The organism is Adhaeribacter arboris (assembly GCF_003023845.1).
In the GTDB taxonomy this organism is placed as follows: domain Bacteria; phylum Bacteroidota; class Bacteroidia; order Cytophagales; family Hymenobacteraceae; genus Adhaeribacter; species Adhaeribacter arboris.
Window position 1 is genome coordinate 286,991 of the sequence record NZ_PYFT01000001.1, and the last position, 115,343, is coordinate 402,333.

Genomic DNA, 115,343 nt, shown 5'->3' on the forward strand with positions numbered 1-115,343 from the left:
TACCGGTATATTTGTTCTTACCGGGAGTGCAGCTGCCCAATTTGCGGGTCCGGGCTTAGTTATTTCCTTTATTGTGGCAGGTATTGCTTGTGCGTTTGCCGGCTTATGCTACGCCGAATTTGCCTCTATGATTCCGATTGCTGGATCGGCCTATACGTATGGCTACGCTACTTTAGGAGAATTGATTGCCTGGATTATAGGTTGGGATTTGATTCTGGAATATATGTTTGGAGCCGCCACCGTAGCCGTGGGTTGGAGTGGTTACGTGGTGAGTTTTCTTCGGGATTTAAACATTAATATTGCGCCGGAATGGTGGAATGCACCCGGGATTTCCTTAGTCCAGGATCCTAAAACAAATGCCTGGGTACAGGTTACCGACCAACTTACGCAGCAATTTACTTCGCAAGGAATTGATATTGCTACTTTACCCCATGCTACGGGTGTCTTTAATTTAGTAGCAGCCAGCGCTATTATTTTAATAACGGTTATTCTGGTGATTGGTATTCAAGAATCGGCCCGGTTTAATAATTTGATAGTATTCATGAAATTATTTGTGGTGCTAACTTTTATTTTGGCGGGTGGTTATTATCTTCTTCGCAATCCGGAAGTGGCCGCTCAGAACTGGACCCCGTTTATACCCGATAACACCGGCGAGTTTGGTCATTATGGTTGGAGTGGCATTATGCGGGCAGCCGGGGTAATTTTCTTTGCCTATATTGGTTTTGATGCCGTAAGTACCGCTGCTCAGGAAGCTAAAAACCCGCAGCGCGACATGCCAGTGGGTATTTTAGGTTCTTTAGTAATTTGTACCATTCTTTACATTTTGGTATCCGGCATTTTAACCGGTTTGGTAGATTATCGCCAATTAAACGTAGCCGAGCCTATTGCTATTGGTATTGAAGTGACGGGTTATTCTGTTCTCCGCGATTTAATTAAAATTGGCGCTATTGCTGGTTTAAGTTCCGTAATGCTAGTGATGTTGTTGGGGCAGCCCCGTATTTTCTATTCCATGTCGCGCGATGGATTGATTCCGTCTATTTTTGGGAAAGTGCATCCTAAATTTCAAACCCCTTATATTAGCTCTATTCTGATTGGAGTTATTTGTGCGATTACCGCTGGTGCTTTGCCCATTGCTCAGTTAGGAGAAATGACTTCTATTGGTACTTTACTGGCATTTGTAATTGTTTGCGGCGGCGTATGGTACATGCGCGTGCACGAACCGGAGCGGGCCCGGCCTTTCCGGACTCCTTGGGTTCCTTTAGTACCTATTTTGGGTATGTTGGTTTGTTTTGCTATGATGGCCAGTTTAAATATTCATACTTGGTACCGGTTAATAGGTTGGCTGCTCGTGGGCTTAGTAGTATACTTCACTTATAGCCGGAAGAACAGTAAACTAAATAAAACACCAGTGGTTCACAGTGGTAAATAATTAAACTTATTCATCTAATAAAAAAGAGAAGCTTTGTTATAGAAAGCTTCTCTTTTTATTTGTGTCAGGTCTTTCAAAATAGTGTTTCTCAAGAAGAAATTTTAAGCAAAAGCTAATTCAATGGGGTACAGCAACGGAAACTATCTTTCAGATAAACTATTTCACATACATTTAAAAGGTACCAACCTCTGCTAAATCATTTGTATCAGCTTTGAAATAAATGGTTATTAGTAAGGCTATCAATAGTCCCGCAATAAACATTATTATTTAGTTGTTTGATTAAATCTATTGACCTAATACTTGTGTCTTTTTACTTGCAATTTATCTGTTAATAGACTAATTCGCCTTCCACTCCTTTATACGAAGCGGCAATTGCCTTAACCAATTCCACTCCTTTAGCCGTTAAAGTTCCGTTTTCGTCGCTTAGGTTAGCTTCCGCTAATTGATTTAATCCAGTAGTACCAATGGAATTACGGTTTTTAAAAACCGTATCGCGGAACAAAGTGGTTACCTCGTGGTCACCTACTCCATTTACCCGGACTGGATTTAATAATTTTAATATAGTTTTAATGGTTTCTAGCATGGCCGGATGGTCCTGAAGCTGGTGGCGGCTGGTAATTTCCTGCTCAAAAGAGGTTTCGTTAAAGGAATCTTCTTGCGGAATTAATCTTAAGGCGTCTATACTCATCGTTTTACGTTTTATTAAATATTTTATGGTTATTACTTCGTTCTGCTTTATACCAGTTACAAGTAAAATAGTTCTTTTCAATTGCGTTTTGTCCTGTAATTACAATGGCTTATTCTACAGGCTACCTACTAAAATTTTTCAAAAAAACTGACTCTTGTAAAATAAATTTTGAAAATAAGCGGCTAGTTTCTCAACAAAGTTGCTTAAAACCTGTTAAATAAACTCTTAAAACTATCTTTCAATTAAATTAAGAACTATGAAAACCTTGTATACAGCCGAGGTATCGGCTACCGGAGGCCGCAGCGGTCATGTAAAATCATCGGATGGAATTATTGACTTAGACGTAAATGTGCCCGAGGGCTTGGGAGGTAAGAAAGGCAGTAGCAACCCGGAACAACTGTTTGCGGCCGGTTACGCTTCGTGTTTCCAGAGCGCCGTTTTATTGGTAGCGGGCAAGCAAAATATCCGCTTAGACCCGGCTTCTACTGTAACCGCTCACGTTAGCTTATTGCAAGTGGATAACGAGAAATACGGATTGGGTGTGAAGTTAGTAGTAGATTTAAAGGGAGTAGAGCACGAGCAAGCAGTGGAGATAGTAAATAAGGCGCACGAGGTATGTCCGTACTCGGTAGGTACCCGGGGTAATATTAACGTACAACTAGAAGTTGTGTAAATTTTTAAAATAAGTAAAAGTAAAAAGCGCCGCTCCGTTATGGGTGACGCTTTTTGCTTTTACTTGGCAGAAAATAATAGTAATAATAAATTAAGGTAAGAAGCACTTATTAAGCTAACACTTCTTTCACGCGTTCCGCAGCATCCTTTAATAGAACCGCCGAGAAAACTTTTAAACCCGATTCATCAATAATACGGGCGCCTTCTTCGGCGTTAGTGCCTTGTAAACGCACAATAATCGGAACCTGAATATCGCCAATATTTTTATAAGCCTCTACCACTCCGTTTGCCACTCTATCGCAACGAACAATACCACCAAAAATATTAATTAAAATGGCCTTTACGTTCGGGTCTTTCAAAATAATCCGGAAACCCGCTTCTACGGTTTGGGCATTGGCTCCACCCCCTACGTCCAGGAAGTTAGCCGGCTCACCACCCGATAATTTAATAATATCCATGGTGGCCATTGCCAGACCTGCTCCGTTTACCATGCAGCCTACGTTACCATCTAACTTTACGTAATTTAAGTTACTGGCACTGGCTTCTACTTCCAAAGGATCTTCTTCGTTATAGTCGCGCAGATCTTCAAAAGCCCGGTGGCGATAAAGAGCATTATCATCCAGGTTTACTTTGGCATCTACGGCCAGTATTTTATTATCGGAGGTTTTTAATACCGGGTTAATTTCAAACTGAGATGCATCGGTATCCAGATAAGCTTTGTAAAGCGCGGTAATAAACTTAACCATTTCTTTAAAGGCTTCCCCTTCCAGACCAAAAGCAAAAGCTACTTTACGCGCCTGAAATGGCTGCAAACCTACGGCCGGGTCAATCCATTCTTTAATTATTTTTTCCGGGTGATTTTCGGCAACTTCTTCAATGTCCATCCCGCCTTCGGTGCTAGCCATAATTACGTTCTGACCTTTCGCCCGATCGAGTAGAATACTCATGTAAAATTCTTTCGGCTCCGAAGGACCGGGATAATACACATCCTGCGCAACAAGAATTTTATGTACTACTTTACCTTCCGGACCCGTTTGCGGGGTTACCAGAGTCATACCTAATATTTGCGAAGAAAGCTCACGTACCTGGTCCAGGTTTTTGGCCAATTTAACCCCACCGCCTTTGCCGCGTCCGCCCGCGTGAATCTGCGCTTTGATAACATGCCAACCCGTACCGGTTTCGGCTGTCAGGCGTTTTGCGGCTTCAACGGCTTGGTCGGGATTGCGGGCAATAATACCTTCCTGTACCCGTACACCATAACTTTTTAAGATTTCTTTTCCCTGATATTCGTGTATGTTCATGTTAGGAGCATTTCGTATGGCACGAAAGTAAACGATTATCTTATTATTTCAAATTTTTATTAGACGTTAGTCTAGGTCGATAGTCCATAGTCCACGGTCTACTGATTATCTACTATGGTCTGTGGACCGTGGACTATGGACTATCGTTAGTCCGTACCAGGCAGCTAAAATCTTTTCGGCGGGTTTGTGTTGGGGCGTAAAATCGCGGTGGTCGCGGCCGTTAGCGCGTACTTGCGGGTACCATTTCCAGATAAAAGTTCCCCCAAACCAGGGTTGCTGCCAGAAGGTTTGAAAAAGAGCTTCGTAACAGTTAGCCTGAGTTTGATAAGACTCATATTGTTCCGCCGATATTCCGCGTTCCGGCCACTTCCAAGGCTCAATGGCAGCATCGGGAGTGCTTTTGTAACCAACTTCCGTAAATACCACGGGCTTCTGGTATTTTGTTGCTATTTTCTCTAAATCATTTAAATAAGGTTTCCAACCAGCCCGCAGTTCGGTTAAGCTAGGATTGTTTTTTTTGGTGAGCGGAAAATAACCTTGTACCCCAATAAAATCGAGGGCATCCCAGAATTTAACTTTTTCGTATTCCAGGTACCAGTTAGCCGCATAGGTGAGCTGGCCGTGGTAAACTTGCCGGACATCGCGAATTAACTGTCGCCATTCTTTTTCGCGGGTAACGGCGGCTTTCATTAACTCCGTACCAATACACAAAGCTTCCATCTGGTTTTCTTCGGCTATTTGGGCATAGTGTAAAATAAAAGCAGAGTAATTTTTAAACCAAGCTTGCCAGTCTGCTTCGCTGGTCATTTCTATATCGCCGAGCCACTTAGCTGGCTCCCGGTCCATCAACCAAATATGCGGCTTAAGCAAAGTTTTGATGCCGGCTTGTTTGGCTAAGCGGGTAGTATAAATTAATCCCTGGTCACTTTCGCCCCAAAAGATTTTACTAACGTGCGTATTAATATGTAATTCTGGGGTATTATACTTGCGCTGCCAGCCAAAAGGCGTTTGCGCTATCCATTGAATATTTTGCGGTTGAAGAGCCATTATTTGGACTAAAGTAACAGAATCGCCGGCTACCCAATTTACACCCCGAAAGGCAATCTTATTTTTAAAAGCGGAAGTAGAATTACTATTTGGCGACACCCGGAAGCAGACATGTAGTACGGCCATGCTGGATAAAATAAGAAGAAGCGCCAGGAATGATCTTCCGGTTGTCATATTTTATTAGTTATTATTACTCCAGAAACCTAAATTATTAAATTTAGAATTTTCCGCTAATATTTTCTGAGAAGATGTATAAGGTTTTGAGTGAGTAAATTTGCAAGTACAGAACTATTTTTTTAGGCTGATATATTTCAGAATGCATACCCAGACTTACTAAATTGTAAATTATGGCAACTTTTATCTAGATTTGCCGATAACTACTCTTCGAGAGACACTAAAAATTTAACCTGCTTGCTGCACGCCACCAATATTCATAAAGCTTACGGAGCTCTGCCCGTTTTGAAAGGTATTACGCTCCAGATTGCGAAAGGAGAAATTGTTTCTATTGTTGGTTCATCGGGAGCCGGTAAAAGTACCTTGTTGCATATTTTAGGTACCCTGGATTCCGCCGATCAAGGCGAAGTATACTTTAATGGGAACGCCGTTAATAAATACCGGAGTGTGGAACTGGCCCGTTTCCGGAATCAGCACATTGGGTTTATTTTTCAGTTTCATAATTTGTTGCCGGAGTTTACTGCCGTCGAGAATGTGTGTTTACCCGGTTTTTTAGCTGGCCGCCCCGAAGAAGAAGTGGCAACTCGTGCCAGAGAATTACTTAAAATGTTGAACCTGGGTCACCGGTTTGAGCATAAGCCCTCCGAAATGTCGGGCGGAGAGCAGCAACGTACGGCAGTTGCGCGGGCTTTAATTAACGCCCCGGAAATTATTTTTGCGGATGAGCCCAGCGGGAATTTAGATTCGGAAAATGCGAAGGAGCTTCACGAGATTTTCTTCCGCTTGCGCCGCGAGCTGCACCAAACTTTTGTTATTGTTACCCACAACGAACACTTGGCCGAAATGGCCGACCGTAAATTGGTAATGAAAGATGGGTATCTTTTGAATTAATCATGGTTCAGGCTGATCATTTTAACTAGAGAACTGGTTCCTTTTTTGCCTGATTAATCTATTGCTAAAAAATTTAGCTAATTGTTGAGTAAGTAGTCAGCTATATATACCTAACATTTTTTTTCCTGAAATCAAAGCTTTCCAAATATACCGCTAATTTCCTGATTTCTACTTTTGGGTTTTGCTAGTTAAAGGCCTCATTTTAATTCGATTACTTAAATTTCCGCTTTTACTAAAACCAAATCTAAGGTAAAGTTGGAACATAAAACGGAAGCAAAGGTCTAAAAACAATTTATTCGGGTGTTCGAAGGTATGCCAAAAAGGGGAAGGCTATATTTTGGCAGTAGTAAAATGCATATTATCAAGTAAATACGAAATTGAAACCTTATTATTTTAAAAGAGTAGAAAAGCTTCCCTGCTTGCAGGTAAATACTACTTTTAAAGTGTATAAGCAATGCTTATTCAGCTGATCTTTAGAGGTAAAAATAAGCTGGAAAATTGCTAAAAACTTTTTTGTAACGTATTGATAATCAGGAAGAATAATTTGCCTTTTTTATTAGCATAATGGCACCAAATACTAATGAGATATGTTTTCAATTTGAACATAAAAACAAAGAAATGAATCAGGAAATCAAAGAAGACAAGCTAGTTAAGAAATCGCGAATTGAGAGTTACGATATCGCGAAATCAGACGAAACCATGCACCTGGCCATCGACCTTGCGAAGTTTATTAAAGAGAATAAATTGTATCAGAATATTCAAGGCAAGGAATACGTGAACGTAGAAGGATGGCAATACGCTGGTTCCCGATTGGGTATTCTGCCGGTGGTAGAGCACGTGATTAACGTGAGTACCGATACCGAACTAAAGTATCAGGCGAAAGTTAATTTGCTTAATTTACGTACGGAACAAATAGTGGGGGCTGGTTTTGCCATTTGCTCTAATAAAGAACAAGGTAAAAAGTATTACCAGGAATTTGCCATTGCCTCCATGGCGCAAACCCGGGCCATTGGTAAAGCTTACCGTAATATTTTGGCCTGGATTATTCGGGCAGCTGGCTACGAACCAACTCCCGCCGAAGAAATGGATTATACGGGAAACACCCAGGATGCGCCTCGCGTAGAGCAGCCGCAAGCAGTAGCCGAAACTAAAGCAATGAAAGCTGTTCCGGCCGAAGCGGAAAAGCATGAAGCTGCGCCGGCACCCGCTGCCTCATCGGTGAAATATGCTTCGGCCAAGCAAAAAGAAGAAATTATTCGTTTGCTGAACAATCCAGTGATTACCCGGCAGGAGAAAACCAAAATGTTGCTGAACATAAATAAACTGGATGAAGAACGAGCTACGCAAGCTATCGCGAAACTGAAAAAAGTAATTGAAGATCGCGAAGAAGAACAAAACGCAGCTGCCTAAGTATTCTTCCTATCTTTACTCTTAATCGTTAAAGCCCGGCCTAAAAAGAGCTGGGCTCTTTTTATTTAAAAATTAACTCAACTTTCCTAAATAATACCCATCTTTTTTCCTATCACTCCATTTTTCATTTTTTATTGAGTAATTTTGGCTTCCAAAATAATTTTCCTTGGAGCCGAATATTCACCAAATTTTACAGCAATACTGGCAGTACAGCGCTTTCCGGCCCTTACAGGAAGATATTATTCAATCTGTTTTAGCAGGAAGCGATACTTTAGCTTTATTACCTACGGGTGGCGGTAAATCCATTTGTTTTCAGGTGCCGGCTCTGGCAAAACCGGGTATTTGCCTGGTTATCTCCCCGCTCATTGCGCTCATGAAAGACCAGGTAGAGCAGTTGCAGAAAAGGAATATTGCCGCCGTAGCCATCCATTCTGGTTTAAGCAAGCACGAAATAGATATTATCTTAGATAATTGCGTTTTCGGACAGATAAAATTCTTGTACGTATCGCCGGAGCGCCTGCAAACCAGTATTTTCCGGGAGCGGGTAAAACGAATGTCGGTTTCTTTACTGGCCGTTGACGAAGCGCACTGTATTTCGCAGTGGGGCTACAATTTCCGGCCGTCCTACCTGCAAATTGCCGAACTGCGAAGTTTACTGCCTAATATACCGGTACTGGCTCTTACGGCTACGGCTACCGAGGTAGTGAAGCAGGATATTCAGGATAAACTATTATTTCAGAAAGCCAGGGTATTTCAACAGAGCTTTGCGCGGGCTAATTTGTCGTATTCTTGTTTGCCCACCGAAGATAAGCACGGCCGGTTATTAGGTATTTTGCAAAAAGTGCCGGGTAGCGCAGTGGTATACGTTAGAAGTCGCCGGCAAACCGGAGAAACGGCTAAGTGGTTGCAAGCCCGGGGTATTTCAACGGGAATTTACCATGCCGGTTTATCTTTTGCCGACCGCACTAAGTTTCAGCAGCAATGGATAGAAAATAAAATTCGGGTAATTATTGCCACCAACGCTTTTGGGATGGGCATTGACAAACCGGATGTACGGCTGGTAATACACTTAGATTTACCCGAAACGTTAGAAGCCTACTACCAGGAAGCGGGTAGGGCAGGTCGGGATGGGCGCTACTCGTACGCTACTATTTTGCTGGGGCCAGCCGATGCCGAGGATTTACGCAACAAAGTAGCCGAAGCGCACCCACCCATTGAAACCCTGAAACGGGTATACCAAGCTTTGGCTAATTATTACCAGATTGCCGTAGGAAGCGGCGAGTTTACTTCTTTTGATTTTCAGATAGAGGATTTTACCCGCACGTATAAATTAAAAGCCTTAGAGGTGCATCATGCCATCCGGAAGTTGGAAACCGAAGGATTACTGCAGCTGAACGAAGCGTATTACGCTCCATCAAAGCTGTATTTTGCCGTTAATCACGAAGAATTATATAAATTTCAGGTAGCGCACCACGAATTTGATCTTTTGCTGAAAACCTTACTGCGGATTTACGGCGGTAATGTATATACCAGTTTTGTGAAAATTAACGAACGCCAGATTGCCGGTTACATGCGAACCACCGAAGCGGCCGTTCGGAAAGCCTTGGAGTACCTGAACCAAAGGAATATTGTAGAATACGAACCACAACGGGAAGCGCCCCAGTTATTGTTTACCACTCCCCGTTACGATGCCGCCAACTTACCGCTCGATAAATTTAAATTAACGCAGTTCCGGAAAACGGCCTTGCAAAAAGCCGAAGCCGTTATAAACTACTTGGAAACGACCAGCCGGTGCCGTACTCAATTGTTACTCCGGTATTTTGGGGAAATTACCGATGAATTATGCCGGGTTTGCGATTTTTGCCTGACCCGGAAAAAAGAACAGCGGCAAGAAGACAACCAAAAATTTCTGCAAGAGCAAATAGTTACGCATCTTACCCAGCAACCGCTGCACCCCAAAGCCTTAGTAAATCTCTTTGAGCCAAAATTTGCTGCTGAGTTAACCAACCTCATCCGCGATATGTTAGAAAAGGGCCAATTAAAATACAATAGCCAAAGTAAATTGCAACTGGTGAAAAGCTAACTGATTAGTGCGATACTACCCGAAGCATAAAGTTACGGTAAGATAGAAATAGAATCTGCATCCGTAAAATCTACTATTTCAATTTTTAAATCCCGGGCTAAAAAGTGTAATTTATTTAAAACGGCTTCTTTTTCTGAGGCCTGAATTAAATGGATTTTATTTTCTTCGGAAAATTTTAAATAACCGTTGTACACTCTAGAAGAGAACGTAGTAGAAGTAGCGGTAGAGTATAAAGTACGGCTTACCTTACTGGATTGAATAAAGGCATATTCTATTAAATCGTAAGAATGAATACGGCTTTGTTTATAACCTAAAATCCATAAGTATTGCTTAAATGTTTTATCCCGTACATTTATTTCCAAACCATAATGGGTAGTAAAAACTATTAAAAGCAAAAAAAGAATACTTACCCCGAATAAAAAATAATAAGTGGGTAGTAAACCAATACTAAAAATTAACAGGCCCACTGTTATGAATCCCGTAGTACCAGAAAAATAACTAACCGTTTTGTAACCGTAAATTTTAGGGTGCATGATTCTGGTTATGGAATAAATAATTGCTATGTTTTAAGTTTTATAATTAAGTAGTGGTAAGCACTATCCTCCTAAAATATAGCAATTAGCGTGATGTCCAGCAAATTAGATAGGAAATTTTTTAAGAATATTCTTATAACAGGGGGATTAAAGATTAAATAATTCTACCTGCATCCAGATGGGGAAAGATAATGGATAACAGATTTTAAGTTCTACTAGAATAAATAAAAAAATTAAAATGCAAGGCAACCATTAGGCATTTTGTTACGACCTGTAAGTAGTTCAGCACTTTCGCGCTAAAAAATTTAACTATTTACTTACTGATTTAAAACAAAATGGTTACTGCTATGAAACATTTATTCCGAAACAGCTTTCGTTTTCTGCTTCCCGCCTTGCTTCTGTTTGCCTTTAGTTGCGACGATGACAAAGACGACAATAATGTAACCCCTCCGCCAGCCCCAACTGAGCAGGTAAAGCTGCAAACCAGTTCTTCTCTGGGTAGCTATCTGGTCGATAAAGATGGCCGGACTTTGTACTACTTTTCGAATGATGCCAATGGCCAAAATAATTGCCCCGGCGGCTGCGAAGCCGTTTGGCCTTACTTTTTCGTCGAAAATTTAACAGATGATATGATCGGTGATGGCTTGGATAAAGCTGATTTTGCTACCATTACCGCCGCAAACGGTAAAAAACAATTAACCTACAAAACCTGGCCTTTATATTATTATGCTCCTGCTGTAAACGGAACTAATACTTTGGAAGCTCCTAACCAAACCACCGGCGAAGGAGTAGGCGGCGTATGGTTTGTTGCCAAACCTGATTATACTATTATGCTGGTAAATGCCCAACTGGTAGGCAACGATGGTAAAAACTATAAATCGGATTATACCGAAGGCGAAGGTAAGACCATTTACTTTACGGATGGTAAAGGTCTAACTCTCTACGGATTTAAGCCAGATAAATTCAACAAGAATAATTATACGAAACCAGATTTTTCTAACAATTCCGTATGGCCCATCTACGAAACCGATAAAGTTGTTGTGCCTTCTACCTTAGATAAAACCTTGTTTAGTTCAATAGATGTATTTGGTAAAAAACAGCTTACTTATAAAGGCTGGCCTTTGTATTACTTTGGCCCGGATGGTACTGTTAGAGGATCTAATAAAGGGGTAAGTGTGCCCAATCCAGGAGTATGGCCGGTTATTCTGAAAGATATTGCTGCCGCTCCACCACAATAGTTTTAATTACAATTCTGTTTTCATTTTTTTACTTTAAACAACTAATTAATGCTTATTGGGTACAAGCCCGGCTTGTACCCGATTTGTTTTTGTAGATAAGTAAAATGGCATAAATTATAAGTACTTCGACGAAATTAGTTTAGACTATAATTTGCTATAAATTCCTAATTCTTTAAAGCTTACTAAGTACAAACCAATAAGTTTTGTCGGATGTATACCAAGCAGAAACCATATTTATAAACTCTTACTCGGGATAGCAGAGGTATCGATTAGAATAGAGAACATCATTTTTCTTGAATGTACTTAGTCGAGCAACAAGCAACTAATAACGAACAACTACTTAAATATTTCTACAACAGGGCGCCGCTCTGAATAATTTTGCCGCCTTTGTTATGAATATCTGCTTTCGCTTTCTTGAATCCTTCCGGACTTATTGGGCGGGTAGCATCTTCAATTAAATAGGTTTTAAATCCTTCTTCTAAGGAATCTAGTAGAGAATAATAGACGCAATAATCGGCAGCTAAACCAGCTACAAATACCTGACGCACTTGTTTCCCGCGTAAGTAATCGGCCAAACCCGTGCTCTTCCGGTGGCCGTTATCGTAAAAACCACTGTAAGAATCAATTTCGATATCTGTACCCTTGCGGAAAATAGCCTCTATCCGGCGGGGTTCCAGTTCCTCGGAAAATTCCGCCCCTAGTGTTCCTTGCACGCAGTGATCCGGCCAAAGTACTTGTTCCAGCCCATTTAGGTTAATAGTCTGAAATACTTGATGATTGGTGTGTTGGGAAGCAAAACTTTTATGCAGGGCCGGGTGCCAGTCTTGGGTAGCTACTACTAAATCAAAATGCGGCTGCAATTGATTCACTATGGCAATTATCTGGTCTCCTTCCGGTACGGCTAAAGCGCCCCCGGGCAGAAAATCATTCTGAATATCGATTAAGAGTAATGCCTTCATAAAATTTTGGTAGTGGTAAAGAAAGTATGATGGGATAAAAAGAGGCAGTGAAGTGTTTAAGATGATGGAATGTTCGAAGTTCAGATCAAAATAAACTGTCCCCACTGCCAGAGCAGCAAGGTAGTAAAAAATGGCAAGAAAAAGAATGGTTCTCAGAACCTTCTATGTCGTAATTGCCAGAAGCAATTTCAGCCAATATATCGCTATAGAGGAGCGGATCCGACTACCAAGCGGTTGATACGGCGTCTTCTGGAAAGAAATAATGGTGTTCGTGACATTGAAAAGTTGCTGGAAGTGAGTAGAAAGTGTGTGCTAAGCAACTTGTGCCGACAGGGGAATGCCCTTAAGATTCAACCAACCCAAAAGCATTATAGATCCGTACAGATCGATGAAGTCTGGAGCTTTGTCGGAAAGCGCAAGAAAGGAAAATACTGGTTGTTGTATGCTTACTGTCCCCAAACAGATGAAGTACTGGCTTATAGTTGTGGCGGCCGAAGCGCTAAAACAGTACGCCAGCTACTCAAAAAGCTAAAAGGAGTGGAAATAGAACAATATTGTACTGATCATTGGAAAGCGTTTGCTCAGGTAATCCCCCCGACAAAGCACACGATAGGAAAAGCTTACACTAAAAACATAGAAGGCGTGAATACTTGCATCAGAGCCAGAAACAGACGGTTCGTCAGAAAAACAACCTGCTTCTCCAAAAAGAAGGAAAACCATTTAGCAAGTCTAAACCTGATGTTTGACTATCGCAATAGACATAAAGCCAAACATCATACTTTGTAGTCCACAACTAAAATTTTATTTCTGGGTGAATTTTTAAAGGATAAAATCAGGTTGGGAATATTTATTTTCATATTTCCTGTAATCCTATTATCCTTTATTTAATCTTAAATTGCTGGTAAAATCTTGGTCCGGATTTCCCCGAAGCCAATCCGAACACCGTTGCGTTCCGCACAGCCTTTAAAAATAATAGAATCACCATCTTCCAGAAAAGTACGGGTAATACCATCTTCTAATAAAATAGGTTTACTGCCGTTCCAAGATAATTCCAGTAACGAACCATAAGAGCCAGGTTCTGTACCGCTGATGGTACCGGAAGCATATAAATCGCCCACCTCCATATTACAGCCATTACTCGTTTGGTGGGCGAGTTGCTGATTCATATTCCAGTACAAATGCCGGGTATTCGTTTCACTTATTAAAGTTGAATTATGATGGGCAGGCTGTAGGTAAACTTTTAAATGAATGTCTAAATGCTTGTTGCCGGTGTATTCCAGATAAGGTAATACGGCTGGATTTTGGGGAGGACCCGGTACCCGGAAAGGTTCTAATGCATCGAGAGTTACTACCCACGGCGATACGGAAGAAGCAAAATTTTTACCTAAAAATGGCCCAAGAGGGACATATTCCCAACGTTGTATATCCCGGGCCGACCAATCATTAAATAAAACTACCCCAAAAATATGATTTTCGGCTTCGGCGGTGGAAATAGTCGTTCCGAGAGCAGTGTTGGTTCCGGTAATAAAAGCAAATTCTAATTCAAAATCAAGTTGTTGGGTTGGCATAAAAGTTGGCAAAGGCGAATCGTTAAACTTAACCTGACCTTTAGGCCGATGAATATCTTTGCCTGAAACCACAATCGAAGAGGCCCGGCCGTGGTAACCAACGGGCAAATGCTTCCAGTTAGGAGAAAGTGGATTTTCCGGATCACGAAACAATAATCCTACATTAGTAGCATGTTCCAGGCTGGTATAAAAATCGGTGTAGTTACTGATTTTAACGGGTAAATGTAATGTAGCATTTACCTGTTTTATTAAACACCGGTGCATAATTTGATCATTATCCCGGATTTCGTCATTATCCGTTCGTAATAATTCCGAAATCCGGTCTCGTACGGCACGCCAGGCAGGTTTACCTAAAGAAATAAAGTCGTTTAGGTAAGGCCGGTTAAATACCGTAGGGTCGATATCCAATAAGTCGAATAAGCCTTCCTGCGCCACCGCGCATAAATCTAAAATGTAATCGCCAATGGCAACACCTACCCGGGAATCTTGGTGGTTTGTACTAAAAATCCCAAAGGGCAGGTTTTGAATGGGAAATTCGCTGGTAGGAGAAATTTGAATCCAGGAATGCAGATGCGGGTCGTTGGCTTTTATCATCGTTTTAGGCAACTTTTGAAGGTAGTAAAATCCGGATGAATAGCCTAAAATACAAAAAATAAAAAGCCGAAGCTATTAATTACTTTGCTTGTAAAAAGGATTTTCCTAATTTTTTTTCTGGCTGATGAAGAAATAAGAGCCTGGTTTAAGCAGCATAGTTATCAAAAATAGGTGGCTTTAGATTTCCTGATTAATCATTTTGAAAATAATAATGCCGCAAACTGGTGCCGCCAAGCTTCTATTACTGTAACTAAAATAGCTCGTACGAAGTAACAATTTTAAAAGAAATAAACTTAATTAATCTTCATATTCCGATTAAGTTTTAAATAATCTATCCTGAAAATATACGAGAGCTTCCTTCTTTTATTAACTCTTGCCCAAATGAACGAGTTCTTTTTACCTAAACTTTTATTGGTTATTGATTATGAGTGACTTCATTCGCTTTTCCCAAAGAAAAATTTATAATTTATTCTTCTTCGTGTTTTTTTATGCTTGTACTTGGGATATCTCTGCCCAAACACTTGGTTGGGCAAAACAGACGGGAGGTATTGGGTACGATGAAGCAAACTCCATTGCGGTTGATGCCGCTGGAAATGTTTACACGACCGGCTTTTTTACCAACACGGTTGATTTTGATCCTGGGAATGGTACTTTCTATCTTACTGCTACCCGTCAGGCAGAAGAAATATTTATTCAGAAACTCGATGCTAACGGTAATTTTGTTTGGGCAAAGCAGTTATCGCAAAAAAGTTTAAATGGTCTGGAAAGTAATGGATTAGCCATAACGGTAGATGGCACAGCAAACGTTTATGTTACGGGTAAATTCAGGGGAAAGGTAGATTTTGATCCAGGAAGCGATTCAACTTATTTAACTACTGTATCAGCAGGATCGTATGCCGCTTTTTTACTGAAATTAGATGAAACGGGACGTTTTAAATGGGCAAAACAAATAGCAGGTACGGACGATTTGGAAGGTAATTCTATAGCTGTGGATAGCGATGGTAATGTTTATATAGCGGGCACTTTTGAAGGAGTGGTTGATTTCGATCCGGATGAAGGTACGCATATTATACCTACCACTTCTTTTAAGGCTTTTGTTCAAAAGTTTGATTCTTCGGGCAAGTTAGTTTGGGTTAGAGATTTTGCAGATTTTTCAGCCGCTAGTAAAGTTATAGTAGATGCTGCTAAAAATGTGTATGTAACCGGATATTTTGTGGAAGGGCCGGCCATTGGAAAAGCAGATATTTTTATTCTGAAATGGAACGAAAATGGCGACTTAACCTGGTTGAAACAAATGGGCGGACCCGGAAATGATCTTAGTCGTTCCATGACCTTAGATAAAGAAGGAAACATTCTTATTACGGGTACTTTTGAACAAACACCAGATTTTAACCTTGGCAAATCTCCCAGTATTTTAACTTCAGTAGGGGAAGCCGATGTTTTTATTACCAAAATTAGTACTTCGAGTGATTTAATCTGGGTAAAACAAATAGGAGGCGCGAATTACGATGAGTGCCGTACCATTTCCATGGATGAAGAAGGTAATCTTTATACCATGGGTTATTTTGGCGGACCGGTAGATTTTGATCCGGGTGAGGGAGTATTTAACCTTGTTTCAACCTTTAATAATGGCGTATTTATTCAAAAACTTAATGCAGCCGGTAATTTTTCCGGAGCTGTGCAATTACCCGGCAGGGCTAGCTCTATTATCAACGATAAGCAAGGGAATATTTATATGACAGGATTTTTCTTTAACACAAGCGATTTTGATCCCGGACCGGATACTGTAAATCTTCATGCAGAAAATAACACCGAAATCTTTATTTTAAAGTTAAATAGAGCTACTATTTTAAACATTCCTAAAACTATTGCAGATTCTGAAATTTTCCTGTATCCAAACCCTACGAGCGATAAGGTAACTATCAACCTTTCAAATTCAGTAAAACCTTTCTTAGTTCGTATCAGTGATCTGAATGGTAAGGTGGTTCGCGAGCAAGCTGTCCAAAATGCTACAAAAGCGCCAATTAATATGACCGGACTAGCAAAAGGAATGTACCTTATTACCGTTTACGGCAAAGAAAAAGTAAGCGTATTCAAACAAATACTACATTAAATTTCGCTCTTCTCTTTTGTTCAGAATCGTACACCAAGATAGTTAAAACAGTAGATGATGTGCAAATAAAAGCTAAAAGAGCATTTTTATATAAGCAATTCTATCATTGACATTGGCGGGCGATATTTAAATGAAAGATAAAAAATAAACTGCTGCTGATTCAGTATAACTAATGAATCAGCAGCAGTTTGCTTACTTAAATACAATATCAAATCACTAAAATTCGGAAAGCTAATGTTGCTTAGGCTACGGGTAAAGTAAGGTTTACCGCTTCAACCGCTCGTATCTCCGGTACTTCGCGCTTGATAGCTTGTTCTACCCCGGCTTTTAAAGTCATCGTAGACATAGTACAAGCACTGCAAGCACCCATAAACTCAAGTTTTAACACCATCTCGTCGGTAAGTTCCAATACTTTTACGTTACCACCATCGGCCTCCAGGTACGGCCGAATCTGGTCCAGTGCGTACTCTACCCGGTCGAGGAAAATATTACCTGTTTGATTTGCTACCATAATTTATTGCGTAATAATGGGTACTATTTTGGTTTTTTCTAAGCCGGCATTGCGCACCGATACTTGCTGCGCGACGGCCTGGGCTACTTCCTCGAACACCGCAGCGGCCGGCGAATCGGTTTTCATAACTTCGGGTTGCCCTTCATCGCCGCTTTCCCGAATACTTTGTACCAGCGGAATGTGTCCTAAAACGGGTACTTGCCAACGCTCCGCCAACTTTTGCGCCCCACCTGTTCCAAAAATATAATATTTATTCTGGGGTAATTCAGCGGGAGTAAAGTAAGCCATATTTTCGATAATGCCCAAAACCGGTACGTTAATTTGGGGTTGCCGGAACATTTGCAACCCTTTTTGCGCATCGGCTAAAGCTACTTTCTGCGGCGTGGTTACAATAATGGCGCCCGTAACCGGTACTGTCTGTACCAACGTTAAATGGATATCGCTAGTTCCGGGAGGCAAATCTATCAACAAATAATCCAGTTCCCCCCAATCCGTTTCGGTAATAAATTGCTTTAAGGCCGAACTGGCCATGGGGCCTCGCCACACCACCGCGCTTTCGGCGGGCGCTAAAAAACCGATGGACATTAACTTAATGCCAAATTTCTCGATAGGCTGGATCAGGTTTTTACCTTCCGGCGTCCTAAATACGTGCGGTCGTTCTTCTTCCACGCCAAACATTACCGGGATGGAGGGGCCGGAAATATCCGCATCAATCAAGCCTACTTTTGCCCCGGAATTCGCTAATGCAACCGCCAGGTTAGAGGTTACCGTAGATTTGCCCACGCCTCCTTTCCCCGAGGCAACGGCAATAATATTTTTAATACCACCCAAAATAGCTTCATTGTTGCCGCGGGCCGAGGTAACCCGCGACGTCATGTTTACCGTAACTTCGGCTTCTTTATCTACCATTAACTTAATGGCGTTAATACAGGCATTGCGGATTAAATCTTTCAGCGGACAAGCCGGAGTAGTAAGAATAACGGTAAAAGCTACCTGTTTGCCGTTAATATGAATATTTTCAATCATGTTTAAAGTAACCAGGTCTTTGCCTAAGTCTGGTTCCTCGACATAACTTAATGCTTTTAATACATCTTGTTGGGTAATTGCCATAATTTATTTACCTGTTTAGAAGGCGGCGCAAAGGTACGAACAAATGACCAAAATACTACTGGAGGGCCGCTTATAATCTAACAAGCAACGGCTAGAAAAGATTTAAATACGATTGATTTTTAATGAATTAGTTAAATTATTTTAAGGCTTCTATTTATAATCAATTTACTATTTTTATTTTATTGGTCAAAAAAAACGCAATTTGCTGTTGTGAGCTATTCGTTTAAATATGCTACAAAATGCTTATTGAATTTAAAAGATTAAAATAAGGTAGCACTATCTCATTGGTATATATGAATTTCGATTAAATACCGATAATACTGGTTTAATTATTTAATTTTTCATTTTACATAATCTATAAATAGTTTAGCACCGCATTACTTTAAAATTACCCTACATGGCTGAATTTGAACTCGCTAAAGATGCGGATCAATTTTCCGGAATTAAGTACCACGACCGTTGGCTAATTATTGTAGGTATTCCCTTAATTAATGTTCTAAATTATTACCTTACTTACCCAAACATTAGAGCCGATGCTCATACAATTTTAACTTTTTCTATAGATACTTTAGAAGGATACTTGGCTTGGTACGCCGGGCGGGCGGTAGTGCGCGTATTTGACAAAAAGTATCCTTGGGAAATTGCAGGTTGGCGTCGTTTACTCTTACAAATTCCTCTGGTGGCAGTAGCAGTGCTATCTGTAATTGTTAGTCTAACGGAATTAATAAATGCCATTGCTACCGACAAACCGGTACCGGTCGATTTTTACAAACATGATATTTTTCTGTTTGTCATCTGGTCTTTTGTTTTAAATGGGGTTTACCTGGGGATTTACCTGTATCAGAAAGTTACCAGGCCTAAAGAAATAGAAGTTGAAAACACTAATTCTAATCCATTTATTATCACCAAAACCGGCAATAAGCAAAAAGTAATCTACCTCCGCGAAATGAAATGCTTTTTTATTGAGCACGATTATGTCCGGGCCGTTTCTGACCAGAACAGCCAAATTATAAGTGATTTTACTTTAGAAAAGCTGGCAAGCTTATTGGAGCCTGTACATTTTTTTCGGGCAAACCGACAATATATCATCACCCGCGAAATAGTGCAGCAGGTAATCCGGGAAAAAGATGGTAAGCTTGTTCTTACCTTAATTAAATTAAACGGCCTGCCCGAATCTATTACCATTAGCCGCCTCCGGGCTACCGCATTTAAGCAATGGTTAAATGATAGTTCCCTCAAATAAGCTGCATTTCACTCTTCGAAAAACCGCATTTCACCTATTTCAGGCCTTCTAGGGCTAGTTTCATAAGAACTACCGAAGCTACTTTTGCCTCGGACAAATTAAAATCTTATGAAAAAACTTATTCTATTTCTCATGTTTTTAGTGGGCTACCAAGTATGGGCCCAAGAAACAACATCCTTTAATCAAAGGTCTAAAAAACTTCCGCTCATTATTTCTTTTAATTTTAATTCACTAGCTACGCCCTTTCATAAACTAGGTAATAATTTCCGCAACGGAGGGGTACGTATTGGAACGGAGTTACCTTATAATCGGAAAGGAAATCTGTTTCAAACGATTAATATTGGTTATTACCGCAACCGGTTAAATGGCGATGGCATTTACCTGAACAGTGAATTAGGATATCGCCCCAATGTTTTCAAAGGATTTGGCCCGGAATTTAGATTGGGGCCCGGTTTCGCCAATATTTATTTGCCTACCAAACCTTTAGAACCAGACGGAAAAGGGAATTGGCAAAGAGCCATAAATAAAGGGAAAACGGCTTTTCAGGTGCACGGTAGTGTAGGTATTCAATACCAAAGTAGGAAGCTGGACCATATCCAATGCTCGCCCTTTCTGCAGTACGAAGTAGTAGGAGTCGCCGGTTATAATAAATCCATTCCGGTTTTACCCACCACTTTTATTCACCTCGGGAGCCGGTTTAAATTTTAAATAATCATTTAGAGGCATTTACTCCAAAATCTTATTTAACAGTAAGCCAGGTAATGCCGCAAATCTTCCAATAATGTAAATCAATGAAAATGAAACGTCTATTTATCTTTTTGTGCTTAATGCCTTTGATTTTCCTTCTTTCCTGCGAAAACGTAGACCTGGCGGAGCCGGCAGTTTCCTGCTCTGCCTCCAATCAATCTTTTAACTATGATCACGCCACCGAAATACAAAACATTCTTAATAGATATGCTGCTTTAGGCGTACCGGGCGTAAGTATTGGCGTAAAAACTACGACCCAGGAGTGGGCGGGAGCGGCAGGTTTTGCCAAAATAGAAGACCGGATTCCGATGCAGATTTGTCATTTACAATACGCCCAAAGCTTGTCTAAAACCTACACGGCAGTGCTGGTAATGATGCTCTACGAAGATGGTATAATTAAACTAGATGCCGCTATACAAGATTACCTGCCCGCAAAAATAAGTACTCGCCTGAGAGGAAGTAATAAAGTAACGGTGCGCATGTTATTAAATCATACCTCGGGCATTTTTGATTACGCTTACGATTATTCCTACGTTACCGACTTGCTCAGCAACCAGGACAAATTCTACGACTACCATCGGATTTTATCGTACGTGTACGATAAAGAGCTGCGATTTGAGCCCGGTAGTAAATACGAATACTGCAATACCAATTACGAGTTACTTGCTTTAATAATTGACCAGGTAACCGGTAAAGATCACGGGATAATGATGGCTGAACGTATTTTTAAACCTGCCGGACTTACGCAAACTTCTTACCGTAACAAACTAAATTACCTGGATAATCCTAACCTGGTGAATTGTTATTTAAACCGCCGCAGTGATAATAAAATAGAAAATGTTTCGCGGGCCCAGGTGAATAATGTGAAGTCGATGATCGGCGATGATGGTCTCGTTGCTACACCTCTGGATTACGTTCATTTTTTAGAGGCGCTACGACAAGGAAGACTGGTAAAAAAAGAAACGTTAGATGTAATGTACACTTGGGTAAACGATGATAAAGGCAAACCTACCTACGGATTGGGTATTGATTACACCTTTAAAAAAGATAAACTAGGTTTCGGACATTCCGGTGGGGGATTAGGGGCGGGTTGTTTGTTGTATTATTTTCCGGAAAAAGATGTCACCCTATTTTTAGGAGTTAACCTGGGAGTTCTCATCGAAGGACCTTACACGAAACTAGTAGAGCAAATGGAAGATGAAATATTAATTGTGATTTTAAGATAAGATTTAAGCTTCATCATTTATAACTTCCAAGTGATGCATTTAATAGCAGGAAATAACAATTAAAATCTCAAGGTTATATTTTCCAAAATCTTTTAAAAAATAAAGAGCGACCCGAATGGTGATTGCTCCTTATTTTTTGATTCGTTAATCCAATAAATTACTTCACCAGCAGCTTGGTTTGTTTTTTACCCGATGCCGCAGTGGCTCCAATAATGTAAAGGCCACTTTGTAAACGTTGGTTCGCAGAAATTTCCGTCTGCATGGTTCCTTTTTGGTCAGTCATACGAGTTTTTATCTGGATCAATCGGCCGGTTACATCGTGCAGAGTGAGAGTTATTAGTTCCTGAGGAGCGAAGTTCTGTACTCGAGCGTAAACTTTATCGCCGGCGTTTGGATTAGGGTAAACCTGAATCATAGCTTTGGTTACAGTACTTTCCGGAGCCGTACTTTTCCGCGCGCTCATTCGGGCGGCGGTAGCTGTACTGGGTTGGTCGGCGCGTAACAAGGTAATGCGCGGCTTGCCGTCGCCGTTACCATCGTAATATTCCGAGAGGTACAAGTTTCCGGTTTGCAAATCTTCCACTATGTTCAAAGGATTAGAGAACGGGCGCCGTAATCCCGGAATTTTTATTCCTTCGGTTGCTTTAATAATGTCCTTATTAACAATACCGGGCTCCAGCACAATAACATCATCGCCCCCACTAAAGCGGCAAACCAGCAATTTGCCTTTTAACTTACCGCCAAAAGCATTGCTTTGGTACTCGATTGCACCGTCCGGCGATTTATTCGTACCAAAATCATAGGCCCAACCCCGGTAATTAGGTTCGGTAGGAGTGCCCACCGGATAGCCGTATTTTACGCCATTGGTTGTCCAGACTACTTCGCCGGGGTCCTGGCCATCCGTTGGATTTCCGCCGTTTAAAATAAATTCGTGGCGCAGAAAATTAGGATGACCGTAATAACCACCTGGAGTTACGCGGAACAAATAATCGCTCTGCGTATCGCGTACATCCGTAATTGCGGGAATATCCGGTCCGGCATAAGGCTGACCATTTGACCAGGTGGTACCGGATTTAAGTTCGGGGAGGTTCCCGCCGGCGGCCGAGCCATTGGTAGGAACGTATAATTCCCCGTTCGAGTGCCAAACCAGGTCATAAGCGTTCCGAAAGCCAGTAGCGTAAATAGTTAATGGCGCGTTTGGCGAATAAGGATTGTAGGTGCCGCCTTCTTCGGTTTTGGCGTCGAGAGGTAAGATTTGTTGCCGAAGTAAATTCACATCTAACCGCAATACGGCGGCCGTGAGCAAGCGTTCGGGTCTTAAACCCCAGGCCGCGTCCGGCGCACCCATCGCGGAATTACTCCCTTGGGTAAAATACAAAGCTCCGTCCGGCCCAAAATCAATGCTGTTGGTAGAATGATCTTTATACGAGCGAGGCAGGTTAATAACATAATCGGTTACTACCGGATGGGCGGGATCGTTTAAGTTAATTTGCGATATCTTACCGGACCAATCCGGCACATTCGTAAAGGCACCCGACGAATGGCTTACCCAAACAATTAAATTACTAGCCGAAGCCGCAGGATCAAAACGAAAGCCAATTAAAAGCCGGCGGGTAGTATCAAAGGGCGTCATCGTTAAATGATTGGTGATAGTGCCATCCGGGTTCATATCCCATCTTTCAATTTTTCCGCCCGAAGTAGTGGCATAAAACCGCCGGTCCGGTCCAATGGTGAGGCTGGTAAAACCATCGAAGCCAAAGGTGTTATCTACTAAAGTTTGCTCCGAAAACGATACTCCGGATAAATCGGTTGGAGTATCCTCAACCGTACTGGTGGTACTAAACCGGGAAATAAAGGGAAGAATAGGATAACCAAAACCGTCTTGGACCTGGTCGGTGATAACAAATTCGTAGGTAGTATTAGGGGCTAAAGTAGCCGAAAGCGTAATAGCATCTCCGGCGGCAGAGGCATTTACTGCGGTACCTTCAACGGGAATTTTAAGCTCATTGGATATAACGGTAAATAGCTTAACCGTATTCAGGTTAACGGTATTCCCGTTAATGGAACGCCCGCTCGGATATTTTAAATCCACGGAGATAGATTGATCCAGAGGAACATTAACGGAGCCATCGGCTGGTCGCACAGCCGTTACAGAAGGTCGTAAAATTTCGGGTGGTTTTACAACCACAATGTAGGTATTTTTAGAACCCACGGCCGGGCGTGCCAGATTGCTCCCTATAGTTACGGTGCCGGCCGGGAAAGTTTTACTGTACAAATCCAGACGGTCGATGCGGGGATCATTCAGGCCAATACTTTCGGCGCTTTTTTGCCAGTCACTGAGCCAGGCCGGTAAAACTAGGGCAAGCGGATCGTAAGCCACGTAAACGGTAGCTTCCTGACTCAATTCAAACGAAAGTACTTCCGGCAACCTGTTGGCTTTATCATCATTGGGGGTTTGAATAAAAGGAGCGCCGTTGAGAAAGGTCGGAACGGAGGTAGCTTGATAGATCCGGTCGGTGTAAAGAGGCGTGCCCAACGTTAATTCAGATACCGTATAAAGTCGGGGGCTCTGAGAAACGAGGTGCGATATCAATGCTCCCGGCGGCTGCAAAGGTCCAAAATTCGCTTTTATGTTTTTATTACTATCCATTACCAAGGTTAGTGGGTTGGTCCGGCCTTTTGCCGCGCCGCTCCAGCCATTAAACTGGTAGCCTTCGGCGGGCGTGGCGGTTAACATAACGCTTTCGCCTTTGTTAAAACTAATTTGATCCGGATTTTTGGTTACGGTACCACCCTCGGTACTAGAAATAGTTAAGGTATACTGCGCTTGGTTAATCACCGTAAAACTAATTACGCTAGAAACACCAACTGTTCCACGACCATTTGCTCCGGAGTAAGGGGTAGCGATTAAAGTATAATTGCCCACGGGAGGAGTCCAGGCGCTATAATCACCGGCTACATCTCTGAATAAACCATAAGGAGCTGTATTTTCGGTGTGATTACGAACGATAGGGCCCGCTAAATAAAATAAAACACTCCCTACAGTTACAGGGTCCGTAACTGCTTGGATATTTAATTTCCGGGTAGGTAAAGTAGCTAAGTTCAGGATAGCACCATCTGTAATTAACTGTATGGGTTGATCGTTATTGGCATTGATCAGGTTAAATCCTGCAATCTTTAACTCATTATCCGCCGTTTGCATCTGTTCTGCCGGAGCTTCTTTTTTACTTAAAGCCGATTGTGCCAGGTATCCCGGAAGGTTAATCAGAAAACTAATAAATGCTACTACAACCCATTTTCTCTGCATAATGCCGCGAAATTGTTGATGATAAGTATAGTTTTTTTTCATACGTAATGGATTAATCGATTTAAAAATCAAAATGCATGACTTTGTTATACGGTAAGGAGATGGATAAAATCAGGCCTGAGAAACCTAACTAGGGTAAACTCTTTTCGGCCAAACGGTAATACTTTATTTTAGTTTAAAGAAATAAAAAGGCGTAAAATAAAGTGCCGGATATTTTATCTCTGTTAGATTAGAAAAAGAGATAATGTAATGTTGGGTAGCGGCTCCCTTGAAAAATAGTTAAGGGTTAATAATTAGATTGTAGAATAAGTTGTCTGAATTTCTATACCAATAAATTTAAAGAGATAACGTTCGCGTAGCAGAATCACCGAAAGATAGGATCAAGCAGGTGTTTTACTTAAAAATGAAAAGCAACTACTGAACAACGGGGCGTTAATTACAATCAGAAATTAGCAGAAACTTATGCAAAAATTATACAAGCTTCGAAGTAGTTTTTGAGTTTGTTTTTACAAGCAGCCTGTCGACGGGCAAACACGGCGAGTTTAGTTTTTAAGACGTCTACAAATTGGATTCCTAAAGATTTTGTGGTACTTACTCTCAGGAAGCCAAAAAGCTATTTGGAATGGTAAATAGATTGGAACAATAGATACTACCATTAATCTATTCTAAAATTCAGGTAATTATAAGGTATTGCTTTATTTTTTCCTAGCAAAAAGCTTATATTTAATCTTAAAATTTACCTAAATTCTTAAATAAGAAGGTAACAATTTAATTTTCATTTCGCCACTTCCATCTTTTTCCGGACAGCTATATATTTTTCTCATTTAGAACCTGAAAATTTTATCTTTGTAAGGAATGTAAGGCAAATGAAATGGCCCTGATAAAAAAAGAAACGGTAGACCAGATTTTAGCGCAAGCCGATATTGTAGAAGTAGTTGGTGATTTTGTGTCGCTGAAGAAAAAGGGGCAAAATATGTGGGCGCCTTGCCCTTTTCATAACGAAAAGTCGCCTTCGTTTTCGGTGTCGCCGGCTAAGGGAATTTATAAGTGCTTTGGCTGCGGCAAAGCGGGTAATGCGGTGCAATTTATTATGGACGTAGAGGGTACCAGCTACGTAGAAGCATTAAAATACCTGGCTAAAAAATACGGGATTGAAATAGCCGAAGAATCTACTCCCGAAGCCACCAAAGCCCAGAACGACCGCGATAGCCAGTTTATTCTTTCTAATTTTGCCAAAGATTATTACCAGGAAATCTTATTTAACCACGAACAAGGTAAAACCATTGGCCTGCCTTACTTACACGAACGGGGTTTAGGTTTACCCACTATCAAAATATTTGAACTCGGCTACAGCCTCGAAGCCTGGGATGGTTTTACCAGTAAAGCGCTGGCGCAAGGGTATCAGCCACGTTATTTAGAAAGCACCGGCCTTACCATTGTAAAAGACGACAAAAAATACGACCGCTTTCGGGCGCGTGTCATGTTTCCGATTCACAACGTATCGGGGCGGGTAATTGGGTTCGGGGCGCGTACGCTTAAATCCAACGATAAAACGCCCAAATACCTGAACTCGCCGGAGTCGGAAATTTACCACAAGAGCGATGTTTTATACGGTTTGTATCAGGCCAAAAACGCCGTCCGGAACCAGGATGTTTGTTATCTGGTAGAAGGTTATTTAGATGTTTTATCGCTGAGCCAGGGCGGAATTGAAAATGTAGTAGCTTCGTCGGGTACGTCGCTTACCGAAGGACAAATTAAACTGATTGGCCGTTATACTAAGAATATTACCGTACTCTACGACGGCGATGCGGCCGGGGTTAAAGCTTCTTTACGGGGGATAGATTTAATTCTGGAAGGCGGTTTGAACGTGAATGTAGTAACGTTTCCGCCAGGCGACGACCCGGATTCGTACATCCGCAAGGTAGGCGATGTAGTTTTTAAAGAATACATCAATGCGCAAGCCCAGGATTTTATTACTTTTAAGACCAACCTTTATCTGCACGAAGCCAAAGATAACCCGGTAAAAAAAGCCGACGCCATCCGGGAGATCGTGAGTAGCATTGCTAAAATCCCGGATTCCATTAAAAGGCAGGTTTTTTTAAAACAATGCAGCGCCTTGTTCGGGATCGACGAAGATGTGCTGATTGCCGAGTTTAACAAAATTTTTCACCAGAACCGCCAGCAACAGCAAAAACAAGCTACTTCCGCCACTGCTTCGCGTACTTTCACCGACGAAGAATTGGCCGAAGCCGAGGCATACGGTCAAGAGACAGAAACCGAACCAGACCCGGAACTGGATGTAATCTACCACCACGAAAAAGAAGTAATTCGCCTGGCGCTGACGTACCCGGCCAACCCGCTCTCGGACCAGGGCGTTTATATGTTGCCTTACCTGCTCGAACAATTAGACGATACTACTTTCCATACCCCGGTATTCCAGGAAATCATCGACTTTGCCCGCCAGCAACTAGAGCAAGGCCAATTTCCCCGTTCCGAAGATTTTATTAATCATCCGCATTCTGAGGTACGCACCATGGCTATTAATCTGATGAGTCAGAAATACGAGTTGAGCGAAAATTGGGAAAGCCACCAAATATTTGTTCCCCGCGAAACCGACCAACTACAATACGCCGCCGATACGGCTTTACTGCGCCTGAAGCGCTGTAACGTACAACGCATGATTAAAGAAAACATGGAACAGCTCAAGAATCTGACGGATTTTAATGCGATTAAGGACCAACTGGAGATTCTGAAAACCCTAAAAGTGTACGAAGACCAGTTCTCGGAACAACTGGGTACCGTAGTGGCCCGGTAATGAACAGGTTCGCCCAGTTAAAAAGATTATTTATTGCCTTAGCTCTTGCCCTACTTAGTCTGGTGGTGGGTACGGTGGGGTTTATGGTTATCGGGCAATTAAACCTGCGTCAGGCTTTTTACATGACCGCCATTACTTTTAGTACCACTGGATTTGAGGAAGTAAAGCCACTCACCCCCGCCGGGGAAATTTTTACCTCGTTCTATATCTTATTTAACCTGTTTATTTTTGCTTATTTTCTATCAGTGCTCAGCAAATATATTTTTGAGGGCGAACTGCAGGCTATTTTTAAAAAATATATGTCGGAGAAAGATTTACAGAAAATATCCAACCACGTTATTGTTTGCGGGTTTGGGCGCAATGGCAGCAAAGCCTGCGCGGATTTACTGGCGAACCACGAGCCGGTATTAGTGGTGGAAAAGGATGAACAATTGTTAAAAACAAAATCAGGTTTTGGCGAGGTTACCACTACCATTGTTGTGGGCGATGCTACCCAGGACGAAGTATTAAAACAAGCGGGTATTGAACGGGCCAAAGCTATTATAACGACTTTACCCAAAGATGCCGACAACGTTTTTGTAACCCTCACCGCCCGCGAATTAAACAGCAGTATTCAAATTATTGCGCGCGCTTCCGATAAAAGCACCGAAAATAAACTATACCGGGCCGGCGCTAACAGCGTAGTAATGCCCGACGAAATTGGGGGCAGCCACATGGCCAACTTGGTTACCCGGCCGGTAGTTATTCAGTTCCTGGAAATGCTGAATGGGATGGGCGCCAGTAAACTAGTGCTCGAAGAAATTGATTTTGCCGAAATTCGAAAGCAAACAGAGGTTGTGTCCATCCGCGAGTTAGATATTCGGAATAAAACCGGAGTAACCGTAATCGGAGTGAAAAATAACCGGAATCAGATTGAAATCAGTCCTAGTCCGGATACCCAAATTGGAATGGAGGATGTATTAATTTTACTCGGCACCGAAGACCAGGTAAAAGCCTTTATGCGCACCTTCCGGAAGATTTAAGCATTTACCATTTACCAATATACTCATATACCATAAAGCTTTATTTAAGTGCAGGAAATGATACTGATTTTTTAAGCATTTAGCAATGGATTTTTTTATTGGAAATAGCCGCCTCTCCTTCCCTGTTTTTAGGGAAGGTGCCCTTTAGGGCGGAAGGGTTATTAGTAGCCAGATAAATGTAACTTTCATCTTTAAATTTTTTAATTCAAAATTCAGCTTTTTGAAAACCCTTCATCTTTGTAACCGGGTGCCTTTCCCGCCTCATGATGGCGGCGCCATTGGGATTTATGATATAATTAGCAACTTAACCGCTGCCGGCTGCGAGGTAACCGTACTGGCAATAAACACTCCCAAACATTTTCAACCCGACCACGTGCTGCAGGACCGGGCCCGATTAATTACCGTTTTTGTAGATACTAATATTTCGGTTACCAAGGCCTTTTTTAATTTATTTACTTCCATTCCGTATATTTTTGAACGGTTTATCTCTCCGGATTATACTACGAAACTAATAGAACTGCTGCGCAACGAAAGTTTTGATATCATTCAAGTGGAAGGCAGTCAAATGGCTTGGTACGTGCCCACCATCCGGCAATATTCTAGAGTTCCGATAATTTTGCGGGCGCACAACGTGGAGTATACCATCTGGCAACGATTAGCCCAGCACGAAAAAAATCTTCTCAAAAAAATATATCTCCGTTATACCGCTAACCAAGTTCGGAAATTTGAGCAGGTTTATTTTCAACAGTTCGACGCTATTGCCGCCATTACTCCTCAGGATGAAGAGCGCATCCGGGAATTGGGCAACCAAACCCGGATAGAAATTATTCCGGCCGGAGTAGAAATGAACCGGTTTATTCGCAACGAAGTTATTCTGCCTAAGCCTAAAAGCTTGTTTATGCTTGGTTCTCTTAACTGGATGCCGAACCAGGAAGGAATAAACTGGTTTTTAGAAAATGTCTGGCCAGTAATAAGCCAGGAAGACCCGGATTTAGAATGGCACATTGCCGGTTCGTCGCCGCCCGAAGAATTAATTAATTTACAAGTGCCAAGAGTAACAGTGCATGGTTTTGTACCGGATGCGGCCGCCTTTATGCAGCAGTACGAATTAATGGTAGTGCCCTTACTTTCGGGCGGAGGTATGCGCATTAAGATTATAGAAGGTATGGCTTTAGGTAAATGCATCCTCACTACCCCGGTCGGGGCCGAAGGTATTTCCATTACTCCCGGCGAAAATATTTTAATTGGCGAAACCCGGGAAGACTGGATAGAGATACTGCGTAACTACTGTAAGGGCAAATTACCGGTAGATGAAATAGCGACAAAAGCAGCATCGTTTATTCAACGGGAATACGATAACCGATTGGTCATAAAAAAATACTTAACTCTATATAGTACTATTATATCTATTTAATATTAAAAAAATAGCTATATATTAGCGAAGGTTGTACAAGTGTAACGTTACTGTAAGGAATTATCTCTATCGTTTTTTAGTTACGAGAATCTATTTATTACCCTTTTTATTTAAAACTTAAACGTAACTAGCTGAAAAGTTGCGCGTTAACGGTTAAAATATGGGTGGTAATTAAAAATAAGTATTACCTCAAACAAGTAGAACCCTAATTAATGAAGATACTGATGTTGTTATCGCGCGTACCTTACCTCCTCGACAAAGGAGATAAACTGCGGGCCTTTTATCAATTGCAGAGACTAGCGGAAAAACACGAAATAATTTTATTTGCCTTAGCCGAAGAAACGGACCCCTTAGAAGAAGCAACCGAGGAATTACAAAAGTACTGTAAGCAGGTATATTTTTATTCGCTGCAAAAATCCAGCATTATTCGCAATCTGGCGGGCTCTTTCTGGAACAAAAAGCCTATTCAAGTAAATTATTTTTACCATGCCAAGGCCCAGCTTCAAATTAATGCCCTTATTGCCCAACATCAGCCTGATCATATTTATTGCCAGTTAATCCGGATGGCGGAGTACGTGCGGCACGTAAAACATATTCCGAAAACGCTCGATTACATGGATGCTTTTTCTAAAGGAATGCTGCGCCGGGCCGAGATTGCTCCTTTTCATTTAAAACCCGTATTTCGCCTGGAAGCTGCCCGTTTAAAAAAATACGAAGCCGCTATCTTCTCTGATTTTCGCTATAAAACCATTATCTCGCGCCAGGACCGGGATTTTATTGCGCACCCCCGCCATAAAGATATTGCCATTGTGCCGAATGGTATCCAGACGAGTTATTTTCACCCGCTGGATTTACCTAAAAAATACGACCTGGTATTTACTGGTAACATGAATTATGCCCCCAATATTGAAGCGGCCGTTTACCTGGTGAAGAAAGTATTGCCATTAGTAAAAAAACAATTTCCGGAGATAAAAGTATTACTGGCTGGGGCTAACCCGAGTTACCAGGTCTTGTCGCTGGAATCTCCGAATGTTACGGTAAGTGGCTGGTTACCCGATATTCGGGAAGCCTATGCGAGTTCTCATGTTTTTGTTGCTCCCCTTTTTATTGGTACCGGGGTGCAGAATAAAGTATTAGAAGCCATGGCCATGAAGGTTCCCTGCGTAACTACCCAATTGGTGAATAATGGGGTAGGAGCGGCCAATAATTGCCATTTACTGGTGGCAAATACACCCGTAGAATTTGCCCAGCATATCCATACTTTGCTCACTAACCGGGATCTAAACGAGAAATTAATTCAGCGAGCCCTGAATTTTGTGCACGAAAATTACAGTTGGAGTAAAGCCGTAGCGCAATTAGAACAAGTATTTGACCCTGAATACGAAAACGTAGAACATTCTTGAGTAACTTTGTTTTAGTATTCGGAGATTTTCCGAATTAAAACTAGTACTTACATGATGTTTAATACCATTGATGAAGCCATTGAAGATATAAAAGCAGGTAAAATCGTGATTGTGGTAGACGATGAAGACCGCGAGAACGAAGGTGATTTTATCTGCGCGGCCCGGACCGTAACGCCTGAAATTGTAAATTTTATGGCCACCCACGGCCGCGGCTTGATTTGCGTTCCGCTCACGGAAGAACGCTGCGAAGCATTAGGTCTGGAACTAATGGTGGGCCGCAACACGGCGCTGCACGCTACTCCTTTTACCGTATCCGTTGATTTAATCGGGCACGGTTGCACTACCGGTATTTCGGCCAGCGACCGAGCCAAAACTATTCTGGCGCTTGTGGACCCTAAAACCGATCCGGAATCTTTAGGAAAACCTGGGCACATTTTTCCGTTGCGCGCCAAGAAAGAAGGGGTCATCCGGCGGGCCGGACACACCGAAGCAGCCGTAGACTTAGCGCGCCTAGCTGGTTTTGAGCCGGCGGGCGTATTGGTCGAAATCATGAACGAAGACGGTTCCATGGCCCGTTTACCCGATCTGGAAAAAGTAGCCGCCCGCTTTAATTTAAAACTAATCTCGATTAAGGATTTAATTAAATACCGTTTAAAGCAGGAGAGCTTAATTACCCGGGAAATTGCCGTCGAATTACCCACCGATTACGGGAAGTTTGATTTGTATGCTTTTACGCAGCGCAGCAACGGGGCTAAGCACCTGGCATTGGTAAAAGGTACTTGGTCCGAGGATGAACCTATTCTGGTGCGGGTCCATTCTTCGTGCGTTACCGGTGATATTTTTGGTTCTTGCCGCTGCGATTGTGGTCCGCAATTGCATAAAGCCATGCAGATGATTGAAGAAGCCGGGCAGGGAGTAATTGTGTACATGAACCAGGAAGGCCGGGGAATTGGTTTGTTAAATAAACTACGCGCTTACAAACTGCAGGAGCAAGGCCGCGACACCGTAGAAGCTAACTTGGAACTAGGTTTTGAAATGGATGAACGGGATTACGGCGTGGGAGCGCAAATTTTACGCGATTTAGGCGTTACCAAAATGCGGCTTATTTCCAATAATCCCAAAAAACGGACGGGCTTAATTGGGTACGGATTGGAAGTAGTAGAAAATGTTCCTATTGAAATTACCCCTAACCCATACAACCAACGTTACTTAACTACCAAGCGCGATAAATTGGGCCACACCATTCTTAAAAAATAAATCAGTTAAAATAAAGAAAGCCAGCATCCCTGCTGGCTTCTTTATTTTCAGGTCAAGATATCTTCATTCTAAGATCGATTACTTTTCTTTAAATACTGATTTTTTAATGTCATCTAGTTTCATGTAATTACTTACCTCTCTTTCAGGCGAGTAATCACTTTTTGCCAGTGCCGCCATAATTCTTTGTTTTTCAGTTTCAGTTTTATTTTGACTTAAATTTTCTTGGTCCGTAAATCCGAAACTGCCATTTCAAAAGCTATAATTATAGAGGGAGTTTGAAAGTTATTTTTAACCGTTAAAATAGTAGCAAAGCTATACACCCCGTCCGTATGAAGTTAAGCTTCTCTTCTTTATCTAAAATGGCCTTTAGTTTGAGTACTATCTCAGTATGTAAATTTATTGGCGATTAAACTACAAAAACTATTATTTGATTGTTTAATGCGATAAACCGGGTTTGTTAGTTAATTTTTTTTGAAGTTGAATATAAGCTTGGGCGTACCTTTGGCCCATCAATCTTTGGCCTTTAGAATCAAAATGGATATTATCACCTTTATGGTTTAAGTCGGAGGTGCGTACCACCGATGAGTAAGGATCAGAAGAAGAATACTGTTGGATTTGTTCGTTTATTTGCTCCCATTCTGCTGTGTCTTTAGAAAAAGTACCCAGCTCTCCCAAAACAATAGGTAAATTTTTATCTCCCAGAATTTCTCTGAATTGACTTAAAAGATTAATTAACCTGGTTTTATAAAGCGGTATATCTTCAGGGTGAGCATCGCTTTCGCCTTGGTGCCACAGAATGGCTTTTACTTGCCCTAAGCTTTTTCCGATAGCCGCTTTTTCTTTAAAGTTTGTCAAGAGTTTCACCTGACGGTGCGTCGAGTCCCCGAGCCATTGGCTAATAGAACTACCCCCAACCGCAGTAGGAATGAGTAAAATAGAAACACTTTCCGGTACTTGTTTAATTAATGTTTTTGCGAAGGAAAGCCCGCTGCCTAAACCCGTGTTATTGGGTTCGTAAAAGTGGAGGGGTTCTTTGGCCATGATTACTTCGCCTTTTTGATTAATGGTAAAAATTCTTTCATGCGGAATAGTATCCGCGGGTTCTACTTGTCCGCGGCCGGCCATATTGGATTGTCCCGCCAAAATAAAAACCCAGGTATTTTCTTTTTCCGGCAAGTCCTTTACCTTTAATTCTGCTTTCGGGAAAAACTGCGTTCTTTTATTGGTTAACTGCGGCTTGCAAGAAATTAAACTACAAAAAGCAAGTAGTAATAAAAGTTTTTCCATTTTTTAATGTTTTAAAGCTTGGTTAACGGTGCTCGTACATGAGGTGAGAGAGGCGTAGCTGGGGCTTTGCTCATGTACTTTGTTAAGTGTTGAATTTTTAAATCATTCAGTTTCTTTATTACTAGTAATTGAATTCTTTAAAAACCAGAACATTCTACTTCTGTTACCAAGCCAGTTTCTGGGTCATAGTATATCACCGTATGGTAAGAAGAACTACTCGTTGGATAATCTATTGAATATTTCTTTGGTTTTCCTTTTTCAAAAGAAGTCCAGTAGTTATACGACTTTTCATTTTCATTGTAGTTCATTCCACCCATAATAACCTTGGCTTCTTCAAGTGGTATTCCCACTTTAACTTTTTGGCAGTTTTTTATATATAGTTCGCTGTACTTGCTTTCAAAGTAAAATTCTCTGATGGCAAAAACGGAGGCCGCTACTCCAACTAATGCAAAGAAGAAGAGCAAGACAATAAATGTAGTTTCTAAAGCTTTCTTCATAATTTTTTAACACCTAACGGCTAGTGCATGAGACGGGCAGGGCCGTCGGCCGTAGCACGGCTTATGCACATTGTTGTGGTGTCGTAATTTTTTAATTCCCACACCCGTCACATTTTGTTTGAATGTAGTACCAATCATTTCCCAAATCCAAACTGTCGGTGATTTCTGTAACCAGATTCTTTGTGAAAGATGGTCTGATTCTAGATTTGGAGAAGTATAGTTGTCCGTGATAACTTACCTGTCTATAATTACAAGTCCGATAATGGATTTGCTTTGTTTCTCCTTTATATGAAATAAATCCCCAGTCTTTTGAAGAAAACCATTTTTTCAATTTAGGAAGTTTTATTGATTTTTCTCTTTCATATTTTTCAGGAAAGTCCGTCCTTATGAAAAGGTCCTGTTCATCAAGACTTGCTATCTTGAGCGCCGTCTTATTCTGTGTAATTTCTTCCTCAACATCCTGAAATTCTTTTAGGATTTTAGGCGCTTCATTTCTCCATTCAGCTACCTTTTCTTCGCATTTATTAAAGTTATTAAAGGAATTACATTGTCCGAGTAGGGAACAAGTCAATGTAAGAACGAGCACCTTATAAAAATTCCCTTTGTTCATAATTATTTATGCACCACAACTAGCGGATAAACGTCATTATTAGGTATATCCTGCCAATATAGCGGTATATACGTAATCAGTTATTTCAAAAAAGTAAAATAATTTTTGTCTCGCCTTTGATAATTATAGTTCATCAATTAAATCTTAAACTTGAACAAGGGCCTAAAAGCCAAAACACCCCGGCTGTTATCAACCGGGGTGTTTTAAAGCAAATAAATTTAAAAATTTAAGCTTCTAAAGCGGCTACGCCGGGCAGGGTTTTGCCTTCCATGTATTCAAGCAGGGCGCCACCACCGGTAGAAACGTACGATACATCGTTGCCATAGCCGGCTTGATTAATCGCTGCCGCTGAATCGCCGCCGCCAATGAGGGAGAAGGCCCCGTTGCGCGTAGCGGCTACTACGGCTTCGGCAATGGTACTGGTGCCCACGGCAAAGTTCGGCATTTCAAAAACGCCCATCGGGCCGTTCCAGAGTATAGTACGCGAATTCCGGACTACTTCGCTGAAACTGGCGCGGGTTTCCGGTCCTATGTCCAGGCCCATCCATTTGTCCGGAATGGAGCCGCTGCTTACCACTTCGGAGGTAGCGTCATTCGCAAATTTATCGGCAATAACACTATCGGAGGGTAGGTACAATTTTACGCCTTTTTCTTTGGCTTTATCCATCAGGCTCAGTACCAAATCCAGCTTATCGGCTTCCAGCAAAGAATCTCCGACAGAACCACCTTGGGCTTTGGCAAAAGTATAACTCATCCCCCCGCCAATTATCAAGTTATCCACCTTATCCAGCAGCTGCTCAATAATTAATATTTTGTCGGATATTTTAGCGCCTCCCATAATAGCCGTAAACGGTCGTTCCGGATTTTCCAACACCCGTTTGGCGTTTTCAATTTCGGCTTGCATCACGTAGCCGGTCATTTTCGCATCCGCCGGGAAATATTGAGCAATAACCGCTGTAGAAGCATGCGCCCGGTGCGCCGTACCAAAAGCATCGTTTACGTACACGTCGCCGAGTTTACTTAATTTTTCGGCGAAGGCAGCATCACCTTTTTCTTCTTCGGGGTAAAAACGTAAGTTTTCGAGCAATAAAATTTCGCCGGGTTGTAAGTTTTGGGCTAGTTCAGTAGCTTCAGCGCCAATACAATCCGAAGCAAATTTTACTTCGGTACTAAATGCCTGCGACAAAGCCCCTACAATGTGGCGCAAGGAATATTTATCCGTAGGTCCTCCTTTCGGCCGGCCCAAATGCGACATTAAAATGGCCGAGCCGCCATCTTTTAAAATTTTCTGAATAGTGGGTACGGCCGCGCGGATACGGGTGTCGTCGGTAATTTGAAATTGCTCGTTGAGGGGTACGTTAAAATCTACCCGCACTAAAGCCCGTTTGCCGACAAAATTATAATCGTCTACTGTTTTCATAGTTGTTTTTTTAATTAGTCGATAGTCCATCGTCCACAGACCATGGTTAGTTATATGGTTGAGTTGGTTTATGGTTGAATAGTTGAATGGTTATACTGTCAGATGGTTGAATGGTTGAAAAGATACCTTGCTATTATTCAGAAACGCGCAAACTTCCCATTTTTCGACCTTCCAAATTTTTAATCAACTTGCAACCTGTAATCTGAAACCTGTAACTTATTAGCCGGGCAAAGTTATGTTTTTTTGGGTATTACAAAAGAATAGCGGAAGGAAACTGTCTGAGTCGCGGATTATACGGATTTCGCAGATTATTTATTAATGGTACTAAAAGGAACTAATCAGTATGGAAAAATAGCCGCTTCAAATCTTCCTCTCTCAAACAGGGAGCTTTCTAATAAACGCTTGATTGGCTTTTCCCTTTATTACGTCCTTTTTTTCGTTTGCTAACTTTAACTTAAGCAGGATAATTTACCGTTGCAAGGCACAATAATATGCTACTATTATACTCCTGTAATCTTCGAATTATACGATTCATGGTTCTCACAGTTAGCCTAGTCATCCTTTCATCATGATTCAGACAAAAATACAAGATAATTCCGGAATTTTGACAAAAATGGAATCCGCGTAATCCGGGTAATCTGCGTAAATCCGTGATACTATTTTCCACATTTTTAGAATATCTTTGCACCGATGAAAATAGGGATAATTTTTGGCGGACCTTCGCGCGAACGGGAAATTTCCTTTGCGGGCGGTCGTACCGTTTACGATAATTTAGATAAATCGCTGTTTGAGGCAGTACCGGTTTTTGTGGATAGCCTGGGTAATTTCATTTTGCTCGACTGGCATTATATTTATAAAGGCACTATTCGCGATTTTTACCCGCCCGTAGAGGTTTTACCCCATTCTTTGCACCAACTCCAGATTTATCTGGAATCTTTGGGTGAGTTAAGTACCGAAGAGCAGGAAGGTATAATCAATAAAGTAGGTAAACGCATATTACCGCACCAGTTTAAAGAATATTTCGATTTCGCTTTCCTGGCTTTACACGGTCCTTACGGCGAAGATGGCAGTATTCAAGGTTTATTGGAGTGGTACCGGATGCCATATTCTGGTTCCGGAATTTTACCTTCGGCTATTGGCATCGATAAAATTTTGCAGAAAGATTACATGAATAGCCATGGGTTTCCGGTGCCGCGCTACCGCATTGTGCGAGCCGAAGAATGGGCAGATACCAGCCAACGGCCAATTATTTTTGAGCAGCTTACCCGCGACTTAGGTTTACCCTTAGTTATAAAAGCGCCGCACCAAGGATCTTCTATTGGGGTTTCGATTATTAAAACCACTGATTTCAGGGCGTTTGAAGAAGCCTTGGCCCGCAGTTTCTTCGCCAAAACCATTTACAAAAACTCCTGGCAAGGATTTTCACCGGAAGCAAAATTAAATTTCGTAAAGCAACTCACTGACATCCGCGAGGGGATTGGTTTACCGGTTCGAACCGATAATGGGGTGATTATTCATCATCCGGAACAATTGCTGGAGATTTTAGAAGGCGTTTTTGAGGAGAATGCCCGCGAGGAAGTTACGCTTACCAACGTGGAAAGCGAACCGTACGTGTTGCTGGAGTCTTTCATTCAGGGTAAAGAATTCTCGTGCATCGTTATTCAGGATCCGAACGGTAACCCGCTGGCTCTGCCGCCCACCGAAATTATTAAAGGCGGCGAAGTTTTTGATTACCGCAGCAAATACCTGCCCGGTTTGAGCCGTAAAATTACTCCCATAAATTTGCCCAATGAACAAATTCAGCATATCCGGCAGGAGTGTAGCCGTTTGTTCAGCGCCGTAGGTTTTAACGTGTACGCCCGCCTCGATGGTTTTATTACCGCCGAGGGTCAGGTATTCCTGAACGACCCCAATACTACTTCGGGTATGTTGCCTTCGTCGTTCTTCTTCCACCAGGCGGCCGAAATTGGCTTAAATCCGTCGCAGTTCCTAACGTACATTATCCGGACCTCGCTCGTAGAGCGCCTGAAATCAGGAAAAGATACCGTTCATTTACGAAAACAATTGCACGCGTTAGATGCATCTATTCAAAATAAAAAAACCGCTAACCAGAAAAAAATCAGAGTAGGGGTAATTATGGGCGGTTATTCTTCGGAGCGGCATATTTCCGTAGAAAGCGGCAGGAATATATACGAAAAACTCGCCTCTACGGTAAAATACCAGCCCATTCCTATTTTCCTGACTGGTTCAGCGGAGGAACACCGTTTGTATGTGATTCCGGTAAATATTATGTTGAAGGACAACGCCGACGACATAAAAGAAAAGATTGCGCACGCGGAAGAAGGTCATTTGCAACACCCGGTATTAGAACAAATCCGGCAGGAGGCCAGCCCAATTACCGAAAAATACACGGGTAAAATGTTACGCGAACCGCAGCTTGTTACTTATGAGCAATTGAAAGATTTGGTCGATGCGGTATTTATTGCCTTGCATGGTCGCCCCGGCGAAGATGGCGCTTTGCAAACCGAACTGGAAAAATACGGGATTCCGTACAATGGCTCCGGTATTGATTCGTCGCGGATTACCATTAATAAATACGAAACCAACGAAATTCTGCGGCAGCACGGTATTAAAGTAGCCGACCACTTAATGGCTTACAAGCAGGATTGGCAAACGAATAAAGAAGCATTTTTTCAGAATATTGAAAGCGCTTTTAGCTATCCTTTTATCGCTAAACCAGCCGACGATGGCTGTTCTTCGGCGGTGAAGAAAATTAAAAACCAACGCGAACTAGCGGCTTTTTCGGAGCTTATTTTCCGGGAAACCGAAGACTTAACCCAAGGCCCGGCTACGGTGCTCGCTTTAGGTTTTAAAGAAGAATTTCCGCAGAAAGAAGCCTTTTTAGTCGAAAATTTGATTTCGAAAGAAGATGGTTCGCACTTTTTAGAAGTAACGGGTGGTTTGCTTACCCGGTATTTACCCAATGGCCAGGTAGAATACGAAGTGTTTGAAGCGTCGGAAGCGCTGGCGGAGGGTGAAGTTTTATCTTTAGAAGAAAAGTTTTTAGCCGGCGAAGGTCAAAACATAACCCCGGCCCGGTATGCCCCAGAACCTAAACTGCGGCAGAAAATTTCGGATAAGGTAAAAGCCGATTTAAAGAAAGTAGCGGAAGTTTTAAATATTGAAGGTTACGCCCGGATTGATGCCTTTGTGCGCATTAAGGAAAAAAATGAGGTAGAAACCATTATAATTGAGGTAAATTCTTTACCCGGTATGACGCCGGCCACCTGTATTTTCCACCAAACGGCTATTAATGGCTACAAACCTTATGATTTTATCGATCGGATTTTAACTTTTGGCATGGAACGTACCCAGAAAAAAGTAAGGGCGGCTTGAGTAATTTACTTTTATTCGTTTCAGCTAATGTAGATAATTCACACTATCGATCTTAACTATTTCGTTTTAAGTACTTGAACACATTCTGTTTAAAGTAACAAGTAGGCATATGCTGAATTTTAGAAGCTCAGCAATTAAAAGACGAACAATTAAAAACCAACCAATATTTATTGTTTATTCCCAGCAAATAAACGAAAACTGATTTTTGCATGAGTAATTTTTTTAAAGCGAATTCGCCCGTTGACATTATAAAGCACCTGATCCTGATTGTAATGATTATTGCTTTAATGTTATTTATTTTCTTTTTCGTGTACCTGCCATCCACTACTAATCACGGCCAAACCATTACGGTTCCCAAAATTACGGGCATGAGCCTGGCGGAAGTAGAAAGTTTTCTGGATAATAATAACCTCCGCTACTTTGTGAGCGATTCGAGTTACAGTACCAGCAAAAAGCCATTTGAGATATTAACCCAAGATCCTTTGCCGGGTTCAAAAGTGAAGGAAGACCGGAAAATTTATATCTCCTACAACATGAAAACGCCACCCAAAATAAAAATGCCTAAGCTTTTGGACGGGTCGGTGAAAAATGCGCAACTGATTCTAAAAAGCTACGATTTACAGGTTGGAGAGGTACGTTTTGTGCCGGATTTACAAGAAAATGCCGTTTTAAAACAATTATACCAAGGTAAAGAAATTGCTCCCGGCGCTCCGATTGCGAAAGGCTCGGTAATAGATTTGGTAGTTGGCAATGGTATTGGGAACGATGAATTTGAAGTTCCCCGGGTTATAGGCATGCCCATTGATGAAGCAACGGTTTTATTGGTTGGGCAGAACTTACAAGTGGGTAGCATTACGTACCAGGTGGCTCCGAACGGCGAAGCGGATGGTACTGTTTTGCGGCAAAGACCAAACGCCGGCGCCGGGGCCATGATCCGGGTAGGGGAGTTAGTTGACTTGTGGGTAGCCGGACCGGAACCCGTAAAAGCAGTGGAATAAGAAGTTGTAAGTACGGACCAGAAAACTGCTACAAGTGAACGTTCGGAAGGATACATCGTAAATTAGTGACATATTACTATTGCCTTTGCCGTTATCTAAACGGTTGAAAAGATTATATTAGGCAGCACCAGATACCGATATGATGAAACGTTTCCTTGCCGGATTGTTTTTTTATTTTAGCCTCCTTGCCGGTTACGCGCAAATTGTTACCCCGCTCGAATCGTATCCTGTGTTTTCTGCTAACCGCCGGTACCAGACGGCTCGATTAAGCGCTGAAGGCGATACTTTAGAATTGCCTTTTTTTGATGATTTCGCGAATCAACCTACTGGTCCGGTAAATTTGCTTTATTGGCAAAGTGGGGGCGGGGCTTTGGTGAATAATGAGTTCAGCATAAGCCCCCCTCGGCGGGAGTAGTAACTTTAGAAGGAATCCGCGGCAATGGTTTGCCATATAATGCGCTTACTTCTTACGGCTATTCCGATACGCTTACATCTAAACCGCTGAATTTACAAAATTATAACCCGGCTATAGATTCGGTGTACCTGAGTTTTTACTGGCAGGCGGGTGGCCTGGCTGGTTCCCCGGATACGTATTCTGCTACCCGGCCGGTATTTTTAGCGTTAGAATTTAAAGATATTAACGGCGTTTGGCGGGAAGTTTGGCGCCAGCAAGGGCAAAACCAAGCAACTAATTTTCAGCGCGAAGATATTCCAATTCAAGATCCATTTTATTTATATTCCGGTTTTCAGTTTCGTTTTCGTAATTCGGGCGTGTTAAAAGGCACCGGCGATGCCTGGAACCTGGATTACATTTATCTGAATAAAAAAATTAATCCCGCTAAAAGATTACAGGAAGATGTAACCATTAGCCAACGCCTGAACTCTTTATTGAACCGCTATACCGCCATGCCCGCCTGGCAATTTTTGGCGAACCCAACTACTGAATTAAACGATTCAACTTTCACCGCTATTAATAACCTGAATAACCGGTTTGCTCCCATTACTTGGCGGGGATATACGAGAGTGGTTAGTACGGCTCAACCGGCCGATACCTTCCTGCGAGGTAATGCGGCCATTGAACCTTTAGCTGAGCAATACTTAATTACCGGAAAACCTATAGTTGGGTCTACTTTTGCTCTGGGCAACGATTTTATTGTGAAGAGTGCTATATTTTTAAATTCCCGCGAAACATTTGCCCGCACCCGCCAGAACGATACCATCTACCGAGTAACAGAATTTAAAGATTATTACGCCTACGACGATGGTACCGCCGAAAGTAATTTTAGCTTAGATAAAACCGGCCAGCGTCAAGGTGCTTACGCCTTCGAAACCAACGTACCCGACCGGGTAAAAGGCATTCGGGTGTATTTAACCAAAACCAACGTACCCAAAAACTTAATTAACTTCCGGGTGTGGGATGCCGTGGATGGCAACCCGGCTACTACCGCCAAAGCCCAGCAAGGATTTATTATTCCAGCCGTAGAGTCGCTGAACCAATTTTTTGATATATTATTTCCGGCATCGGTTCCGGTGGAGGGTAGCTTCTTTATCGGTTGGAGTCTGAGTCCATCGGTGGTAGATTTTGTAAATTTTGGGTTTGATTTAAACGAAAGCGCCGCCGGAAAAATCAAATATAATAATGGTAATCAGTGGAAAGAATTTAAAGATGAACGCGGCGCACTACTGCTTCGCCCAATAATGGATAAAGTGACGGGTTCTAAAGATATTTTACCGGATCAAACACAGGTGAAGGCATTTCCTAATCCTAGTACCGGTCTAATTACTTTACAAGGCCCGGTTACGAATTGGCAAGTAACCGATGCCACCGGTAAATTAATTGTAAAAGGGGAGAGAAAAAACCAAGCAGGAGTTCAAGTAAACCTGTCGGCTTTAGCGAATGGTTTATATTTTATACATTGCCAAACCAAAAAAGGAATAATTATTAAAAAAATCAGCTTAAACCATTAAAAACATGGAAGATATTACCACTGATGAATTAAAGAAGCGCCTAGCTGCCGGCGAAAAGCCTTTTATTGTGGATGTACGGGAGCCGCACGAATACGAAGAATTTAATATTGGTGCTTTAAATATTCCGCTGGGCAGCCTACCGCAGCATTTAGAGGAACTGGAAGAACACAAAGACGAAGAAATAATTTTGCATTGCCGTTCCGGGGCTCGTTCCGGCAACGCCAAAGCTTATTTGCAACAGCAAGGTTTTGAAAAAGTACGGAATTTACTCGGAGGCATGCTGGCCTGGCAAGTCTAAAAAATTGTAAATTTTTTAAAGCGGAAGCTGTAAATAACAACTTCCGCTTTTTTGTGTCCTAATGTTTGTCCAGTAAAGTTTTTAGTTTTTTCAAGGTTCCTCTGTTAGGCGTAAAGCACTTGATAATAGCGGCTTAGCGCAAGCCTGCAATTTTTAGATGTTACATTTAGACCAGGTGCAGGTAGGGTATTTAAATGCTACCAAATTGTGCAAGGTTAAATTATGGATTTCAAAATGAGTAATTGAATTAAAGCCGGTAACTTTGTTAATCTGAGATAAATTCACCGTTTTTAATCTTGATAAAATAATGATTTAAAAAAGGTTCTTTTAATTTATAATCTAAAAAATAGCCTAATCTTCGGAAAATTCGTTAGAGGAAAGAAAAACTAAATTATGAAATACAAATTAATTATAACTGTAACCGTAAGCGCCTTATTGTTTTTTAACCGCGCTTTACACGCACAAACAACCACCAACTCCAATGTAGATTCCTTGCGTAATGCGCAACAGCAAAACATAGATCGGTTGCGAGATACGAAGGAATATAGCAATGCAACCAAAGGCAAAGCCAAAGATGCGGATAGATACGAAGACGATGCCTCGGCGGTAGCTAAACAGGCCAAGAAAAATGCAAAAGCTGCCCGCAAGCAGGAAAAAGCTGCCCGCAGAGAACAAAAATTAGCCCGTCAACAAGAAAAAGCTACTAAACGAGAAGCCAGAGCAGCTAAAAAAGCAGAAAGAGCCGAAAAGAAAGCAGCCAGAGCGCAAAAAAAAGCGGATAAACAAGCTCGGAAAGCAGCTAAAGAATTAAGTAGGTAAAAACAGGATAGATTTCCAAAATAAAAAAGCCTCTGCAAAGAGGCTTTTTATTTTATATTCAAATAGATGATTTCTTACGTAACATTTAGGGGATAAAATATTTTCTGGTTACCTAATAGTACAGTAGCCACAATCTTCAATCTAAAAGTACTAACTTACCTTACAGGTAAAGATGATAATCTTCGTCAGCCAAGTTAATACGAATATCCTCGGCGTCTAATAAGGATTTAATAACCAAACTCAGAGTACCCAGGATTAATAAAGAAGTAATCGTAATCTTTTTCATGTAACAGCATCAATTAAATTTCTATAATATTAACGAAAGAACAAGAAATTTAGTTTGTGCTTAACATTATTAAATTATTACTAATAGTATTAGGGTATTACATACTTAATTTAAAAATTATTTAAAGTATAACAAAACCAAAATGCTTACATATTGCGCCGGTATTGGCCACCAACGGCAAATAAAGCATTCGTAATTTGACCTAGAGAGCAGTACTTTACCGTTTCCATTAATTCCGCAAAAATGTTTTCCTGTTGAATGGCAATTTCTTGAACCTGCTTTAATTTATTTTCGGCTATTCCGTTATTTCGCTGGTGTAGTAAATCCAACATTTGAATCTGGTATTGCTTTTCTTCTTCCGTGGCCCGGATAACTTCAGAAGGAATAATGGTAGGAGAGCCTTTGCTGCTCAAAAAAGTATTTACCCCAATTATCGGGTATTCGCCGGTGTGTTTCAGGGTTTCGTAGTACAAGCTTTCTTCCTGAATTTTGCCCCGCTGGTACATGGTTTCCATAGCGCCCAATACCCCGCCGCGTTCGGTAATCCGGTCAAATTCCCGTAATACGGCTTCCTCCACTAAATCAGTTAATTCTTCAATAATAAACGAACCTTGCAGCGGGTTTTCGTTTTTAACTAAACCTAATTCCCGGTTAATAATTAACTGAATGGCCATGGCCCGGCGTACACTTTCTTCGGTGGGAGTGGTTATAGCTTCGTCGTAAGCATTTGTGTGCAAGGAATTACAGTTATCGTAAATGGCGTAAAGCGCTTGTAGCGTAGTTCGGATATCATTAAAATCAATTTCCTGGGCGTGCAGCGAGCGCCCCGAAGTCTGGATGTGGTACTTAAGCATTTGGGAGCGGGCGTTGGCGCCGTACTTTAACTTCATGGCTTTGGCCCAAATGCGGCGGGCTACCCGGCCAATAACCGCGTATTCCGGGTCGATGCCATTGGAAAAGAAAAAGCTTAAATTAGGCGCAAAAGCATTAATGTCCATGCCGCGGCTCACGTAATATTCCACGTAAGTAAAGCCATTCGCCAAGGTAAAGGCTAACTGCGAAATAGGATTAGCGCCCGCTTCGGCAATGTGGTAGCCCGAAATAGAAACCGAGTAAAAATTCCGGATGTTGTTTTGAATGAAATATTCCTGCACATCGCCCATCAGCCTTAACGAAAACTCCGTACTGAAAATACAGGTATTCTGGGCTTGGTCTTCTTTTAGAATATCGGCTTGTACGGTGCCTCTTACCGCGGCCAAAGTCTGGGTTTTAATTTTTTGGTACGTTTCAACGGGTAAAATCTGATCGCCGGTTACGCCTAAAAGCATTAATCCTAAACCGTTGTTGCCGGTAGGTAGTGACCCTTGATACTGGGGTTGGGTTTGTCCTTTAGCTTTGAAAATTTCTTCTATTTTCTGGTTGGCTTCAGCTTCCAGATCATTTTGTTTAATATATAATTCGCATTGCTGGTCAATGGCTGCGTTCAGGAAAAAAGCCGTTAAAATAGCCGCCGGTCCGTTAATGGTCATGGAAACCGAAGTTAAAGGATCGGCCAGGTTAAAACCGGAATACAGTTTTTTCGCATCGTCGAGGCAACAGATGCTGACCCCGGAGTTGCCAATCTTGCCGTAAATATCGGGCCGAAGCGCCGGGTCTTCGCCGTAAAGCGTTACCGAATCGAATGCCGTAGATAAGCGCTTAGCCGGTAAACCCAAACTAACGTAATGAAAGCGACGGTTGGTACGCTCCGGGCCACCTTCGCCGGCAAACATGCGGGTAGGATCTTCGCCTTCGCGTTTAAACGGAAATACCCCGGCGGTATACGGAAACTCGCCCGGTACATTTTCCTGTAAGTTCCAGCGCAGTAAATCGCCCCAGGCTTCGTAGCGAGGCAACGAAATTTTCGGAATGGGTAGTTGCGATAAACTGGTAGTATGCGTTTTTATTTTAAGTTCTTTATCCCGAACCTTAAAAATAAAATATTCATGCTGATAGGCTTGCTTACGGGTTTCCCAGGTTTCCAGGATTTTACGGTTATGTCCGTCTAGTTGCCGCTCCAGTTCCGTATAAGCCAGGTTTAACTGATTAATTAAACTTTCTTTGGCATCTAAAGCCAAATCCTGCAGAGCAGTTATGGACTTTTTTAAACCAAATAACTGTTGGGCAATTTCGGCTTGAGCGCTTACCCATTTATCGTATTGCCGGTTGTTTTCCGAAATTTCAGATAAGTAGCGGGTACGGCTCGGCGGAATGATGTAAATTTTTTCCGATTGTTCTCTTTGCGCTAATTCTTTCGCTTCGAAGCTAAAGTTAGTTTTTTGAGCAATTTTCTGCATGACGGCCTGGTACAACCGATTCATACCCGGATCATTGAATTGCGACGCAATGGTGCCAAATACGGGAATTTCGTCCTCATTCGTCTCCCAGAGTTGATGATTGCGTTTGTATTGTTTTTTTACATCCCGTAAAGCATCTTGCGCGCCGCGTTTATCAAATTTATTCAGCGCAATAATGTCGGCGAAATCCAGCATATCAATTTTTTCAAGCTGCGTGGCGGCTCCGTATTCGGGCGTCATCACGTACAAACTAACATCCGAATGCTCTACAATTTCGGTATCGGACTGGCCAATACCGGAAGTTTCCAAAATAATCAAATCAAACTGAGCGGCTTTTACGACGTCAACGGCGTCTTGCACGTGTTTACTCAAGGCCAGATTGCTTTGGCGCGTAGCCAAAGAGCGCATGTACACCCGATCGTTGCTAATGGCATTCATTCGGATGCGGTCGCCGAGCAAAGCCCCCCCGGTTTTGCGTTTACTGGGATCAACGGAAATAATGGCCACATTGGCTTCCGGAAAATCGAATAAAAACCGACGAACTAATTCATCTACCAGACTGGATTTACCCGCTCCGCCCGTACCGGTTATTCCTAAAACCGGAGTGGGTGGCACAGAAACCCGCCAGGTTTTTAAAACCTGGCGGGTTTGAATAAATTCAGCCGGGTAATTTTCGGCGGCGGAAATTAAGCGAGCGATAGATTTGGCATTTTTTTCTGGTAGGTGGTTTACTTCGCCGTTCAGGTTTTTACCGGTCGGAAAATCGCACTGTTGCAGCAAATCGTTTATCATGCCTTGCAAACCCATGGCCCGGCCATCGTCGGGAGAATAAATGCGGGTAATGCCGTATTGGTGCAGTTCTTCTATTTCCGAGGGTAAAATAACGCCCCCACCGCCCCCGAATATTTTAACGTGGCCGCAGCCGCGCTCCTGCAATAAATCGTGCATGTACTTAAAGTACTCCAGGTGCCCTCCCTGGTACGAAGTAATCGCAATCGCCTGCGCATCTTCCTGAATGGCACAATCCACAATTTCCTGCACCGACCGGTTATGACCCAAATGAATTACTTCGGCTCCGGAAGCCTGCAGAATCCGGCGCATAATGTTTATAGCGGCATCGTGCCCGTCGAAAAGCGAAGCGGCAGTAACAATTCGGATAGGATAAACAGATTTATAAACTTCTACAGAGGCTACCGGCATAAAAGTAAATTATAATTTGGGAGTACGAAGATAGAGAAAAACTCACTCTCTATTTTTAACGGTAAGCTCACAAAATGGATTGCGGGTAAAACTTATAAATAAAATTTTTAAAAAAGTTAAAACGGATAATGCATTTTAGGGTTATAATTGTTAATCTATCAAATTTCTTCCATCAAGTATCTTATTTTTAATTCTGGTAGCCGATGCTTATTTACCGTCCTTTATTGTTTGTTGATTTTTTCAGAAAGCGCTTCTTTAACCAAATAGCAGGAATAATTTTAATTTCATTATTCCTGCTTAATCAGCTGCCCTTACAAGCCCAGGTAAGACCGGAAGTGGCGCTCGGGGAGCTTTTTAAAGAGGTGCAATTGCGGGCCATTTTTCCGGATTCTAAAACTTTTCCGGATTGTATTCCGCTTTCCTCCCCGGAAACAATCCTGCAAGCTTATCAAACGGAAAAGAACCAGGCTAATTTTAATCTAAAAGCCTTTGTGATGCAGCATTTTAAATTGCCGTCCGAACCAGCTACTAATTTTAAATCGGATACGGCGCAAGCAGTAAGTCAGCATATTACTACGCTTTGGCCTGTTTTAACCCGGCAACCGGTTCCGGAGGTTTCTTCTTTAATTCCGTTGCCGCATTCGTACGTGGTGCCGGGCGGTCGTTTCCGGGAAATCTATTATTGGGATAGTTATTTTACCATGCTGGGCCTGCAAGCCGCCGGCCAAACCCAACTTATTCAAAACATGGTCGATAATTTTACTTATTTAATCGATAAAGTAGGATTTATCCCCAATGGCAATCGTAGTTATTATACCGGCCGTTCGCAGCCGCCCTTTTATGCCCTAATGGTGAAAATATTACGCGACGGGAAAGGTCAGCAGATTTTAAAAACGTATGGACCGGCTTTGCAGAAAGAATACGAATTTTGGATGACAGGGGCTTCGGAGCTTACAGAATCCAACCCAGCTAACAGAAGAGTAGTACGATTACCGGATGGCAGTATTTTAAACCGGTATTACGATGATTTTCCTGAACCTCGCCCCGAAGCGTACAAAGAAGACGTAAAACTAGCGGAAGAATCGGGCCGGAATAAAGAAGAAGTGTACCGGCACCTGCGGGCGGCCGCGGAATCGGGTTGGGATTTTACGAGCCGCTGGTTTGCCGATGGAAAAACGTTGAAAACCATTCATACTACCGATATTATTCCCGTAGATTTAAATGCCTTGCTGTACCACTTGGAGTTAACTTTAGCCGAAGTAGCTATTTTAAACCAAAATAATTTCCAGGAAAATTATTACCGCCAGCTAGCAGAAAAAAGAAAGAAAGCACTGTTAAAATACTGCTGGAGTAAAAAAGAAGAGTACTTTTTAGATTATGACTTTAAAGTTGGTAATGTAACAGCCGTACCTTCTTTAGCCGCTACCTATCCTTTGTTCTTTAAAATGGCTACTCCGAAGCAGGCCAAAGCAGTTGCCAAGCGTTTGAAAGCCGACTTCCTGAAACCCGGAGGTTTGATTTCTACGCCTAACCATACCGGGGAACAATGGGATGCTCCAAATGCCTGGGCCCCGCTGCAATGGATGAGCATTCAGGGTTTACGCAATTACCGCCAAAATAAGTTGGCTAATCAAGTGAAACACAATTGGGTAGAAATAAATACCAAAGTATATAAAAGTACCGGCAAATTAGTAGAAAAATATAACGTAGAAGCTACCCACCTGGAAGCGGGGGGCGGCGAGTACCCTTTGCAGGATGGTTTTGGCTGGACCAATGGAGTTTTATTAAAATTACTCTCAGAAAAATAAAGAGTTTCTGAAAAAAGTGGTAGACGTGAATTAGTATATTTGCCCGAGAAAGTAAAGAAGCTAATATAAATTGATTTTTGCTAAAAAAATGCAATCACTTGGTGCTTTTAGCGTGATTTCCTTCTAGCGCTAGTTTAGGAGCATCCGCTATTTTAAATAAACTTTAAACTCGGTACCTACGCCTTCTTCGCTTTCTACTTCAATTTTTCCACCTACGTTTTCAATTATTCTTTTAATCATGTAGAGTCCAATACCGGTGCCTTCTACGTGATTATGGAACCGTTTAAACATAGTAAATAATTTTGCTTTGTTTGCTTCTTTAATACCTAAGCCATTATCTTTTACACTGAGCACGATGTTAGAATTTTGTTCATATGTTTTTAACTGAATAACGCAAGTACGTTCTGGGGAATGGTAACGGAAGGCATTACTTAATAAGTTATACAAGATACTGCGGAAGTTTTTTCTTGAGTAGATGATACTCATAACCTGAAAATCAGTTTGTATTTTACACTTTGTATTTGAAAAAGATAAACCATTTACCTCCATTATTTCCTTGTAAATCTGTGGAATATTAATTTTTTCTTCCATCAATCCTTGAGCGAAGTTTTTTTGTAGTTTAGATATTTCAGCCAAATCATTTACGGTACTTTTGAATTGCTTAATAGAAGTAGTAACGTGCTGTAAAATAGTACTGGTAGCTTGATCTAAACAATTACAATTACCTAACCTTTTATTAAGTAAACTAATCAAACCTTCAATATTCGCAATGGGAGCTTTTAAATCATGTGAAGCAGTATAGATAAAATTATCCAAGTCTACGTTTACTACTTTTAAGTCATTATTTTTTTGAGTAATTTCTTCGTGCTGGCGGACTAATTCGTCTTTTAATATTTTTTGTTGGGTTAAATCTTGGGTAACCTTAGTAAATCCAATTTGTTCCCCATTTGGCTTATAAATAGGCGTAAGGGTAATTTTCGCCCAAAACAAAGAACCATCTTTCCGCTTACGCCAATCTTCCGCTACGTAAAAACCATTAGTTCGGGCTTCCTGTAATACTTTTAAAGGTTTACCTTCTTCTTGATAATCATCTGGAAACAATATGCCGTAAAACTTACCAATAATTTCTTCATCTTCATAGCCTTTTATGCGCTTGGCTCCATCGTTCCAGAAGGTAATAAAGCCGTTGTTATCTGTAGCATATATGGCATATTCCTTAACTTGATCTATGAATTGGGAGTAAATAAAATTAGTATCTATTGGCAGGCCCATGGGCATAAATTAAAGTTAATTTGGGAATTACTAATATCTTCCAGGATTGTTTTAAAACTATGGATATTTTAAGAAAATAATACTGACTTAATCGTAGCTCCCTATTTTGATTATATAGTTAGTAACTAAGGATTTAGATGCCAAATATATAAAATTTAGTTTTTACATATTTTTTATTTTTACTTCAACATAGAGAACTCTTTCTGTTAGTCGATTTATAGGTACTTTTACTCTATTTGCAGAACAGATTAAATTTTAAAATGCTTACCTTTGCATTTCGTGTAATTGATTTATGAAGAACATCCGGAATTTTTGTATTATAGCCCATATCGACCACGGTAAAAGCACGCTTGCCGACCGTCTGCTGGAATTTACTTCTACGGTAGCCGAACGCGAAATGCAGGACCAACTGCTCGATAACATGGATTTAGAGCGGGAGCGGGGCATTACCATTAAAAGCCACGCCATTCAGATGGTGTATAATTATAAAGGGGAAGAATACATATTAAACCTGATTGATACCCCGGGCCACGTGGATTTTTCCTACGAAGTTTCTCGTTCTATTGCGGCCTGCGAAGGCGCTTTGCTCATCGTGGATGCCTCGCAGGGGATTGAGGCGCAAACCATTTCTAACTTATACCTGGCTATCGGCAACGACCTGGAAATTATTCCGGTTTTAAACAAAATAGATTTGCCGCACGCGATGCCCGAAGAAGTGTCGGACCATATTATTGACTTAATTGGCTGTGACCGCGAAGATATTATACATGCCTCCGGTAAGGAAGGTATAGGCGTGGAAAATATTTTAAATGCCATTTGCGATCGTATTCCGGCTCCGCAAGGCGACCCGCAAGCACCTTTACAAGCCTTAATTTTCGATTCGGTATTTAATTCGTACCGCGGCATTGAGGTTTATTTTCGCATTATGAATGGCACTCTCCGGAAAGGCGAACGGGTAAAATTTATTAACACCGGTAAAGTGTATAATGCCGATGAAATTGGCGTATTAAAGCTAAACCAGGAGCCGCGCGAAGTAATGGCTGCCGGCAATGTGGGCTATTTAATATCCGGTATTAAAAACGCCAAAGAAGTAAAAGTAGGCGATACCATTACCACCGTCGAAAACCCTACTACCGTGGGGATAGAAGGTTTTGAAGAAGTAAAGCCAATGGTTTTTGCGGGAATTTATCCGGTAGAAACCAGCGAATTTGAAGAATTACGTTCTTCCATGGAAAAATTGCAGCTGAACGATGCCTCCCTGGTTTGGGAGCCGGAAACCTCGGCGGCGTTAGGTTTTGGGTTTCGTTGCGGCTTTTTAGGAATGCTGCACATGGAAATTGTGCAGGAACGCTTAGAACGCGAGTTTGACATGACGGTAATTACCACCGTGCCGAGCGTACAGTTTAAAGCCTTTACTACCCGGGACGGAGAGATTACCGTTAATGCCCCCTCCGAAATGCCCGAACCTAATTACATCGACCACATAGAAGAGCCTTTTATTAAAGCACAGATAATTTCGAAAGCCGAATACATCGGACCGATTATTTCGTTGTGCATGGATAAACGGGGGATTCTGAAAAGCCAGACGTATTTAACCAGCGACCGGGTAGAAATGAACTTCGAAATGCCCTTAGCCGAGATTGTATTCGACTTTTTTGATAAACTCAAAACCATTTCGCGCGGTTACGCTTCCCTGGATTACGAGCTAATTGGTTACCGGGAATCCAACATGGTGAAGTTAGATATTATGCTCAACGGCGAGAAAGTGGATGCCCTGAGTGCCATTGTCCACCGCGACAAAGCCTACGAATGGGGAAAACGCTTATGCGAAAAGCTCCGCGAATTGCTTCCGCGCCAGATGTTTGAAATTGCAATTCAGGCGGCTATCGGTCAGAAAATAATTTCCCGCGAAACCGTGAAAGCTTTGCGGAAGAACGTATTGGCCAAATGTTACGGCGGTGATATTTCCCGGAAGCGCAAACTGCTCGAAAAACAAAAAAAAGGTAAAAAACGCATGCGTCAGGTAGGTAACGTAGAAATTCCGCAGGAAGCGTTTTTAGCCGTATTGAAGCTGGATTAGTCTATAGTCGATGACCCAAGAATCAAAGTTTATAGTTTTTAGCTAGTAATCCTTAGTTGATGGTTTATAATTATACTATTAGGTATGGCCACAAGTGTTCAATATTGTGAAATTTTGTCAGTAAAAAGCAAATGAATTACTTAGAACGCATTACTATTAACCCGGAGATATGTCATGGCAAGCCATGCATCAGAGGTATGCGTTGGCCGGTAGAAGTAGTATGAGATTTACTTAATTCCGACATGACTAAAGATGAAATACTGATTGATCATCCGGAGTTGGAAAAGGAAGATTTAATTGCGAGTATTAATTTTGCTAAACTACTACTTTCCGGTAAAAGTATACAAGAATTAGCCGGATGAAAGTTAGTTATGCTGTACATATTCCGCTAAGATTAGTATCTTTTTTAAATAAACAAGGAATATCAGCTGAACATGTAAATCATTTGCCTGATAGTTTTTATACAACGGATAAAGTTATTGCTGATTATGCGGACAAGAATCAACTAGTAGTAATTACATAAGATATCGATTTTAGAAACAGTTATTACCTTCGGAAATCTCCTCAAAAGTTAATTCGTATTTGCTTGGGTAATATTTCTATCTCCAACTTAATTGCTATAGTTGATAGTAATATTGTTTTTCTGAAGGATAGCTACACAAGATTTGATCAATTTTATTTAGAGATTAACGAAAGTGGGGTAATTACCCTAACCACACAACATAGAATTTAACTTAAAGCTATAACTACTTGGAAGTAATATTAATAGACGGTAAAAAAACGTCAGAAACAATAAAACAAGAAATTGCCGAGGAAGTAGCTCAAATTAAAGAACGCGGAGGTAAAATTCCGCATTTAGCTGCCATTCTGGTCGGAAATGATGGTGGCAGTGTTACCTACGTAAACAATAAAGTATTAGCCTGCGAAAAAGTAGGTTTCAAATCGACTCTCATTCGTTTGGAAGATACTGTAACGGAAAATGAATTGCTGGCTAAGGTGAATGAACTAAACAATGATGCCGATATTGACGGTTTTATTGTGCAATTGCCTTTGCCCAAACATATTTCGGCGGAGAAAGTAAATGAAATATTATTGCCGGAAAAAGACGTAGATGGCTTTCACCCGGTAAATGTAGGTAGGATGGTATTAAATTTACCGGCTTATTTACCGGCTACTCCCAACGGAATTTTAGAATTACTGAAACGCTACGACATTGAAACCAGCGGGAAGCACTGCGTGGTTATTGGCCGGAGTAATATAGTGGGTTCGCCCATGAGTATAATGATGGCTAAAAACGCCAAGCCGGGTAATTGCACTGTTACTTTATGCCATAGCCGCACGGTAAATCTGCCCGAGATAACCCGCACCGCCGATATAATTATTGCCGCTATCGGTATACCGGAGTTTGTTACGGCCGATATGGTAAAGCCAGGTGCGGTAGTAATTGATGTGGGTACTACCCGGGTGGTAAGTTTAACCAAAAAATCAGGTTTTGAGTTAAAAGGCGACGTGAAGTTTGACGAAGTAGCTTCGAAATGCAGTTACATCACCCCGGTTCCCGGCGGAGTTGGTCCCATGACGATTGCTTCTCTATTATTAAATACCTTGAAAGCTTCTAAAAAGGAAGTTTATAAATAATGAATGCGGGGCCTTTGTTAGTAGAGGCGAAAGATTTTAAAAATAGACTTTTGCGAGCGTAAATTGTTCTTCGGTTTACGGCACTAAGCAACAGAATTACTATAAAAGGAATCAAAATAAGCAGTAAGCTGTTACAAAACGTAGCATTTGCTGCTAATACTATACTCAAATCTATTCAAAGCAGCGTTTTTTAACTGTGTGTAATATTTTCAAATAATCCATTGTCCGTAATAAAAGAAATAACGCAACCTTCTGTTTTATCGGTGCCAGTAGATGGTAGTAGACTGCCCTTAATGGAGGCGTTTTATACCATTCAGGGTGAAGGGCATAATACCGGTCGGGCCGCTTACTTTATTCGGTTAGGCGGCTGTGATGTAGGTTGCCATTGGTGCGACGTAAAAGAATCCTGGGATGCGACTAGTCACCCGCTTACTTCGGTAGAAACCATTGTGGCTCAAGCAAAAGAATATCCGGGCCAGGCGGTGGTTATTACGGGGGGAGAGCCTTTAATTTATAATTTAGACGTATTAACCCAAGAGTTGCAAGCAGCTGGCATTCGTACCTTTCTGGAAACTTCCGGCGCTTACCCACTTTCCGGTTCTTGGGATTGGATTTGTGTTTCGCCTAAAAAATTTAAAAAACCGCAGCCCGATGTTCTGCAAAAGGCTAGTGAATTGAAAGTTGTTGTTTTTCATAAAAGTGATTTCGGGTGGGCCGAAGAACACGCTGACCAAGTAGCGCCCCATACTAAACTTTACCTGCAACCGGAGTGGAGCAAAGCCGAGCAAATGATGCCGCTCATTGTGGAATACGTAAAAAATAATCCTAAATGGCAAGTTTCATTGCAAACGCATAAATACCTGAACATTCCGTAAGCTGTTCTATGAGTAAAAGATTTTTTTTAAAATTATTTTGTATTTTTTTGTTCGTACCCTTTGCTCAAGCGCAGCAAGGAAATCTTTCTACCAAATCGGACAAAGCAGCGGATTTGTATAATAAAGCCCAGAAATATATAATTGCCCGGGATTTTAACAAAGCTTTGGAGGCGCTGCAGGAAGCTACTAAAAAAGATCCGAACTTTGGCGAAGCCTACATTAAGGCTGCCGGTTTGTACAAAATGACCGGTAATCAGTCGGCTACTTTCGATGCGTATAAAAAAGGCCTTGCCCTTCTTCCTTTTCACCCGGCCTTAGCTACCGAATATTATAATTTTGCCGATATGGCTTTAGGTACCGGGGAGTATGCTTTAGCGAAACAATATTACGAAACGTTCATAAAAACGAGCCCTAAAAACTCTAAAGCGCTTAAATACGCCCAACAACAATTAAAAAATATTGATTTTGCCGCAGTAGCCCGGCAGCATCCGGTAGCTTTTAAGCCATCACGCATGCAGGCGCCTTTAAATCAATTTCAACTGCAGTATTTTCCGGCCTTAACGGCTACTAAAACGCATCTTATCTTTACCGCCCGCACCAACGAAACTCCGCAAGCCGACGAAAATCTATACGTTTCCGTTTTTCGGGAGAATGCCTGGTCGGAACCGGTTTCCATAGCCAGCAGCATAAATTCTGAATTCAACGAGGGTACCGGGAGCATTTCCGGCGATGGTAAAACTTTGGTGTTTTCTTCCTGTAACCGGCCAAATTCTTTAGGTGATTGCGATTTGTATATTTCTCTACGGAATGGCGAAACCTGGAGCAAACCGGTAAACTTAGGACGTCAGGTAAATTCATCGGCCTGGGATTCGCAACCGTGTTTATCCGTCGATGGCCGGACCTTGTTTTTTTCATCGGACCGGAGCCAGGGAAGCAAGGGGAAAGAAGATATTTGGGTAACTCGTTTGCAGGAGGATGGCTTTTGGTCGGTGCCGGTAAATTTAGGAGAGCCGGTTAATACGGCTGGTTCCGAAACCGCCCCTTTCTTACACGCCAGCGGCAGTACGCTTTATTTTTCGAGTAACGGCCACACCGGTATGGGGGGAGCCGATATTTTTAAATCTACCTTAACGGATTCGGCCTGGAGTGAGCCCGAAAATTTGGGTTATCCTTTAAATACGGCCTCTAACGAAGCTTCTTTCTTTATTACGCCCGATAATACCAAAGGCTATTATTCGCGGTTAGAGTTGGAGAAAAGTAAAAAAAGCGCCAATTTGTACGAGTTTGAAGTGCCGGCGGTCTGGAAAAGTAAAGAAATTAGCACTTATACCCAAGGCCGGGTGTTTGATGCCAAAACGAAACAACCTTTAGGAGCCCAGGTACAGCTCTACGATTTAAATACTAACCAAAGAGTACAACAGGTTTTATCGGATAAGGAAAATGGTACTTACACGGTAGTTTTAAACGAAGGCAAACAATACGGTATGTTTATTAATTCCGGGAATTATTTGCCTAAAAGTATGAGTTTTGACTATACCACCAAAAAAGATTTTAACCCGGTAACTTTAGATGTATACCTCGATCCGGTAGCCAAAGGAGCTTCGGCAGTTTTAAATAATTTATTCTTCCCCACGGGTAAATATCAGCTGGAAACTAAATCTAAAACCGAGCTGAACAAAATTATTGACTTTCTGGCAACTAATAACCAAGTAAAAATTGAGATTGCGGGCCATACCGATGACGTAGGTAATGATACCGATAATAAGTTGTTGTCTGACAAAAGAGCCCGTTCCGTGTACGAGTACTTAGTCGCACACGGGGTTAAAAAAGAACGCATTTCTGCCGTTGGCTACGGGGAAACCAAACCGCTCCACCCCAACAATTCAGAAGAAAAACGCCAGCAAAACCGGCGGATTGAATTGCGAATTCTATAATAAGATAGGTGAAGCTTTTTCTTTATGGTTTCCTTAGCAATAATTTTACCTAGCTAAGGCAATCAAGCAAGACGTAAATTGAGTGGCTTTAAAAGTTGTGGTTAAAAAGTGATTTTACTTCCTGGGAAATCCAGATGAATGCTTTATTAGGCAGCTTGGCGATAAGTGAAGAAAAATTTCTTTTTTATTAAAAAATAAAGCTTTGATACTCAATAAAGTAAATTGGTTAGTTAAAAAAAATAACAAAATTTTAATTATTTGATAAACTTTATGGATATCAGTCCGTATATGTATTCGGATTGATTAATTGTTTAAATGTATAAAGAAAAAGCCCGCATCTTGCGGGCTTTTTCTTTTATTATCTATTTTTAATGTCAACGTATTCGCGGGCAGTGTTTCCGGTATAAATTTGGCGCGGACGGCCAATTGGTTCTTTGTTTTCGCGCATTTCTTTCCATTGGGCAATCCAGCCCGGCAATCGGCCAATAGCAAACATTACCGTAAACATTTCTTTCGGCAAACCAATAGCTTTGTAAATAATACCGGAATAAAAATCCACGTTCGGGTACAGCTTGCGTTCTACAAAGTACGGGTCGGTAAGGGCCGCTTCTTCGAGTTGTTTTGCAATATCCAGAATCGGATCTTTTATCCCTAAATTGTATAAAATGTTATCGCAAGCGGCTTTTATAATTTTGGCCCGCGGATCAAAGTTCTTGTAAACCCGGTGACCAAAGCCCATTAACCGGAATGGGTCGTTCTTATCTTTTGCTTTTTCAATGTACTTCTTCGAATCACCCCCATCCGCTTTAATGGCTTCCAGCATTTCAATTACTTCCTGGTTGGCCCCGCCGTGTAAAGGTCCCCACAGAGCGTTTACTCCCGCCGAAATAGAACCAAATAAATTAGCGTTAGAAGAACCCACTAACCGTACCGTAGAAGTAGAGCAGTTTTGTTCGTGATCGGCGTGCAGAATCAACAATTTATTTAAGGCATCCACCACCACCGGATTTACATGATAGTTCTCGGTGGGGTTAGAGAACATCATTTGCAGAAAGTTAGAACAGTAATCTAAGCTCTTCTTGGGGTACACCAATGGCTGGCCAATCGAGTGTTTATAAGACCAAGCCGCTATGGTAGTTATTTTACCCATCAGGCGCGCAATATTTAAATCTACTTGCTCTTCGGTTAAGTTAGGGTCCAGGCTATCCGGGTGGAAAGCCGTTAAAGAACAAATCATGGAAGCCAGAATACCCATTGGGTGGGCATTAGCGGGGTAAGCACCTAATAAAGTGCGGAAATTCTCGTGTACCAGCGTGCGCCGGGCGACCATGTCGTTAAAGTGAGTTAACTCCGGCTGCGTAGGAAGTTCCCCGTAAATTAATAAATAAGCAACCTCAATAAAGTTGGATTTGGCGGCCAGCTGATCGATGGAATAGCCACGGTAATGCAATATGCCCTGTTCGCCATCCAAATAAGTAATAGCGCTTTGCGTAGCGCCCGTATTTTTATAGCCAGAATCGATAGTGATATGCCCGGTTTGCGCGCGGAGGGCATTGATATCAATTGCTTTTTCGTTTTCGGTACCAACAACTATAGGCAGAGAATAAGACTTGCCTTCTAATATTAATTCTGCTGAATCAGACATGTTGTTTTATTAAGTATAACGGTGGAATGTGAGGAACTCTTCTGAAGCGAAATTATATAAAAATGTATAAAAATGAAATCTACTGGTAATATTAAACCAGCCGGTTTCTATTATCCTTCTTCCTTGCTTAATAATCAGGTTGCCTCGCTATATTAAAATAAGTACTAATACTTCTATCTAAAAGTTATTAGTCATTTTTTATTTACTTATATGTATTAATTAGTAGTTCGCGAAAAGGAATGCTTTTTTATTAATATGCCTTAAATTATGAAGTCTAATCAAAGAAAATGCGCACAAATATTTAGATGAGCGTAAAAAAATAAGTTTAATATAATATCATTTTAAATTCAGCCTCATCTCGTAGGAAAACGTATATTTAATAATTATAATGGTTAAATAAATAAGGCTTATTTTAAGATTTTAATACTATTTTTGTGAAAATGCTTTAAAATTTAAAGTTCATTGTTATATTTACAGCGTAATACTCTAAATGCACTTAAAATATTAACCAACTTTAAATTTTTAAGCAATTATGAAAAAACGATTTTTACTCTTAATAGTTACCTTCGTTATGGGGGTTTTCGTGGCAAATGCCCAATCCGATTCAACGGCGGCAGCAACCGCAACACCCACCGAAGAAGGTTCACTGAGTATCAGTGGATACGTAGATGCCTACTACCTTTACAATACCAATAAGCCGGAAAGTGGATTGAATCAAGGCCGTATTTTTGATTTGTTGCATAATAATTTTTCGCTTGGGTTGGTACAAACAGCTTTAACGTATACCAAGGGCAAGCTGAAAGTAGTGGCTGACTTAACCTATGGGCCTAATGCCGATTTAGGCAATTTTTCGAATTATAGAACTTTAAACGCGAACAAATCAGATATTACGTCTACATCTTTTGCTATTAAGCAAGCTTATGGTACGTACAACTTTACCGATAAATTAGCTTTAACAGTAGGTCAGTACGGTACGCACATTGGCTATGAATTAATAGACGCCCCGCTTAATTATAACTACAGCTTATCTTATTTGTTCGGCAACGGACCTTTTTATCATACCGGCGCCAAGCTCGATTTTGCGGCCTCCGATAAGGTAGGTTTAATGTTTGGGGTAGTAAATGGCTGGGATGCTTTGCAGGATTTTAACAATAAGAAAACGCTTACCGCTCAGGTACACTTAATGCCGGCGGAGGGTTTTCATTTGTACGCCAACTGGATCGGGGGCGATGAGTACAACGGTAATTCTGCTTTTGGGGTCGAAAAAGGATCGTACACCAGTTTATTTGATTTAACAACGGCTTTTCAGGTATCTGATGCATTTAAAATTGGTTTAAATGCGGCTCATGGTTCTTTTATAACGGGAGCCGCTTCGGAAGTACCCGGTACCCGTTGGATGGAAGATGCTACCTGGTGGGGAGCGGCCTTGTATTTAAATTATGCGATCACCGATAAATTTGGTTTAGGTTTGCGGGCAGAGAAGTTTGATGATAAACACGGCGTTCGTTATTTCGATAAAATCCAGGCTACGGAGTTTACTTTAACCGGGGATATAAAACTAGCCGATGGTAAATTTAACTTGAAACCGGAAGTACGCTTCGATTCGACCAAAGATCCATTCTTTACTTCGGGGGCAAGTACCCTGAAAAAACACCAGACAACCATTGGCGCGGCCGTTGTTTATTCTTTTGATGGCAGATTTGGCAAGTAAATAAACGATACCCATAATTTCTTTAACAAAACGAGGATTTAAGGTAAACTAATCATTTCGGTAATAACTATTACCGGTAAAGTACGAAACAGCTTTGCGGTGGTGTCATAAGGCCTTCTTTGGGACGTGCCTGAGGGGCATTACCGGAGCTGTTTCTTTTTTTAGCTTTAGAAATTACTTTCATTATAAATCAGTTGAATTACTTCAAAAATTATTTTCACTTGGGTAAGGCCAGCATAAGGCGCTTTTTACTTATTCTAAAAATTGAGCAACTAATTGCAGTATTTTTCAGGCATACGGATATTTAATTCCTATAACAAATCTTTCCTTTCGAACAGCTTTATACTTTCTGCATAATGCAGGAGTATGTATTGTAAATAACAGCCCTGATTTTTAGGATTCTTGAAGAGAAAATTCTTATTATTAAGGTGCTCAATTGCTTTAATTACTTAAATTTTAAGAACTGCCTAAAGAACAGAGTTTTAAATTGAAATTCTTCTCTTAACTATACGCCTATGCCTCTAGTTTTCTCTTCTTTCTCTTGTAATCGATTTTCTAAGTATGTGGTAGCGCTCGCCGGTATTTTGTGCCTGAACCAGATACCGAAAGTAACGGCGCAGTATCAGTTGAAGGTAAGTGCGAACAAACGCTTTCTCGTGAAAGAAAACGGACAGCCTTTTTTTTACCTCGGCGATACCGCCTGGGAATTGTTTCACCGCCTTAACCGGGAAGAGGCGGATACCTATCTGCAGGATCGGGCAAACAAAGGCTTTACCGTTATTCAGGCGGTAGTACTCGCGGAACTAAACGGGCTGCACGATCCCAACCCTTACGGACAGATGCCATTAGTAAACGATGATCCTACAAAACCGAATGAAGAGTACTTTACCCACGTAGATTACATTGTAAATAAAGCCAGCTCTTTAGGGTTATACATCGGAATGCTGCCCACCTGGGGCGATAAAATTTTTAAAGACAAATGGGGCGAAGGCCCGGAAATATTTAATCCGCAAAATGCCGAAGCCTACGGCCGGTACTTAGGTAACCGGTACAAGAATAAACCTATTATTTGGATTATGGGCGGTGATCGTAATCCGCGAAACGAGCAGGATATAGCCATTTGGCGGGCTATGGCCGCAGGTATTGTAACCGGAGCCGGCGAGGGTAGCCAAGATAAGGTAATGATGACCTTTCACCCGCAACCTAAAGAAAAAGGGGGTTCTTCTACCTGGTTCCACCACGATGTCTGGTTAGATTTTAACATGTTTCAGACGGGACATTGCCGGTTTTCGGATGTGTACGATCACATTAGCCACGATTATAATCTGGCCAATACTAAACCTACCATGGACGGCGAACCCATTTACGAAGATCACCCGGTTTGTTTTAACGCCAAAGAAAACGGCTATTCCAAAGCTTACGATGTGCGGCGGGCCGCTTACTTAGATTTATTTGCCGGAGCGCACGGCCATACTTACGGATGCCACGCCATCTGGCAGATGAACAAACCCCAAGGCAAAAACGTGAACGGTCCGCTGGGTCCCTGGTCCGAAGCCATTCATTTACCCGGCAGCGGGCACATGAGCCACGTACGGGCTTTAATGGAATCGCGGCCATTTCTGGACCGGGTACCCGACCAAAGCCTGATTAATGAAGCCTTCGAGGGAGGTAACCGCATTCAGGCTACCCGCGGGAAAGACTACGCTTTTGTTTATTCTACCTCGGGCAAGCCTTTCACGGTAAACCTGGGCAAAATCTCGGGCAAGGAACTCCTTGCTCGTTGGTTCGATCCGCGGACGGGTATTTCCACGAGTTTAGGTAAATTTAAGAATACAGGTTCCCAGAAATTTACGCCACCCAGCCAGGGAATTGATAACGATTGGGTCCTGATTTTAGATGATGCAGCAAAAGGCTATTCTGCGCCTAAGCCTTGGAAGAAATCTTAAAAAAGTAAACTAGCAGCTAGTTGAAGTCCTGTAATCACAAAAGCATTGAAGCAACTTTGCCCCCGCTTCCTAAATACAATTACCGCTTGCTAAGTATTCAGTAATGATTAAAATAGAACTACATTCCGCCAGGTTAAAACTTAGATTAATTGAGGATACTGATTGGATGGTTGTTCATGGTCTTCATTCGTTACCTGAAACAGATGAGTTTAATACTTTAGGTATTCCTAAGAATACCGACGAAACTAAAATGATTATCGATTCCTGGATTGCTGACCATCAACAGCAAGAGATAAAGAACTATACTTTTGCGGTTGAACAAAGCGCGAAAGATCAATTTATCGGCTTAATTACCTTAAAAGTTGGGAACCCTAAATACAGGAAAGCAGAAGTCTGGTACAAAATACACGTTAAATATTGGGGCCAAGGATTTGCAACAGAGGCCTTAAATAGAATACTTGACTTTGGGCTTACAGAGCTGAAACTGCATAGAATAGAGGCAGGCTGCGCCGTTGACAACATTGGCTCTATTAAGGTACTTGAAAAAGTAGGAATGATAAAAGAAGGACGAAAAAGGCAGGTATTACCACTCAAATCTGGTTGGTCCGACAATTTTGAATATGCCATAATAGAAACGGATAAAAGATTGGTTGACTCTACAATGCCTGTAAATCATAAAAATGTATAATAGTCAGAATAAAAAGGTATTAGAACTTAGTAAGGAGCTTATCTTAAAATCATTCTCTATTCTTGATCAAACTATAAGTAAGAAAAGCTGGCCCGGAAAAACCTTCTAACGGAACTAACTTCTCGTTTACTCTAATTTCTGATCTTCCTGTTTGGTTTTTTCCATTGCTTCCGGCTCCAATTCTTCGGCGCTCTTATTCAATTTGATGAATACGCCCCAGGCTGCCAGTAGTACTGCTGCTGCTATACCAATGGAAGCTGCTTGTGGTAATTGGGAAGCATTTTTATGCGCCAGTTCAAAAACGGATACCAGGCATTCAATGGAAAGAGCAACGATAATAACTACTAAAAACCGCGACAAAAATCTTCTTACCCGGGTCGGTCCACTCACGTGCGCCTGCCGCTGTACTTCCTCTTCCCGAATAGTTTGTCCTAGTTCGAGGGCAACTACCGCAATAGTTAACAATCCAATGCTTTCCAGGATGGAGTTAAAACGATCGCGCATGGTTAAATCTTCCGTCGGGTTGATGGCGTGCCACAGTTCTACCATTCCGAAGAAGATCAAAGAGAAAGCACCGCAGAGTAATAAAAAAATTATACAGGAATAACCAAAAGCGAAAACTTTCTCTATTATCTTCATCATACCTATTATACATCTTGTAATATAATACTAATTCAGCTTAGTCGGATAATCTCTGCTCCATGCGGCTGAACCGGTTAATGCAGGCAGAAAGTTGAGATTTTAAAATTTGAACTTCTAATGTAACTCAATGTATTCAGCGGATACCTAATTACCTAATCTAACCAAAGCTTTTATCTTTATTATCAGAATTTATTGATGAAAAACAAAAATGACTTTACTCTCCGAAAACCAAATGGAAAAAGCCCATTCTAAAGATTTCGAAGAAATTACGGCGGTTTGGGAAGCTTCGGTGCGAGCTACCCACTATTTTCAAGCGAAGCCGATATTCCATATTTAAAGCCTTTAATCCTAAACGAATATTTATAAGCTGTTTTATTAGTATGTGTCCGAGATAGCGCTAACCAAATCATAGGTTTTCTGAGAACGGCAAAAGATAAAATTGAAATGCTCTTTTTAAAGCCTTCGGCCAGAGGAAAAGGATTGGGGAAAACTTTAATAAGATACGCCATAGAAAATTTAAATTGTAAAAAAGTAGACGTAAACGAGCAAAACCAGCCAGCAGCAGGATTTTACAAGCGCTTTGGGTTTAAAATAGTGACTCGCTCTGAGTTAGATGGTTTGGGTAAGCCGTATCCTATTCTGCCCCTGCAATTAGATTTATAGGTAGGATTAATCTGTTTACTATTTTTCTTCAAGTAATTACAACCGAAGTATAGTTTGATTAAAGTTAGTTGGTCTAGTAATATTGATAAACTGCTCTCAGGAAATTGAATTCCGGAGACTTTGGCGCACTCTTTCGGGCGAGTCGCCGAACCATTTTTTAAAAGAATGAATAAAAGCGGCAGGTTCGGCGTAGCCTAAAATATGCGACATACTGGTTACGGAATATTCTTGGTGCCGGAGTAAAAACGAGCAAATTTGCTTTTTTAAATCTAGTAAAATTTCCCGAAAGCTACTGTTTTCCCGTTCCAGACGGCGCTGCAACGAACGCGGCGTCAAATATAAAGCTTCGGATACGGTAGTTATATCGGGCAAATGCGGGTCCGACATCGACAATAAGGTTACTTTCACGGTATTTGAAAAACTATTTTCCGCAGCTTTTAACTTTTGCATTAATTTCAGGTATTCCGGTAAAAGCAAGTCCAATTGTTCCTCGTGGCGTTTTCTTAAACCCGCTTTTAACAGAATCGGCGCAAACGAAATCGCGAAAGAATCACCAAGTTGCCAATCCTTCGGATAAGATGCCTGGTAATAAGGAGAAGTTAAAGTAAACGCAACCTCTCCGGTGGCCATCATAGCAATTTCTCGGGAAATAACCGTAAGGACATTTTCCAGAATAACTCGGTTAATTTTTTCATGGTCATTTTCTATTTGCATGAAAACGGTAATCTGTTCGCCGGTAAGAGTTACCTGCATTTTTACCAAAGGGAAAGTTGTTTCCAGGTAAGATTGCAAATAATGAAAAGCTTCTTCCATGGTAGTAACTTGCCGCGAAATCCGGTAAATCAACCCTAATAGTTTAAGCGTTAAAAATTTGCCGGCTTTTATGCCCCATAAATCATCTTGCAAGTAATGGTGCAGCCGATTCAACGCTAAATAAAAATCCGATTCCTCCATTAGTTGAGTTTGATCTTTCTCATCCAGTTCCGAAAGCTGTAAAGGAGCCAACACCGACTGCGGTAACACGCCCCGCATTTGGGCATATTCTAAAAAGTTAAATAAATGGATGGCCGCTATTTTCATTTTGTCGCAATTTATCAATTTCCCCGGTGGGTTTACCGCTAATTTTGGTTAAACTAAAAATTAAAACTTATGAAAACAGTAACCACTCTCCAAAACGTAATGTTAATTAATGCGCTCAGTTCCGGCGCCACTGCCTTGTCATTGCTCCTGGTGCCTGGTCTTATTTCTGACTTGTTTGGCCGAGGAGAAAAGTTGCCTTTTATAGCGGTTGGTATTTTTTTGCTGGTTTTTGCCTATCTGGTTTTTACGCAAAGCCGCAAGACCTACATCCACAAAGGTTGGTTAAAATTTATAATTGCCCTGGACATTTTATGGGTAGTTGAAAGTGCCATTATTCTTATTCCGCAACTTTTTCAGTTTACTACCTGGGGTTATATTCTTATTGCGGCGGTTGCCTTGTGGGTTGCCCTTATGGCCCTGTTGCAAATGAAGGGATTAAAGCAATTAACTACCGTAAACTCCTAAAAATATAGCTAAGCGGCAAAATAAATTAAGGTTCAGGTATTTTTCTGTATTCCCGTTAGCCGGTAAGATTTAGTTGGCCTTGGTTTATTTTTCCACATTCAGCTTTTGAATTTAAAATTAGGCTAAATTTATCATTACGAAATAGTTAGTTTATTTGACTTCCCCGTGCCGGCTTCCCCAGGCCGGGAAAAAATAAGTAGAGACGAACAACCGGTTGACTCGGAGAGATTCTGCCGCTCAGGTTTAAGTCATTTTAAATTAAGGTTAGAAATTATAAATTATCCATAACCATGATACTTGTTTTTAAAACCTCCATCAGTACCAAGAAAAAAGCCAAACGAGTAAAGCCTTACCTGGATAAACTGCTTTCTGGTGAAAAATGGAATTTTGATTTGGAAGATTGCGATAATATTCTCCGGATTGATAGCAAAGGCGACGTTTCAAAGTTAGTGGTAGGAGAACTGAATAATCTCGGTTATGAATGTGTCGAGTTAGAATAAGGTAAACAAAAGCCTGCATTTTAATTTTTACCTACCAGCATAGCTTATTTATTACCAAGTACGGATTTTTAGATTTCTAAAATTTATCAGGTAAACAGATGAATCGTATTGACCGCTTATTTGGCATTTTAACTTTACTGCAATCTAAAAAATACCTTACCGCCGAAAAGATTGCCGATAAATTTGGAATTAGCGTGCGCACTGTTTACCGCGACATAAAGGCGATGGGGGAGCAGGGCATTCCGGTAAGTTTTGAGCAGAATAAAGGTTATTTTATTGTGCAAGGTTACTTTGTGCCGCCGGTTTCTTTTTCGTGCGAGGAAGCCAGTGCTTTGTTGCTCATGGAAAGTCTGGTGTCGGGTTTTGCGGATAAGTCCATACAAACGCATTATTCCAGCGCTTTAAATAAAATAAAAGCCGTACTGCGCGGTTCCCAAAAAGATAAACTGGAAATTCTGAATAACAATATCCGTTTGCAACTGCCGGCTTGTATTCAAAACGATTACGAATATCTGTCGGTATTACAGAATGCTATTTCTTCTAAAGTAATCGTGCAGATGGATTACAAAAACAATCGCAGTGAAGTAAGCAAACGCTACGTAGAACCCATAGGTTTAATTTTTTACGCTTTTAGCTGGCACGTGATTGGTTGGTGCCACATGCGACAGGAATACCGCGATTTTAAAGTCTCCCGCATTTTAAAAATATCTCTTACGGAAAAGCCTTTCGAAAAACCCGACCACATTAATTTAACCGATTACCAAAAGCTTATTCCCGTTAATTATTGAATCGCAGATTTTCGCGGATTACACGGATGGCGCGGATTATTTTAGTCTGAATCGCAGCTTTGCCGGGGATTATCAAAATTTCAAAACTTCAAGGATTATCATTTTTTCGAAGGACTTTTTAAAAAAAAATAAATTTGCTTCTCACAAGAAGAGCAGCTAACCCAATTGGTTTGCCGCTCTTCTTGTATATCTTAATCGTATTTAATTTAAATATATTCCCTTATACGGATTTTTTGTTTTAATGCCTCTACTAAAATAATCCGCGAAATCCGCGATTCAGATTTGAACTGGTTCGGATTCTTTAATTCCCAGTACTTCGCTGGTCATGCTCCGGATTTCGTGTAATAAATCTTCGTTTTTGCTGAGCGATTCCCCGAACGATGGTATCATTTGTTTGATTTTGCTTTGCGCTTTTTCCGTATTAAAACGCTCTGGGAAACAACGTTGCAGCAAACTGAGCATGATAGAAACCGCGGTGGAGGCACCCGGTGAAGCTCCTAACAAAGCGGCAATAGAACCATCAGCGGCGCTTACTACTTCAGTACCAAACTCCAGCACACCTCCTTTTTGCGCGTCTTTTTTAATTACCTGCACTCTTTGACCCGCAGTTTCCAGTTTCCAGTCTTCCATGCGGGCTTGCGGTACAAATTCCTGCAAAGCAGCCAACCTATCCGCCGGCGATTGCCGTACCTGGTTAATTAAGTAACGGGTAAGCGGAATATTTTTTATACCGGCAATGAGCATAGGTCGTAAATTATTGGCTTTAATCGATAAAGGTAAATCAAAGTAAGAACCTTGCTTTAAAAACTTGGTGCTAAAGCCCGCGTAAGGACCAAACAACAAAGCTTTCTCGCCGTTAATTATCCGGGTATCGAGGTGCGGTACCGACATGGGCGGCGAGCCAACCGCTGCTTTGCCGTATACTTTAGCCTGGTGACGGTTAATAATTTCTGGATTCGTACATACCAGCCATTGGCCACTTACTGGGAAACCACCAAAACCTTTTCCTTCCGGAATTTCTGATTTTTCAAGTAAAGGCAACGAACCACCGCCCGCCCCGATAAACACAAAACGGGCGCGCAGTTTCCTTTTTTCTTCGGTTGCTAAATCTTTTACTTTTATCTGCCACCGGCCGTCTTCGGTTTTGCGCAGCTTGCGTACCTCGTGGTGGAAATGAATTTTAACCCCCTCCTGGTCTTTTAAATAATCGAACATGGAGCGGGTAAGAGCGCCGAAGTTTACGTCAGTCCCGATTTCCATGCGGGTGGCGGCTACTCTTTGGCCCGGGTCGCGGCCTGCCATTATTAACGGCATCCACTCGGCTAATTGAGTAGTATCCTCCGAATAGGCCATACCTTTAAACAATGGACAACGGGTAAGTGCCGCGTGGCGTTTTCTTAAGTATTCCACGTTGTTTTCGCCCCAGACAAAGCTCATGTGCGGAATCCGGCGAATAAAGGTTTCGGGCAGGTTAATTAAATTATTCTGAATCAGGAAAGCCCAGAATTGTTTCGAAATTTCGAAGGATTCGGCAATGGATACTGCTTTAGAGGTATCAATGGAGCCATCAGGTTTTTCGGGAGTATAATTTAACTCGCAAAAGGCCGAGTGCCCGGTACCCGCATTGTTCCAGGCATCGGAACTTTCGGCGGCGGCTACATCTAACCTTTCAAATATTTCTACGGTTACATCGGGTTCCAGCACTTTAATCATCATGGCTAAAGTGGCACTCATTATTCCGGCCCCGATTAAAATTACATCCGGATTGGCATCAGGTAAATTATCGTTGTTTGTCATACAATTTTAAATTATACAGGCATCTACTAGTATAACAAGATGCTCTAAAAAACGATTACGAATTTTATAAACGAAGGACACATAAAAAAGCCGGTTATTTCTAAAAAGTCTGAAAAATTGTGTTTTCCTGCTAGCGCCAAACTACAAGAACAGGTTTTAAGCGCACTTTTATTCCTTTTTCTACTTTTAACTTCTCCATCAAAGTTGGTGGTTGGGCTTACCCTTGTCTTTCGTTAATTTCTTTAAAAACGGTATAGGCGAGTAGAATTAAGATAATTTCTTAAGGGAATGATAAGCATCCGGGTTTAAACCGATAGAAAAGTTCTCCGAAACCAAAAAATTGATTTAAGTACGCTAGCCGCCGGAGTAGATGTATTGAAAGTAAAAAATAAGGATCAAATGAAAACCTTGCGTTTTATCAAAGAATAAAGAGAAACCGAGATGATAAAATTAGATAGATAAGTAAATGAATATTGCTCCGTCGGATTTTTTTCTATTACGTAAACATACCCGTTTAATTTAAAGTGATGTATAATAATGAAGCAAAGAGAAGTAACGGATCCAAACAATACCACTTGGACTTGTGTGCAAGCTTATGCGGGTTTAGATAGTCCGGCCGCCGAGAAAGCCACGGATATAGCAGAAACTAAAGAAGGAAAAGTGCCGGTTGTGTGTACTCCCAGCGGCGGCGCCCAAACCGTGCGGCTGGAATTAAGTAAAAATTGGCTCGAAGAACTTCCCGACGAACAGTTAGTGGATGAAATTACGGCGAATCAAGGTAACGCTTAATCCGTATTTTTTAATTTTTATTTTGGCAGAAATTTGCCCATATTAATCAGTCATACAAATTATTAGCATACGCATACTAAAGAAAGACTTAGAAGGAGCAGAATAATAATTAATTCAGGGTACATTAATCTATACCAATAGTATAAAGGAGATTCCATAAAGCAGGCTTAAAAAGTTAAACAAACCGGGCGGGTTGGCAAAACTCGCCCGGTTTGTTTTTGGTTTGTTAGGGCATCTATCTAAGGCGAAGGGGTGGTAAATACGTTTTTCAGATCTTAAAATTATATTTACCATAAAGTTGGTTATTAGAGAGCTTGATCTATTTGATACAAAGGCTAAACTGAAAAAACAGCTACTTCCCAAAGAGTTTATCTGCTTCATTGCGGCTCTGGTAGAAGTACTACCGGGTTTACCTCTACATTGTGGTAACTAACAACTTTCCACCGGCCTGTCTCTTTTACCTTTACTTGTAATAAACGAGTCCGCAAACGTCCTTTTGTATCCGAGTGCATGCCGGGGGGAAGACCAGCTTTGGAGAATCCCGAAGTCCAGGTAAGCGTTTCTACTAGGGCCACCTCCGGACGAACAAACTTGAGTGAAACAATATTTTGTTTCATTGCTGTTCCCCGAAAGATGCCGGTAAATATTTGTTGGTGCCTTTTTTTAAATTCTTCTTTCCCGGTAAAGAACATACCCAGAATATTGGTAAAAGTGCCATCTGAGGCAAAGTAGCGGGAATAGCCTTTCGCATCGCCTTTGTTCCAAGCTTCTGTTTCTTGCTGAATAATATGTTGGATAGTTTCTTTAGCTGAAGAATCAACTTGGGCTTCGGTGATGGCGGCGGACAGCGTAATGGCCAAAATCAGAACGATCTGAGCGTAATTTACTTTCATAAAAAACGCGGATGATTTATTTTCCGGAAAATACTCTAAAGAAGGTGCGAAATTTTTTTGGTATATGGGATAGGCTTTCTGTTAAGAGAGCGGTAGCCACTTTACGATTGCTGGACCCCAATAATACAAAGTAAAATAATAGGTGCCCACCAGTAAAAAAGTAGTGGCCAGCAGCAAAACAACAGAACCCGCCAACCTCATCGTCGAAGAAGCTTGGTAATCACGGGCGCGGATGAAAGTTTCCGCAACAAGGAGGTTCGGAAGGTAAAAAAGAAAAACATGATTTGGTCAAAGATGCCGGTAAACTGGGGCGTATGTCCTAGCCCATCCGTCAAGAGCAGCCAAAAGCCATAATCCATGCGGTATAACCACGAGCCAATCGCCAGTGCATACAAGCGTAAAGCCCAAGCCCGATGTTTCTCCAAACGCTTAACGACGGCGTGCCGGTAGGTTTCAATCGCGGCAATAAACATCAACACCCCATACAAGCCAAAGCCTAGGTCCATTACCATCCCGCCAATGGTTCCTTTGAGCAGGATAAATAGTAATCCACCCACGGCGGCTAGCAGGGAAGAGAGCACATAAACCCGACCAATCCAGCGGTGCCAGGCCGGGAAACGAAGACGGATCTTGTCCACTAGCTGAATACTGCCCAGCAAGAGAATAATCCCGCCGGTAGCGAAATGTAGACCAATCCCGGAAGTTGTGGTGACCGAACCTTTCTCATATAAACCCGGTAAGACTTCGTTCCACCGGTTAGTGTCGCCTTCGTAGAGCGCGGCCGCGTAAAAAGCCAGAATGTATAAACCAAACAGGGCCGCACTAATCCAGACCGTAGCCACCAGCAATAAGGCCGACCAACGCAAAGCCATTCTACTGAACTTCGTTACTTGTTGCTGATTAACTGAAGGCAGGTGGCGCTTATTTAATACATTGCTCATAATAGCGTCGTTAGTATAATTTTTAATACCTTAAAATATATAATCCGGAGGATAGGTATCGTATTTTAGTTGTATTTCCTGCATCTTTTGGTGATTGATAGCTTGTCCTTGGCTAAAAGTGGCTTGCAAGTCCTCGTAGTAGTTTTCAAACCCACCGGGCGTATCCACCACTAATACTTTTACCGTGGAAGCACTATCATTGGCAAAAGCATGGACGATCCTCTTGGGAATGAAAATAAAACTGCCTCTGGTTAATACCGCGGTTTTATCCGCTAGCTGAACGGTAAGCGCGCCTTCTAAAACATACCAGGCATGTTCAAATACTTGGTGCTGATGCGCTGGCGGACCTGGAAAGCCGGGAGGTAATTCATATTCGGTAATGGAAAATGTATTAGCCGTAGCCGGACTAGATAACTTGAGAAAGAGTTTAGAACTACCTACGATTATTTCTTTTCCTTCTCCAGGATTTACTAGTATCGGTGGATTATCTTCTGTCATAGAAATTGAATAATTAGCTGGTTAAAAAAGTAATAATATCTTCTTAGGAGCAGTACTTATCCAACAACTGTTGTTCTATTCCTTTCTTTTTAGCCCTAATAGCCATGAGCTTTAAAAGCGGGAGGGTCAAAGACATTAAACCAGGTAAACGCATATCGCTCATCATGCCGCAAATGGCTAAATGGGTAAAACTTTTAGGAACATTTTTGGTAGAGTACAAGCCATCCGAAGCTAATGCGGCTAAAATTCGTAAGGTATTTTCAAAGCCAGTATGGCCGGGAGACACTTCGTTGCGGAAGCGGATTTCCTGATCGCCGGGATTGAAAAAACGGTGGACTTCTCCTTTCTTCACTAAGTGGGATTTACCCGGTTGGAGGATTACCTGTTTCTTGTTTTTTAATTCTAATCCTAAAGCTCCTTGCAGAGGCGTAAAGGTTTCCGAGTAGGAAGTATGATAATGCAAGGGATTGCCGCCGCCCGGCGACAAAGTAATGATTAGTTCGGTTACTTCCCTCTTAGTCTCGGCGGCGGTTTTCACAAAAATGATTGTTTCTTTCAGACAGGGATTAACAATGATTCTTTTCATCTTATTTGGATGGTTTTCTTCCTTTCTAGATGGTAGCACATAATTCACTTTCCGTAGAGGGAGGTATTTTGTTCTCATAGCTCCAGCGAGTTTGGGTTCGTAATTGCGTCCTTGATCTTCAATTTTGAGTGCATGGTTTTTTATTTTATAAACTTATTACCAGATTAGGAAGGAAGGTGCCATAAAAACTTTTTTGAAGTAGAGGTGGCTAATAAGGTAAAATTAACTTTAAAATAGGAAGAATAGGAAGGTGGCCGTAGGTCAATTTTATCTACGGCCACCCTTGCTTACTCCATCACTAACTTAAGATGCTGCACCGCTTTACCCGTGCTTAATCGGGCCAGGTACACGCCTGTGGGGTACGGACCGGCTTGCCAATCTATCCGTACTTTTTCACCGGCTTTAGCTTTACCATTGGGCAACTGGCTCACCAACTTGCCCGCTAAATCGTAAATGGCTAAAGTATACTCTTCATCGTTTTCCAAAGTAAACTCCAGGGTAGTCTGATCAGAAAACGGATTGGGGTAGTTACGGAAAGTAGGGGAGCGTTTCTTTTCTGGGGTTATTTCTGCTCCGGGTAAACTTATCCGGGCCACGGCGGCTTTGCTAGTTTGAATCATAATGAATCCAACAATAGCAGTAATGGGGTCAGCCGCATCGGTGGTACTAGTTAGATTATTATCATATACCACCTGGTTAGCTTTGTCTTTGTTCCAGATTTTAATACGGAACTTGTCGGGTCGGCCATCCAGGAGCGAAACGAGGAAGCCGTAATTACCCTGGTCATTAATCTTACCTTTACCGGTGTAGCAGGCCTTGGTACCCGAAATCGTTAAGGTTTCGTAGCTGGTACTGGTGAAAGCCATTTTTACTTTGCCGGCTTGGAAGGCAAATAAGGTGCTGCCTTCAGGGGTGTTGGTGCCACTCTTAAAGCGAGCATATAAACCAAACAAGGCTGCTCCGGTAAGCTTGGTATTGGCTTTATAGGCTTGCTTGGGGGAAGTAAAACCGCCGGCTCCGGTAATAGCACCCGATTCGTAAACCACTACGTACTCGTAAGCAGCGGAAGTAGTTTGACCGCAGGCATCCGTGACGGTGAGAACAGGAGAATAGGTGCCGGCCTTGGTATACTTATGACTGCCGTTGATGGTGTTGTCATTACTTGTGGCCGGAGAAGTAGAGCCATCACCCCAATTCCAGGTAGCACTACTAACCGGGCTGCCAGAGAAGGGGACACTTACGTTAAAGTTGGTATTGATTGCGACTGGTGCGGCAGGAGCTGAAAACGTACCTAAAATTAAGGCCGGTTTCACCGTCAGAGTAGCAGTATGAGAGGTAATAGAATAGTATTTGCCGGTAACTTCTACCGAGTAATCGCCCGCATCCTCCGGGCTTACCGCCTCAATTAAATAAGTAGGGTTGGTAGCACCCGTAATCTTGTCCCGGTTCTTTCGCCATTGATAAGTAAGGTCGGAACCGATAGCTTCTACCCCAAAGATGGCTTTTTCTCCGGCGCACAGAGTAGCCGCTTGAGGCTGCGTAATAATAGTGATCGGGGCGCAGGTGGTTTGTATTTCCGCTTTACTGCTACAGTTAGCGGCATTGCCGGAGATATAAGCAGACCCATTAGCCGCTTTAATAAGCGGTAGCAACAGACAGCATTGGGAGAGTTGAGGGTTATTAAAAATAGAAAGGTAGCTTAAGGAGGTCAGTTTTTCCAGACTGGCTAAGCTGCTCAAACTACTGTTACTATAAATATAGAGACTTTGTCCCACGGTAGTAAGCTTTTCTAAGCCGGTTAAGTTGCTTAAGTTATTATTATTATAAATTTCGAGGTTTCTTCCTACGTAAGTCAGGTTTTCGAGATCCGCTAGGCTGGTTAAACTTTCGTTATAATGAAGGTTTAGATTTCCGGCCACGGAAGTAAGATTCTCGAGCCCTGCTAGGCTCGCCAAAGTATTGTTATTATTAATGCTGAGATTTTTTAAGGAAGTCAGTTTCTTCAGCCCCGTTAAGCTAGTGATGGAACTAAAACTAATTTCCAGCTCTCCGACGGAAGTTAAACTCTCCAGCCCCGCTAGGGTAGTCAAAATTCTATTATACTCTAATTTAAATTTTCCTCCCACGGAGACTAGATTCTTCAGCCCGGCCAGGTCTTCCAACACAAAGTGGCTAGTAATGGTGAGATTTCCCTCAATGGAGGTAAGATTCTCCAGCCCGGCTAAACTGCCTAAGGCATGATTATAGCCGATATAGAGTGAGCCCACCTTACTTAGCCTAGTCAGCGGTTGCAGGTTAATAATATCTGACTGCCCATTAATGAGGAGGGTGCCCGTTACTTCGGTATACTGGAAATCATTTACTTCGGTCTGACTCTTTAAAAAGATATCCCCCACGTACGTTTGAGCTTGTATCAGGCCAGGACAAAGTAGCAGACTGGCCGCTAGCCAGAAAAATAAACTGCGGTGGACCTTAGCGCTACTATTGGTAGCCATTTTAATGCACTAGCCGCCGGAATCGTTTTAACTTGGGGACAGTTTAATGATAAAAACATTTTCATGGGATGGTTAAGTTTGAGAATTGAAAAAGGAACACCACAAAGGTTGCCGGAGCGGCATAAAAAGGCAGTAACCCACGTTACTAATGTGGTAAATGAGGTTACATCCGGTAGATTTTAGTCCTTTTTTAGCTGATTTTTAGTTTTGGCGGGCAAATTCACTGGGGCTCATCTGGTATACTTCCCGGAAACACTTGGCAAAATAAGGCGGGCTATCGAAGCCGACCCGGTAAGCCGTTTCGGAACTGTTGAGGCCTTCTCGCAAATAGCGGGTAGCCTGCTTAAGGCGATAATTGCGGATTACGTCCCCGGCTGGCAGGCCCACCAATGTTTTGAGTTTGCGATGTAAATGCACGCGACTCATGTTCATCTGGTCCGCCAGTTGCTCTACGCCAAAAGCGGTATCATCCAGTCTTTCTGCTACCACGGTGTAGAGTTTCTCCAGAAAAGGATCGGGAGGAGCAGTTGGGAGCGAAGGAGCGGGAGTACTCGCGGGACGACTTAGTTCTTGCCGCAGGTATTCCTGGTAGCGGCGCTGTCGCTCGAGTAGGTTATGGATGCGCAAGTTTAGTTCCGGCACGTGGAAGGGTTTGGTCAGGTAATCATCGGCTCCGCGGGTAAGCCCCTCCAGGCGGCTGTCTAAAGCCGCTTTCGCCGTCAGCAGAATGACCGGAATGTGGCTGGTGCGTTCATCAGCTTTGAGTTGATGGCAGAAAGTATAGCCATCCATCACCGGCATCATCACGTCACTGATTACTAGGTCCGGCAGCTCGGACAAGGCTTGCTCCAGTCCTTCGGCCCCGTTCGTGGCCCGGCAGATACGGTACTGTTGGGGCAGGCTGTCTTGGATAAAATCGGCTAGTTCCGGATTGTCTTCTACCAGTAAAATGAGCGGTTGTTCCCCGGTACTAGCTTGGGCAACTGCAGTAAGCCCGGTGTCGGATGACAAGGGTATTCCCAACTTTTCGGGTACTAGTTCCGCCGCCGGTTGAAGCGGTAAGAAAACCTGAAATCTGGTGCCTTGTCCCAGCTGGCTTTCTACCGTAATTTGCCCGCGCTGGAGTTCCACCAGTTCTTTCACTAATGCTAGACCAATCCCCGTTCCGCCAGCAGCGCTATCCGCTGTTTCGGCATTTACTTGGAAAAAACGGTCAAAAATATATGGGAGCTTTTCATCTGGTATTCACACGCCTGTATCCGCAACCGTTAAAAGTACCGTTTCGGCAACGTTCAGCGAAACAATGATCTGGCCGCCCGCGGGGGTAAACTTTAAGGCATTGGCCACTAAGTTCGAGAGAATGCGTTCCATTTTGCCGGCATCGAACCAATAATCTCCTGCTACATCGGTTTGGTAAACTAGCCCAATAGATTTAACGGTAGCTTCTTCTTTAAATAATTGTATTATTTGCGCTACAAAGTCGGCCAGGTTACCCCGCGACTTTTGCACAGTAACCATTTGAGCATCTAATTTAGAAAAATCCAGCACCTGGTTGATTAATCCCAATAGCTGTACGGCATTTCGCTGAATCAAGCTTAGCCGTTTGCGGTAAGGTGTATCCGCCAATTCTTGCATTAAGCCTTCTAATGGAGAAAGAATCAGCGTTAAAGGGGTCCGGAAATCGTGGGTGATATTGGTGAAAAAGCGAGATTTCATCTCATCCAACGCCCGTAATTGCCGGGCTTCCTGTTGCCGCATGGTAACGGCTTGCTGCAAGCGCAAACGGTTTACGTACAGCCGGAAGCCATACCAGATCATGCTGGTAATTAAAATTCCGTATAAGAAGTAAGCCCACCACGTGCGCCACCAAGGTGGAGTAATGATAATAGCTAGCTGGCGTACGTACGGACTCCAACGCCCGGAAGTGTTAGAGGCATTTACTCGTAGCGTATACGTTCCGGGGAGCAAAGCCGTATAAACAGCCTGAGACTGCTGGCTTTTTACCCACCCGTCGTCAATTCCTACCAGTTGGTAGCGATACTGGTTTTTACCCGGGCGATTATATTGTAAGACCGCAAAACTAGCCGTGATAAAGTTCTGATTGTAGGGTAATACCAACTCCTTTGTTGTATGAATAGGATGAGTCAGCGGGGAATCTTTTCTAGGTTCCGCCACTCGGTTGTTTATTTGTAATTCGGTTAGTTCTACTTTGGGTTTAAAGTTATCCTCTTGGAGTTGGGAAGGGCGAAAAACAGTGAATCCTTCTACGCCAGCCAGGATAATCTGACCGGTAGTGGGCACCTGCAAATAGTGAAACCGATTGAATTCATTCGCCAGCAGTCCATCCGCGGTGGTATAAACTTGTATTTGAAAGGTTTTCCGGTTCATACGGCAAAGCCCTTTATTAGTTCCCATCCATAAATATCCTTGCTCGTCGGGCAGCGCGGAATAAATCACGTTATTGGGTAAGCCCTCCTGCTCCGTAATCCGGCGGCTCCGCCCGGTCTTTTTGTCGAAGGCGCATAAGCCACTGCCAAAGGTGCCGATCCATAAACGATTACCATCAGTAGGATCTTTTGATAAACAAAATAAAGCATTGTTGCTCAAGCTAGTGGCCTGCGTTGGCTGATACGTATATTGTTGTAACTCCCCCGTTTGTCGGTCGAGTCGAAACAAACCGCGCCCTTCCGTAGCTAACCAGAATGCCTGCTCATCTGCCACCATTTGCAGCACTAATTGTGTTCTTTGCCAATTGTTTCGGTACGAAGACAGAATCCATTGGTGTTGCTGCGGGTTGTACCACCAAAACTTAGAATCATGTAATACCCATACCCGCCCTTGTTCATCCGTTGACATGGGACTAACATCCTGCTCAAAAGGTACCGGAAAATCTACTTTTTCGGTTCGCCGGGTATTAAGATTAATGTGATAGAAGGTAAAACTGCCAACATTCGCCCAAATGGTCCCCTGATGATCCAAAGTGGAGCGAAAATGGTAAAAATCATTATTTTTTAGATAGGGCCGCACTAAAGAGGCAGGAACTCCCAACCACTGAATAAGCAAATCGGTGTAAAAATTAGTTCGGTAACGAACCGTCTGAAAGCCATCCGAACGCAAATCATACTTGCGTACGCCTATGCCATTGGTACCTAACCATAAAACATCCGATTGCTCAATGAAAAGACTTTTACAAAATCCCGTTTGTGCCGTTAGGTTAGTCAGAAATTGAGGACCGGTACCATCGGTAAAGCGAAACAAACGGTCCCGGTGGTTAAAGTAAACGGCTCCCCGGCTGTCTGTTGTCAGGCGAACGCCCCAGGTTAAATTACCTTCATTTGACAAAGGGTAGGAGTGTACTTGTTTGGTCCGGGGATTAAACCGGATGAAGTAGTTAGTCGAACCAATAAGAATTTCTCCATTTGGTCGCAGGTAAAGGGCATGCAGATCTAGTTCCGGTAACGCTTGTGGCGTTGCTGAGTTAGGCCGATAATGAGTAAAGCTCCTGGTTTGTTCTTCAAATCTATCGAGCCCAGCATCCGTGGCTAGCCAGATAGTACCGTCTTTATCTTCTAAAATATTCCGGATGCGATCACTAACTAATGATTGTGGCTGGTCAGCCTGGTGGCGAAACCGATGCACCTGGCCCGTCTGGACGTTAAAGGAAAGCAAACCTTGCCCATCAAATCCCAACCACAGGCGATTCTGCCGATCGGGATAACAATGTTGGATATGAATTCTACTAAGCGATAGCCCAGGAAAAATCAGCTGAGAAAAGCTTTTGAAGGTCTCTGTCCGGGGATCAAACCGAACGACTTGGCCCAGTTCGGAGGTAATCCAAATAGTACCCTGGTAGTCGAGTTGCAAGGACTGAAGATCAGAAAAAAATAAGGACGATGGGGCATTAGGCCCAGGACGGAATATCTTAAAACGGTTACCATCATAACGACATAGCCCGTCTCGAGTGGCCAACCAAATAAAGCCTTGCGGGTCTTGCACGATGCCCGGCACAAATCCTTGGGGTAAGCCTTGGCGGTCGGTAAATTAGTTCAGGTGGGGGCAGACTATTTAACTGCGCCCGAGTGGTCAGTCCCACCCAGTTTAGCCCCAGTAAGAGCAGCAACCATTGAAACTTTGGGCACAAAGTACAGTTACTTACTAAGACTTTAAGTGGGCAAATAAGTTATACCCGAAATAATAAAAAAGCAAATTTGATTATCTTAGTTAAAAAATGGGTAATGTTTGGTAGCATGAGAAAGATAATAAACCGGGCGGGCATCCTGACAGTATTTATAACGGGGCTATTTAGCTGTACAACCCATTTCTTTCCAAAAACAAAGCAGATGGTAGTGCCACAAGTGATAAAAGGAATACTAAAATTTGCTGCCGGGGAAACGCTACGTTATACTTTTAACAATGCCGTTAATACCATGATGATTCACTATCAAGGGGAAACCATTACCTTAGTAGGGCATCCCACCGGTTCGGGATTAAAATACGCCAATAACCCGTTTATCTATACCGAATGGCAAGACACTTCTACTTGTTTTATCTGTTCTGGTAGATTTATGGTTAAGGTCCTTAGTTCCGATGAATCAATTTTTTGGAATATTTTCTTCTGCTGCCTTGTATTTCTCTATTAAAAGTAAATAAGACTTGCGCTATAAATTTTCCTCCATTGTGTCTTTTGCGCTCCTTTTCTTACAATTTAAATAATCTGATACAAGGTCTCCTCCAATAAATGGGTTAGTATGTGTGTCAAATATCCCCGTTGATCTTAATTTGCTTCCTTTTTCATACATATTTTTCAAGTAGAAGTCCAAAGCTTTTTCCTCAATAGATGTATTTTGAGAAAAACAAAAAATGGAATAAAGAAAAGGGTTACCGTTAATATAGATTTCACTATCTTTTTTAGTTTGCCACAACGTTTAAGTGTTTATGAAGTTGTGGCCATTGAAAAAACGCCCGTTTTAATTAACCACAAAAAGCAAAATAGTGATTTAAAGTGGAATGGTTAACGTCCAGCCACAATTTTATAAACACACTGTTATGTGCTGTTTGTATTATTTTAGCTCTTTGTCAATTAGTTTCTGAATTTCGTGTGCTTTATCTATTGTACTGTTATTGACTTTGATTAAGGCTTCGCTTATTTGGGCGTCCAACGTAATTTTTGCTCTCAGGGTACGATCAGCCAGGGATTTTTGCCCAGCCAAAGAATTGATTGTTTCCCATACTTCCAAATGCTTCTCATAATGATACTTGTCAACATCGTATAAGGCCGGCAGATACTCTTGATAGTATTCGAGAATTAACTTTTTTAATTTTTTGTTTTCTATATAACCAATCTTCCCGCTTGATTTAAATCCTTCATAATTTCCATCATTAGCCTTAAACGTATTAAGCGAGAAATTTAGGCTCAAATTATTTGCTGTGTCAAGCTGTTTAGGCGATAAGTTGATAATCTGTAAACATGACGTTAAGATAGTGGAAACGTTTTCTTTCTTCTTGGCCATGCTTGTAAGGTCTTTGGCCAAATCATCCCTTATATCCATTAAAAAATCTTTTGCTTCGCGTTGCTCATGCCTGTGTTCACTCCAACTGTGCAACCAAATGGAAAGTGTTACAGCAAAAACAATGATGAAAATCTCGATCAAAATTTCCCTCACTTTACCCGCAAAGGAATGTGCAGGATTTTTGACTGTTTTATATATTTTCTCCGTATGCTTTATTACTTCATCGTGCATGGTCAATTATATTTTTCATCCTTGTTTTCGAAAAATTATTTTTATAAAATAGCACCCAACGGTTTGGCTAAAAAGTGGTTTATGCTTTTTAGGCTGTGTTAGCAGCAGAACTTTTATTATTTTCTTTCGCCTGTTCAAACTTCATTTTTAATTCTTTTAAAACTTTATCTGGGTCCAAGGAGAAGAAATCCCTGAACGCATCAGTGTAATTTAATAAGAAATAAACGGTTTTTTTATTTTCAAATTCAATGTAATAACTAGACGCTGGAATTCCTTTACCTATAGTTTTATACTTAGTTACTGGTACTTTTTTAACTTTAAGCCGTTTCTTAATTATTATAAAATTATCAGTTAAAGTAATTTCTGCATAGTAGAAGGCATATCTAATAAATAGAATAGATGGAGCAACCATAACTAAAGTGAATATCAATCCATCCAAACTAATATTTTTAAAAAAAGTGTAAAATAAAAGCGAATTAAAAGGTGTAAAGAAAATCAATAAAAAGGTTTGGCCAAATAAGATGGTCCATCCATCAGATATTTCTTCATTCATTTTTTTCTTATTGTTTTACTGCTAACGGCTTGGCCTATGCGGCGGCATAGCTGCCGTATAGGTGTGGTTAGCGGTAGTATTTTTTAGTAATATTCATATATTTTCTCCCAAAATCGGTCTACTACTACTTTCCCATTTTGAAAATCTATTGTGTTTTTCTCTTTTTCCGGTTTTCCTTCGGTATTGTATTCAAATTCAATATGGTATTCAAAAATTCTTTGATTATTTTGATCATAATCAATTTGCCTTATCTGGTTGTTAGGAGATATGTAGGTTACATAATCCTCAGGGTAGAGATAATAATAAGATAAATATTGTTTCGGATTAGGCTTGTTATTATAGGTATATTCTGATTTGCCATTTGATCTCCTGCCATCGTAAGGAGAAGAACTACTTTGGAAATTAGTAGTAGTTATATTGCCACTACTATCATACTGATAACTGTATCTTATGGAATCCGGAACAACAGTTGGGTTATAATTTAATTGCAGAACTTCTGTAAGTTGCTTTTTTGTATTAAATTTGTAATAGTATTTTTGCAAAAGCGGTTTAGAGTAATATGCTGAATAGTGCAGCATCGAATCTAACATTCCATTTTTGTCATAATAATAGAATCTTCTAGTATTTAAATTTCCTTCTTCTTTGTCAATAATTCCTCCATCAAGGTTAATAGCCTCTTTAATATTATTACCTGAGTATTTAAAAGACTCTTGAAAAGATACAGTCATGTGACTATTTGCCATTTTATAGTCACTAAGCATCAAATCGGAATTATAGTAAAAATACTCAGCACCAGGTTCTAAACTATTTGGGTAAACTATTTTTTTAAGCTTCCCTTTCAAATTTGCTTTAGCATTCTCTTCTTCCTTTTGGCAACCAATCAAGAGCATACAAAGGATAATAAAATAGATAGTTGTGGACTACAAAGTATGATGTTTGGCTTTATGTCTATTGCGATAGTCAAACATCAGGTTTAGACTTGCTAAATGGTTTTCCTTCTTTTTGGAGAAGCAGGTTGTTTTTCTGACGAACCGTCTGTTTCTGGCTCTGATGCAAGTATTCACGCCTTCTATGTTTTTAGTGTAAGCTTTTCCTATCGTGTGCTTTGTCGGGGGGATTACCTGAGCAAACGCTTTCCAATGATCAGTACAATATTGTTCTATTTCCACTCCTTTTAGCTTTTTGAGTAGCTGGCGTACTGTTTTAGCGCTTCGGCCGCCACAACTATAAGCCAGTACTTCATCTGTTTGGGGACAGTAAGCATACAACAACCAGTATTTTCCTTTCTTGCGCTTTCCGACAAAGCTCCAGACTTCATCGATCTGTACGGATCTATAATGCTTTTGGGTTGGTTGAATCTTAAGGGCATTCCCCTGTCGGCACAAGTTGCTTAGCACACACTTTCTACTCACTTCCAGCAACTTTTCAATGTCACGAACACCATTATTTCTTTCCAGAAGACGCCGTATCAACCGCTTGGTAGTCGGATCCGCTCCTCTATAGCGATATATTGGCTGAAATTGCTTCTGGCAATTACGACATAGAAGGTTCTGAGAACCATTCTTTTTCTTGCCATTTTTTACTACCTTGCTGCTCTGGCAGTGGGGACAGTTTATTTTGATCTGAACTTCGAACATTCCATCATCTTAAACACTTCACTGCCTCTTTTTATCCCATCATACTTTCTTTACCACTACCAAATAGATATTTTTCATTTTTTAATTCTTATTACTGCTAACGGTCTCGTGCATGAGGCGTGCAAGGCCGTCGGCCGTAGGATGCCTTATGCGCTTTGTTAGCCACTATTATTTATATTTTAATTTAAGATAATATTCTTCTGAAGGTTCTTTGGGAAAAAAGTTATCCTCCATTTTTTCTGCTTTTATTAGTAAATCACCATCCCTGTCCCATAGGCATTCAATCGGATTGAACATTAATTGGTCTAATTCAAGAATTTTTACCAGCTCAATTGGATCAAATGAATCACCTTGGTCTTTCTTTATTCTCCAAACCTGTAATCCTACAGGTTCCCCTTCCAACCCGTACGGCCTGAAACAGAAAAAATACTGACCGTCCTTTGAAAATTTCGGCGCACTCCAAATAGGGGTTTTGGTTCCTCTTTTTGAAATTAGGTTATATTCATCGTGCTCATAATATAGGGTCACCAGAAGGTGCCTATCAATTATTTTATAATATCCTTTGTACTGGTGGATAATATCTGCTTCCTCATTGTTAGGGTAAATCTTGTCCTGGAAAACCAAAGATGAGTCTCTGCGGGTATATCCCTCGATTGGCAAAATAATTTTTCCGCTAGTCTTCTTAATTAAGGCAGTATCTACAAAAGAAGCATTCTTGCTTTCTTTCTGTGCTTGCCTGAAATGTTTTTCATCTACTTCTGTGATTGAGAAGATATTACTGCTGCCGGCTTTTGCCTCTGTTTTAGCACCTTGAGATGAGTTAACGGGTTCCTTACTGCTTTCTCTGCAAGAAAAGGCTAAGAGGGACAGTAAAAGGATTTTGAGAGATTTCATTAATTATAATTGTGGCTAACGGTGCTCGTATATGCGATTTGCAAGGCTTTAGCCGAAGCATGAAGTATATACTTGGTTGTATGGTGTAATTCTTTCTATTTTCTCTTTACTTAAATATAAAAAAAACAAAGTGAATTGATGCGAAGGTCATTGCAGAGTATAATAGTGAAAATAAAAGACTTTTTCCAATTTCCTTTTTGCTCATGATGTAGCTCCCTAAGGCAAACATTACCAATAGAGTTACATCAATAAGGAGGGCAATGAAGCCAAAGTAAAAGAACCCTATTCCTTTAGCTTCTTCTGCATTATAAGCAAGCCAGTTAAAGGTAATAGTAACAGTTGCAACAAGTATAATATTGGCTATGACTATTTTTTTAGTAATGTTCTTCAATTTATCTGTTGTTTTCAATAATCAATATACCATACAACGGTCTTGTGTAAACGTCGGCGAGGCCGTCGGCCGAAGCTGAGGTTTACACGTGGTTAGGGGGCAGTTGTTTTAAGTTATTGTTCAGAATATCCCTTGTCTCCATCAGAGCGAATCCTAATAGATTAAGACCTTCCCAATGTTCGGGATTTTCGGCTTTTTTGTCGTCGACTGATAACCCAATTCCCCAGATATTATCAACAGGACTTGCCTCTACAAGTATTCTATCTTTAGTATTTATTAAGAATTCTTGCAAGTCTTGATGCTGTCCGAATTTTTGGAGGCTTCCATTGACCACAATTTCAAAGCGTTGTTCTTCCCAAACAGAATCATCGAAGTTTTTGACCTCACGTCCGATGGCTTTGGCTTCACCAGGTGTTCTTGCTTTTACTATTTTATCAAAAGCATCACTGTCACCAAACAGGTGTGCTTTCTGAGCCATCATCCAATGCTCTGCGGTTTTATAAACTACATTATCAACCGTAAAAGGGGCAACCCACCACTGGCTAAAACAAGAGGCTGTAATTTCTTTTTTATTTGACTGGTGACCCCAGAAGTAGAGATATTTAAATCTTTTTCCTTCTTCCAAGTTTCTTTTAAGCCATTCAATACTGTAATTCATTTTTCTTTCAATTGCCCCTAACGGCCTCGTGCATGAGGCGTGCAAGGCCGTCGGCCGTTGCATGGCTTATGCACCTTGTTAGCCAAAGTAATTTTTTTATTTTTTAAATCTATTCTTTCTTCTTCACTTTGCTTGCAGCCTCAATCCATTCTTCTTTTGGCTTTATGAATTTGTCGGCACTCTTTGCGCTAATTTGACCATAGTCTGTCCAGAGTATTTCTGCGCCGTCTTCTAAGTCCTCGTAAAGCGGGAGAAAATCACCGATTCCAACAAAGGAAATTTCCATTTCTACTCCTTGGTCATTCTTGAAGGTATAGTTGTAGTCGGCTCCCAGCTTTTCTGCCTTGTCGTATGCTTCTTCTAGGGAATCCGCTTTCACGAGGTGGTAGTTGCCCCACACAGTGCATCTTCTATTCGGCTTAGTTTTGTCTGTATCGGCTGGCTCTGTCCTTTCGATTATCTCAGCTATGAACCAATTGCCTTTGTTGATTATCTTTTCCACTGGTTTCATAGTTCTTATATTGGCTAACGGTTGGTATATGCAAAGCCCGTAGCGGAGCGAGGGTTTTGCATATGCAGTGTTAGAGGGTGTTTTCTTTTAGTATTCCTGAATAAGCACATTCGTCGGAATATTTAAGGTTTTATGCAGGTTCCTTATCATTTCCAATGTGAGTTTTCTTTTCCTGTTCAACACTTCGCTTACCCTACTCTTGAAACCTAGAACTTCGGCCAAGTCTTTCTGCTTTATTCCAAGTTGTTCCATTCTGAACTTCACCGCCTCAATCGGGTCTGGTGCCTCTATTGGGAAGTGTTCCTTCTCATAGGAATCAATCAGGAAAGAAAGCACCTCCAATTCATCGCCTTCGTGTGTATCAGGCTCTGCATCAAATATCACTTCCAGCCTCTGAAGGGCCAGTTGGTAATCTCCCTCTGTTTTTATTAATTTAATATTCATCTCTTCCAAGTTTAGATTTTAGTTGCGTCAACTTTATCGTATTCTGCGTGGGTGCCTACGAAGCGAATCCATACAATTCCGTACTTGTAGTTGATTCTTACAATTAACCTGTAATTATTTCCCTTTATATTGAAGACCATCCTATGGTCCTCCAAGATGCTTGCAGAAGGATAATCCTTCTTTATGTCGTTCGGGGACTTCCAGTCTGCTTGCTCCGCTTCATTGTACCAGGATTTTAATTGCTGTTCGCTATCGGCATGCTTTTCCCAGAAATCCCGCAGGGTCCGTTTTGCAATTACTCTCACTTCTTTCTTTTATAACTCAAATATAAAGAAAATAGTTACCATGCTGGTAACTATTACTTGCATTTATTTTTAAATACCCTTTAACGGGCCGCGGCTAAAAAGCGTTTTAATGCTTTTTAGGTATTGTTGGCATTAGTGCTTATTTAGTCAGTTTGTGTACTTCTGCTTTCAGCTTTGGTAAATGGTTGATGATAATAGCCCAGATATTCTCATCTGAAATATTATCATAAGCGTGGATTATTTGATTTCTTAGACCTACTATTCTTCTTGCATTTCCAATCGGAAAATCAGGTTCTCTTACCAGAATGCGGTTCATCGCTTCCCCAATAATCTCCAAGTTTCTTTCTATTGCCCGGCGAAGGATGATGTTGGACTGGAACGAATGAAAGGATTTAGGATAAGTATCAAAATAATGTTCTATTTCGTCTATAGCCGATAGTATATCAAGCAGCCACTTTTCTATCCTCTCGTCCATAGATTAATTTTTTGTTTCTATCGATTGACTTCTTTAGGATAGGATTCTTAATGGTCTGCTCTTCTACTAAGTCCACAGATCGCTGCAATAGATTTTCCAACGATTCCTTGAACTCCATGTAATTGTCGAAATAAGAGTAAAGAGCAACGTTTCCAAATTTAACCAAGAAATCTATATCACTTTCTGCATGAAATTTATCTGATAGAATGGAGCCAAAAACAGATAGCCTGTCAACTTTATGAAGCTGGCATAGCTCTAAAATCGAATTTATATTTTGTTCCACTACGTTCATAAAGCAATGTAATTATTTATCATCTGTTTAGCGGCTGTTTTTCCTAAAAGATTTCCTTGCATTGATGCCAACTCCCAAATATACGGAGTTGTTCCGGTTATTTGCACTATGTAAGGAGTAGATGTATCTGCTTTTATGAGGCCTGGAATGGCTTTTTTAGCGGTTGTAGCTACTCGGTTCATGCTAGAAGTAATATACAGAAAATTCACCAATTATCTTGCCAGCCGCGCTTTTCCTTTTTTAGTACACTTCTACCTAGAACAAATTTTCTTTTCAGGGCTAATTGTAGTCTTCTATCCCGTTTTTTCTTAGCCATAGGCATGGCATTTACTTCAAATTAGAGGAGCTAAATGGGTTTTAATGCCCATCCAAAGAGCTTATCAGCGTAAATAAACGTTTATAGCCGTTTATAAACGGATAGTACACGGCTAAGAAGCCTTAAGAGGAGAAATCCGGTAAGTTCCGGATTGGTTTAAGCTAGAAAAATTGCAAAAAATCTGTCTCAGGAAACGACGGTGGCTGTTGCACAACCCCTTGATTGAAGTTAATCGTTGAAGAAGGATAGGACTATTTTTTAAGGTTATGCAAGGCAGAAAGGTTTTGGAAGATGAAAAGGCGTTGCTTTTTTCGCTCTCGGCACATGTACCAGAACACAACTTCTATCGCCGCTTGAAACAGCAGTTGAATTTGGATTTTCTCTACGAGCTTACCCAACCTTACTACGGACGATGTGGTCAGCAGTCGATCGATCCGGTAGTCTTCTTTAAGCTCTGCTTGGTGGGTTACCTGGAGAATATTGTTTCCGACCGCCAACTGATCGAGCACTGTAGCCTCCGACTAGATCTGCTTTACTTTTTAGACTACCAAATAGATGAGCCCTTGCCCTGGCACTCCACGGTTTCTCGTACTCGGCAGCTTTACCCGGAGAAGTTGTTTGAGCTACTGTTTGATAGAGTCTTTCGCTTATGTGTCGAGAAAGGCATGGTAGCCGGTCATCGGCAGGCGATTGACTCCGCCCCCATTAAGGCCAATGCTTCGATGGATAGCCTGCTTTTAAAACAATCACCCGAGTCGGTGAAAAAGCACTTAACGAAGGTTATCCTCGAGAATGAAGCGGTAGTAAAGAAGTCCAACCAGAATAAAGAGGGAAAGCCAGAACAGTTCCTCTCGGCTCCGGAGTACCAGTTAAGAAAACTGGAAAAGCACCAAGATCAGCTGAAAGCATCTCCCAAAGGCTTAGGCGGTAAGCACGAGAAGGCCCGCCTGGTCAGCAATAAAACGCACTACAGTTCCACCGATCCGGATGCCCGCATATCGGTCAAACCGGGCAAAGCCAGACAACTTAACTATTATTGCAGCCTGGCGGTGGATACAGCCAAAGGCGTTATCAGCCATGTTCAAGCGGATTTGGCTGATGGGCGGGACAGCCAATATTTGCCGGCTATCACGCTGAGATTGCAGCGACGGCTACTAGATAATGAACTACGTCTAAAGGAACTGCTAGCGGATGGTGGCTATTCTAACGGTAGCAACTACGCCTTTTTAGAGCAAAGAAAGATAACGGGCTGGATACCCGTATTTGGCCAGTACAAGTCCGAGATAGAAGGTTTTCCTTATGACCAACAAGCTGACTATTTCACCTGTCCGACCGGGAAGATACTCGCCTTTAAGACCTATGACACCAATGCGGAGGGAGGTTTGCTAAAAATCTACCGGGCTACCTACCAGGACTGTAAACATTGCCCGCTCAAATCTTCTTGCGTTCCCAAAAGCCAATGCCGCCAAATCACCCGTACTGCATACGATTCGGAATATCGACGAGCATTAGAAAGACAGCAAAGTAGAAAAGGTAAACGGATGAAGCGAGTTCGACAAAGCACGGTAGAGCCGGTCTTCGGCAGCTTAATTCATTACTATGGTCTCCGGAAAATAGGAGTGCGGGGTAAAGCCGGGGCTCACAAGGTGATGCTGCTGGCCACCACTGCTTTTAACTTGAAGAAATATCTGAAGTTTAAACCGGTGAAAGCGGTCAGCCAAGCTTTGGCACTTCAAAAGAATCAAGAATCTGCTTTTAGCAGCTATTCTTTTGCTTTTACTAAGCTGTTTTTCCACTAAGAGAGCACTATTAGGAGCAGCATTGAGTTCAGATAGGGAAATAGGACGCGGCTCAAAAGGGAGTTGTGCAACAGCCACAACCGTTTACCGAGCGGTATTTTACTACTTCATAAACCAGCTGTTTTCGCCTGATAACTATTCTAAAAAGCTATCTCTCAAATTAAATTGAAAATATAGTATTCTGAGATGGCTTTATGATAAGTACCAACAAGGTAGATACCGCTAAAAAATATATTACCCCAGCGAAAATGAAATAACCGTCAGGCTGATTTAGATGCTGGTAATACTAATTTTGAATTGTAGCTTTAACCAATGTCCGGAAAGAATTTAAATAGGTATTTTACCATTAGCTATTTTTTAATAGAATCTTAAGTAGAAGGGCAAAAACGAGCCCTAAGCAATGATTTTAACAACTCTCCAAAATAATCGCCCTGCTTTTTGGTATTTACGCCATCAAACTATTAAGTTGCTAACCTAAGCCGGTAGCGGGTAAAGAGGTTAATTTAATTCGGGCATGCATGAAAATTGCTTTTTTAGATACTAAAACCATGGGGGATATTCCGAATCTGAAAGATTTGGAAAAATTTGGCAAAGTAAATTATTACGCAACTACCAACCCATCCGAAACGCTGGGCCGTTGCCTCGACCAGGATATTGTTATCTTGAACAAAGTAGAACTGGACCGGTCCATTATAGAAAAATGCGCGCAGCTGAAACTTATCTGTGTGGCGGCTACCGGCACGAATAACATAGATGTAACCGCCGCCCAGGAGAAAGGAATCAGGGTAAAAAATGTAGTGGATTATTCTACAAACAGTGTGGCCCAATTAACCTTTGCTATTTTGCTACAATTAATCCATAATGTTCCGTATTTTAATAATTATGTTAAATTGAGTAAGTATTCGCGGAATGATATTTTCACGCACTTAGGACCCTCTTTCTCGGAAATCGCCGGCAAACGTTTTGGTATAATTGGTTTAGGTAACATTGGCCGCCAGGTTGCTAAAATTGCTGTTGCTTTTGGGGCAGAGGTAGTGTATTACTCTACTTCCGGAAAAAATAGTAATCCGGAATACCCGCGTCTGGAATTACCGGAATTTCTGGCAACCTGCGACATTATTTCCATTCATGCGCCTTTAAACGAGCATACCCGCAATCTGATCGCTTACCCACAACTCCGGCAAATGAAGCCAACTGCCCTATTAATAAATGCGGGGAGGGGAGGCATAGTGCAGGAAGCGGATTTAACCCAAGCTTTAAACGAAGACCTGATTGCCGGCGCCGGACTAGATGTTTTTGAAAAGGAACCTATTCAGGCAGATAATCCGCTTTTAAAAATAACTAACCCCCAAAAACTTGTTTTAACTCCCCACGTTGCCTGGTCGAGCCGCGAAGCCCGCACTTTGCTCATGGAAAAAGTAATTCAGAATATAGAGCAATTTTTAGAGGGTGAAGCAGGCACTTAAAAGGTAAATCTTACCAGAGGAATATAGATGTATCTAAAAAGCGGTATTTGAATAAACTTTCTATTAATAATTGATGAGAATGGAGAGTTAAGGTAGGGCTATAATTTTCTGACGAACGGACTTTTTTTTATTTTCCGGCTTATTTATGCAAATAGTTATTTCGCCCAATGCCTTTAAGCACAGTTTGTCGGGTTTAGAGGTTGCTACAGCTATTCAGAAAGGTTTAGAAGCTAGTGGTTTAACTGCTAACTACACCTTGTGTCCGGTGGCCGATGGGGGAGAAGGTATGATGGAAATTCTGGTAAAATTCTGGCAAGGCACTTACCACACCAATACCGTGCAAGACCCGCTAAACCGTCCTATAGAGGCAGTATTTGGGTTAATTAATCATGGGCAAACGGCTATTATTGAATTGGCTCAAGCTTCGGGACTTAAACACCTGGCTACTCCGGAACGAAACCCCCTGCGGGCATCTACCTTTGGTACCGGCCAGCTCTTAAAAGTTGCTTTGGATGCCGGTGCCCGTCATCTTATCATTGGCGTAGGAAACAGCGCAACCGTAGATGGTGGTACGGGGTTATTACAAGCTTTAGGAGTAGAATTCTACGATGCCAACCACCAGCTCTTAGCCCCCGGAGCAGCAGCGTTAGCCGACCTAGCCCGCATTGAGGTAAATCATTTAGATCCCCGCATAGACCAAAGTAAAATAACGGTAGTATGCGACGTAGATAATTACTTACTCGGCGAAAAAGGAGCTGCCCGGGTATTTGGTCCGCAAAAAGGTGCCGATGCCGCTATGGTAGAAGTGCTGGAAAAAAACTTAACCCACTTGGCAGCTATTATTCAAAGAGACTTAGGCAAAGATATTACTATTTTGCCGCACGGGGGAGCAGCGGGCGGCACCGCCGCAGGATTAGCCGGTGTTCTAAATGCTGATTTAGTGCCGGGCACCGAATTTATATTGCATCAAATCCAATTTACCGAAATTATAAAAAATGCCGATTTATTAATTACCGCCGAAGGGGGCCTCGACGAACAAACCCTGGGCGGAAAAGGACCTTACGTAGTAGCCAAAGTAGCCAAAGAGTACCACGTACCGGTAATTGCTTTGGTTGGTCAGCTGCCGATTGGTTTAGATTTAAGTAAATTTAAATATTTTGATGCGGTTCTACCCATTGGCACCGGACCCGTTTCTTTACAGGAAGCTTTAACTCAAACCGCTACTAATTTGCAACGTACCGCTTGCCAGGTGGGTAAACTTTGGCAGTTGCCATTAAACCGGTTACAGAACAGACGGTTTATTTGGTAATTAAAAGGTAGATAACAGCTAAAAAAGGATGCTTTCATTAGATTAATTGAGAAAAAGTAAATGTAATAAGAGAACTAATCTTAAAATTTAAGACAAGGGTAAACAATAGATTTAATTTCGCTTTCTCTAAGTCCGAAAAAATTTATTAATTGTAACTAACCTTTATTTGGATAGGTAATAGAACGAGATGGATAAAAGTTTTGCGTCTACTAAATTTCTGCTGAGCTATGAATAACGCGCCTACTTTAGTTGTATTAGCCGCCGGCATGGGTAGCCGCTACGGCGGCCTGAAGCAGCTGGATACTTTTGGCCCCAACGGGGAGACGATTATGGATTACTCGGTATACGATGCTATACGGGCGGGTTTTAAAAAAATTATTTTTGTTATCCGGCGAAATCTGGAAGAAGAATTTAAAGAAGCTATTCTTGCTAAACTGCCGCGCAGCCTTGCCGTGGAATTAGCCTTTCAGGACATCCATCAGGTGCCGGGAGAAATTGCAGTACCCTCCAACCGGAAGAAGCCCTGGGGAACCGGCCACGCCGTCTGGACGGTAGCACCCCAAGTTCAAGAGCCTTTTGCCGTTATTAATGCCGACGATTTTTATGGCGCCGAGGCCTATGAGCAAATGGTAAATTTCTTAAAAAATACAAATGTATCCGGTAGTTTGCCGGCCTGGTGCTTATCAGGGTATGCTTTGGTGAATACTCTTTCGAAAAACGGCACGGTATCCCGGGGATTGTGCGAAGTAAATGAAGAAAATAAATTGCTTTCGGTACGAGAATTAAAAGAAGTTCAAAGCACCGAGCATGAAATTGTGGCCAATTTGCCCGAAGGAAAAAAAATGATTTTAACCGGTCAGGAAACTATTTCCATGAATTTTTGGGGATTCACTCCGGCTATTTTCCCTATTTTAGACGAATATCTAATTCAATTTTTACAGAAGGCGGCTACTTCCGAAAAAGAAGAATTTTACTTATCCGAAGCCATTAACCGGATGCTAATGGAAAAACGAGCAACCGTTCAGGTGCTTACTTCCAGCGAACAATGGATGGGCGTTACCTACCCGGAAGACAAAATGGAAGTGAAGCAACAGCTCACCCAGCTAATTACCCAGGGCCGTTATCCGCAGCAACTTTGGGCTGCTTCTGTTAACTGATAATGGCCAATTTAGCTATCGATAAATTACCAGCAAGTTCATCCCAACCGGCTTTGCACGTGCCCTTTTTGCCACTAGAGGCAAAAATAACCAATATAAATGCGGTTTCTCAGACCTTAGATAGGTTACCCCGGCAAGTCATGGCGGTTCAGCCTTGGCCGGCATTTACTTATCAGCCTGAAGTAAAATTTACGGTTGCGCATAATTTTACCGGAGTTTTTTTAAAATACTACGTTACCGAAGAATTTGTCCGGATTAGTCATTTTAATCCAAACGACCTGGTTTACCAGGATTCTTGCGTCGAGTTTTTTATTTCCTTCGGGAAAGATTTAAACTATTATAATTTAGAATTTAATGCTTTAGGAGTTTGCCGGGCGGGTTACGGACCAGATCGGGAAAATAGAATTTTATTAGAACCAACACAATTAAATTGTATTCAAACCAATACCACTCTGAGCCGCTTAGATACTACTAACAAGCAAAATTTTCATTGGCAGTTAACAGTAGTCATACCAGTATCCATTTTTAGGCACCACCGTATTGCTTCGCTTAATGGAATGAAAGCTAAAGGAAATTTCTACAAATGCGGGGATGACTTACCCCAGCCGCATTTTTTAAGCTGGAACTATATACAGGCACCCCATCCTAATTTTCATTTACCCGCTTACTTTGGCGATATCTTTTTTGAATAGGGGACTAATTGTAATTTGGGACAATTTTGATCCCGATAAAGTAAGAGAAAAGGATATTTTACCTGAATTTGCAATTTGTTTTTATTCTTGAAAATAAAGCGGATGAATAAAGTGCCTCTTTTAAATAATAGTAATTACTTGACTTGTTAAAGCCATAAAGCATGAATCTGAAATTAGACGGAAAAATAATATTAGTAACGGGCGGAGCCAAAGGTATTGGAGCGGGCATTTCGCGAGCTTTAGCGGCGGAGGGAGCATTGCCCGTTATTGTGGGCCGTAACGAACAAGATAACTTGGCCATGGTTCAGGAAATTGTGGACGCTGGCGGCCAAGCCGACCAAATAGTTGCCGAATTAATTAACCCAGACTCAAGCCGAACGGCAGTAGAAATGGCTTTAGCCCGTCACCACCGCTTAGATGGTTTGATAAATAACGCCGGTGTAAACGATGGAGTAGGTCTGGAAAATGGAGATTACGATCGCTTCATGCTGTCGCTGCACCGCAACGTGGTTCATTATTATTTGATGGCTCATTATGCCTTACCCGCGTTAAAAGAAAGCAAAGGCTCCATTGTAAATATTGGTTCCAAAACGGCCGAAACAGGACAAGGAGGCACTTCGGCTTACGCCGCGGCCAATGGCGCCCGTAATGCCTTAACCCGCGAGTGGGCCGTAGAATTGCTGCCCTACGGCATCCGGGTGAATGCCTTGATTGTAGCCGAAGCTTGGACGCCTTTGTACCAGGAATGGATTAAAACCTTTCCGAACCCGGAAGAAAAACTTACAAATATCACCGCTAAAATTCCACTGGAAAATCGTATGACTACTTGCGATGAAATTGCCAACATGGTTGTATTCTTACTATCTCCCAAATCCAGCCATACTACCGGCCAACTCATTCACGTCGATGGCGGCTACGTACACCTGGACCGAGCACTTTAGCCAGCTAACCGTTATAATGAAACAGCTAGTACTATAGTAAAGCAGGATTAGGGTTCGCATATTTTTAAAGATATCTAAGCGCAAAGTGTTTGTGGAGAAAATATTTTATCCGGTAAGTTTTACTTTAAACTAGAAGTAAAAAGGTGTTGGATTAAAAGATAAGTAATAAAGAAGATTGATACATTACTAACCTGAACAGTTACAATTAATTTAATAAGATAACCACCTTAAAAATTAATAGATGGATAGTATTTCTTTAAACCGGTTCAACGCCTTGTTATTGTTCTTTATATTATTAGTAGTAGCCTTGTATTTTGGCCGCTTGTTTTTAGTTCCGTTTACTTTTGGAACGTTACTAGCCATGTTGTTAGTACCGGTTTGTCGCTGGTTAGAAAAACACCACATCAATCGGGTACCAGCCGTATTTATCAGCTTGTTTTTAGTTCTACTTTTTATTATTGGCCTCTTTGCGATTATTTCCGCCCAAATCGTAAATTTTTCGAATGAGTTGCCGCAAATGCAGCAGCGATTAGGAGAAACTTTAAACACCTTGCAAAAATGGGTGGAACAGCAGTTGGGCGTTGAACCCCAGAAACAAATTCAGTTATTAAAAAAAGCGGCCAGCAACTTATTTAAATCCGCTAACTCACAGGCTACTGCTTTGGTGTCGGGGGTGGTGGGAGGTTTCACCAATTTTGCCATTGTAGTAATTTACGTCTTCTTTCTCTTGTGGAAGCGCGAAAAATACGAATCCTTTGTTCTGCAATTAACCGAAAAAGAGCACCATAGCCAGGTAAAAGATACCTTATATGAAATTACGAAAGTAGCCAGCGAATATTTGGGCGGGCGTTTACTTTCGATGGCCATGCTGGCAGTAATCTACGTGGTTGGTTTTAGTATAATTGGGTTAAAAAATGCCGTACTGCTAGGCTTGATAGCCGTTATTCCAACCATAATTCCGTACGTAGGGCCACTAATTGGAGCTTTTTTTCCTTTAGTCATGGCTTTAACTTCCGGCGACACCGGTGCTTTTGTTCCCGTGGTATTAGTGTTAGTAGCCGCCCAAGCGATGGATAATTATTTTATTGAACCTTTTGTACTAGGCTCTAATCTAAGTCTGAGTCCTTTCATGACTATTGTGAGTATTGTCATCGGGGAGTTAATATGGGGAGTAGCCGGAATGATTTTGTTTATTCCGCTTTTCGCTATTATTAAGATTGTGTGCGATCATATTCCTGTCTTACAACCGTATGGTTTTCTGCTTGGAGAGGACGATGATGGTAAACCAGCCTGGATAGATAAAATCAAAAAATTATTAAAAAAAAAGTAAGAAATTACTGCCCGCCACCTATTAAATAATAAGGTAATAACTGGGAATATAGTAATAATAAAAAAGCCTTTGCAAGAATGCAAAGGCTTTTTTATTATTAAGGTTGATCTTATTGGGTATGCATTACTCTTAGATGTTGTACTGCCTGCTTATTGGTTAATTTAATAATATAAATTCCATTTTTGTTCTGGCTGGCATTCCAGGAAACTTGAACTGTTTCGCCGGCAACTGCCTTGCCGCTCTTTAAAAGACTAACTAATTCACCGCTTAAGTTATATACTTCTAATTTATAATCTTCTTCCTGAGCAAAAGTAAATTGAATGGTTGTTTGGTTCTGGAAAGGGTTCGGGAAACTGGTAAGTGAAGCTGGTTTAGCTGCGTTAACTTCAGGCATTTTGTGGCCGTTAGTTATAGAAGAATTAGCGTTTGAAGTAGAATCAACTTGGCTAATAGTAGAATAGTTTATTGCTGCGCTGGTAGCCTGGTTAATAATTTTAAAGTTAACGGTTAAAGGCGTTCCAGCAGTTCCTGAACCATTGCTTCCGGAGTAAGGAGTAGATTTTAGAGTATAATCGCCGGTAGGTAAGGCAAGGCCGCCATAATTAACAGTTCCATTACTGTATTTCTCGTCGCCGAATAAAGTATAAGGAGCACCTTCAGTTTTGTTTATTGTCCATCTGCCGCTTAAAGCTAATTTAACGCTGCCTACGCCAGTGGCGCTGGTATTAATGCGAATATTTAAGTTTTTAGTCGGTAAGGTTGCCAGGTTTAAAACAATACCTTCGGTAATCGTTAGAATATCTTTATCTGTATCGCCATTAATTAAAGTTAAACTCACTATTTGCGAATTAGAGCTTGTGTTATTGTTTACAATTACAGACACATAATCGGCCGCACTAACGGCGCTTTGATTATCGGTTACTACTAAGCTAAAAACATAGGTACCCGCTGCAAGGCCGGAAGCAACCGGATTAGCTACCAGGGAGTTGCTTAATTTAGCCGTATTGGGGCCACTTACCTGGTTCCAGATATATTGTTTGATGGTGCCATCTTTATCCGTTCCGGTACCACTTAAAGTTAGGGTGTTCGTAGGCAAAGTTACGGTTATATCTGAGCCGGCATTGGCCACAGGTGCTGCGTTGGTAGTAGTACTGTTTACAATTACATTTATGAAATCGGCGGCGCTTACGTTGCTCTGACTGTCCGTAACTACTAAGCTAAACACGTAGGTACCCGCTACTAATCCTGAAACTACCGGGTTTGCTACCAGGGTGTTGCTAATTTTAGAGGCAGATGGGCCGCTTACCTGATTCCAGATATATTGTTTAATAGTTCCATCAGTATCGGTTCCGGTACCGCTTAAAGTTACCGTATTAGTGGGTAAAGTCACGGTTACATCTGTACCGGCATTAGCAATTGGTGAGCCATCGGTACTAGTCGGTTGGTCGATTACAGTGAAACTTACTACTAAAGGCGTTCCTACAGTGTCACTGTCGGAGGTAGTAGAATAAGTAGTTCCGGTTAAGGAATAATTACCAAGTATTGGTATCCAGGCATTGTAGTTAGTACCAACGGCTCCAAACAAAATATAAGGAGCGTTCCGTTCGCCAATATGTAAGGTATCCGCTCCGCTTAAATGAAATACCACGCTATCCAAAGAATTAGTACTGGTATTGGCCCGAATGTTTAAGTTACGGGTAGGTAGCGTGGCTAAATTAAGGGTAGATCCACTCGCTAAGGTCTGAATATCTTGTTCCGTATCGGCATTTACTAAGGTAAAGCTATCTACTTGCTGGTTTAAAACCGGAGGCTGTTCTTTACCACCGTTAGCCATATTTACCAACCAGAAATCAGTTTCCCCTTTAGAACTGCTCGACTTATCGGCGCCTGTAGCGGAAGAGGTAGTGCCGGCCAGAATAATAGAACCGGAAGTTGTTTGCTGCACCGAGCGCAAATTTTCGTAATCTGTGCCGCCAATGGTTTTGTCCCAGATTTTAAGACCTTTAGCATCGGTTTTTACCAGCCAGAAATCGGAGTTGCCGTTAGAATTAGTAGTTTTATCACCACCCAGAGGAGAGTTAGAAGTACCTCCTAACAGAATACCACCGTCGTTGGTAGCGGTAATAACTTGCAGGTAGTCGTTATTTAAGCCCCCAATAGTTTTATCCCATTGTTTATTGCCGGCGGCATCTAACTGTACCAGCCAATAATCGCCAAAACCTTTTGATGCTTCCGATTTATCGCCATTAAGCCCTGATTTAGAAATTCCCCCTAATACATAACCGTTATCTTTCGTAAGTAAAATTCCCACTAAGGTTTCATCCAGATTGCCACCTAAAGTTTTATCCCATTGTTTATTGCCGCTACCATCCGTTTTTACAATCCAGTAATCACCAAATCCTTTAGAAGCCGAAGATTTGCTGCCAGTGGCTCCGGAGTAAGATTGACCTCCAATAATGTAACCGCCATCAGTAGTTACCTGAATATCCTGTAAAAAATCGTAGCTGCTTCCGCCAATAGTTTTATCCCATTGTTTAATACCGTTGGCATCCATTTTAACTACCCAGTAATCGTTTTCGCCGATTTGAGCGGTCGTTTTATTGAAACCGGTTTTGCCGCTAACGGGTGAGTCGGAAGAACCACCTAAAATATAGCCGCCATCGGTTGTTAACCGGATAACTTTCAGATATTCATTAGAACTACCGCCGTACATTTTGTCCCAAAGTTTATTGCCCGAAGCATCTACTTTTACTACCCAATAATCAAATTTACCGGAAGCGGCGGCGGTTTTATCGCCACTAACCGGCGAGTCGGAGGTGCCGGCAAAAATATAACCACCATCGGCAGTAGGTTGTACATCCTGTAAAAAATCAAAACCGGAGCCGCCAAAAGTTTTATCCCATTGTTTATTGCCGCTAGCATCTATTTTAACAATCCAGAAATCCTGATTTCCTTTGGTACCTATTGTTTTTGAACCGCTAACCGGCGAATTAGAAGTACCGCCCAGAATATAGCCACCATCTTTGGTCGGACGATGAATTTGTAATATGTCCGCATTATTTCCCCCAAAAGTTACATCCCACACTTTCGAGAAGCTTTCTTGCGCAAAACTAATTTGGGTAAAATTGAAAAAAACGAATACTATAAGGAAAAACGGCGTAAATATTTTTTTCATATAAGAGCTTGTTATTAAGTAGTTTTTTGAATTAAAGAGTAGATAGTTATTAGCAGAATGTAGTGATTGAGGAATGTTACTGGTCATTTTTAGCTTAAAGGCAAATAAGGCAATGATTTTGGTATTAATTGAAGTAAGCTAATAAGCTAAACCAGAAAAGAAAATTTATTTGCTAAAAGAGAGGAAGAAGAAAAATTATAATTAAGTAAGTAAAACATTTTCAGCATATAATTGTGTTTTATTGAACTTGCTTATTTGTGTAATTAACATTAATAAGGTGAAAAGTTCGTTTTTAGCTTATTTTAATCAAATTAATTCCGCTATAGCTTAATTTTTTTGATGATACAAATATCGGCAGTATTCTAATATTGTTCATTATACAAAGTTGCGTATTTAAGTTTTTTATTTTATCTACTTGGAAAAGTTATATTTATAAATAAGATTAAGAATGTATAGAATCTTTATATGTTTTGGTTGTTTTTTGTACTGGAATACAGAGGAAGAAAAAAGCGGTTTAACAATGTGAAGAGGAAAATACGAGGTTGCCGGATAGCATTTTATCTCTATCTGTTTAAAGAGGCAATGCACTATTCTTCTTATTAGGTTATCAGCAGGGAACATTCCCTGTACGCATGCTGAAACAAAGAAAATCATAATTTAGGATGAAGTAAATTCAAACTAATCCAAATATCTTTCCGGCAATAAATTTCCTTACCTTTAAATAACCTTGAAATGCTTTTGATTGACTCATTTATCTTTCAATTCTCCTCTATTCTTCCGTCTCAGCAGCAAGCGTTGCCTTGGAATCTTACGAAAAATCTGACAACTATTTTACTTAAAATTATGGCGGATTTGGATAGCAACTACTCCGTGATAAATAATGTGGCTATTCATAAAACAGCGGTGGTTGAAAGTACGGCTGTTTTAAAAGCTCCGATTATTATTGGTAAAAATTGTTTTGTTGGGGCAAACGCTTATTTGAGAGGTGGGGTTTATTTAACAGAGTATGTTACCGTAGGTACCGGTTGCGAAATAAAATCGAGTATTATTTTCCCGCACAGTGCGGTGGCTCATTTTAATTTTATTGGTGATAGCATAATTGGCAGTTACGTAAATTTTGAAGCGGGTTCTATCACTGCGAATCACCATAACGACCGGGTAGATAAACAAATATCGGTAGTTCACAATTCGATACTTTTAAAAACGGGTACCGAAAAGTTTGGCGCGTTGGTGGGCGATCATTCTAAAATAGGGGCGAATGCCGTTTTGTCTCCCGGCACCCTCTTACCCCCGAATACTATTGTGAAAAGATTAGAACTAATCGAACAAAAGCTATATTAACAGATAACCTATCATTCTGCATTTGCACTTCGCTCCAGCAAAAATTAGAAATTAAACTTTTAAAATTAAGGTAATTTTACTTTTAAGATATTTCCGGCTTCTTTTTTACCTTCATTAGAAATAAACAAGTCGCCGGTAGGGCTAAAAGTTAAACCTTCGGGTTGCGAAAACTCCGCCGTATTTAAAATTAACAGGTTTTTAATTTTACCTGAATTATCTAAAATCAGGAGCTTCGGTTTGGTGGCTTCCGTTAAGTAAATATCGCCGGTAACCGGGTGCACATTTATTTCGGAAGGCTGCATGTGGGCATTCGGTTTTTTAGATGATATACTGGCAAAAGTTGGATCGCGGAGGTCTATTTTGTAAATTGGTTCCGATTTTAATTTTTTGCTGGCTAAATCAAAAGCATAAATTCCTTTAAAGTTCGGGTCGTTGATTTCAGAACCTTTAATCGCCAGCAATAAGCGATTCTGCTTTTTATCGTAGCACAAGCCTTCCACATTTTGCTCCGCCGTTAAAGAAGTAACATACGTTTTAACCTTGGGTTTATCTTGTTCCAGGTCAGCTATTTCGTATAATTTACCGTCGCTGCTAACCACATAAGCCGATTCACCCGTTACCGTGATTCCTTCGTAGTCGCCGGAACCGCCAAAAGGTATTTGTTTTTCAATTTGAGAAGTAGCGGTGTTGTAAATAAAAATGGTTCCCGCTTCGTCCTGCACGCAGGCAAAGCGATTGGGGCCTAAATACGCAATACCGGATACTTCTTTTAAAACCGCCGGCATATCCCATTTATCTAAAATTTGCACTTCGGAAGATGCCGCTACTCTTTTATCTTTTTTCTTTTTCCCTTTATCCTGTTTCGAGTCGTGCGCTTTAGATGCGTTTTCGCAGAATATAAGACCGAAACAAGTACAAAAGGTTAATAGTAGAACGAATAGTTTTTTCATTGTGGTTAGAGGTCAGGAAATAATTTTACGGTTAAAATTTCTGTTAGGCTTCAAAGGCTTTAAAAGTAACAGGTTCTTTTAAACCCCAAAAAAACTAAATTGTTGCTTCTGCAGCTAGGCAAATGGTTCTATTCTTACCAAGAGTATATAAATAACCCTGCTAAAAATCCTGTTGGGGAAGTAATAATCCAGTGAATCCCAGGTAATAATTGTAACCGTTATTTTCTGTAACTGCATTTTTTTACCTTTATTTACCAGCTAATAATGTTATAAATAGAGACCGCCGGTATACTTATCTAGGGCCAAATTGGTTTGGTTGAGGCGTAAAGCTGGGCAACTTATCTGTGGTTACCACGTTTCAATTAGTATAAATTTTCTAAGAGAAAGGTACTTTAATTTCTATTATAAGCTGCGGCTACATGAAAAAAATATTAACTAAGTTTAACGTAAGCGGTTTACTAGCAGCTACGCTACTTATTTGCCATTCTTGCGCGACCAACCCGGTAACCGGTAAAAAAGATATTTCTTTTGTATCAAAACAACAGGAAATTGCCATGGGCCAACAAGCCGATCCGGAAGTTATTAACCAGTTTGGATTATACCCGAACGCTCAATTACAAAAATTTATCAATGAAAAAGGCCAGAAAATGGTAGCTGTTTCGCACCGGAAAGATCTGAAATATGAATTTAAAATTATTGATTCGCCGGTGTTAAATGCGTTTGCCGTTCCGGGTGGTTACGTTTATTTTACGCGGGGCATTATGGCGCATTTTAACAACGAGGCGCAGTTTGCCGGCGTATTAGGTCACGAAATCGGGCATATTGCCGCCCGGCATTCGGCGCAGCAGCAAAGTAAAACCATGCTGGCGCAATTAGGTCTGGTAGTCGGAATGGTAATCTCGCCGGAATTTGCCCAGTTTGGCGAACAAGCGCAGCAAAGCCTGGCATTGCTTTTTTTAAAGTTTGGCCGCGACGATGAACGCCAATCCGATGAGTTGGGTGTGGAATATTCTACCAAAATTGGGTACGACGCAACGCAAATGGCCGATTTTTTTCTAACCTTAAAGCGCGAACAAGAGAAAAGCGAAACCGAACCTATTCCGGATTTTCTGTCTACGCATCCCAATCCCGCCGACCGCTACGAAACGGTAAAAGAACTCGCTGCCGAATGGAAGCAAAAAGTTAAAACCCCCAATTTGCAGGTTAACCGCAACTCTTACCTGAAAATGATTGATGGGATTGTGTACGGCGAAGATCCGCGGCAAGGCTTTGTGGAAAGTAACGTATTCTATCACCCCGAACTTAAATTTCAGTTTCCGGTTCCTACCGGCTGGGCCTATCAAAATTCGCCGCAACAATTTCAGATGGCCGCTAAAGACGGCAAAGCCATAATGGCTTTAACTTTAGTACCGGGTAAAACGCTGGAGGAAGCAGCCCAACAATTATTGCAAAAGTATCAACTGCAAGCTTTGGAGTCGAAAAAAGAAACGGTGAATGGTTTACCCGCTTATGCCCTGGTAGCGGACCAAAAACCTCAGCAAGAGCAGCAACAGCAACAACAGCAGCAAACGCCAACCATTCGGACTTTAACCTACCTTATTCAGTACAACGGTACTATTTACAGCTTAATGGGAATTTCGGCTAGCACCGATTTCGAGAATTATTTTACCGCTTTTAGCTCTACCATGCAGCAATTCCGGAAACTTACCGATCCGGCAATATTAAACCGCCAAGCCGAGCGGGTACGGGTGAAAACCGTGGCGAAAGCCGGAACTTTGGCGCAAGTCTTACGCCAATACAATGTGCCCGAAAAACGACTAACCGAAATGGCAATTTTAAACGGAATGGAATTAAATGAGTCTGTAACAGCTGGCTCCTTAGTAAAAGTGGTGCAGCGATAGTTTTAGTAAAAGATAAAAAGCAAGAAGTAATTTCTTACCAAACGGATCGGGTCAGCTATTGGGCATACCCCAACTGATTTTTCCCGAAAACTTAGATTAAAAATTTTACGAATTAAAAGAAATGGCCTTAAGGTAATTTAAACCTTTCTGGCTGACAACGAACTTTTGTTTGGGCGATTGCGGGTGGCGAATATCCGTGTAATTTAAATACCGCTCATTGATTAACTTAAGAATGAATTTTTTATAATTCTCGTAATTTTCGGTAATCCCTAAATATTGTAGAATCGCGCTACGCGATTGTGCTTCCTGGCAAAATTGCAATATGTCTTTGCGGTATTTGTCAAATAATTTCTGCTCCGCCGAAAGCAATTGATGGGAGTATTTTTGGTAATTATTTAAATTTAAGTTCATCCGTAAAGCTTCCCTACTATAATTTAAATTACTATAAAAACGGAAAACTGTAAATTAGGTTTTGTATTTAACCATTAAAAATGAAGCTTTATACCTGCTTTCATAAAATTATTCTCAGAAAGTAGAGTTGTTTTAGGTAAAAGATAAATTCCGGTAAGCAGGTACTATTTGTTTGAGTAAAAATTTGCCGCATTAGAAGCCTTGTATTCGAATAAAATTGACACTCTAAGTTCTTATTCTCTCCAAATTTTAGGTTTTCTTATTTTGCTTACCTGCTTCAATCAAATTTTACCTTAAAAAATACTGAAAAATCAGTATTGACCCTGCCTTCCTTAAAGTCTACCTTTAACCGCAGAAATAATACAATGGACCCTGGTGATTAGGGGTAGTCAGAAAGTCTTTGATCTTTCTTTAATAGAAAATCAAGCAAAAAGTAATATTCTGGATTTAAGAAGTAATTGAAAATTGATTAGGAAAGTAGATGTCGACCTTACAGATGCTGGACGTATTTATAGGTATAATTTTTTTATACCTGTTGCTGAGCTTTATCTGCAGTGCTATTAACGAAATAGTAGAAGGAATATTAAAAAGAAGAGCCGCCGATTTGCACCGGGGCATTCATGAACTATTGCATAACAACCAGGATAACCGTTTACTGGATAAATTATACACCCACCCGTTAATTGCCAGCTTGTACCGGGGAAAATATAACAGCCGATCGAAGAAAAATTTACCTTCCTACATTCCGGCAAGCAATTTTGCCTGGGCTTTGTTAGACATTATTTTGCCCGCCAGTTCTACAACCGTATCGGGAGCAGCCGGAGGCGGAACGCCAGAATCTGAAATTACCGGCAATGTTAGTTCTTTAAAATCCTTACGCAAAGCAGTTTTAGATTATCCCAATTTTCCGGTTCAGCAAGCTGTTTTAGCTTTGATTGATGCCGCCGAGGGCGATATAAATAAAGTGCGGCAAAACATAGAATCATGGTACAACAGCTCAATGGACCGGGTAGCCGGGTGGTACAAACGGCGGGTGCAAATGATACTTTTGTTTTTAGGGATTTTCCTCGCGGTAGCCATGAACGCCGATACCATTTCTATTTTTAAAAGTTTAGCCAACGATCCGGCTTTGCGGAACTCATTGGTTAGTGCCTCCGCCGAGTACGCTAAAACCACCGTTGCCGACGCTCAAGCAGGTAAACCAGAAGAAAGAATTGAAGCCAACTTACAAAAAATAAATGCCTTACGCCTGCCTATTGGTTGGGATTGGCAAGATAACCGCAAAGTAGGACTACATCAATCAAATGCGAGTCTGGCTATTCCAAATTCTGTTTCCGGCTGGGTGAGCAAAGTAATTGGTTGGGTTATTACCGGGTTGGCCGTTTCCCTCGGCGCACCGTTCTGGTTTGATTTACTAAACAAAATGATGGTGATTCGCTCTACGGTGAAACCGCACGAAAAGAGTCAGGAAGAAGCATCCGAAGACCGTCAGTAATTAAGGTAAAATGTTACTGTAGGCTTTAAATAAAGTATTTAGAATGAGTGTGGGGAGGATGTCCTTTATCTTCCATTCTTATTAAAAAAGCGGAAATTGCCTTAGAATAACCAGTTGTTACTATTTGGTGAAGATTAAATGGAGTAAGAAGTAAGCTTTAAAATTTAAAAATTAATAAAAAATGGCTGGCTGGAAAGGAATAGTGGGCAACAATTACGTTGCCGCCTCATTTGATAATTATTGCCATGAACTGGCCTGGACGGCTTGGCGGCCATCTTTTATCGTGCTGCACAATACGGCTATTCCTTCGCTGGCGCAACGCCCCAAGGGGTTTACCACCGAACACATGAGCGGACTGGAAAGCTTTTACCGGGATAAACAAGGCTGGAAAGGCGGGCCGCATTTATTTGTGGACGACCGGCAGATTTGGGTATTTACGCCTTTAACGGTATCCGGCACACATTCGCCTTCCTGGAATAAAGTGGCCTTGGGAATTGAAATGCTGGGCGATTACGAAAACGAACCTTTTGATAAAGGGCGGGGCTTAGCCGTGCGAAAAAATGCTGTGTCCGCTATTGCTACTTTGAGCGCCATTTTAGGGCTTGATCCGCATTTGATGCGCTTGCACCGCGAAGACCCCTTAACCACCCACGCGTGCCCCGGTAAACACGTCCGGAAACTGGAGATTATTCAGGAAGTACAGGATTTGATGGTACAACGCCACGCCGGCGAACACCCTATTAAACCAGTGGCTTAAGAAGTTATAAGTTGTAGGTTATGGGTTGTGCGTTGTTTGGTTTAAAAAACTTTTTATCAGGCTTTTACACTTTGTCTAATTTAAATTTGATTGTATTCTGTTGTTTTTAGTAAGAAGATAAAATCAAGGCTTATTACGGTGAAGCGAAGTGCCTGGCTAGCAAATATTAATAAACGTATAACCTACTACTTACTTCGTTACAAATCAAAAGCAATCCTATAATTTCATAAGTCTAGTATCTAACATCTAACATCTAATATCTAACATCTAGATTCAGGGCCATGATTGATAATGCGTTAAAAGTTACTGCCAACGAAGTGAACCGGTACCTTGTCCGGAAACTCGACCCGGACCGGGACCCTTCTACCACGAAGCGGGTAGCTACCGGCAATGTGGCCAAAGCGCAGGACGCGGATGCCTCCGGTTCCCGGGCCGATTCTATTTCGTCGCCGGGCATTCTCACGCTCGTGAACCTGGAAGAGGAAAGAAACGTGCGCAACCCTAATAATTACGTAAAACTGAACGATAAAATAGAATACCGCAACCCCAAGTTATTTATAAATTTATACTGCCTGTTTTCGGTTAATCACAGTTCTTACGATACGGCTTTGCAGTATTTATCGCTCATTCTGCAGTTTTTCCAGTACAAAAATGTAATTACCCCGAAAAATACGCCGGCCGATAATGGTTTAGCCCTCGACCCAAAAATTGAAAAGCTCATATTCGAAATGGTGTCCATGAACGCCGAACAAGTTAACCATTTATGGGCTACTCTGGGGGGCAAATACCTGCCTTCGGTTTTGTACAAAGTGCGCCTGATTACCATTGAAGAAGATATAGCCGAAATGCAAGCAGAGCCGGTGTCTGGAATTTATATCAATCATCCCGCTTAATGTAAAAAAGCATGCTCCGAAATTACAGCCGATTTTTCTCGATTGAACTGGCGCACGAGTACTATCTAAACCGAAAGTGCCTGGACCTGGAAATAATTCCGGCCCCGGATTGTCTGGCCCTTTTTAAACGGCTCAACATTCATTACCGGCAAACCGAGCATCAATTTGTTACCTTAATCAACGAAAATGAGGCGCACGAGCCTTTTATGAACGTGCCGCCGCGTAAATATTACCGCACCGATTTTGGCCAGGCAGTTTTCCGGTTTTATGTAACCCTGAAGAACCCGCTTTTTTTAAATTATACGAACATCCAAAATACGTTGCGTAAGACTTTTTACTTCAGCAACCTGGCTAATAACGCCGAAAACAACTTTTTATATTTAACCTTACCCATCGCAGAATTCGCGAACGGGCAAGAATACCTGCCGGGTAATCTGGTCCGCGATGCCCGTTCCGGCCAAGTGTACGAAGCCAACAAAAAGCACCTGAGCAAGAAAAAAAACGACTTGGCCGATTCCACTCTTTGGTCTCCGAAAGGATTCAATCATTTGCCGGTTCCTGTTCCGGAATTCAGCCCCGGAAAAGCCTACCAGGCCGGGGATTTGGTAAGAGAACCTAAGTCAGAGAATGTATTGGAAGCGGCCCGCAAGCACACCAGTGCTACCGAAAAACAATTAAGCGATACTACTTTATGGATTGCCCGCGGCCAAGGTCAGTTACAATATCCCACGGACCAGGACCAGGTAGATTACAGCAGCGGTAATTACAGCGTTACCCTTACCGATCCGACAAAGAAAGCCGATATTAGTATATTCGGTTTTAATTACCAGCCTTCGGCTCCAGCGTACGATATTCCTAAGGGGTCACCAGAAATGAAGTTTTTTGAGCAGCCCGTTACACAAATTCCGGTGAAGCTAGTTCACTTGAAGCCCGGTAAATACCAAATTAAAGTAAATAAAGAAATTTTTAACGTGTATTACGACCCGCTCCTTGGGGCCGGAAAAACTTTGGGCGTTATTGAAATTTTTAATTACTTACTCGGCAAAGATTCTTACGCGCTCTTAACCGACGAGGAAAAAATTAAAAAAATAAATTACAGCATCTTGTTCCCCACGCGTCGCGTATTATGGAAATACATCCGGAAAGATGCTCGGGCTCAAACCATTACCGATACCGGTTCTACGGATTATAAGTTTAATTTATCCGGCGATGATTTTATTTCGGCGCTTCCCATACCCTTATCGGAAGGAGTACTGAAAACTCTGAAATTAGAATTTAATACCGCTGACTTTAAGCTGTCGCCTTTACCTAATCCACCGGTACAGCGTTTCAGCAAGTGTACCCAGGACGATTACGATTACATTTGTTCGGAGATGTACCTGAATTATTAGGGCTTCGCCCAATTATGAATTAGAAATTATGAATTAAAAATTAGACCCAAGGATTCAAGCTAGTACTTCTTTTTTAATACATATTAGAATAAAACTTCTTACTAAAGTAAATGGGGATGGTAAAATAAAAATGTTCTCTACCGCCGAAAAAACCGTTAAATCCGCGCCCGCCATTCAACAGAAAGCGGCGGGTACCAGCTTCTTTAAGAAGGCGGGCGAGGAAGGTTTTTTCGGTGCTAAGGAAACGGCTAAACCAGAAAATGCTTCTTTCTTTAACGCTCCGGTGCAAGCCAAACTCAAAGTAAGCAGTCCGGACGACCCGCAGGAAAAAGAAGCCGATGCCGTAGCGGAACAAGTGATGCGGATGCCGGAACCCATAGTAAGTGCCTCGGTAGAAAATAAAAAGGAAGAAAAACTCGCTCGTAAAGAAGAGGAAGAAGTACAAAGTAAATCCGAAATTTCCGAAATTAATAGCATTCAGGCTAAAGAAGAACCCGAGCCCAAACTAGCAGCCAAGTTATCTTCCTCGGCTATAAAATTGGCCCGACAAGCCACCGAACAGCAGGAATCTAGTGGGAATAAGAGTGATACAGAATATGCGGTAAGCAGAAAAAATAACCCACTTTATCCTGCCAGTATCCTACAGCGTAGCGGACGAGGTTCGCCGCCGGGAGCAGCTCCGTTTGAACAAACCTTAGCTGCTTCGAAAGGGGAAGGCACAGCTATGCCCGATTCTACCCGGCAGTTTATGGAAAACCGTTTCCAGGCCGATTTCAGTGGCGTTCGCATTCATACAGGTTCAACGGCAGAGAGCTTAAGCAGCAGCATTCAGGCGCAGGCTTTTGCGCACGGCAACGATATTTATTTTAATAAAGGTAAGTTCTCCCCGGACTCTACTGCCGGCCGGACTTTGCTGGCTCATGAGCTTACCCACACCATTCAGCAGGGTGCCAGTAAAACGAATGTTCCTGCCGCTAAAAGGAGTTCGGTAGCTACTAAGAAAAGTTTTCCGTCTCCGGTAGTTTCCCGGTTACCTTCTAACTTATCTGCTGGTCAGGCAATCAGAGCACCGGAAGAGGCAAGTTGTCATCAGGAACCAAAAATTCAGCTAAAAGACGAAGCCGACCTAACACCTAAAAAAGCGCCGGAAATAGGTGCTTTACCAACAAAAACAGAATTAAGTACTTGGCAGGTAAACCACAAAGGTAAATTACAGCCAGCCGGGAATACTGCTGTTCCTGAACGAACCGCAATAGAAGAAATTCAGCCGAAAGAAGAAGCGCAGGAAAAAGAAAATGCAACGGATAGTTCGCCTCCCTTTCTTCAAAAACAACCAGTAGTCGAAACCCCGGCAATAAGCACAGCATTTAGGTCTGCTACAGAACCAAATAGTACTTTGTCGGTAGAACCAACTTCCATAGCGGTTCCTTCCATTTCTCCTACAAGTGCCCAGCCCATATCTGCTCCGGAAAATAGCTTAAGCTCGCGGGCGCCCCCCATTGGGCAGATTTCCCAAAATGCTAGCCAAAATGTAGTACAATGCGCTTTGTACGACAATGCTTTGGCGCGGGTAAGTGAATTTTTAACGGATTTACCCGGACTAGCCGATTTAGCGGACCCGAAAGGTTGGTTATTAGGTAAAGTACGGCAGTTTGCTTCGTATATTCCCGGTTACCGGGCTTTAGGTGTTATTCTGGGCCACGACCCTATCACGGGTCAGGAAATCCCCCGCAGTGGCCGCAACTTCCTGGAAGCAGGTTTAGACATTATTCCGGGCGGTAATCTCTTAAAACAAAAATTAGAAGAACTAGGTATTCTGGAGCAGGCTGCCGCATGGATCGATACCCAAATTGATACCATAAAAGGCATTGTTGAAAGTGTCCGGTCAGAATTTACCAATGCCTGGAATGCCATTGATGCGGGCAGCATTCTGGATGGCCCGATGGCTATTGTCCGCAACCTTGGTAATATTCTCGAAAGAGCATTAAACAACATTATTGATTTTGCCCGCCGGGCCGCCGGCGAACTGCTCGATATAATAAAAAAATTCCTGCTCACCCACATTGTCAGCTTCATTAAAGAACATACTTCCGCCTACGAACTGTTAAAAGTTATTCTAGGGAAAGATCCGATAACCGATGAACCGGTAGAGCGCAACGGCACGAATATATTAAATGCCTTGCTGGAGCTAGGCGGCGAAGAAGGTCGGGAACAACGCAAACAAATGCAGGAAACCGGCACTTTCCAAAAAGCCGTCGCTTGGATCGACCGGGGTATTGCCGTGTTCGGCAATTTATACGCTACTATCCGCAGTAATTTTAATTTAATCTGGAATGTGGTATCCATTGAAAGCTTACTGCACCCGGTAGATACTTTCAATCGTATTTACGAAACCTTTGCCGCTCCTGTAAGGCAAGTGCTTGATTTTGTACGAGATGCCCTGGTAGCTATTCTAGGCTTTATTAAAGAAGCCTTAATGAGCCGCTTAAGTACCTGGGCCAAAACCGTAAAAGGCTACAGCTTGGTAACCGTTATTATCGGTAAAGATCCCTTTACCAACCAAACCGTTCCCCGCACCGTCGAAAATATGATTCATGGCTTTATGAGCCTCATGGACGGCGGGGAAGAACAATTTAATCAGATGAAGGAATCGGGTGCTATTGCCCGGGCCGAACAACGCGTGAAAGCAGCGGTAGATCGATTAAATATGACCCCGCAATATGTCGTGCAGTTGTTCCTGGATTTATGGAATTCTTTCAGCTTTGCCGACTTAGCCAATCCTATTGCCGCCTTCCAGCGGATATTAGACCGGTTCGGCGAACCTATTGGCCGTTTGATTGCCTTTGTGGTAGAAATTATCCGGATTGTAATAGATATTCTGCTGCAAGTCATGCAGTTCCCCACTGATTTAATTCAGAATATCGTGGCCAAGGCCATGCAGGCCATTGAGATGATTAAACGCGATCCGATTGGTTTCCTGAAGAATTTGCTGCGCGCTATTAAAGAAGGTTTCCTGCAATTTTTCGGCAATATCCTGACACATCTTTGGAATGGATTGAAAGCCTGGTTCCTGTCGGAGGTGCAAGCCGCCGGTATCCCGATACCTACCGATTTTACCGTGATGGGCATTATTAAATGGCTGCTGGCCGTGTTGGATGTTACCATGGATAAAATCTGGAAAAAGCTGGAAGAAAAAATTGGTAAAGAAAAAGTAGATAAAATTCGCAAGTTTATAGATAAAGCCGAGCAAATCGCGAATGCCGCCGGTGAGGCCTACGAATTTGTGCAGGATGTACGTAAGCGGGGCTTTATGGTAGTTATCGTCGAAAAAATAAAAGAAAAGTTAACAAACGTGTGGGATTTGGTACTCGATTCGGTGAAAAGCTTTGTGATGGATCAGATTATAAATAAAGCCATCCAGAAGGTATTGAGCATGTTAGATCCTACCGGAATTATGGCCGTGATTAACAGCGCCATTGCCTTGTACAAAGCCATTCAAAGCTTTATTCGTTACTTGCGGCAAATGCTGGAAATTGTAAACTCGTTCGTGGAAGGAACCTTGGAAATTGCCAAAGGCGCCACCAAAAAAGCCGCTAACTTCCTGGAAAATTCTTTGGGCCGCGGGGTCCCCATTGTTATTGGCTTCCTGGCGAACCAGATTGGCTTAAACCTGAGCAGTCGCCTGCGCGATGCCTTAACTACGGTACGGGAAAAAGTAGATGCCGGACTTACCTGGCTGATTGGTAAGTTGGTAACGATTGTGGAGAAGGTGGTGGAACTGGGAAGAGCAGCAGCGAAAGCCTTGTTAGAATGGTGGAAGGCCAAAACTAAATTTACAGCAGAAGATCAAGAAGAGCATACCATTTATTTTGAAGGAAGTGAATCAAATGCTACCCTGATTATTAGGAGTGAGCCTAAACCCTATACTAAGTTTTTAGATAAGTATGAAGAAGAGTTAGGTAGTCAGAAACTTACCAAAGCTCAAGAAAAAGCGCTGAGCGACGCTCGAAAGAAATCAAAAGAAATTGAAAGAAGACAGCAAGATGAAATTGGAGGAACCACAGACGCCCAAAAAGAGAAAAACAAACAAAAAAAAGCGGATGACATTCAAAAATTAGTGGATGAGTTAGGTGTTCTTTCTAAACCATTATTTGGTTCGGAAAAACCGAAGGATTGGGAAATTAGCCATAATGGCGATGATTCAACATTTGCTACCAAAATGGAAGCTAAACGAATTTATAAAATAGCAGCTATTACGGATAAAGGCTCGGCTCCTACTAAGAAAGCGCACCCAATATTTGATAAGTTGGCTCTTCGAACCAAAGGTAATGGTTTTTACTATGTTAGAGGACACTTGCTAAATGACAATCTCGGTGGGCCAGGCCAGTGGAATAATATGACCGCCTTATCTATCAAAGGAAACAGCAATCATATTAGTTCAGTAGAAAGTTTAGTGAAAGCTGCCTTTGATATGAGCGCTGTGATTCACTACAAGGTAGAACCAAGAGGTACTCATGCCGCCAAAGTTCCAACCAGCAGGGATAAACCTAAGTTTACCCGTATCAGTGACATCGAACTGCAATTTTCAAAAGTAAAGGATATTGTTACAGCGGAATCAAAGATCTGTAAGCAATTAAAATGTTCTGCCCATACCATGAAAAAGGAAGGAAATAAGTGGGTAGACGATAAAGAAATTGTGACTAGCACCGTGGATAATCCCATTGAAACCGATTATTCTACTTACGAAGTTGGGGATTCCATTCCGCTACCAACCGTTAATCTTACCACGGGAGCAAATAGAGCTAAATTGGCGGATGTAATTGATTTTAGCGGCAACAAAGCAAGTTTCGCGCAAAAAGTATGGAGAATGGTAGATCATAAAATTGAAACGACAGAAGTAGGATTTGGCACGTATGAAGGCTTGGCTAATTACCAAATAGTAAAAGGTGACGCGGTTGTTTTGAAATTTACAACTGCTGAGAAAAACTATATCAATGATGAGCTTAAAAATAACAAGAATGTTGTCTTATAATTAAAATCTATGCTTATGGAATATAAACAAGTTATCAAAGATTTTAACAAGGAATTTACTTTGAATTTTAATTTGAACTATACGGATAAAACTTTATCTGAACCAAGTGAGAAGTCGAAAGATGTTCTGAAGAAAAACGGCAAGAATGTACATTCATCCTTTATAAAATTTTATTCAGAAGTAGGATCTTATAGTCTGGATTGGCAAAATACCATTGAATTAGAAGCAGATGTAGCGGGTTCCGTTAAAATACTGCAGCCGGAAAAAGTCTTATCAGATTGGAAAGAGGTAATTTATTTTGAGGACGATTCTTCTCTTAAGTACTTTAAGGTTTTTGATCAATTTAGTGAAGATGCTTGCTGCGGCTTTTATACGACAGAATCAAAGTCAGAACCGCACCATGTTTTGTATTACTATGATTTTCATAATGAAGCTTTTTCCTTGCATTTAGACCTGGAAGGTTATATTCAAATGATGATACTTTCAAAAGGGTTTTTATACTGGCAAAAAGTTTTGCTTGATTATCTAATGAAAAAGGAATCAGGAAATACAAAGTTGATGAAAAATAATCTGCATAAAGTATTTGAAGATTTTGATTTTAAAAATTTTATAGAAAAGTATAAAGCAATTAAACTATAAAAATTATTTCTATTATTTAAATGTTCTCTACCACCGAAAAAACAAGTAAATCTACTCCCGCCATCCAGCAAAAAGCGGCGGATACCAGCTTCTTTAAGAAGACGGGCGAGGAAGGTTTTTTCGGTAGGAAGGAAACGGCTAAACCAGAGAATACTGCTTTCTTTAACGCGCCGGTGCAAGCCAAATTAAAAGTAAGCAGTCCGGACGACCCGCAGGAAAAAGAAGCCGATGCCGTAACGGCACAAGTGATGCGGATGCCGGAACCCGTAGTAAGTGCCTCGGTAGAAGAGAAAAAAGAAGAAAAACTTGCTCGGAGAGAAGAGAAAGAAGTTCAAAGGAACCCGGAAGAACCAACGGTAGTTCCCATTCAAGCCAAAGAAGAAGCGGAACCCAAACTAGCTGCTAAATTATCGGCTACGGTTCAACGTTTAGCGCGTAAAGCCGCGGAACAGCAGGATATTTTGGGAAGTAAGGCCAATGCAGATTATACCGTTAATAGAAAAACCAGCTCGTATTATCCAGCAGAGATAGAACCGCATAGCGGTCGGGGTTCGCCAAATAACGTTGATAAATTTGAACAAACTTTAGCCGCTTCGAAAGGGGGAGGCAGTGCCTTGCCCAATTCTACCCGGCAGTTTATGGAAAATCGCTTTGGGGCGGATTTCAGTGGCGTACGGATTCATACAGGTTCAACGGCAGAAAACTTAAGCTCCAGCATTCAGGCGCAGGCTTTTGCGCACGGCAACGATATTTATTTTAACCAAGGTAAGTTCTCCCCGGATTCTGCTTCAGGCTGCACTTTACTGGCGCATGAGCTTACCCACACCATTCAGCAAAATTCCA

98 protein-coding genes and 2 pseudogenes (2 of these 100 running past the window's edge) are annotated in these 115,343 nt (G+C 41.6%); 55 read left to right on the forward strand and 45 right to left on the reverse strand.

The window, feature by feature from the left end; translation table 11 throughout:
- A protein-coding gene (locus AHMF7605_RS01225; RefSeq protein ID WP_106925669.1) for an amino acid permease crosses the window boundary here: on the forward strand, positions 1–1,429 show its 3' portion. 146 nt of this gene lie to the left of the window's left edge; only the last 1,429 of its 1,575 coding nucleotides appear in the window; the start codon falls outside the window, past its left edge; the stop codon is at positions 1,427–1,429.
- 328 nt (positions 1,430–1,757) lie between these two features.
- Here AHMF7605_RS01225 and AHMF7605_RS01230 read toward each other — a convergent pair whose 3' ends face one another.
- Complete coding sequence (locus AHMF7605_RS01230; RefSeq protein ID WP_146153483.1) at positions 1,758–2,117, reverse strand: hypothetical protein; 360 nt, start codon at positions 2,115–2,117, stop codon at positions 1,758–1,760.
- A gap of 256 nt (positions 2,118–2,373) precedes the next feature.
- Between AHMF7605_RS01230 and AHMF7605_RS01235 the strand changes: the two genes are divergently transcribed.
- Positions 2,374–2,790 (forward strand): organic hydroperoxide resistance protein, encoded by a 417-nt coding sequence (locus tag AHMF7605_RS01235; RefSeq protein WP_106925673.1) that lies wholly within the window; start codon positions 2,374–2,376, stop codon positions 2,788–2,790.
- Between the two features lie 109 nt (positions 2,791–2,899).
- Here the strand turns inward: AHMF7605_RS01235 and sucC are convergent, their stop codons facing one another.
- Entirely contained in the window at positions 2,900–4,090 is a 1,191-nt protein-coding gene (gene sucC / locus AHMF7605_RS01240) for an ADP-forming succinate--CoA ligase subunit beta (RefSeq protein WP_106925675.1), read from the reverse strand.
- 105 nt (positions 4,091–4,195) lie between these two features.
- The gene (locus AHMF7605_RS01245) at positions 4,196–5,311 is read right to left on the reverse strand and encodes a glycoside hydrolase family 113 (protein ID WP_106925677.1); all 1,116 of its coding nucleotides are present in this window, start codon (positions 5,309–5,311) and stop codon (positions 4,196–4,198) included.
- 237 nt (positions 5,312–5,548) lie between these two features.
- Between AHMF7605_RS01245 and AHMF7605_RS01250 the strand changes: the two genes are divergently transcribed.
- The 3 genes from AHMF7605_RS01250 to AHMF7605_RS01260 all read left to right on the forward strand — a co-directional run bounded on the left by AHMF7605_RS01250 (position 5,549) and on the right by AHMF7605_RS01260 (position 9,695).
- Positions 5,549–6,202, forward strand: coding sequence for an ABC transporter ATP-binding protein (locus AHMF7605_RS01250; protein ID WP_106925679.1), 654 nt, complete (start codon positions 5,549–5,551; stop codon positions 6,200–6,202).
- Positions 6,203–6,820: 618 nt separating this feature from the next.
- A complete protein-coding gene (locus AHMF7605_RS01255; protein ID WP_106925681.1) occupies positions 6,821–7,612 on the forward strand; it encodes a hypothetical protein in 792 nt (263 codons plus the stop codon).
- A 166-nt stretch (positions 7,613–7,778) separates the two neighbouring features.
- Positions 7,779–9,695: a RecQ family ATP-dependent DNA helicase gene (locus AHMF7605_RS01260; RefSeq protein WP_106925683.1), complete on the forward strand. Its 1,917-nt coding sequence runs from the start codon at positions 7,779–7,781 to the stop codon at positions 9,693–9,695.
- A 32-nt stretch (positions 9,696–9,727) separates the two neighbouring features.
- Here the strand turns inward: AHMF7605_RS01260 and AHMF7605_RS01265 are convergent, their stop codons facing one another.
- Positions 9,728–10,228 (reverse strand): hypothetical protein, encoded by a 501-nt coding sequence (locus tag AHMF7605_RS01265; protein ID WP_106925685.1) that lies wholly within the window; start codon positions 10,226–10,228, stop codon positions 9,728–9,730.
- Positions 10,229–10,575: 347 nt separating this feature from the next.
- Between AHMF7605_RS01265 and AHMF7605_RS01270 the strand changes: the two genes are divergently transcribed.
- A complete protein-coding gene (locus AHMF7605_RS01270; RefSeq protein ID WP_106933305.1) occupies positions 10,576–11,466 on the forward strand; it encodes a hypothetical protein in 891 nt (296 codons plus the stop codon).
- A gap of 350 nt (positions 11,467–11,816) precedes the next feature.
- Here AHMF7605_RS01270 and pncA read toward each other — a convergent pair whose 3' ends face one another.
- Positions 11,817–12,425: a bifunctional nicotinamidase/pyrazinamidase gene (gene pncA, locus AHMF7605_RS01275; RefSeq protein WP_106925687.1), complete on the reverse strand. Its 609-nt coding sequence runs from the start codon at positions 12,423–12,425 to the stop codon at positions 11,817–11,819.
- 69 nt (positions 12,426–12,494) lie between these two features.
- Here pncA and AHMF7605_RS01280 point away from each other — a divergent pair, with 69 nt between their 5' ends.
- Positions 12,495–13,211, forward strand: a complete 717-nt coding sequence (locus AHMF7605_RS01280) for an IS1 family transposase (RefSeq protein WP_106925291.1) — start codon at positions 12,495–12,497, stop codon at positions 13,209–13,211.
- Between the two features lie 104 nt (positions 13,212–13,315).
- Here AHMF7605_RS01280 and fahA read toward each other — a convergent pair whose 3' ends face one another.
- A complete protein-coding gene (gene fahA / locus AHMF7605_RS01285; protein ID WP_106925689.1) occupies positions 13,316–14,587 on the reverse strand; it encodes a fumarylacetoacetase in 1,272 nt (423 codons plus the stop codon).
- A gap of 424 nt (positions 14,588–15,011) precedes the next feature.
- On the opposite strand from fahA, the gene AHMF7605_RS01290 reads away from it, so the two are divergent.
- Positions 15,012–16,700, forward strand: a complete 1,689-nt coding sequence (locus tag AHMF7605_RS01290; protein ID WP_106925691.1) for an SBBP repeat-containing protein — start codon at positions 15,012–15,014, stop codon at positions 16,698–16,700.
- A gap of 241 nt (positions 16,701–16,941) precedes the next feature.
- On the opposite strand, the gene AHMF7605_RS01295 is transcribed toward AHMF7605_RS01290, so the two are convergent.
- The gene (locus AHMF7605_RS01295; RefSeq protein WP_106925693.1) at positions 16,942–17,211 is read right to left on the reverse strand and encodes a NifU family protein; all 270 of its coding nucleotides are present in this window, start codon (positions 17,209–17,211) and stop codon (positions 16,942–16,944) included.
- A gap of 3 nt (positions 17,212–17,214) precedes the next feature.
- Positions 17,215–18,321: an Mrp/NBP35 family ATP-binding protein gene (locus tag AHMF7605_RS01300; protein ID WP_106925695.1), complete on the reverse strand. Its 1,107-nt coding sequence runs from the start codon at positions 18,319–18,321 to the stop codon at positions 17,215–17,217.
- A 397-nt stretch (positions 18,322–18,718) separates the two neighbouring features.
- On the opposite strand from AHMF7605_RS01300, the gene AHMF7605_RS01305 reads away from it, so the two are divergent.
- The 3 genes from AHMF7605_RS01305 to AHMF7605_RS01315 all read left to right on the forward strand — a co-directional run bounded on the left by AHMF7605_RS01305 (position 18,719) and on the right by AHMF7605_RS01315 (position 21,537).
- Positions 18,719–19,564 (forward strand): LytR/AlgR family response regulator transcription factor, encoded by an 846-nt coding sequence (locus AHMF7605_RS01305; protein ID WP_106925697.1) that lies wholly within the window; start codon positions 18,719–18,721, stop codon positions 19,562–19,564.
- 108 nt (positions 19,565–19,672) lie between these two features.
- Positions 19,673–20,272, forward strand: coding sequence for a hypothetical protein (locus AHMF7605_RS01310; protein ID WP_146153484.1), 600 nt, complete (start codon positions 19,673–19,675; stop codon positions 20,270–20,272).
- 89 nt (positions 20,273–20,361) lie between these two features.
- Positions 20,362–21,537 carry a serine hydrolase domain-containing protein gene (locus tag AHMF7605_RS01315; protein WP_158267427.1) on the forward strand — a complete coding sequence of 392 codons (1,176 nt, stop codon included), beginning with the start codon at positions 20,362–20,364 and terminating at the stop codon, positions 21,535–21,537.
- A gap of 157 nt (positions 21,538–21,694) precedes the next feature.
- On the opposite strand, the gene AHMF7605_RS01320 is transcribed toward AHMF7605_RS01315, so the two are convergent.
- Positions 21,695–24,886: an InlB B-repeat-containing protein gene (locus AHMF7605_RS01320; protein ID WP_106925703.1), complete on the reverse strand. Its 3,192-nt coding sequence runs from the start codon at positions 24,884–24,886 to the stop codon at positions 21,695–21,697.
- Positions 24,887–25,715: 829 nt separating this feature from the next.
- Between AHMF7605_RS01320 and dnaG the strand changes: the two genes are divergently transcribed.
- The 5 genes from dnaG to AHMF7605_RS01345 all read left to right on the forward strand — a co-directional run bounded on the left by dnaG (position 25,716) and on the right by AHMF7605_RS01345 (position 32,755).
- On the forward strand, positions 25,716–27,659 hold the full coding sequence (gene dnaG, locus AHMF7605_RS01325) for a DNA primase (protein WP_106925705.1): 1,944 nt from the start codon (positions 25,716–25,718) through the stop codon (positions 27,657–27,659).
- The gene (locus AHMF7605_RS01330) at positions 27,659–28,681 is read left to right on the forward strand and encodes a potassium channel family protein (RefSeq protein ID WP_106925707.1); all 1,023 of its coding nucleotides are present in this window, start codon (positions 27,659–27,661) and stop codon (positions 28,679–28,681) included. Before dnaG ends, AHMF7605_RS01330 begins: the two co-directional genes overlap by 1 nt.
- Before the next feature lie 220 nt (positions 28,682–28,901).
- Positions 28,902–30,095: a glycosyltransferase family 4 protein gene (locus tag AHMF7605_RS01335; protein ID WP_106925709.1), complete on the forward strand. Its 1,194-nt coding sequence runs from the start codon at positions 28,902–28,904 to the stop codon at positions 30,093–30,095.
- Between the two features lie 212 nt (positions 30,096–30,307).
- On the forward strand, positions 30,308–31,498 hold the full coding sequence (locus AHMF7605_RS01340; RefSeq protein ID WP_106925711.1) for a glycosyltransferase: 1,191 nt from the start codon (positions 30,308–30,310) through the stop codon (positions 31,496–31,498).
- Between the two features lie 51 nt (positions 31,499–31,549).
- Complete coding sequence (locus AHMF7605_RS01345; RefSeq protein WP_394336180.1) at positions 31,550–32,755, forward strand: bifunctional 3,4-dihydroxy-2-butanone-4-phosphate synthase/GTP cyclohydrolase II; 1,206 nt, start codon at positions 31,550–31,552, stop codon at positions 32,753–32,755.
- Between the two features lie 435 nt (positions 32,756–33,190).
- On the opposite strand, the gene AHMF7605_RS01350 is transcribed toward AHMF7605_RS01345, so the two are convergent.
- The 4 genes from AHMF7605_RS01350 to AHMF7605_RS01365 all read right to left on the reverse strand — a co-directional run bounded on the left by AHMF7605_RS01350 (position 33,191) and on the right by AHMF7605_RS01365 (position 36,569).
- Positions 33,191–34,042: a sialate O-acetylesterase gene (locus tag AHMF7605_RS01350; protein ID WP_106925715.1), complete on the reverse strand. Its 852-nt coding sequence runs from the start codon at positions 34,040–34,042 to the stop codon at positions 33,191–33,193.
- A 137-nt stretch (positions 34,043–34,179) separates the two neighbouring features.
- Complete coding sequence (locus AHMF7605_RS01355) at positions 34,180–34,539, reverse strand: hypothetical protein (RefSeq protein WP_106925717.1); 360 nt, start codon at positions 34,537–34,539, stop codon at positions 34,180–34,182.
- A gap of 91 nt (positions 34,540–34,630) precedes the next feature.
- Positions 34,631–35,149 (reverse strand): hypothetical protein, encoded by a 519-nt coding sequence (locus tag AHMF7605_RS01360; RefSeq protein ID WP_106925718.1) that lies wholly within the window; start codon positions 35,147–35,149, stop codon positions 34,631–34,633.
- 226 nt (positions 35,150–35,375) lie between these two features.
- Positions 35,376–36,569, reverse strand: coding sequence for a phosphoglycerate kinase (locus AHMF7605_RS01365; RefSeq protein WP_106925720.1), 1,194 nt, complete (start codon positions 36,567–36,569; stop codon positions 35,376–35,378).
- 690 nt (positions 36,570–37,259) lie between these two features.
- Between AHMF7605_RS01365 and AHMF7605_RS01370 the strand changes: the two genes are divergently transcribed.
- The 6 genes from AHMF7605_RS01370 (at position 37,260) to AHMF7605_RS01395 (ending at position 44,048) form a co-directional block, all read left to right on the forward strand.
- Positions 37,260–39,965 carry a D-alanine--D-alanine ligase family protein gene (locus AHMF7605_RS01370; RefSeq protein ID WP_106925722.1) on the forward strand — a complete coding sequence of 902 codons (2,706 nt, stop codon included), beginning with the start codon at positions 37,260–37,262 and terminating at the stop codon, positions 39,963–39,965.
- Between the two features lie 209 nt (positions 39,966–40,174).
- Positions 40,175–40,963, forward strand: a complete 789-nt coding sequence (locus AHMF7605_RS01375) for a PASTA domain-containing protein (protein WP_106925724.1) — start codon at positions 40,175–40,177, stop codon at positions 40,961–40,963.
- Between the two features lie 139 nt (positions 40,964–41,102).
- The gene (locus AHMF7605_RS01380) at positions 41,103–41,378 is read left to right on the forward strand and encodes a hypothetical protein (protein WP_146153485.1); all 276 of its coding nucleotides are present in this window, start codon (positions 41,103–41,105) and stop codon (positions 41,376–41,378) included.
- Between the two features lie 29 nt (positions 41,379–41,407).
- A complete protein-coding gene (locus tag AHMF7605_RS01385) occupies positions 41,408–42,931 on the forward strand; it encodes a T9SS type A sorting domain-containing protein (RefSeq protein ID WP_106925727.1) in 1,524 nt (507 codons plus the stop codon).
- Between the two features lie 4 nt (positions 42,932–42,935).
- The gene (locus AHMF7605_RS01390) at positions 42,936–43,229 is read left to right on the forward strand and encodes a rhodanese-like domain-containing protein (RefSeq protein ID WP_106925729.1); all 294 of its coding nucleotides are present in this window, start codon (positions 42,936–42,938) and stop codon (positions 43,227–43,229) included.
- 393 nt (positions 43,230–43,622) lie between these two features.
- Positions 43,623–44,048: a hypothetical protein gene (locus AHMF7605_RS01395; RefSeq protein ID WP_106925731.1), complete on the forward strand. Its 426-nt coding sequence runs from the start codon at positions 43,623–43,625 to the stop codon at positions 44,046–44,048.
- A gap of 160 nt (positions 44,049–44,208) precedes the next feature.
- On the opposite strand, the gene AHMF7605_RS30745 is transcribed toward AHMF7605_RS01395, so the two are convergent.
- Positions 44,209–44,334 (reverse strand): hypothetical protein, encoded by a 126-nt coding sequence (locus AHMF7605_RS30745; RefSeq protein ID WP_262512332.1) that lies wholly within the window; start codon positions 44,332–44,334, stop codon positions 44,209–44,211.
- A 146-nt stretch (positions 44,335–44,480) separates the two neighbouring features.
- On the reverse strand, positions 44,481–47,870 hold the full coding sequence (locus AHMF7605_RS01400; RefSeq protein ID WP_106925733.1) for a methylmalonyl-CoA mutase family protein: 3,390 nt from the start codon (positions 47,868–47,870) through the stop codon (positions 44,481–44,483).
- A 203-nt stretch (positions 47,871–48,073) separates the two neighbouring features.
- On the opposite strand from AHMF7605_RS01400, the gene treF reads away from it, so the two are divergent.
- On the forward strand, positions 48,074–49,678 hold the full coding sequence (gene treF / locus AHMF7605_RS01405; protein ID WP_106925735.1) for an alpha,alpha-trehalase TreF: 1,605 nt from the start codon (positions 48,074–48,076) through the stop codon (positions 49,676–49,678).
- Positions 49,679–49,825: 147 nt separating this feature from the next.
- Here the strand turns inward: treF and AHMF7605_RS01410 are convergent, their stop codons facing one another.
- Positions 49,826–50,950, reverse strand: coding sequence for a sensor histidine kinase (locus AHMF7605_RS01410; RefSeq protein ID WP_106933306.1), 1,125 nt, complete (start codon positions 50,948–50,950; stop codon positions 49,826–49,828).
- A gap of 292 nt (positions 50,951–51,242) precedes the next feature.
- On the opposite strand from AHMF7605_RS01410, the gene lepA reads away from it, so the two are divergent.
- The 6 genes and pseudogenes from lepA to AHMF7605_RS01435 all read left to right on the forward strand — a co-directional run bounded on the left by lepA (position 51,243) and on the right by AHMF7605_RS01435 (position 57,477).
- On the forward strand, positions 51,243–53,030 hold the full coding sequence (gene lepA, locus AHMF7605_RS01415) for a translation elongation factor 4 (protein WP_106925736.1): 1,788 nt from the start codon (positions 51,243–51,245) through the stop codon (positions 53,028–53,030).
- A gap of 131 nt (positions 53,031–53,161) precedes the next feature.
- Positions 53,162–53,392: pseudogene (locus AHMF7605_RS01420) on the forward strand (DUF433 domain-containing protein).
- The gene (locus AHMF7605_RS31055; RefSeq protein WP_158267428.1) at positions 53,389–53,553 is read left to right on the forward strand and encodes a DUF5615 family PIN-like protein; all 165 of its coding nucleotides are present in this window, start codon (positions 53,389–53,391) and stop codon (positions 53,551–53,553) included. Before AHMF7605_RS01420 ends, AHMF7605_RS31055 begins: the two are co-directional and overlap by 4 nt.
- 236 nt (positions 53,554–53,789) lie before the next feature.
- Entirely contained in the window at positions 53,790–54,668 is an 879-nt protein-coding gene (locus AHMF7605_RS01425; RefSeq protein ID WP_394336227.1) for a tetrahydrofolate dehydrogenase/cyclohydrolase catalytic domain-containing protein, read from the forward strand.
- Positions 54,669–54,961: 293 nt separating this feature from the next.
- Positions 54,962–55,543, forward strand: coding sequence for a 7-carboxy-7-deazaguanine synthase QueE (locus AHMF7605_RS01430; protein ID WP_106933307.1), 582 nt, complete (start codon positions 54,962–54,964; stop codon positions 55,541–55,543).
- Between the two features lie 8 nt (positions 55,544–55,551).
- The gene (locus tag AHMF7605_RS01435; protein ID WP_106925740.1) at positions 55,552–57,477 is read left to right on the forward strand and encodes an OmpA family protein; all 1,926 of its coding nucleotides are present in this window, start codon (positions 55,552–55,554) and stop codon (positions 57,475–57,477) included.
- A 358-nt stretch (positions 57,478–57,835) separates the two neighbouring features.
- Here AHMF7605_RS01435 and AHMF7605_RS01440 read toward each other — a convergent pair whose 3' ends face one another.
- Positions 57,836–59,122 carry a citrate synthase gene (locus tag AHMF7605_RS01440; RefSeq protein WP_106925742.1) on the reverse strand — a complete coding sequence of 429 codons (1,287 nt, stop codon included), beginning with the start codon at positions 59,120–59,122 and terminating at the stop codon, positions 57,836–57,838.
- Positions 59,123–59,654: 532 nt separating this feature from the next.
- Here AHMF7605_RS01440 and AHMF7605_RS01445 point away from each other — a divergent pair.
- From AHMF7605_RS01445 to AHMF7605_RS01455, 3 genes are all read left to right on the forward strand, one after another.
- Positions 59,655–60,833: a porin gene (locus AHMF7605_RS01445; RefSeq protein WP_106925744.1), complete on the forward strand. Its 1,179-nt coding sequence runs from the start codon at positions 59,655–59,657 to the stop codon at positions 60,831–60,833.
- 515 nt (positions 60,834–61,348) lie between these two features.
- On the forward strand, positions 61,349–62,779 hold the full coding sequence (locus AHMF7605_RS01450) for a glycoside hydrolase family 140 protein (protein WP_106925746.1): 1,431 nt from the start codon (positions 61,349–61,351) through the stop codon (positions 62,777–62,779).
- 103 nt (positions 62,780–62,882) lie between these two features.
- Positions 62,883–63,467, forward strand: a complete 585-nt coding sequence (locus AHMF7605_RS01455) for a GNAT family N-acetyltransferase (protein WP_106925748.1) — start codon at positions 62,883–62,885, stop codon at positions 63,465–63,467.
- Between the two features lie 126 nt (positions 63,468–63,593).
- Here AHMF7605_RS01455 and AHMF7605_RS01460 read toward each other — a convergent pair whose 3' ends face one another.
- A complete protein-coding gene (locus AHMF7605_RS01460; RefSeq protein WP_199200176.1) occupies positions 63,594–64,016 on the reverse strand; it encodes a hypothetical protein in 423 nt (140 codons plus the stop codon).
- Between the two features lie 301 nt (positions 64,017–64,317).
- Between AHMF7605_RS01460 and AHMF7605_RS30750 the strand changes: the two genes are divergently transcribed.
- On the forward strand, positions 64,318–64,446 hold the full coding sequence (locus AHMF7605_RS30750; RefSeq protein WP_262512333.1) for a hypothetical protein: 129 nt from the start codon (positions 64,318–64,320) through the stop codon (positions 64,444–64,446).
- An 80-nt stretch (positions 64,447–64,526) separates the two neighbouring features.
- Positions 64,527–64,772 carry a GNAT family N-acetyltransferase gene (locus tag AHMF7605_RS30380; RefSeq protein WP_394336228.1) on the forward strand — a complete coding sequence of 82 codons (246 nt, stop codon included), beginning with the start codon at positions 64,527–64,529 and terminating at the stop codon, positions 64,770–64,772.
- 96 nt (positions 64,773–64,868) lie between these two features.
- On the opposite strand, the gene AHMF7605_RS01470 is transcribed toward AHMF7605_RS30380, so the two are convergent.
- Positions 64,869–65,852, reverse strand: coding sequence for a helix-turn-helix transcriptional regulator (locus AHMF7605_RS01470; RefSeq protein ID WP_106925752.1), 984 nt, complete (start codon positions 65,850–65,852; stop codon positions 64,869–64,871).
- 69 nt (positions 65,853–65,921) lie between these two features.
- Between AHMF7605_RS01470 and AHMF7605_RS01475 the strand changes: the two genes are divergently transcribed.
- From AHMF7605_RS01475 to AHMF7605_RS01485, 3 genes are all read left to right on the forward strand, one after another.
- The gene (locus tag AHMF7605_RS01475) at positions 65,922–66,317 is read left to right on the forward strand and encodes a hypothetical protein (RefSeq protein ID WP_106925754.1); all 396 of its coding nucleotides are present in this window, start codon (positions 65,922–65,924) and stop codon (positions 66,315–66,317) included.
- 290 nt (positions 66,318–66,607) lie between these two features.
- Complete coding sequence (locus AHMF7605_RS01480; RefSeq protein WP_106925756.1) at positions 66,608–66,817, forward strand: hypothetical protein; 210 nt, start codon at positions 66,608–66,610, stop codon at positions 66,815–66,817.
- Positions 66,818–66,915: 98 nt separating this feature from the next.
- Positions 66,916–67,605 (forward strand): helix-turn-helix transcriptional regulator, encoded by a 690-nt coding sequence (locus AHMF7605_RS01485; RefSeq protein WP_106925758.1) that lies wholly within the window; start codon positions 66,916–66,918, stop codon positions 67,603–67,605.
- A 276-nt stretch (positions 67,606–67,881) separates the two neighbouring features.
- On the opposite strand, the gene AHMF7605_RS01490 is transcribed toward AHMF7605_RS01485, so the two are convergent.
- Positions 67,882–69,402 (reverse strand): malate:quinone oxidoreductase, encoded by a 1,521-nt coding sequence (locus tag AHMF7605_RS01490; RefSeq protein WP_106925760.1) that lies wholly within the window; start codon positions 69,400–69,402, stop codon positions 67,882–67,884.
- A 537-nt stretch (positions 69,403–69,939) separates the two neighbouring features.
- Between AHMF7605_RS01490 and AHMF7605_RS01495 the strand changes: the two genes are divergently transcribed.
- Complete coding sequence (locus AHMF7605_RS01495; protein WP_106925762.1) at positions 69,940–70,191, forward strand: hypothetical protein; 252 nt, start codon at positions 69,940–69,942, stop codon at positions 70,189–70,191.
- 377 nt (positions 70,192–70,568) lie between these two features.
- On the opposite strand, the gene AHMF7605_RS01500 is transcribed toward AHMF7605_RS01495, so the two are convergent.
- The 8 genes and pseudogenes from AHMF7605_RS01500 to AHMF7605_RS31065 form a co-directional block, all read right to left on the reverse strand.
- The gene (locus AHMF7605_RS01500) at positions 70,569–71,084 is read right to left on the reverse strand and encodes an SgcJ/EcaC family oxidoreductase (RefSeq protein ID WP_106925764.1); all 516 of its coding nucleotides are present in this window, start codon (positions 71,082–71,084) and stop codon (positions 70,569–70,571) included.
- A gap of 197 nt (positions 71,085–71,281) precedes the next feature.
- On the reverse strand, positions 71,282–72,025 hold the full coding sequence (locus tag AHMF7605_RS01505; RefSeq protein WP_233218813.1) for a DUF2306 domain-containing protein: 744 nt from the start codon (positions 72,023–72,025) through the stop codon (positions 71,282–71,284).
- Positions 72,026–72,055: 30 nt separating this feature from the next.
- The gene (locus AHMF7605_RS01510; protein WP_106925766.1) at positions 72,056–72,523 is read right to left on the reverse strand and encodes a cupin domain-containing protein; all 468 of its coding nucleotides are present in this window, start codon (positions 72,521–72,523) and stop codon (positions 72,056–72,058) included.
- 43 nt (positions 72,524–72,566) lie between these two features.
- Entirely contained in the window at positions 72,567–73,109 is a 543-nt protein-coding gene (locus AHMF7605_RS01515) for a cupin domain-containing protein (protein ID WP_158267429.1), read from the reverse strand.
- Between the two features lie 287 nt (positions 73,110–73,396).
- Entirely contained in the window at positions 73,397–75,604 is a 2,208-nt protein-coding gene (locus AHMF7605_RS01520; protein WP_106925770.1) for a T9SS type A sorting domain-containing protein, read from the reverse strand.
- A 201-nt stretch (positions 75,605–75,805) separates the two neighbouring features.
- A complete protein-coding gene (locus AHMF7605_RS01525) occupies positions 75,806–76,849 on the reverse strand; it encodes a response regulator transcription factor (RefSeq protein WP_262512376.1) in 1,044 nt (347 codons plus the stop codon).
- Positions 76,850–78,460, reverse strand: coding sequence for a sensor histidine kinase (locus AHMF7605_RS31060; RefSeq protein WP_394336229.1), 1,611 nt, complete (start codon positions 78,458–78,460; stop codon positions 76,850–76,852). It lies immediately after the preceding gene.
- A 684-nt stretch (positions 78,461–79,144) separates the two neighbouring features.
- Positions 79,145–79,624: pseudogene (locus AHMF7605_RS31065) on the reverse strand (ligand-binding sensor domain-containing protein); the annotation flags it as partial.
- A gap of 227 nt (positions 79,625–79,851) precedes the next feature.
- On the opposite strand from AHMF7605_RS31065, the gene AHMF7605_RS01535 reads away from it, so the two are divergent.
- On the forward strand, positions 79,852–80,244 hold the full coding sequence (locus AHMF7605_RS01535) for a hypothetical protein (RefSeq protein WP_146153486.1): 393 nt from the start codon (positions 79,852–79,854) through the stop codon (positions 80,242–80,244).
- 18 nt (positions 80,245–80,262) lie between these two features.
- Here the strand turns inward: AHMF7605_RS01535 and AHMF7605_RS01540 are convergent, their stop codons facing one another.
- The 14 genes from AHMF7605_RS01540 to AHMF7605_RS01605 form a co-directional block, all read right to left on the reverse strand.
- The gene (locus AHMF7605_RS01540) at positions 80,263–80,526 is read right to left on the reverse strand and encodes a hypothetical protein (RefSeq protein ID WP_106925778.1); all 264 of its coding nucleotides are present in this window, start codon (positions 80,524–80,526) and stop codon (positions 80,263–80,265) included.
- 138 nt (positions 80,527–80,664) lie between these two features.
- Positions 80,665–81,345: a DUF6090 family protein gene (locus AHMF7605_RS01545; protein ID WP_106925780.1), complete on the reverse strand. Its 681-nt coding sequence runs from the start codon at positions 81,343–81,345 to the stop codon at positions 80,665–80,667.
- A gap of 88 nt (positions 81,346–81,433) precedes the next feature.
- The gene (locus tag AHMF7605_RS01550; protein WP_106925782.1) at positions 81,434–81,898 is read right to left on the reverse strand and encodes a hypothetical protein; all 465 of its coding nucleotides are present in this window, start codon (positions 81,896–81,898) and stop codon (positions 81,434–81,436) included.
- Positions 81,899–81,981: 83 nt separating this feature from the next.
- Complete coding sequence (locus tag AHMF7605_RS01555) at positions 81,982–82,788, reverse strand: hypothetical protein (RefSeq protein WP_106925784.1); 807 nt, start codon at positions 82,786–82,788, stop codon at positions 81,982–81,984.
- 30 nt (positions 82,789–82,818) lie between these two features.
- Positions 82,819–83,535 carry an IS1 family transposase gene (locus AHMF7605_RS01560; protein WP_106925291.1) on the reverse strand — a complete coding sequence of 239 codons (717 nt, stop codon included), beginning with the start codon at positions 83,533–83,535 and terminating at the stop codon, positions 82,819–82,821.
- Positions 83,536–83,703: 168 nt separating this feature from the next.
- Positions 83,704–84,429 carry a hypothetical protein gene (locus AHMF7605_RS01565; RefSeq protein WP_106925786.1) on the reverse strand — a complete coding sequence of 242 codons (726 nt, stop codon included), beginning with the start codon at positions 84,427–84,429 and terminating at the stop codon, positions 83,704–83,706.
- Positions 84,430–84,535: 106 nt separating this feature from the next.
- Positions 84,536–84,838 (reverse strand): hypothetical protein, encoded by a 303-nt coding sequence (locus AHMF7605_RS01570; protein WP_106925788.1) that lies wholly within the window; start codon positions 84,836–84,838, stop codon positions 84,536–84,538.
- Between the two features lie 64 nt (positions 84,839–84,902).
- Positions 84,903–85,478: an NADAR family protein gene (locus AHMF7605_RS01575; protein WP_106933308.1), complete on the reverse strand. Its 576-nt coding sequence runs from the start codon at positions 85,476–85,478 to the stop codon at positions 84,903–84,905.
- A gap of 109 nt (positions 85,479–85,587) precedes the next feature.
- Positions 85,588–85,989 carry a DUF4288 domain-containing protein gene (locus AHMF7605_RS01580; RefSeq protein ID WP_106925790.1) on the reverse strand — a complete coding sequence of 134 codons (402 nt, stop codon included), beginning with the start codon at positions 85,987–85,989 and terminating at the stop codon, positions 85,588–85,590.
- A gap of 87 nt (positions 85,990–86,076) precedes the next feature.
- Entirely contained in the window at positions 86,077–86,433 is a 357-nt protein-coding gene (locus AHMF7605_RS01585; RefSeq protein WP_106933309.1) for a helix-turn-helix domain-containing protein, read from the reverse strand.
- Positions 86,434–86,444: 11 nt separating this feature from the next.
- The gene (locus AHMF7605_RS01590; protein WP_106925791.1) at positions 86,445–86,738 is read right to left on the reverse strand and encodes a type II toxin-antitoxin system HigB family toxin; all 294 of its coding nucleotides are present in this window, start codon (positions 86,736–86,738) and stop codon (positions 86,445–86,447) included.
- Positions 86,739–86,877: 139 nt separating this feature from the next.
- Positions 86,878–87,213, reverse strand: coding sequence for a HepT-like ribonuclease domain-containing protein (locus AHMF7605_RS01595; RefSeq protein WP_106925793.1), 336 nt, complete (start codon positions 87,211–87,213; stop codon positions 86,878–86,880).
- Positions 87,182–87,505, reverse strand: a complete 324-nt coding sequence (locus tag AHMF7605_RS01600; protein ID WP_106925795.1) for a nucleotidyltransferase family protein — start codon at positions 87,503–87,505, stop codon at positions 87,182–87,184. The genes AHMF7605_RS01595 and AHMF7605_RS01600 overlap by 32 nt, the downstream gene beginning before the upstream one ends.
- Complete coding sequence (locus AHMF7605_RS01605) at positions 87,502–87,687, reverse strand: hypothetical protein (protein ID WP_146153487.1); 186 nt, start codon at positions 87,685–87,687, stop codon at positions 87,502–87,504. The genes AHMF7605_RS01600 and AHMF7605_RS01605 overlap by 4 nt, the downstream gene beginning before the upstream one ends.
- A gap of 400 nt (positions 87,688–88,087) precedes the next feature.
- Between AHMF7605_RS01605 and AHMF7605_RS01610 the strand changes: the two genes are divergently transcribed.
- From AHMF7605_RS01610 to AHMF7605_RS01640, 7 genes are all read left to right on the forward strand, one after another.
- Positions 88,088–89,620: an IS1182 family transposase gene (locus AHMF7605_RS01610; protein WP_106925799.1), complete on the forward strand. Its 1,533-nt coding sequence runs from the start codon at positions 88,088–88,090 to the stop codon at positions 89,618–89,620.
- Between the two features lie 518 nt (positions 89,621–90,138).
- Positions 90,139–91,086 carry a D-2-hydroxyacid dehydrogenase gene (locus AHMF7605_RS01615; protein WP_106925801.1) on the forward strand — a complete coding sequence of 316 codons (948 nt, stop codon included), beginning with the start codon at positions 90,139–90,141 and terminating at the stop codon, positions 91,084–91,086.
- 145 nt (positions 91,087–91,231) lie between these two features.
- Positions 91,232–92,395 (forward strand): glycerate kinase family protein, encoded by a 1,164-nt coding sequence (locus AHMF7605_RS01620; RefSeq protein ID WP_106925803.1) that lies wholly within the window; start codon positions 91,232–91,234, stop codon positions 92,393–92,395.
- A gap of 227 nt (positions 92,396–92,622) precedes the next feature.
- Complete coding sequence (locus AHMF7605_RS01625; RefSeq protein WP_106925805.1) at positions 92,623–93,552, forward strand: nucleotidyltransferase family protein; 930 nt, start codon at positions 92,623–92,625, stop codon at positions 93,550–93,552.
- A gap of 2 nt (positions 93,553–93,554) precedes the next feature.
- Entirely contained in the window at positions 93,555–94,244 is a 690-nt protein-coding gene (locus AHMF7605_RS01630) for a carbohydrate-binding family 9-like protein (protein WP_106925807.1), read from the forward strand.
- A gap of 161 nt (positions 94,245–94,405) precedes the next feature.
- A complete protein-coding gene (locus AHMF7605_RS01635; RefSeq protein WP_106925809.1) occupies positions 94,406–95,185 on the forward strand; it encodes an L-fucose dehydrogenase in 780 nt (259 codons plus the stop codon).
- Positions 95,186–95,426: 241 nt separating this feature from the next.
- Entirely contained in the window at positions 95,427–96,515 is a 1,089-nt protein-coding gene (locus tag AHMF7605_RS01640; RefSeq protein WP_106925812.1) for an AI-2E family transporter, read from the forward strand.
- A 109-nt stretch (positions 96,516–96,624) separates the two neighbouring features.
- On the opposite strand, the gene AHMF7605_RS01645 is transcribed toward AHMF7605_RS01640, so the two are convergent.
- Positions 96,625–99,690 carry a PKD domain-containing protein gene (locus tag AHMF7605_RS01645; RefSeq protein ID WP_158267430.1) on the reverse strand — a complete coding sequence of 1,022 codons (3,066 nt, stop codon included), beginning with the start codon at positions 99,688–99,690 and terminating at the stop codon, positions 96,625–96,627.
- 843 nt (positions 99,691–100,533) lie between these two features.
- Here AHMF7605_RS01645 and AHMF7605_RS01650 point away from each other — a divergent pair.
- Entirely contained in the window at positions 100,534–101,031 is a 498-nt protein-coding gene (locus tag AHMF7605_RS01650) for a DapH/DapD/GlmU-related protein (RefSeq protein ID WP_233218835.1), read from the forward strand.
- Between the two features lie 65 nt (positions 101,032–101,096).
- On the opposite strand, the gene AHMF7605_RS01655 is transcribed toward AHMF7605_RS01650, so the two are convergent.
- A complete protein-coding gene (locus AHMF7605_RS01655; RefSeq protein WP_106925818.1) occupies positions 101,097–101,981 on the reverse strand; it encodes an SdiA-regulated domain-containing protein in 885 nt (294 codons plus the stop codon).
- 419 nt (positions 101,982–102,400) lie between these two features.
- On the opposite strand from AHMF7605_RS01655, the gene AHMF7605_RS01660 reads away from it, so the two are divergent.
- The gene (locus AHMF7605_RS01660; RefSeq protein ID WP_106925820.1) at positions 102,401–103,882 is read left to right on the forward strand and encodes a M48 family metalloprotease; all 1,482 of its coding nucleotides are present in this window, start codon (positions 102,401–102,403) and stop codon (positions 103,880–103,882) included.
- 105 nt (positions 103,883–103,987) lie between these two features.
- Here AHMF7605_RS01660 and AHMF7605_RS01665 read toward each other — a convergent pair whose 3' ends face one another.
- Positions 103,988–104,293: a hypothetical protein gene (locus tag AHMF7605_RS01665; RefSeq protein WP_106925822.1), complete on the reverse strand. Its 306-nt coding sequence runs from the start codon at positions 104,291–104,293 to the stop codon at positions 103,988–103,990.
- Between the two features lie 481 nt (positions 104,294–104,774).
- Between AHMF7605_RS01665 and AHMF7605_RS01670 the strand changes: the two genes are divergently transcribed.
- The 7 genes from AHMF7605_RS01670 to AHMF7605_RS01700 form a co-directional block, all read left to right on the forward strand.
- Positions 104,775–105,788: a hypothetical protein gene (locus AHMF7605_RS01670; protein WP_106925824.1), complete on the forward strand. Its 1,014-nt coding sequence runs from the start codon at positions 104,775–104,777 to the stop codon at positions 105,786–105,788.
- 181 nt (positions 105,789–105,969) lie between these two features.
- On the forward strand, positions 105,970–106,545 hold the full coding sequence (locus tag AHMF7605_RS01675; RefSeq protein ID WP_106925826.1) for a peptidoglycan recognition protein family protein: 576 nt from the start codon (positions 105,970–105,972) through the stop codon (positions 106,543–106,545).
- Positions 106,546–106,826: 281 nt separating this feature from the next.
- Positions 106,827–107,438 carry a DUF4255 domain-containing protein gene (locus tag AHMF7605_RS01680; protein ID WP_106925828.1) on the forward strand — a complete coding sequence of 204 codons (612 nt, stop codon included), beginning with the start codon at positions 106,827–106,829 and terminating at the stop codon, positions 107,436–107,438.
- An 11-nt stretch (positions 107,439–107,449) separates the two neighbouring features.
- Positions 107,450–108,829, forward strand: a complete 1,380-nt coding sequence (locus tag AHMF7605_RS01685) for a hypothetical protein (protein WP_106925830.1) — start codon at positions 107,450–107,452, stop codon at positions 108,827–108,829.
- Between the two features lie 130 nt (positions 108,830–108,959).
- A complete protein-coding gene (locus AHMF7605_RS01690) occupies positions 108,960–113,861 on the forward strand; it encodes an eCIS core domain-containing protein (RefSeq protein ID WP_199200177.1) in 4,902 nt (1,633 codons plus the stop codon).
- A gap of 15 nt (positions 113,862–113,876) precedes the next feature.
- Entirely contained in the window at positions 113,877–114,500 is a 624-nt protein-coding gene (locus tag AHMF7605_RS01695; RefSeq protein ID WP_106925832.1) for a hypothetical protein, read from the forward strand.
- Between the two features lie 20 nt (positions 114,501–114,520).
- Positions 114,521–115,343: the 5' end (the start) of an eCIS core domain-containing protein gene (locus AHMF7605_RS01700; protein WP_106925834.1), read on the forward strand. 4,052 nt of this gene lie beyond the right edge of the window; 823 of the gene's 4,875 nt are visible here — the first part of the coding sequence; its start codon is at positions 114,521–114,523; its stop codon lies beyond the right edge, outside the window.

Coding starts and splice junctions, on each gene's coding strand:
- AHMF7605_RS01625 (WP_106925805.1), top strand. CDS start 92,623: ATGAATAACGCGCCTACTTTAGTTGTATTAGCCGCCGGCATGGGTAGC.
- AHMF7605_RS01315 (WP_158267427.1), top strand. CDS start 20,362: ATGAAACGTCTATTTATCTTTTTGTGCTTAATGCCTTTGATTTTCCTT.
- AHMF7605_RS01535 (WP_146153486.1), top strand. CDS start 79,852: ATGAGAAAGATAATAAACCGGGCGGGCATCCTGACAGTATTTATAACG.
- AHMF7605_RS01350 (WP_106925715.1), bottom strand. CDS start 34,042: ATGGAAAAACTTTTATTACTACTTGCTTTTTGTAGTTTAATTTCTTGC.
- AHMF7605_RS01675 (WP_106925826.1), top strand. CDS start 105,970: ATGGCTGGCTGGAAAGGAATAGTGGGCAACAATTACGTTGCCGCCTCA.
- AHMF7605_RS01610 (WP_106925799.1), top strand. CDS start 88,088: ATGCAAGGCAGAAAGGTTTTGGAAGATGAAAAGGCGTTGCTTTTTTCG.
- AHMF7605_RS01365 (WP_106925720.1), bottom strand. CDS start 36,569: ATGAAAACAGTAGACGATTATAATTTTGTCGGCAAACGGGCTTTAGTG.
- AHMF7605_RS01280 (WP_106925291.1), top strand. CDS start 12,495: ATGTTCGAAGTTCAGATCAAAATAAACTGTCCCCACTGCCAGAGCAGC.
- AHMF7605_RS01615 (WP_106925801.1), top strand. CDS start 90,139: ATGAAAATTGCTTTTTTAGATACTAAAACCATGGGGGATATTCCGAAT.
- AHMF7605_RS01680 (WP_106925828.1), top strand. CDS start 106,827: ATGATTGATAATGCGTTAAAAGTTACTGCCAACGAAGTGAACCGGTAC.
- AHMF7605_RS01340 (WP_106925711.1), top strand. CDS start 30,308: ATGAAGATACTGATGTTGTTATCGCGCGTACCTTACCTCCTCGACAAA.
- AHMF7605_RS01665 (WP_106925822.1), bottom strand. CDS start 104,293: ATGAACTTAAATTTAAATAATTACCAAAAATACTCCCATCAATTGCTT.
- AHMF7605_RS01305 (WP_106925697.1), top strand. CDS start 18,719: ATGGCTGAATTTGAACTCGCTAAAGATGCGGATCAATTTTCCGGAATT.
- AHMF7605_RS01310 (WP_146153484.1), top strand. CDS start 19,673: ATGAAAAAACTTATTCTATTTCTCATGTTTTTAGTGGGCTACCAAGTA.
- AHMF7605_RS01605 (WP_146153487.1), bottom strand. CDS start 87,687: ATGAACCGAGTAGCTACAACCGCTAAAAAAGCCATTCCAGGCCTCATA.
- AHMF7605_RS01645 (WP_158267430.1), bottom strand. CDS start 99,690: ATGAAAAAAATATTTACGCCGTTTTTCCTTATAGTATTCGTTTTTTTC.
- AHMF7605_RS01585 (WP_106933309.1), bottom strand. CDS start 86,433: ATGAATATTAAATTAATAAAAACAGAGGGAGATTACCAACTGGCCCTT.
- AHMF7605_RS01270 (WP_106933305.1), top strand. CDS start 10,576: ATGAAACATTTATTCCGAAACAGCTTTCGTTTTCTGCTTCCCGCCTTG.
- AHMF7605_RS01635 (WP_106925809.1), top strand. CDS start 94,406: ATGAATCTGAAATTAGACGGAAAAATAATATTAGTAACGGGCGGAGCC.
- AHMF7605_RS01690 (WP_199200177.1), top strand. CDS start 108,960: ATGTTCTCTACCGCCGAAAAAACCGTTAAATCCGCGCCCGCCATTCAA.
- AHMF7605_RS01575 (WP_106933308.1), bottom strand. CDS start 85,478: ATGAATTACAGTATTGAATGGCTTAAAAGAAACTTGGAAGAAGGAAAA.
- AHMF7605_RS01685 (WP_106925830.1), top strand. CDS start 107,450: ATGCTCCGAAATTACAGCCGATTTTTCTCGATTGAACTGGCGCACGAG.
- AHMF7605_RS01655 (WP_106925818.1), bottom strand. CDS start 101,981: ATGAAAAAACTATTCGTTCTACTATTAACCTTTTGTACTTGTTTCGGT.
- AHMF7605_RS01245 (WP_106925677.1), bottom strand. CDS start 5,311: ATGACAACCGGAAGATCATTCCTGGCGCTTCTTCTTATTTTATCCAGC.
- AHMF7605_RS01470 (WP_106925752.1), bottom strand. CDS start 65,852: ATGAAAATAGCGGCCATCCATTTATTTAACTTTTTAGAATATGCCCAA.
- lepA (WP_106925736.1), top strand. CDS start 51,243: ATGAAGAACATCCGGAATTTTTGTATTATAGCCCATATCGACCACGGT.
- AHMF7605_RS01500 (WP_106925764.1), bottom strand. CDS start 71,084: ATGAAAGTAAATTACGCTCAGATCGTTCTGATTTTGGCCATTACGCTG.
- AHMF7605_RS01445 (WP_106925744.1), top strand. CDS start 59,655: ATGAAAAAACGATTTTTACTCTTAATAGTTACCTTCGTTATGGGGGTT.
- AHMF7605_RS01640 (WP_106925812.1), top strand. CDS start 95,427: ATGGATAGTATTTCTTTAAACCGGTTCAACGCCTTGTTATTGTTCTTT.
- AHMF7605_RS01400 (WP_106925733.1), bottom strand. CDS start 47,870: ATGCCGGTAGCCTCTGTAGAAGTTTATAAATCTGTTTATCCTATCCGA.
- AHMF7605_RS01695 (WP_106925832.1), top strand. CDS start 113,877: ATGGAATATAAACAAGTTATCAAAGATTTTAACAAGGAATTTACTTTG.
- fahA (WP_106925689.1), bottom strand. CDS start 14,587: ATGATAAAAGCCAACGACCCGCATCTGCATTCCTGGATTCAAATTTCT.
- AHMF7605_RS30745 (WP_262512332.1), bottom strand. CDS start 44,334: ATGAAAAAGATTACGATTACTTCTTTATTAATCCTGGGTACTCTGAGT.
- AHMF7605_RS01600 (WP_106925795.1), bottom strand. CDS start 87,505: ATGAACGTAGTGGAACAAAATATAAATTCGATTTTAGAGCTATGCCAG.
- AHMF7605_RS01560 (WP_106925291.1), bottom strand. CDS start 83,535: ATGTTCGAAGTTCAGATCAAAATAAACTGTCCCCACTGCCAGAGCAGC.
- AHMF7605_RS01650 (WP_233218835.1), top strand. CDS start 100,534: ATGGCGGATTTGGATAGCAACTACTCCGTGATAAATAATGTGGCTATT.
- AHMF7605_RS01435 (WP_106925740.1), top strand. CDS start 55,552: ATGAGTAAAAGATTTTTTTTAAAATTATTTTGTATTTTTTTGTTCGTA.
- AHMF7605_RS01455 (WP_106925748.1), top strand. CDS start 62,883: ATGATTAAAATAGAACTACATTCCGCCAGGTTAAAACTTAGATTAATT.
- AHMF7605_RS01475 (WP_106925754.1), top strand. CDS start 65,922: ATGAAAACAGTAACCACTCTCCAAAACGTAATGTTAATTAATGCGCTC.
- AHMF7605_RS01230 (WP_146153483.1), bottom strand. CDS start 2,117: ATGAGTATAGACGCCTTAAGATTAATTCCGCAAGAAGATTCCTTTAAC.
- AHMF7605_RS01255 (WP_106925681.1), top strand. CDS start 6,821: ATGAATCAGGAAATCAAAGAAGACAAGCTAGTTAAGAAATCGCGAATT.
- AHMF7605_RS01440 (WP_106925742.1), bottom strand. CDS start 59,122: ATGTCTGATTCAGCAGAATTAATATTAGAAGGCAAGTCTTATTCTCTG.
- AHMF7605_RS30750 (WP_262512333.1), top strand. CDS start 64,318: ATGACTTTACTCTCCGAAAACCAAATGGAAAAAGCCCATTCTAAAGAT.
- AHMF7605_RS01490 (WP_106925760.1), bottom strand. CDS start 69,402: ATGACAAACAACGATAATTTACCTGATGCCAATCCGGATGTAATTTTA.
- AHMF7605_RS01495 (WP_106925762.1), top strand. CDS start 69,940: ATGAAGCAAAGAGAAGTAACGGATCCAAACAATACCACTTGGACTTGT.
- pncA (WP_106925687.1), bottom strand. CDS start 12,425: ATGAAGGCATTACTCTTAATCGATATTCAGAATGATTTTCTGCCCGGG.
- AHMF7605_RS01295 (WP_106925693.1), bottom strand. CDS start 17,211: ATGGTAGCAAATCAAACAGGTAATATTTTCCTCGACCGGGTAGAGTAC.
- dnaG (WP_106925705.1), top strand. CDS start 25,716: ATGGCCCTGATAAAAAAAGAAACGGTAGACCAGATTTTAGCGCAAGCC.
- AHMF7605_RS01300 (WP_106925695.1), bottom strand. CDS start 18,321: ATGGCAATTACCCAACAAGATGTATTAAAAGCATTAAGTTATGTCGAG.
- AHMF7605_RS01410 (WP_106933306.1), bottom strand. CDS start 50,950: ATGGGCCTGCCAATAGATACTAATTTTATTTACTCCCAATTCATAGAT.
- AHMF7605_RS01430 (WP_106933307.1), top strand. CDS start 54,962: ATGGAGGCGTTTTATACCATTCAGGGTGAAGGGCATAATACCGGTCGG.
- AHMF7605_RS01360 (WP_106925718.1), bottom strand. CDS start 35,149: ATGAACAAAGGGAATTTTTATAAGGTGCTCGTTCTTACATTGACTTGT.
- AHMF7605_RS01505 (WP_233218813.1), bottom strand. CDS start 72,025: ATGAGCAATGTATTAAATAAGCGCCACCTGCCTTCAGTTAATCAGCAA.
- AHMF7605_RS01355 (WP_106925717.1), bottom strand. CDS start 34,539: ATGAAGAAAGCTTTAGAAACTACATTTATTGTCTTGCTCTTCTTCTTT.
- AHMF7605_RS01375 (WP_106925724.1), top strand. CDS start 40,175: ATGAGTAATTTTTTTAAAGCGAATTCGCCCGTTGACATTATAAAGCAC.
- AHMF7605_RS01670 (WP_106925824.1), top strand. CDS start 104,775: ATGTCGACCTTACAGATGCTGGACGTATTTATAGGTATAATTTTTTTA.
- AHMF7605_RS01620 (WP_106925803.1), top strand. CDS start 91,232: ATGCAAATAGTTATTTCGCCCAATGCCTTTAAGCACAGTTTGTCGGGT.
- AHMF7605_RS01555 (WP_106925784.1), bottom strand. CDS start 82,788: ATGCTCTTGATTGGTTGCCAAAAGGAAGAAGAGAATGCTAAAGCAAAT.
- AHMF7605_RS01480 (WP_106925756.1), top strand. CDS start 66,608: ATGATACTTGTTTTTAAAACCTCCATCAGTACCAAGAAAAAAGCCAAA.
- AHMF7605_RS01510 (WP_106925766.1), bottom strand. CDS start 72,523: ATGACAGAAGATAATCCACCGATACTAGTAAATCCTGGAGAAGGAAAA.
- AHMF7605_RS01595 (WP_106925793.1), bottom strand. CDS start 87,213: ATGGACGAGAGGATAGAAAAGTGGCTGCTTGATATACTATCGGCTATA.
- AHMF7605_RS01550 (WP_106925782.1), bottom strand. CDS start 81,898: ATGAATGAAGAAATATCTGATGGATGGACCATCTTATTTGGCCAAACC.
- AHMF7605_RS01580 (WP_106925790.1), bottom strand. CDS start 85,989: ATGAAACCAGTGGAAAAGATAATCAACAAAGGCAATTGGTTCATAGCT.
- AHMF7605_RS01485 (WP_106925758.1), top strand. CDS start 66,916: ATGAATCGTATTGACCGCTTATTTGGCATTTTAACTTTACTGCAATCT.
- AHMF7605_RS01370 (WP_106925722.1), top strand. CDS start 37,260: ATGAAAATAGGGATAATTTTTGGCGGACCTTCGCGCGAACGGGAAATT.
- AHMF7605_RS01520 (WP_106925770.1), bottom strand. CDS start 75,604: ATGGCTACCAATAGTAGCGCTAAGGTCCACCGCAGTTTATTTTTCTGG.
- treF (WP_106925735.1), top strand. CDS start 48,074: ATGCTTATTTACCGTCCTTTATTGTTTGTTGATTTTTTCAGAAAGCGC.
- AHMF7605_RS01660 (WP_106925820.1), top strand. CDS start 102,401: ATGAAAAAAATATTAACTAAGTTTAACGTAAGCGGTTTACTAGCAGCT.
- AHMF7605_RS31060 (WP_394336229.1), bottom strand. CDS start 78,460: ATGTCAACGGATGAACAAGGGCGGGTATGGGTATTACATGATTCTAAG.
- AHMF7605_RS01330 (WP_106925707.1), top strand. CDS start 27,659: ATGAACAGGTTCGCCCAGTTAAAAAGATTATTTATTGCCTTAGCTCTT.
- AHMF7605_RS01380 (WP_146153485.1), top strand. CDS start 41,103: ATGATGAAACGTTTCCTTGCCGGATTGTTTTTTTATTTTAGCCTCCTT.
- AHMF7605_RS01545 (WP_106925780.1), bottom strand. CDS start 81,345: ATGCACGATGAAGTAATAAAGCATACGGAGAAAATATATAAAACAGTC.
- sucC (WP_106925675.1), bottom strand. CDS start 4,090: ATGAACATACACGAATATCAGGGAAAAGAAATCTTAAAAAGTTATGGT.
- AHMF7605_RS01320 (WP_106925703.1), bottom strand. CDS start 24,886: ATGAAAAAAAACTATACTTATCATCAACAATTTCGCGGCATTATGCAG.
- AHMF7605_RS01235 (WP_106925673.1), top strand. CDS start 2,374: ATGAAAACCTTGTATACAGCCGAGGTATCGGCTACCGGAGGCCGCAGC.
- AHMF7605_RS01515 (WP_158267429.1), bottom strand. CDS start 73,109: ATGAAAAGAATCATTGTTAATCCCTGTCTGAAAGAAACAATCATTTTT.
- AHMF7605_RS01290 (WP_106925691.1), top strand. CDS start 15,012: ATGAGTGACTTCATTCGCTTTTCCCAAAGAAAAATTTATAATTTATTC.
- AHMF7605_RS31055 (WP_158267428.1), top strand. CDS start 53,389: ATGAAAGTTAGTTATGCTGTACATATTCCGCTAAGATTAGTATCTTTT.
- AHMF7605_RS01390 (WP_106925729.1), top strand. CDS start 42,936: ATGGAAGATATTACCACTGATGAATTAAAGAAGCGCCTAGCTGCCGGC.
- AHMF7605_RS01265 (WP_106925685.1), bottom strand. CDS start 10,228: ATGCACCCTAAAATTTACGGTTACAAAACGGTTAGTTATTTTTCTGGT.
- AHMF7605_RS01450 (WP_106925746.1), top strand. CDS start 61,349: ATGCCTCTAGTTTTCTCTTCTTTCTCTTGTAATCGATTTTCTAAGTAT.
- AHMF7605_RS01565 (WP_106925786.1), bottom strand. CDS start 84,429: ATGAAATCTCTCAAAATCCTTTTACTGTCCCTCTTAGCCTTTTCTTGC.
- AHMF7605_RS01460 (WP_199200176.1), bottom strand. CDS start 64,016: ATGGTAGAACTGTGGCACGCCATCAACCCGACGGAAGATTTAACCATG.
- AHMF7605_RS01345 (WP_394336180.1), top strand. CDS start 31,550: ATGATGTTTAATACCATTGATGAAGCCATTGAAGATATAAAAGCAGGT.
- AHMF7605_RS01395 (WP_106925731.1), top strand. CDS start 43,623: ATGAAATACAAATTAATTATAACTGTAACCGTAAGCGCCTTATTGTTT.
- AHMF7605_RS01630 (WP_106925807.1), top strand. CDS start 93,555: ATGGCCAATTTAGCTATCGATAAATTACCAGCAAGTTCATCCCAACCG.